Source organism: Methanothermobacter marburgensis str. Marburg (assembly GCF_000145295.1).
In the GTDB taxonomy this organism is placed as follows: Archaea; Methanobacteriota; Methanobacteria; order Methanobacteriales; family Methanothermobacteraceae; genus Methanothermobacter; species Methanothermobacter marburgensis.
In genome coordinates, this window is the sequence record NC_014408.1 from 1,410,682 (window position 1) to 1,522,508 (window position 111,827).

Below are 111,827 nucleotides of genomic sequence, written 5' to 3' on the forward strand. Positions count from 1 at the left end.
TGGCATTGGCTCCAAGACCTCCGGTACAATGACTCTCACAGTTGATGTCCTGAGGAGGTCGATGGCCGATGCACTTGAATTTGAGGGTGTGCTCTATGCAACAGCAACCCTTGAATTTTTTGAGAGGATACTCTTTAAGGACAGGGACCCTGAAAGATTCCTGAGAAACCTTGAATCGCCTGCCCTTGTGGTTTCCTCACTTGAAGATCTTGAATGTGATGGGATCATAGAGGGGAACCTTGAGATGATAAAATCAAGAATAATCCCTGAATAGCAAATGCTGCCAGCAGTTTGAAGGTGACAGTATGAGAATGGAATCCGGATCAAAGACCCCAGGCTGCCATTTCATTCATGTCCAAAGGTGATACCATCAGAATAGAATCATTTATAGAGTTCATGGAGAGCCTGGCACCGCCTGAAATTGCACTTCAAGGTGACAGGATAGGATACCATGGTCCTGAAATTGAGGTTGAATCCGTCCTGGTGCTCATGGACTACCTGGATGATGTGCCTGTGGATGGATATGACCTCCTGGTCCTCCACCACCCACCCCAGGTTGAACCTCCGATTCCCTACTATGTCGCACATTCCAACTGGGACGTTGCCGATGGTGGTGCCTGTGATGCACTTGCAGATGCCCTTGGACTGGACGTTGAATCCTTCCTTGACCCTGAAACCGGACTGGGACGCATATGTCGTGGGGACATTACACTGGAGGAGCTCATGGAAAGAACATGTGATCTGAGACCAGGGACGGTGAGGGTGGTGAACCCCAGAGAATACCTGGACCGGGTGGCGGTTGTATCAGGTTTCGGTCTCTCAGACAGGGACCTCATAAAAAGGGCCTTCTCTGAGGGGGCCTACGTTTATCTATCAGGTGACCTCACCCATGCCTCGGCGGTTCTTGCAAGAAACCTCAACATGACACTCATTGATGCGGGTCATCATGCAACGGAAATGCCAGGACTCCTGAGACTCTGTGATATGATAGAGGGCCTCGGGCTGGTGGTGGACATTACTGATACAGGTACTCCATGGACAGAGTACCGCTATGAAACATTCTAGTAGACTGGTTTTCACAGCTGGTGATATGATTGGAGATCTCTGAACTTGAAGGTAAAAAGGTGCCCCATGGAGAGGTCACACTTGTCGGTGCAGGGAGGCTGGGCTTTCGCACCGCCCTCAACCTCATGCAGATCCACCGTGGGGGCCCTGAAAGGATAAAGGTCATCGACGGCCAGAAGGTATCTGCAGATGACCTGATATTCCGCCTCATGGGGGCGAAGATAGGTGAATACAAGGTGAAGTTCATTGAATCCCTCGCCTGTGATGGCTTTTCAAGGACCGTTCAGGGCATACCCGAGTACATCACAGGGGACAACCTTAGACTCATAGGAGGGGATGTGGTCTGTGTGGAGATTGCGGGGGGTGATACCCTGCCCATCACCACAGAGATAATCCGGTATGCCCAGGAGAGGGGGGCAGCCACCATCAGCACCATGGGAGTATTTGGGATAGGTGAAGAGGACGTCTCAGTGGTGGATATAGATGAAGCTGACCCTGAAAACCCCATTGCAGCATATCTGCAGGCTGAGGGTATCCACGAGCACGTCCTTGTGGGTACAGGTAAACTCATAAGGGACTGGGAGCCTGTAACACCCCACGTCCTGGACAGGGTCTCAGAGGTTATGACGGCAGAGATACTCAAACTCCTTCGGGGTGCTCAGAGATGATAAGGGTTGCCACAGCAGAGTGCTTCACCCATGGCATCGTTGCAAGGGAGATACACGCCTACTCCATGGGTTACCCCATGAACTACCTGTGGAGGGTTGACGCTGAGGTCTCACTCGTGGCTGGCCTCTTCATACCCACACTTTCAGGTGTGCGGAGCATCCTCAGATTTGAGCCTCCAGAACCCTCCGCCACCCTCAACGACATAAAGGTTTACACTGAAAAGGAGGATGAAAGGGTGGCCCTCATGATGGCCCGCTCTGTCAGAAGGCTAACAGGCGCGGATATAGGTATAGGTACAACCGCTGGTACAGGGAGGGGTGGTATTGCTGTTGTATCAGATGACAGGGAGGAGGTTATAAACTCTGATGTGGAGGCAGACCTCAGATTTTCAGGGGCAAATGAGATTCTTGCAAGACAGGAATCAGGGATAAGGAGGGCGCTGGAGTTATTTGAATCCTTTATCAGCCCCCCATAATATCAGAAAGTTATTTATTGTATCCACGTTATACTATCCTAAGGGAAAAATAATAGGTGGTGGTTTAACTGCTTCTTGAAATAACCGACCTTGCGGTCGAGGTTAGCGGAAAACAGGTCCTCAGGGACATAGACCTCTACATCGACAGGGGCGAAACACATGTCCTTCTGGGACCCAACGGCTCAGGGAAGAGCACCCTCTTTATGACAATCCTCGGCTTTCCAAAGTACAGGGTCACAAATGGCCAGATACTATTCAAGGGAAAGGATATAACCGATATGAGTACAACCGAGCGGGTGAGGATGGGTATCGGTGTGAGCTTCCAGAACCCCCCATCCATAAGGGGTGTAAGGCTCATGGACCTCCTCAAGGTTGAAAGTGGCCTCAACACAGAGGATGATCTGACACCCGAACTCAGGGAACTTGCAGCGCGGATGAAATTCGATGAGAGCTTCCTTGAAAGGGATGTTAACCTTGGATTCTCAGGGGGTGAGGTGAAGAGGTCCGAGATCCTCCAGCTACTTGCACAGAAACCCGACTTCATAATGTTTGACGAGCCCGACTCAGGTGTGGACATAGAAAACGTTGAACTCCTTGCAGAGGAGATCAACGTCCTGCTGGACAAGGACAAGAAGCCGGGTATGAGGGAAAAGGCGGGGCTCCTAATAACCCACCTGGGCTACATACTGAACTTTGTGAATGCCGACACCGCCCATGTCCTCATGGACGGCCGTATTGCATGTTCAGGTAACCCCCGGGAGATAATTGATGATATAAGGAAGGATGGATTCAAGGGGTGTGTTGAATGCTGCGGGATACACTGAAGAAGGCTGAGAAGGCAAAGGACAAGAAGGCGCTCTACGGTGAGGACATCGACCTTGAAAGGTTCATAAGGGAAGAGGCTGGTGAACACGAGGAGGTGACAAGGGCCAAGGAGGTTCCAAAAGAGGTCCAGGAGACCCTGCTGAGGGTTGGCGTGGACCCTGAGGAGAGGGAACGTGCAGGTACATTCATACAGGTTGACCAGTCAGGCATCTGCACAACATGCGCCTCAGAGTCAATCGAGATCATGGGCATGAATGTTGCCCTCGATAAGTACAGCTGGCTCAAGGACTACATGTGGAAGGCCGTCGCAGTTGACACCGACAAGTACACAGCCACAACGGCCCTCAGGGAGGCTGAGGGAGAGATGGGGGGCTACTTCATAAGGTCAAAGCCCGGTGCACGTGAGGTATTCCCGCTTCAGGCATGCATGTTCATAGGCGACGAGCGGGTCATGCAGACAGCCCATAATATAGTGATTGCCGAGGAGAACTCTGAGCTGCACATAATAACAGGTTGTGCCACCGGTGAGGATGTTAGTTCAGCACTGCACGTTGGTGTATCTGAATTCTATCTGAAGCCGGGTGCCAAGATAACATTCACAATGGTACACAACTGGGCTGAACAGGTTGAGGTACGCCCACGTACCGGTATAATGGTGGGTGATAACGCAACCTACATAAACAACTACATACTCACAAGCCCTGTGAAGAGCATCCAGTCCTACCCAACGGCCTACTGCAGCGGTGAGAACTCAAGGGTTGTGTTCCAGTCAATACTTGGGGGGCAGAAGGATTCTGTCCTTGATGTGGGATCAAGGGTCATCCTTGAGGGTAAGGGCTCAAGTGCAGAGATGGTTTCACGTGCAGTCTCAAAGGATTCATCCCAGATATACTCAAGGGGTCACCTGGCTGGTCGTGTGCCAGAGGTCAAGGGGCACCTTGAATGCCATGGCCTTGTACTCTCAGATGACTCCATGATATACGCGGTTCCTGAACTTGAGGGAAGTGCGACGGACCTTGAGATGTCACATGAGGCCGCAGTGGGTAAGATAGCCGAGGAGGAAGTCATGTACCTGACCTCAAGGGGTCTTACAGAGGAGGAGGCCGCTTCAATGATTGTGAGGGGATTCCTGAGTATGGATATAACTGGCCTTCCACCTGAACTGGCGGCTGAAACAAAGAGAATGCTTGATATGAGCCTCAAGGGTATGTGATATTGCTGGATCTGTGTCCGGCGATATAACTCATTTTTTAAAGAGTAAATTAAGAGACGAAACGGATAATAAAAACTATCTATTTCTTAAAGAATAAGTTAAGATGCAGGGCTAACGAATCAGATAATATCAACTTATTCTGCGATTATTATGAACTCGCCAACCTTCTCAACCTTCCCGAACGGGACAAGGAGGTAGTCGCCCTTCTTCTTGGCGCCCTTGACTGTCACGTTTCTCCCGCTGTCAACCTTAATGACAACGTCTGTTATTTTTCCTGTTTTATCGTTGATTATGAGCTCCTCAAGCTCCCCAAGGATACGTGCATTGTTGGTTGCAACCTGGTAGCCCTTTATTTCACTCCAGTACTTCTCTTCCCCTTTTATGAGTTTCTTCTCTTCCATCATTCTCACCTAATTTTTCCAGGACATGCAGATCACTGCAGCTATTTATGTTCACTGCCAGCTCCAGCATGGAAACCTCAAGGATCCTCTGATCTTGTACTCTGTTTTTACTCATTAATATATTTACCCCGCAGGGTACTAATCCATCCATTGAATCTGAAAACTCGAGACCATGCATTCTGCAGAGTTTTTCAGGTACAGCAACGCAGAGGGCCTCCCCACCACCTGACAGATACTCATCTATTATCCAGTCGATGGTTGATGGGGAGATCAGCGGTAAATCCGCATTTATAACCAGAACAGGTTCATCCCGGGATTCTTCAAGGTGCGAGAGGATCTCCTGGAGGTCCTCAACGTAACCCCTCCCTGATGCCCTGAATACGGCGTACCTCCCCTGCACATGTTCCTCTGTGAGGGGTGTGTTTGGGCTCGTTACAACTATTATCTCATGGACGCCCCTGGAAGAATCAAGGCTATCAAGGACATAATCTATCATTGGCCGTCCAGATATCTCAAGGAGGGGCTTTTCACATTCAAGGCCAAGACGTTTTCCCTCCCCACCAGCCATTACAAGGGCCAGCATGATCACTCAATCCATTTATCCTCTTTCTTTGACTGGAGCTTTCTTCTCATTCCCAGTATGCATGGGCCGTTCTGCCTTCCGCCGAGTGGGGTGTGGGGTGTTCCCATGGAGTTCATGCACCTCGCCATGACAGCCGCCCCGAGTGCAAGGGCATCGGATACAAATATACAGTCCTTGAAGCGATCACCCACATTTTCCAGTATGAGTTTGGGTTTTGTGCCTGTTATACCTGCCCTTCCTGTAACCCCAAGGACCGAGCCCTCCTCGATTACACCCTCATCAAAGGCCTCATCTATCAGCCTCTTGACTATCAGTGCACTCACATGGTCCAGTGTGGCAAAGAGGGTGTGTATGCCATCCTCCTGGTATATGTCATGGCCAACCTCTGTTAGTTTCTGAAGTTTATCCCCATTCTTACCGGCGTCGCACCCTATGAGTGTTGTCCCTGCGCTGTATGCTGCCTCTGTATCCACCGGGACTGTCCCGAACCTTTTTCTGTTGACAGGCACCTTTCTTATATCGATTATCTCATCGTGTATCATCTCGGCGTGTTTCCTTGCCTTCTTCCAGTTGGCGCCCTTCAGCACGGATTTCTTGTAGAGGTCAAGTGCGGCCCCACCCCTGCAGTCCACCATTTCGGTTCCCCTGATTATGGCGTCGGATATTGCACCTGCAAGGCCGCAGAAGTTTCCAATGGTCCTTGCGTAGGGTTCATCGGAATTTACTATTCTACCGGCAAGGGTTGTCCCGAAGTCCAGGGATACGCAGGGGTTTCTGTAATCAACAGTTGTCCACTTTGAGCCCACCTTGATACCTGCAGTTACAAGTTCGCCCTCCATCTCATTTGCAACGACCTCCCTTCCTGTTGGGGGTATGACACTTGCAACCGCGCCATCGAATATGACCCTGTCAAGGTATGAGAAGTCCCTGAGGCGTTTGGGGATGTTCTCTATGGAGAGGGCTGGGGCCATTTTCCGTGGGGGTATTCCTGCTGCGAGACAGCCATCTGCAAGGGCTATTATGAGTTTACCCACCTCCTCAGGTGATCCAAAGCCGGCTGTAACACCAGTTGACCTCACCACGAAGTCAAGGTCCTTTTCTATGTCAACCTTAGCCCTTCTGAGGGACTCATGTATTGTGTCCCGCACCAGTTCAGAGACAGATTCCTTTGTGAGTTCAACACCCCATACCGTCTTACCGAATACCTCCTCGCCCTCCTTAGGGGGTCTTATGTCACGGGTCATCTTCACGGTCTCATCAAGGAGGTATGTTCTGCTTGTGTTGAGGTTGGTGGCTGTCAGTATACACTTGGTTGTTGTGTTACCCAGTTCAACCGATGCCACGATGTAGTAGACGTCCGGGCGCATTGAGTAACCGGACCCCACGGTTTTCTTTGTGAATGGTGCTGTTTTTGTATCCTCTATGCTTATGAATCTGCTCTTTGCAATAATTGGCTTTGGACCAAATAGTCTGCTCAAAAATGACAACTGATTACCCCCTGATTTAATGTAATATTGTATCCGGGGGGATAATATAAATTTTATGAATAAATCCAGATGAAAAATAATAAAAGGTATTCCTCTGTGGCGTTTGGTGGGTTTTTTGATGTAAGCTGCTAAACCGTCCTCACCAGGTGTATGGTGCAGGGTGCGTAATGTACCACCTTTTCTGACACACTGCCAAGGAGGTGCTTGTCAACCAGGCTCTTACCTGTACCCATTATGATGACGTCAACGTCCTCCTCCTCTGCAAGTTTAACTATTTCGTCTGCAGGGTTCCCCTCAAGCATAACTCCCCTGAACTTCACGTTGGGGTTCTCTGGACCTGTGAGTCCCTTCTCCATGTCCCTGAGGATCTCCTTACCCCTCTCTGTTAACTCCTTAACCATCATCTCCTTAACCTTCTTTGGGGTGAGGAAGGGTACAGAGGTATCAACCACGTAGAGGCATATAACCTCCGCCTCCCTTCCATGGAGGAGGTCCAGGGTGTGCTCTATGAGTTCGTCCATGTATTCTCCCATTGTTGGAACCAGAATTTTTCTGTACATTTCAATCACGCCAGTACAAAGAGTCTCATGACAACGTATGATATGTATACTGCAAGTAAGATTATGCCTCCACTCCTTTTAAGTTTCATGTCCCCCTGCTTTATAAGTAGCACCAGGAGTACCGTCACAAGTATCATGATTGGTGCGTCAAATCTGAGCGAGAGAGGTTCAACAGGCACCGGGGCTATGAGAGCAGGGACACCTATACCCACAAGTATGTTGAAGGTGTTGCTTCCAAGTACCGTGCCTATTGAGAGCTCATGGAGGCCCTTCACTGCAGATGAGAGTGTAACCACAAGTTCCGGTATACTTGTACCTATGGCCAGTGTGAAGAGACCCATTATCATGGCTGGTATCCCTGCAATGTCTGCAAGTTCCACACCACTGTATACCAGGATTCTGCAGCCTATAACAAGACCAGTGAAACCTACAACCGTAAGGGCAAGTTTTTTAAGGTCAAGTGGTTCCCTCTGAGTTTCATGGGAATTCTCATCAGAATATGATTTCTGGGCCTTTATGAGTCTCCACAGGTAAACAGAGTAAAGCAGTACCATTGCAACTGCTGCCAGTCTCCCTATATTCCCGAAGAACATGAAAAAGAGTAGTATCAACCCTGTCATGAGGGTGGCGCTGAAGTCCCTTTTCAGGCCATCTGCGTTTGTCTCTATGACCCCTGCAACCAGTGCAGATATCCCGAGTATACCTGCAATGTTCCATATGTTTGAACCTATGACACAGCCAACCCCTATGTCTGTACTGCCTGAAAGTGACGCTATAAGCGCCGAACCAAATTCAGGCAGGGAAGTTCCAATGGCAGATGCTGTAACACCAAGTATAACTTCAGATATGCCCAGTGAGGATCCAAGATCCACAAGGTTGTCCACAAAGATATCCGCAGATTTTATAACCAGAATCAGTGAGACCACCAGTGCAGCTATAAGAATCAATACATTTCCAAGCAAGTTATCACCACTGAAAAACTTTCTTCCATTCCCTCAAGACCAGTATATTAATTGCATATTGACACTTAAATCTTTGTGCCGGAAATATGTTGCCGTTTTCTTCTATTTAAAACATTCCATTATAATAAAAATAAATTATTTAGTAATAACAACAGTTAAAAAAAATGAAATTTCTGGCTGCTCCTAGAGCAGCTTGAAGAATGGGTGGTCTTCCACAGCCTCGGTGCCTATGTCCTTGGCTGCTTCGCTTATGAATATGTCAGCCATTGCACAGGCTGGGAATGCCATCCTGGCGTTTTCTATCGGACCGTAGAGTACGAAGTCACCACCGGCCATCTGCTGGATCAGGTTGGATCCAACGTCACATACAGGCCAGGCTTCTTTGTGTTCCTTCTTGTACTCACGGAGCCAGTCCCAGGCTGATGGCACGTTGTGGATACCGCTACCAACAGGGTAGCCCCATTTGCTCTTAACTGCAAATGAGGTCCTCACAGCAACACCTGCCCCCTGACCGAGTGGTGTAACTGCAACGTCCATGAGGTACTTGTCGATACCACAGTCGGCGGCCATTTCAAGAAGACCCTTGTCTATTGTACCGGCACCGTCTTCCCAGATTCCAATTTTACCCTCAACTGTGGGGTCCATTGGGTTGAATCCAAGGACGATTGAAGCTGAGAGTTTGGTGTTCTTGAGTGCCTCAAGTTCTGACTCGTCGGCGGCCATGTTGACTGAGTTGTAGATGGCCCTGTCCTCAAGGCCAACTTCACTGGCGTACTCTGCACCGGCGATTCTTGCCTCACCGGATGTTGAGTCTATGAAGAATGGTGCGTCGGTGATGTCACCCACAAACTCCAGGTACTTGACTATTGCCTCGGGTGTCTGACCGAAGGTCTGTACGATGTGGGGGTTACCTGTGACATCTGACATCTCTTCCTGTGTCTTTATGAGGGCTTCTGCCTTGTCCTTGTCAAAGACACCTGCCTTTTCATCTTCAATGATGCTGTGTCCACCATAAAATATTGTTCCTGCTAATACGGTTGGGTACTCTCCTGGCTGACCACCAATTTTGGTTCCAGCTATGTCCAGTACGATCTGTTCCTTATCAAACCTAAACATATGTAAACCTCCAAGCTATAGTCCGAATAGGGATTTTAAAAGTCCTTTTAACAATCCTGCAAACAGTATGTTGGTTACTGCAAGGATAATCAGACCTATCACAATACCATATAAAATACCAATATCTCTACCGATCTGCTGTCCTATGCGCTGTGAGTACTCACCGACAGTGAACTCCACCTTTTCCTCTATTTCATCCAGTTTCTCATTGGCCTTGTTGAATTCATCAGCAGAGACAAGTACGCGGGGTATTGTGGTTTTTTCTTCCTCTGACATCAGATCACCCCTAATATGCTCATCATTGCAGGCACACCAACAAGGAGGACAGCCAGGAGGAATCCTATGGCTATACCTGAAATCCTTGTGGCTATGAGGCCCGCAAATAACCTGCCATCTCTACCGATGAGCTGGTTTCGGTATTTTATGTCCTCTACAACGTTTTTAATGCCACGTATATTCGGTTTGTTGGATAGTATAATCATCTGGAAGCCTCCCTAGACCAGTAGAAGTATGCCCAGTGTCAGGGTGAAGGCAAGACCTATCATTATACCCTGAACCTTACCTGAGTACATACCGGCGAACATTCTGTTGGTGGAACCTATCATTTTAACCTGTGTCTGGATGTTCCTCATCCTCGCCTCAATAAGGGCTGTTTCTGGTGCCACAGGTTTGACCTCTTCGCCTTCCTCTTCTTCTCCGCCTTCCTCGACCTTTATGATCATGGCCTCTTCTTCGAATGCGCCGGGGTCCTTCTCGATGCATTCCTTGACCTTGGCCTTGATGGCGTCGGCGTCCTCAACGTCTATGAGGTTGACGATCTCCAGCTGTTTCTGGAACCTCTCAATACCCTCATCAGGTATGTTTTCAATGTATGGAATGGCACCGGTTGCACCGATGATGTTCCTCTTATCAGGGTCCACACCGTTCTGGTGCAGGGCCTCTATACTCTGACCTGTGATGTGTCCCTGTACCTCTGAACCGCAGAGTATAAGGAACCTGATGTTGGGGTTGGATATGAGGTTTGCGATCATCTTTTCGATTCCGAGGTTCTCTGTCTTGCATGGCCCTGCGATGGCAGCTCCTGCCTCAACAGGTATGTCCTCGATGTGAGAGGCGAGGGTGGTGGCAGCCACAGGACTTTCAGGGTCGCCCACGATGTAGTCACCGTTAACCACAGGCCATCCTTCAGCAGGTGATTTCTTTTCAACCACTTATAACACCTCCTATAAGAGCAGGGCAAACAGGATGATCAGACCAAGTATGAACCCGTAAACTATGTTGGTGAGTTTACCTGCTGTCAGGTATACTCCTTCCCTTCCAGGGTAGGAACCCTCAGGGATGGTTGTTGGGTCCAGTGAGTTAATCAGATCATCTGCTGTAGCCTCTAATGCAGCTATCTGTTCGTTTATTTCGTCCATGGATAATATTATTACTTCCCTTCCAAGGGCAGCCCCTATCATACCGGTGGAAGGATCAAGGGTCAGGTTGTATTCCGGAGCGATCTTAACAAGTGGTAACATTTCCATTTTTAAGCCTCCTAGTGCTCTTCCTCCTTAGGCCAGAGACCTGACCATTTCACGGATGCTGCTTCCTCGAAGGATGCGCTCACGAATGCCCTGAATGCCACTATCCAGCAGAGTGCACCGATAAGTGAAACAAGCCACCAGCTAGGGTTGAGCCCTATTCCAAGTAGACCCACGATGGCCATTGATATGAACCCTGTTGATGCTGCAAGTTTAAGTGTCCTTGTCTGGTTCTCATTTGGACCAAGACATGCGTTGAATGGGTGCTGAATAGCCATTGTGTTGAGGATGAATAGCAGACCTATGAATCCTGTTGTTATGACTGATGTGAGCATTGTCTGCAGTGTGTAGCTACCTGCAATGGCTGCTGAGAATCCAAGGACTGAAAGTGCTGCTGCACCTGAGATCTCCGCGGTGCACTTCTCGAGGATTGGGATTTTCATCTTAACTATCTTCTTACCCAGTACAGCCACAACCACGCCGAGTATCATTGCCAGTATCAGTGCAACAACAGGTACTGCAATGGCGGGTACCACAAACACTGATGCAAGTCCAGCCACCACACCAACTATACCTATTGAAACTGACATGTACCCGATTGATGGCACACCGGTACCGAGACCGTAACTTGCAACCCTCCTTATGGCGTCTGCGCCCCATACTATTGCACAGACAGCCCCAAGGGATGCCAGGACTGGTCCTATGACCGGGTTAACTGCGGATGCATATATACCTGCAAGTCCGCCCAGTATTCCAAGTGCCATGAGCCTGCTCTCAGGTATGGCTGCGCCGGCCGGTCCTCCAGCTGCTACTGACATTAGAAGACACCTCCGTATACGAGTAATGTTGAAAGGGCCCCTGCAACAATGGAGGCTATGAGACATGCGACTATTCCCCTGCCGATCCTCTTGAATTTAGGATCGTGGAAACCTTCTATTGTACCCCCAATGTTGTATGATGCAATAACCGCGTTTATGAAGAATATACCCACGGCAAAGATTGCTGCAACACCTGCAGCACCCATTGCACCATATGACAGGGTCTTTAGGGCCTCGTTGAGTGCCCAGTAGATGAGCCCACCACCAATTCCACCGAGGGCTCCTCCTATTATACCGCTGACAAAACAGACCGTTGGAAGACCATGCCCCTCGGTACCTGGGGTGACGTATTTTTCCTGTTCCATGCCTGTTATTGGGTCGACGCTGACCTTTGCAGATACCGGGACGGTACCCACACCAAAGACGTAGATCAGGTTACCCACCAGCATGGTGATACCTATCATGAGCATTGAACCAACTGCACCGGCAGCCATTATCATGAGGGGTGACTGTCCGGTCATTGCTGCGGCGGTTATGAGTCCTGTGAGACCCGCACCTGCAGCAAGCATAGCTGTACCGGTACCCACACCTGTTGCTGTTGCCATAGCTGCTGGTGCACCACCCACAGGTACGAAGTGGACACCTCCACCTATGAGTACTCCTCCAGCGGTTATAGCTCCTATCAGTAATAATGGATCCATTTATTCTTCCTCCTTGTATGGTCCATATCTGTTCCTTGCAAAGACTTCAAGCCTGTTGTTGAGGATTATCAGTAACAAGACTATTATGAGACCGGATATTATTCCGCCGGTTATGCCGAAGACTATTGTGTTCCAGAAGCTGAGGAATACTATTGCACCGAATGCGAATCCTGTTAGGGGTCCGCCGTACTTTGCACAGAAGTGAACAACGTCCATTGAGTTTCTTGCTCCAAGCTCTGCCTTTGTTGTTATGTCACCGTGAATCGCAACAGGTATACCTCCACCGAATGGGTACTGCTGGTACTCCCTTTCAGCACCGTAGTGGACGTCCCCTGTTGATGAACCGATTGCACCTATTGTTATACCCCAGAGCACTGCAAGAAGTGGCAGTGGGAATGGGTGTGCAAATCCAGGGATCGGTAATGTCATGAGATATGATAATCCTACAGTACAGAATGTCACAATAAAGCCATGCCCTGCAATTGGGCCTAAATGCTGAACCAGCATGTCCATGAAGAGTGGCTGGTTGAACTGGGACTGGCTGACAATTCGTCCCATGTGGGATGTTACAGCGTAGGTTGTGTGTACCATTGCGGCAATTACAGCACCGATTGCAATGGCCATTATCACAGGTAGCTGCATTGAATTCATAAGGACAAATGCAACTGAACCAGCAATTCCGCACCAGGTTCCGTAGGCAACGGGTTCCCCTGAAACGGCCTTGTTGATTATTCGGTGCAGGTGTCCCATCTGTGGTGCCAGCTGAACCTGTGAGTTGGGGTTACTCTGGGATCCTACGTCAGACTCTAAGTCCTCTGCGGCTCCTGCTATGGTTGCAGCTGCACCCATGAGAGCTACAACACCTAAACCTGTTATCATAGGGTCCATATTTCTTCCTCCTTTTATTTTTTTGAATAAAAAAAATTAGGTGCATTACACTTAAAAAGTTTGTGTAATGCACCTTCGTTAATCTATTTTGCGGGTGTTATGAGTGCTCTTTCACCGGCTGGTTCGAACTCTCGCAGAGCACCTTTGGCGAATTCGCCACGGACGTTGGTGAAGTCGAAGACAAGGTTGTCGTCTGCAAAGGCTATTTTCACCAGTGGGTTGAACACGAAGGCGTCTCCACGGGCAGCGTGTGGTGCCTGTGATATACCTGCGTATTCACCCTGGTGTCCCACGTTCATGGCGTAGTTTGGATAGTTAGGTCCACGAAGCTCCAGTGGCAGTCCCTCGTCGCCCCTTATTGAGAAGACGTTGGATGCACCACACTGGTCCTGGAGGTCGTAACCGTAGAATCCGAGCCTTGAGTGCTGTTCTTTGTGGAGGTACATTGAGAGGTACCATCCGCTGAGACCTGTCTGGGCGTTTCCTGTTGCGAATGCTGTTGAACATCCAGCTGCAGCTGCAACGACTGCTGCCCTCTGTGATCCACCGAACTGGTCTTCGAGGAGTGCTGGGTATTCCTCGTACTGTTCAAGGCCGTAGAATGTGACCTCAGTTGCAACGTCCAGGACGGTGTCCATGTTGTTTGGTGCCTCACAGAGTCCGTACTTGTCTTCCACGTACTCCTTACCGAAGTAGGTGAAGTCGTCAAGTATGTTGTCTGTGTATGCTGCTGTGGCGTACTGTGTGAATCCGACACCACCTGACATGTATGATCCTAGCCAGATCTGGTCGTAGAGCATTGCACCGGTTGCCACAACGTCAAGTGACACCCTGACAGGGTCCTCATAGTTGACCCTTGAGCTCTGACAGATGTCTGCAAGGTAACCGAATGGTACACCACCAGGCTCGTTTTCACCCCTTGCACGTCTCACAGGCAGGTATGTACCCATGTGTATGACTTCAGCGTGTTTTGCAGCGTATGCGAAGTCACCTGTTGCGGCTTCACCTGCTGCCTGTTTGTAGGCTGAAATCATGGACATACCTATCTGCATGGCGGACCATCGTGAGGTTGTTGCACCGTCACAGGTCCTTGAGACTATGGTTGGGATCCTGACGACCTGCCAGATTCCGTCACCAACCTCTGCCTTGAGGGTTTCTGCCTGGTCCTCTGGGAACTGTTTGTTGATGTCTATGACGAATGCAGGGTCGATTTCATCTGCTATTTCGTCGTTACCTGTGAATACCTTGACGTAACTGTCTGCCACCAGTGCAGGGTGGGTTTCCACCATGTGTTCCTGGACGACAGCTGCACCCGGCATTGCGTGGTTCACTGTTTCAAGGTAGTGGGTTATTGTCTCAGGTGTGACCTCCTTACCCAGCCTCTTTTCTATAACAGCGTGGGCGTGGTTCAGACCGACGATAACGGTCCTCCTTATGTCGTCCCACATCTGCTGCATGGCAGCGTTGTTCACGAAGTGGAGGTCGTCCCCTTCAACATAGGTGTCGGTTGTTGAAACCTGGTAGGGCATGAGCACCCTCTGACCAAGTGGGGTACCTATGTCAGGGTTATACTGGGGTATACCCCTCTTTGCTGCCACTTCTTTACCAGCGTTCACAAACTCGGTTTTTCTTTCTGACTGTTTCCAGCCACCAAGTGTGTAGAATGTGGTTTTCTTCTCTTCAGGGGATTCTTCAAATTTTTTCTTTAAAGCATTTATGAACAATTTGTCAGCCATAATCTACACCTCCCCCGGATTATTCTAGGTTGAACCCTCCTTGTGATCTTAAAACGTGGATTCTCTGCATGATCTCCACGGCTTCTACATCATCACGGTAGGCTTCACCATCCACGCGGTAGATGGTTGTTTTTTCCATCAGGGTTTCTTCATCCAGTGGTTCACCAAGATCCACGGGTTCGTCGAGTTCGTCACCGATCTGGTTCTTGACCATTTCGACTCTGCCTGTGTCCTTGTTGTAGATCTGCCTTCTGAGCATGTCGAACATCATACCGTCTTCATCGAGACGCAGTGAGTGTCCGTGGACAGATTTACCCCTGACACCTGACCTTGCAGGGTCAAAGAACTCTGTTTCAAGGAGTTCCTTGGATATCTTTTCAAGGTCCCTCTCCCTGGTCTCTATGATCTGACGTCCTGAGAGTGTACCTGCGTCTGCACCCCTGTACCTGCAGAGGTATGCCCTTGACCTCACATATGGCTGGGCTGGGGCGAAGTACATTGAGTCTGTGAACTGTATGTATCTGACCCTGTCACCGGCCTTTGCACCGTCTATTGGTTCGACCATTTCTCTTATTGCGTCCTCTGGTTCATCCATCTCTTCAAGTGGTGGGTGAACACTTGGGTATTCTTCCCCTGGGGCCCTGTGACCCAGAATCTTTACTACATCTTCATCTGAGATTTCTCTCAGTTTTTCAAGTTCGTATTCAGGGTTACAGAAATTCCTTCTGTTCTGAGCAACCTTAGTTGTTCCGGGATAGTATTGTGCCATATCATGCACCTCCTAAAGCTAACTTAACCTTTCTTATAATCTCATCCAGTTTTTCCTGGGGACAGGTTTCTCCTCTAATAACTCCACTCACGATGTCAACGATTGTTCCCTTGGTTTTTGGTTCATCCGGCATTACGACCCTGGTTTTGACACCTATCTTCGCAAAGTCCTCAAAGTCAACCGGGTATTCGCATATGACTATGCATGGGCGGTCAACATTTCTGAGTATGAGGCGTGCCTTGTAGGTGATGTGGTTCTTTACTCCGCCAAGGTGCACCACAAGGAGTCTGTGCCGCTTCATCTGCTCGACTTCAGCAGGTGTTAATCCAAAGAGGCTCCCTGCACCGGCACTTGGAGCGTCCTGTGGAACCCCTGCGCCTGCGTTGAGTACCAGGGTACTGGTCATTATGTTTGCTTCCCTCAGGGCAAATGTTATCTCGCAGACAGGCTTGGTTATGTGGCGCCTGCCAGGTGACATTGCCACTGCCAGAACTTCACTTCCGCACTGGGCAAAGGTACCCCTCTGGGCTATTCCTCCGCCTTCACCCATACCCATTGTCTCTCTACAGTCAACCACGTGAGTGCACTTTCCGATCATCTAATGCTCCTTCTTCCTTTTTATTATTGTGGCCCTTTCACTGAGCCTGGCGTTCTGATCCGTGAGACCGATGAGTTCATCAGGAATCTCATCAAGGCTCTCGCCGTACTTTATCTCGTCTGTGACGGTTTTCTCTGTTCTTATGTACTTGCCGGGAGTAACATCATATCCAAAGGGCAGGAGATCCTCGCAAACCCTCTTGATATCGGTTATTGTCTCCTCGTCCTCCACTTCAAGCAGCACACGGCCAGTTTTAACCTGAAGTTCAAATTCCTGGCCTTTAACGTTGATTATGCGCCTGTCAGGGTGGTCCTCTGGTGGTAGTCTCTGTCCGTGGATCACCATTCGCTTAACGCCGTGGATGTCCTCAAGGCGGTTAAGGAGTTTCTCTGTGGTGTCGGCCCCTAGCAGCCTGTGAGGAAATATCTGAACGTCCATTGGTTTTTTGCCCCCAGTTCTGAGAGATTATTTAGATTTCGTTTTTAATCTCAGCTGCTGCCTCCACAACATATTTGAGTGGTTCTCGGAACTCGTCAACCTGGCTGAATACTTCTTTTATGAGTCCAGAGGTTGCTTCTGGTGAGAACATCTGGGTTCCTGCATCCAGTGCCATTGCGGCTGCCACGCAGGGTATAGCGAATCCCTTACTGTGCCTTGTAACGATGTGGTTTCCGTTGAAGATACCTGGTCCACCACCACCGTAGATGGAGTGGCTGAAGAATGAAAATCCTACAGCTGTACCTTCCACTTTACCGAAGTCCACGCTTGGCAGTCCTGTTTCGAATTCTATGAGGTCGTTGTAGTAGAGCAGAGTTGATGATACACCCTGAGCTGCCCTTGCTGCACCCTGGTTAACCATTGTGGCTGCCATGAGTCCGGCTGCTGCGTAGGCGTTCCACATTGCAAGGTCGTCTGTGCCGTAGACCTTGTAGTCTGTGAGTTCCTTCTCAACCTTTATGACACCGTCTTCCAGGGCCCTTTCAACCAGGTCTGCTATGACTGATCCAACTGTACCTTCTTTACCGTTGGCCTTAACGAGGTCAAAGACCAGGTTGTCAGCGTTCATTCCCTGGTATGCAAGTCCAAGGAGGTGCATCCTCTCAAATGCTCCTACAGCATCACCCATCTCGAACATTGCTGTCTGTTCAAGTATGGTTGATAGTGCTGCTGCCTGGAGTGTGTTTTTGAGTGTGGCTGCAACAACATGGTTCACCATGATGTTCCTGAGTGCGTATCCTGGGCCTTCCAGTTTCTGTGGAATGTCCAGCATTGTTGCTATGTTTGCCCCCATGTACTCCACAGACTGTGGATATCTTCCCAGAACGGCTGCTTTAACCATGTTAGCATCGTACATGCTAACATCAAACTCGTTGATTATGGCCTGGACAAATGCTGTGGCGGTTACGAGTGGTGCTGCAGAGTATTCTGCTGCAACATCGAACCTTGCACTTGGGACCTGTACGAGTGCCCTTTTACCTCCGCCAAGGAGTTCGACGTTGGTGTCGTCGTCCTCAGTCACCTGTATCATTTCCTTTGCAGCGGCTGCTATTGACTCGGCGTTCCCGACAATGTCGAGGTCGAGTTCACGGCCCATTATCTTACAGGCAGGTCCGCCGACCTTCGCTGTCTTCAGGGCGTTTTCTATACCTTCAAGGTTCACAGCCACTGTCCTTTTAATCCCCTGCACTATGCTTTTAATGGCGGGGTTCCTTAATGGACTTAGAGCTTCTAATGGCACCTGTTCTTCGACGAGGTTGCCTCTGTCGTCGTACAAGTCGACCTTATCCTCAAACTTCGCCATTTTTTCCCTCCTAACAATCAGTTCCGTATACTAAACATCCAAGACCCCCTTTTCAGGAAAGGCAAGAAGGCCCTTGGAGGGTGTTAAAACACCCGTTTTAGTATACGGTGCATATTTAACTTGATCATAATTAATTAAGATTTCTTTCTGAATCAAGTCGAAAGATTTATATGTATCAACACGTTTTCTTCGGGTTTTATGGATTTTTTGTACGGCTGCGTTGATTTTTATGATCATGCACACCGCAGGTATGATGGCTGCAGGGTAATAAATTATATTTAAGGCGCAGCACAGAAAGAGGGACATGCAGATAATAGCGGATTTGGGTGGTATACCTGGCAAGGACTGCAGGGGATTCTGCAGGTACTGTTACTTCAGAAAGGTGGGAGAATTTGAACCCTTCGGCTGCAGGAACTGCTCCCCGGGAAGGGTGGGCTGTGAAACCTGTGGAAGAGATGTTGCAGAGAGGGGAAGGGAATTTTTACCCCCATTCCTTGTCATGGGTAATGTGCAGACAACACTTATGATGCAGAACCTTCAGGATAAGGACCTGAAGATAAACATCAGCGGCGGGGGTGATGTGAGCTGCTACCCCCACCTTGAGGAGCTGACAGCGGGACTTAGTGAATTTGAGATCCCCATACACCTGGGATACACAAGCGGTAAGGGCATGGATGACCCTGAGCTGGCATCCAGGCTCATTGGAAATGGTGTGGATGAGGTAACCTTCACTGTGTTCTCAGCGAACCCCCTCCTGAGGAGAGAGTGGATGCGCGATAGGAACGCTGAAAATGCACTGGAAGCCCTCAGGATATTCTGTGAATCCTGTGAGGTCCACGCTGCAGCAGTGATCATACCCGGTGTGAATGATGGTGATGACCTCCTTGAAACCTGCTCCAGACTTGAGGAATGGGGGGCCACAGGATTCATAATGATGCGATTTGCAAACTATGAGCATCAGGGGCTGATACTCGGCAATGGGCCAATAATTGAGGGTATAGAGCCGCACACAGTCCAGGAATTTGAGGACCTTGTGAGGATGGTTGACCAAGAGTTCAATCTCAGGGTTACAGGGACACCTGTCTGCGACCCTGAAAACGGGACTCCATTTGTCCTTGCAGATGACTCAAGCAGGGAGTACCTTGAGATCCTCCCTGAAATCAGGGGCGAGGCAACCATAATCACAGGATCCATTGCAGCCCCCTACATAAGGAGGATAATAAGGAACCTTGGGGCAGAGGACACTGTGAACGTTGTTGGTGTTGAGAAGGACATAGCATGCCTCATCACCAGGAAGGACCTCGAGGGTGTGGACCTCAGCGAACTTAAGGAAACAGTGATAATCCCGGGCAGGGCATTTGTCCATGAAATGCAGGCAAAGGAGGTTCTAAGCCGCGATGGTACTGACCGGATAGTCATAAGGGGCCCTGAAAGGCTCACCGTTGATGGGGAGATGAGCGGTACGCTGTCCCAGTATGATGTTATAGAGAGGGAGATGGAAGCATTCTATGAACTTATACAGGCCATAAATTTCTTCGGTGCTTCTGAATGACTCGTGTGGTTGTTTTAACACCAGAGCACTACACCTACGGTTCAATGCTCATTGCCGGTGTTTTGAGGGACCTTGGATACAGCGTTGAACTCAGGAAGGGCCTTGATGGTGCCGGCGCAGATGTGGTGTTCATAAGCCTCCAGTCGACCATCCACCTCCTGAGGTACAGGGATATTATTAATAATATAAGGGGCTTCAGGGTGGTGGGGGGTCCCGTGAGCATGGACCCTGAACTTGTACTCCGCCACCTCGACGTTGACCTTGTAATTCAGGGCGAGGGTGAGGATAAGGTGGGGATGGCCATGGAGGTTGCATCTGGAAGTTTGGATGCGTCTGAAATACCTGGAGCAGCATTTAAATCCCCTGAAGGGTTTATAATCAATGAACCAGCCCGCTGCTCCATGAAAAGGGCCCTCCCACTTGTGCCTGCAGATATCTCACAGGAGAACATAAGGGGTGCCAGTGTCTACATTGAAACCCACAGGGGCTGTCCCGGTAACTGCACATTCTGCCAGGTTCCGGAATTCTTCGGCCGTGAGGTCCGCAGCAGGCCACTGGAGGATATCATAAGGGAGGTCAGGGAACTGAGGAAATCCGGGGCCCGAAGGTTTGCAATAAGCGGGGGAACCGGAACACTCTACGGGAGCAGCAGGTTCAGGGGTATTGATGAGGATGCATTCACTGAGCTCCTCAGGGAGATAAGTGAAATCACAGGGCCCAGGAATCTGACGGTACCTGATATAAGGGTTGATATGGTGACCCCTGAGATCCTCGATGCCATATCAGAGTACACCAATGGGTGGGTGTTCTATGGTATAGAGTCAGGGAGCAGAAGGATCCTCAGAAGGATGAAGAAGGGCATAAAACCAGGGGATGTTATTGAGGCTGTTGAACTTGCCAGGGAGCATAATCTGAAGGTTGCAGGGTCATTCATAGTGGGGTACCCCGGTGAAGATGAAAGGGACCATGAGGAGACCCTGGAACTTGCAGATGAGCTAATGCTCGACGACTACTTTGTGAGCATCGCTGAACCGATACCCGGCACGGAACTTGGTGACGAGGTTAAGGGCCTTGAAGATGAGGATAACCCTGTATTCATGGAGCCATCAGACAGGAAGTTCAGGAGTCTGGCTGAGGAGAGGGCATTCGGTTTCATGCTTGATTCATACGTATTCAGGAGCATGCCCATCCCTGTGACCGATGAACTCCTGAGGTCACTTAAGAAGGAGGCCCGGGATCAGCAAGAACATATAGAAACTGTTACGCGTATGTTGAAGAGGGAACTTTAGGTCACATGTAGTTTAATTCCTTGAGAAGAATAATCTGCAGCATTTAATTGAAAATTCTGATGCTAACTCAGCTTCATTCGAAATGCCAATTTTTCTATTATTAATTTTGCAGACATGACATAATCTGTTTTTCTAAATGAGAGTTAAATCATCTGGTAAAATACACATAAAATGCATTAAATCATGCTCCTAACCCTCTTCCGATACAATCACTAAATTACGATTACCACCTGACTCTTCATCAAAAATAGATAAAGGTGGTAAAGCGTCAAATCATAATAAAACAAGCTTTTATGTATTTATCATAGATAAAGGTGGTATTCAGCGTAATTTGATAAATCGCTGAATACGGGTCTTCGCGTTAAAGTTTCAGTCAGCTCCACACATTGGTGCGCCGCACTCTGGACATTTCTCCATTCTGCATGGAACTCCAGGTGTTTTTGGTGCCTCGTATCCGCATTCAATGCATTTGCAGACACGTGGTGCCCCACGTCCAGCACCAAAACCTCTTCCGAAGCCGCCACTTCCCATCCGGGGCAGTGTATCTGCTGATACCAGCGTTATATTTTCTGAATCACAGTCGGGGCACTTTTTGTATTCCTTTTCAGGTGAGATCCACTCAAACTGGCAGTCCATGCACTTGTATCTTCTCCTGTCTGTGATGTAATCACCTCCTTTCAGTATTATTGGTCTGCCCTCGACCAGTGCCTCTGCTATCTTGGCCCGTGCGGATGTCAGTGTCCTGTGAAATGTTGGCTGTGATATACCCATGATTTCAGCAGCCTTTTTCTGTTTTATGTCATGGTAGTCCCTTAACCTGACAGCCTCAAATTCATCGAGGGTTATCTCAACCTCAACCCCTTCTTCACTGGCTTCCGGGGAAAATGCAACCACACGGGGTTCTCCCAGGATTCTTCTGTATCTTCTTGGTCTAGGCATGTTTTGAATATATATTCAAAACTTGTATTTAAAGTTTTTCATCACGGGTCAGAGACCATGAAAAGCCAGTCCCCTAACCAGACCAGCATCACCCTAAAACCATAGAAAAAATATCCCTGTAAACTGCCTGCCGGTCATCCATTCAAGATCCCCATAAAACCAGCGAAAATAATAAGTACCATCCAGTTCATCCTTAATCTCCATCGAAAACCGGATTAGAGGGAATGAGCTCAATAACAGTGACCTCAGAGGACGATCCTATACGGATAGGGGGACCCCATGTGCCTGTACCCTGTGAAACATACAGAAAACGTCCTGAATCATCATAAAGGCCCCTGATAAAGGGGAACATCATTCCAACAAGGAGGTTGAATGGATAGAACTGCCCACCATGCGTATGGCCGGATAGCTGGAGGTCAACACCCCTCTCCCTGGCGTAATCCCAGTCAACAGGAAGGTGATGAAGAAGTATGAGGGGCCTCTTCGGGTCAAATTCCATTATATCAAGGATCGCAGAAAGCGAATGCCTCTCCATCGAATAACCCACACCTGCAACCTGCACCCCCCTGAAATCAACAACACGCTGATCAATACACATGATACCCGCCCCCTCCACTGCAGACCTGAAGTCCCCTGAATAGGTGTCATGGTTGCCAGAAACAAAAAATACGGGAACTTCCACCTTAAGCTCTGAGAGTGTTGAGGCTCCAACGGGCCTTGAACCATCCAGGAGGTCACCTGTTATGAGGACGGCGTCAGGTTCAATTTCAGAGATAAGAGATGAAACCCTCCTGAGGAAACCACTGGACCTCACAGTCCCCACATGAAGATCTGAAAGCTGCACCAGCCTCAGTTCATCGCTGCATGGAAATGGGATCCTGACAGTCCTTACCTCAATATTCCAGCCCTTCAACAGCCCATAGGAAACCATTATGATAGATAAGGCCGCCGCAGGGATAGGGGAGAACGGAATGCCTGGAACAAGTGATGCTGCAAAGGTTACCCCCAGGCCAATGAGGATGTAAACAGCCATTCCCACCCATATCATGGAAACCACATAGGCAGCCCTTGAGATAAAGGATGGGTATACCCTCTCGGAGATTATGGCTGCCGGTAAAAGAAATGTAAGCGGGAGGCTCAGAATTCCCATACCAAGAGATTCCAGGACAGTAAAATTAAGAAGGTAGTATCCTGAGGAGAAGATCAGGATAAATATCAGGACCTGGAACTCTCTCCTCATGGGATCACAGTATGGAGCTTTCAGGTAGTAACTTAACGAGGATGTAGTCGTACATCATTGACTTCCTTATCTCAGATATGTCGCCCAGCCGGTAATCAGAAACCCTCACATCTGCTATCTCGTCATGGTAGCGGTCATAGTTGAGCTTCACACGGACCCCATCAAGCTGGCTTGTTACAGGTGTGGGGGAGTAGACCTCCTTAACGGCAGGCACCTGATTTTCAATCTCGGTCTTAACAAGTATTGAGGGGACCAGAGGTGGGTCCGCCGCCATTTCACGCCTCCTCCTGTCAAGTATATCCTCGACCACCTCAACAAGTTTCCTTAGGGCCCTTATATCCTCACCCCTCTTCAGCCTCCTGGGTATCCTCCCAAGGCCCCCAACATAGGCGTCGGCACCTGGAAGCTCGCTGAGGTCAATCTTCTCAGGGGACCCTGTAACCACCACCGGGATGTTTATGTCACTGAAAAGGTGGGCCTTATCCTTTATGCACTGCTCAAAGCTTCCAAGGGCAAAAACTGCAAGGTCGTGTTCCTCTATGAGCCTCTTTTCATCCTCTGATATCCTGGATATACCCTTACCTGCCCCACGGGCAAGGCCTATCATGTTATCCTTGGCACCGTACCTCCTGAGGTACTCGGATATATCACAGGCCGAATGGGGTAAATGATGCCTTGCCAGGGTCGGTGAGACGATAGCTATCTCAGTACCCGCCATAGGGGCAACCTTAACCTTCCCCAGGAGCTCCCTGGCCTTTTCCCTCACCTTATCCACATCCTCAATTGGGACGGCCAGTGTGAGTATGAGGTCCATCTGAAGCATGTTCTCCTGGAGCACAAATCCGCCGAGGTCCTCAATCAGTTCCTTCATTTCCTCATGGCGGTGTACACCGCCCTGATAGGTTAAAGTTTCGTACATAATTTCCTCTCCAGATACATGTACCTGAATAAAGCCCTCTTAACCGGGTCAACTGGAAGGTTTCTGTGTGAGGGGACCCTGATGCAGTCAAGTTCCATGTAATCGGGGCATACCGTGAAATCTTCATTCAAATCAACAATGGTGAATCCCATGTCCTCAACGATCTCCCTTAGGAAATCTGAATAAACCCTTACTTTTATTTTGCTGTTAATCTCCCGCAACCCCGCAGGGTCATGCCACCAGGGGGAGCAGACCTCAAAGTCTATCTCATCAGCCGAGGAGTACCTGAGGCTTCCAGGATCCACCTCCTGAACAGCCCTGAAAACGGTTCCTATGGCCTCCCTTATCTGGGTGAATGTGTTGAGTTTAAGTTTAACCGCCCCAGCAACTGGTGTCTCAGATAGCACAAATAAAATGTCTGCATCCTCATCCTCAGGTTTGCGGGTCACATGGTACCCCATGACGCCTGCAATCCTCAGTATGCCCTCACACATTGGTGTTGTAAAAATCCTCATTGAGTCACCGATGAAGTCTATAAATACCTCATGAATAAATCTCTCTATAATCATTTATAAGGTGTGCTGATGAGGGTAAGTCTCAGCTTTGAAAAACCGGAGGGCAGTGGACTCTGCATAATGGTGGACCTTCTGAGGGCAAGTGCAACCATAACCTCTGCCCTGGACAGTTTCAGGGAGGTCATCCCTGTTGGGGACGTTGAGGAGGCAACGGAATACTCCAGGATGGGCTATGTGGTGGCAGGGGAGCGTGGTGGTGAGACCCTGCCAGGATTCCTGGCCAACTCCCCACTGGAGGTGAGGGAACATTCAGGTGATGCCCTTGTGCTAACCACCAGTAACGGTACAAGGATCCTTGAGTCAGTTGAATCACAGGCCCTCGTGGGCTGCCTCAACAATCTGGATGCAGTGGCCTCAGCTGCAAGGAATCTTTCGGATGAAGTTGAGGTGGTCATGGCCGGTGTTAATGGCCGCTTTGCAATAGAGGATTTCCTCTGCGCCGGTGAAATAATACGTGCCATTGGTGGTGAGTTTGAAGAGTACGCTGAGGCCTCAGTACTTGCAGTTCAGGACAGGTCCATGGTTGATGATGCCATAAGAAAATCCAGGTCAGCCAGGAGGCTCAGGGAACTTGGTTTTGCCGGTGATATTGAATACTGCCTCAGAAGGAATATAACAGAAAACGTACCCGTATACAGGGACGGCAGGATATCGCTGATCTAAGGGAGGATGCACTGGACATGAATCTGGAGGAGCTGAAGATAATAGGTACCGCACATGTATCTGGAGAAAGTGTTGATGAGGTGAGAAGAACCATACTTGAGATGAAACCGGACGTTGTTGCAGTGGAACTGGACCCCGGGAGGTACAGGAGGCTCATGGAAGAAAAAATGGGGATCAAAAGGGATGAACCTTCCCTCAGGGACGCCCTCAGAAGTGGAAACATTGGTGTCATCCTTGCAGGCTGGTTTTTAACCTATTTCCAGAGGAAGATCGGTGAGGATATAGGTGTCAAGCCAGGCAGTGAGATGCTTGAGGCGATAGATGCCGCCCATGAGGTTGGTGCGGGGGTTGCCCTCATTGACCGTGACATAGGGGTGACCATGCAGCGGGCGATCGGGTCCATGAGCCGGCGGGAAAAGCTGAGGTTCTTTCTTGCAATCATGAGATCCTTCATTGGGGGGGAGGATGTGCGGGATATTGAGAGCCTCAAAAGTGACGACACCCTTGCGGAGGTTATGGGGGAATTCCGCGAAATATCACCCTCAGCATACCGTGTGCTTGTTGAGGAGAGGGATGCCTTCATGGCCCACAGGCTCCTCTCCATTGAGGAGGACCGCGTTGTTGCCGTTGTGGGCGCAGGCCACAGGAGGGGGATAGAACACTACCTCAGAAACCCACAGGAACTTCCACCACTTGAAGAACTCATTTGAATATCCGATAATATCATTCAGACTAATGTCCCGGGCACACCCACAGGCTCCGAACAATATTACAAGACATCATTCAGAGTAATGCCATGCTGGAGGAAAAATATTCATTAAATACCGGTCCAATAAATATTTACTATAGAAAGAGCAGTGTGATATTCAATGTACGTCATATTCAGATGTGACTGTGGAAGGGCCCTATACTCAAAGGAGGGCGCAGATACCCGAAAGTGCGTCTGTGGAAGAACCCTGAAGGTTAAAACAAGGCGCATATTTGGAAAGGCCGGTAGCTTCCAGGAAGCAGCAGAAATTGTGAGAAAACTCCAGGAAGAAAGGTATGGCACCTGCCATTTCACAAATCCAGTGAAAAGGGAATAGAACGAGATATGATAGAAGATATCCGATCATTCACATCAGCCGGTGAGAGGAGAAACATAGAATTCAAGAAGGCACTCTCACCAGGGTATCATCTGAAGATGGACCGGAAGAAGAGCCTGATCTCCCAGATGAAGTACCGTATGGAGAGGGGTGATGGAAGGGCAGTATACCTCCTTGGTGTGGAGGACAGCGGTGAACCGGTTGGCCTCCCTGATGAGGAACTCAGGGGGTCAGTTGAGGTCCTCAGAAAACTGAGTCAGGAGATAGATGCTGTTGTGGAGGAGGTTAACCTCCATGAGGGAACCCACGGTAGGGTGGCCGAGGTGATAATCTCAAGGAAACAGAAAACAGAGAGGGAACACCTCCTCATAGGTGTCGCCGGCCACGTTGACCACGGAAAGAGCACACTCCTCGGTACACTCACAACAGGAACCCCCGATGACGGAAGCGGTAAGACAAGGATATTCCTTGATGTCCAGAAACACGAGATAGAAAGGGGCCTATCAGCGGATCTATCCTTCGCCATATATGGATTCAGGGATGGGATGGTCATAAGACTCAAAAATCCCCTGGACCGGAAGGAGAAATCAGGGCTCATGGACAAGGCCGACAGGGTAATATCCTTCGTTGATACCGTTGGACATGAGCCCTGGCTGAGGACAACAATAAGGGGGATTGTGGGGCAGAACCTGGACTATGGCCTCCTGACCGTTGCCGCGGATGAGGGCCCAACGCATATAACAAGGGAGCACCTTGGTATAATGATTGCAATGGAGCTTCCTGTGATCGTTGTGCTCACAAAGACCGATATGGCCACCCCCTCCCAGAGGAGGGCTGTGCGGGCGAAGATATCTGAACTCCTTAAACTGGTTGGGAGGATACCCTTCCATGTGACCGGAAGGGACTCCGCACGGCAAATAGCCGGCAAGATGAACCAGCACATAGTACCCATAATAGAGACATCCTCTGTCACAGGGGAGGGCCTTGAAGTCCTAGATGAACTCTTCCTCAACCTGGAGGTTAAGCGTGACGTTAACGGGGACGAGAAGCCATTCCTCATGTACATAGACAAGGTATACACCATCAGGGGTGTTGGAACCGTTGTCAGTGGAACCATCCAGCAGGGCCTTGTCAGGAAGGGTGATACCCTGCTCCTTGGCCCCATGAATACCGGGAAATTCAGGGAAGTCACCGTTAAATCCATCGAGATGCACCACTACCGTATAGGCTGTGCAGAGCCAGGACATATAGTTGGAATATCCATCTCAGGGGCATCCGCCGATGAAATAGAGAGGGGTATGATACTGGCCCACCCTGACTATGAACCAGAGGCGGTCAGGGAATTTGAGGCCGACGTGGCCATACTGGTGCATCCCACAACCATAAAGGCGGGCTATGAGAGCGTAACCCACATTGAAACAATAGCCGAGACCACCATACTGGAACCCCTTGATGCAGAGTTCATGTCAGCCGGTGACAGGGGCAGGGTGAGGATGAGGTTCAAGTACAGGCCCCACCATGTGAAGGAGGGTCAGAAGATAATCTTCCGTGAGGGAAGGAGCAAGGGTATCGGCTCAGTTACCAGAATCCTGGAATAAACAGTTTATCAAACAAAAGCCTCTGCCTAACGATCCGCTTCTCCTATAATTTCAAGGAACTCACAGGCCTTACATTTAATCCCTGACGCTGGTTCTCCGCAGATTGAACACTCTCCAATCCCATAATCCTCCGCCAGAGGCTGGAATGTGACCTTTAATGATTTCATGATCATCTCCTTTACACCGGGACTATCTGATTCTATCCTGTTAAGGAAATCCCTTATCCCTGCCCTCATTGATCTGCTGGAGTAGGGACAGGGGGCACTGTGAAATTTCACATCATTGAGCTCAGCCCAGAGCCTGACATCCTCCTCAGGTGTGCTCCAGAGGGGTTTTATCCTCGGTACCATCCGGGGGTGTATCCTCTGAAGTTTCGGGCCGAACTTGGAGAACTTCCTCACATCCCCCCTTGCAAGGCTCATGATGAATGACTGAACCTCGTCGTCCATGTTGTGGCCCGTTGCAATCTTTGATGCTCCTATTTCCCTGGCTGTCCTGTTGAGTATCCACCTCCTGAAGACACCGCAGGGGATGCAGGGGCTTCTGAACCCTTCCAGAACATCTTCAAGTTCAAAGTTGAATTCATCCCTGAATGATTTCTCTATGAGTTCAACCCGCCTTATACGGGCGTTTTCCCTTGCTGCGAGAACCCCCTCCCCCCTGTAGCCCTCTATACCCTCATCAACCGTGATGGCTGTGAGTTCAAAATCCAGTTCCTCCCTTAAATCTGAGAGCACATGGAGTGTCAGCACACTGTCCTTGCCGCCTGAAAGTGCCACTGCAACGTGTTCTCCCCTCTCTACGAGTTTATGTGATTCCATGAGACCTCTTATTCTGGCCATGATTCTCCGGTTGAATTCCTGAACATCCATGGAACCTATATATAAAACAGCCGACATATATATCCACCATGATAACCGCAGAGCTCACCATAATACCTCTCGGTACAGGCAGCACTTCCCTCAGCGGTTACGTGGCCGCTGCAGTCAGTGCCCTCGAGAAAATGAACGTGAGGTATGAGATCTCAGGTATGGGGACTCTTGTTGAGGCCGGTGACCTGGATGAACTCCTTGAGGCTGTTAAGGCGGCCCATGAGGCCGTCCTGGAGGCAGGCTCAGAGAGGGTCTACACAACAATCAAAATCGATGATAGAAGGGACACCGACAGGGGCCTCAGTGACAAGGTTGAATCTGTAAAGAAAAAGCTCCAGTAAGGAAAAATGTTCCTTAATAACGGCTGAGTCTCTGAAACTCCCTTAAGTGTTATTCAGTAGTTTAATTTTTAAATGTACATCCTCATGGGGCGTTACATATAAAAAATAGAATTATGCCAGGTCCTCAACACCACACTGCACCTGAGATAATAAGAATGTTAGTTCTGCCCGAAGAAATCCCTGACAGAATCCACAATCCTTTCAAGGTCCTCATCAGTAAGGGCAGGGTGTACCGGTAGCGATAGGACCTCCTCCGCAGCCTTTTCACTGACCGGACAGCTGGCATTGAAGCCCATCCTCCGGTAGAGTTCCTGCCTGTAGATGGGTTTCGGGTAGTGAATCCCGGTACCTATGCCCCGCTTGTTGAGGAATTTCATGAGCCTGTCCCTTGAACCCGGAACCCTCAGGGTGTACTGGTGGAAGACGTGTTTAACCCCCGCTGCAACGTGGGGTGTTGATACTCCCTCAAGGTCCCTGAGGCTATCTGTGAGGTACTCTGCATTTTTGATTCGCCTTCTGTTGAAGTCTTCAAGTTTTCCTAGCTGGGCTATGCCAATGGCCGCGGCAATATCGGTCATCCTGAAGTTGTAGCCAAGGTAAGCGTGATTGTAGCGCTCTGTCTCCCCGTGGGCCCTCAGAATCCGTGCCATTTCTGCAATTTCCTCATTATCAGTTGTTATCATCCCGCCCTCGCCTGTTGTGATGTTCTTTGTTGGGTAGAAACTGAAGCATGCGGCATCCCCCATTGAACCCACCATCCTCCCATGATACTCTGCACCATGGGCCTGGGCAGCATCCTCAATCACCAGGAGGTCATGATCAGCAGCCAGGTCCAGGATGGGGTCCATGTCGGCGGGCTGTCCGTAGAGGTGTACGGGTATTATTGCCCTTGTGCTGGGTGTTATGAGTTCCTCGATCCCCTCAGGATCTATGTTGTAGGTTTCGGGATCTATATCTGCAAATACAGGCTCAGCACCAACGTATAGGGCTGCGTTTGCCGTTGCAGCGAAGCTGAATGGTGTTGTTATAACCTGGTCCCCTTTTCCAATCCCTGCGGCCAGGAGGGCGAGGTGGAGGGCTGTTGTCCCTGAACTTGTTGCAACAGCGTGTTCCGTACCCACGCAGGATGCAAACTTCTCCTCAAATTCCGCCACCCGTGGTCCCTGGGCAATGAATCCCGATTTAAGTACCTTCACGACTTCCTCTATTTCCTCTTCATCGATTATGGGAGTAGCAACCGGTATCATGTGAACACCTGAGTAAGAGTTACTGAGTTATTAGTTTCTCACTGGCACTTAAAAAGTGATACCCTAACCCTGCAATCAGTTAAAATGTGATAACCCAACCAGGTTACTCCGATTCAGTGGGTTATTAATCCTCATCCACGGTACCTCAGAACATCCAGCACATCCCCATAGCGTCCCCTGAATAGTATGGCCACAAGAAGAGCCGATGCAAGGATCAGTGCCAGTGGGGAGGCGTAGGGATCCGATGGGCTTACCATCAGGGATGGAAGGTTTCCAAGACCGGCCTCCGGGGAGCTGTGTATAACACTGACATAGAGGTTGTTTGCAATATGCACCCCCATGGCGAGTTCCACACCATCATCTGCGAGTGTTATGAGTGCAAGTACCAGCCCAATGATGAATGTGCTTGCTGTTATTGAAAGGCTCATTGTAAGGTTCGTGCCATTCCACCAGTGAAGGATTGAGAATATAAGTGAATTCATGATCATCAGTGGGATGGGCCTCTTAATGATCATCCACATCCCCTGCATGAGGTATCCCCTGAAGAATATCTCCTCAAAGGAAGCCTGCACAGGAAATGCAAGTAATGCAAGTATCAGAAGCCACCAGAATGCTGGTGTGAACTTAAGTCTGACGGAAGACGGATCCATCACAATCGAGATCAGGTCAAGGATCCCGACAATAATAAACCAGGCCACCCCTCCACTGAGTATCCGCCTCCAGTCGACACTACCCCTTGAGTTCACGGCTGATATGAAATCACGCCTGTGGATGAACTTCAACCCAACGTAGAGAAAGAACATTGAGGTAGAAAAGGCCACTGCCACCATGATGAGTAAAGCTGGCCAGCTGAAGCCCGGGATGTCCCCAAATGCATCCATTCTCCCTGTGATTATGAGGATGGCCACCAGGAATAACCCCACCATAAAACCGGCGCCCACATTGGACACCACGAAGCTAAGGAGCACCGTCAGCATATAACGCCATGGCTCATTTCTTCCAGTGTAGACTCTGTCCAGAAAATCCCTCATTGATTCACCGGCCCTCCTACTAAATCCTGTCTGAGTATCACAGTAATCACTAAATCATCCGGCACTAATAAACATATTGATGTTAGTCGGGTTGGATGCTGATCCCTGGTATGTAACTGAGATTGATGTGAGTCTCAATGTTGGATGCTGATCCCTGGTATGTAACTGAGATTGATGTGAGTCTCAATGTTGGATGCTGATCCCTGGTATGTGACTGCGTTTCATTAGGGTTGCTCCCAGAGTATAAGAATGTGAATGTTAATCGAGTTTCATTTATTGGATGTAAGTCCCGAACTATAACTGTGGATTATTATCGTGTTTAGGTAGGGAAGTGTTGAATATGATAACCATAAATGAGGGTTCAGTCACAATTGAGGTTCCGGATTTCAGTAAGGTATCATCCAGGGCCCCTGTCTTCTATAACCCTGTGATGGAGTTCAACAGGGATGTGTCGGTGCTTGCGGTTCAGGCCTTTCAGCGGATACTTGATAGGGAGATAAGTGTAGCGGATACATTCTCAGGGAGCGGCATAAGGGCCATAAGGTACCTGGTGGAGGTTGATGGTGTCTCTGAGGCCGCTGCAAATGATATAAACCCCCTTGCAGTTAAATGCATAGAGCATAACTCAGAGCTGAATTCTGTATCCCCCCTGGTCAGCAGGGAGGATGCTGCTATCTTCCTCAGAGGGAACCCCGGCCGCTTTGATGTTATCGATGTGGACCCCTTCGGGACTCCGGCGCCATTCATGGACTCTGCGGCGGCATCCGCCAGGAACAGGTCACTCCTTGCTGTTACCGCCACGGACACCTCGGGTCTCTGCGGAACCTATATAAAACCCTGCCTCAGGAAGTACTCGGCAAGGCCCCTCAAAACAGAGTACTGTCATGAGACAGGGCTGAGGATACTTGCAGGTTTCACTGCAATGAACCTTGCCAGGTACAGTAAGGGTGCATCATTCCTTCTATCACACAGCAGCCAGCACTACATGAGGATCTATGCCCATGTGAGGAGGGGTGCCAGGAGGGCCGATGAAACCCTCAAAAACATTGGCTACATACTCCACTGCTTCAGCTGCCTTCACCATGAAGATGTGAGGGGTGTGCCTGAAGACAGGAAATGCCCCCTCTGCGGGGCTAAAATGGATGCTGCCGGACCCCTCTGGCTCGGGGACCTGCATGATGAAAAATTCATCGGATCCATGATGGCTGAAGCTAAAAATAAATCCCTCAATAAATCAGAGGATGTCCTGAAACTGCTCAAGACCTGTATTGGGGAGGTGGGAATGCCGCCCGGATTCTATGACGTCCATGAGATCTGCAGCAAGCTGGGTGTGAGTGCCCCCCCTCTTATGGATGTTATGGGTGGTCTTGGGGAGGCAGGGTTCAGGGTTTCAAGGACCCATATAAGGCCAACCGGCATAAAAACAGATGCAGGGGTCAGGGAGATTGAGGAGATCATAATGGACCTCCACGGTTCCCGTTCGTAGTCCTAAAATTCAAATCCCTATTCAACCAAAAACTGTGCTCATTCATAGTTCAGCATGTTGTGGGTGTAGTAGTACTGAAGGGCCCTTGCATTCTTGATTTCAAAGTTCCGGTAGGGGTTGTTGAGGTAAGGGAAGATTATTCCCCTTATAACATAGTAGTATGCTGCGATGGGCCCGTACTCTTCCCTTGCAATTTTGTAGTACAGGGGAAAACCGCACCCCTGGTTTATGAAAATGTCCCCCTCCCTGACAGTCCCGTGGTACACCATTGGTATGGGGCCCACCTGCCCGTGCTCCGCGGCCCTCTCCTTTATATAAGCCAGTGCCTCATCCAGTGTATCAAATTCCTTACCATCTGAACGGTAGGTCCACTTGTCGTCAGGGACACCATATATTCCCTCCTGCCAGACCTCATTCCAGTCTATGCCAGGATTGTACTGCTTTTTCTCGACGTATGCAAGTTCAAGGATGTAGACATCCCCCTCCATGTAGCAGCGGTAATTGGAGCTTCCCCCATAGTGGACAACAAGGATGCACCTTGATCCCCTTTCCCGGGCATAATCTGCAAGCAACTTTGAGTGTATGTGACCAGGGTACATGTCGGGGTTTGCGATTTTAACGAATCCGAGCCTCCCCAGTGGTTCAAAATCTCCTGAAGTGGATGTAAAGTAGAAGTAGCCCCCGACGATCACCAGCAAAGCAACGATTAGTATCCCCTTCTTCATCCATTCACCCGCTCTTTTGTATTATTAACTGTGCAGCGATTTATATCTTCCTCTAAACAGATTAGGCAGTTTTATATATAATCATTTATATAATTTTAGCTGCGGAAATCCGCGGAGGTGTGAAAATTGGATATAGGTGAAATTGTAAACGACGCCATAAGGTATCCCTCCAGTGACTGGAAGAAGGTCATAATACTCGGTGTCCTTATGATAGCCAGTGTTGTCATAATACCCATCTTCCTGGTCATGGGATACGGCTTCAGGGCCCTCAAGGCCTCAATAGCGGGTTTTGATGAGCTTCCTGAATTGATGAATGGGGTGAAATGTTCGTTGATGGATTAAAGGTCTTCGTTGTCCAGATTGCATACATGATAGTTCCACTGATAATAATATTTGCAGGTACTTTCGGATCCCTGGCAATGATTTCACCAAGCGGTGTTATCACAGACCCCACAGCCTTCACAGGTCTCCTTGGAGGTACTGTGATAATCGGTGTGATACTTGCAATAATCCTTGGGCTCATAGAGACCATTGCAATAGCACACATGGCCTACAATGACAGTGAACTTGGAGCAGCATTCAGGTTCGGTGAAATACTGGATGTGATCTCCCAGATCGGATGGATCGACTACATCATCTGGTACATCGTTGTCGGCCTCATCGCAGCTGTTATTGCATTCATTGCGGGTCTCCTGAATTCAATACCCATCATCGGTACCCTCATAGCACTGCTCATAATATACCCCTACATCCAGCTCTTCTTTAACAGGGCCCTTGCACTCAGGTACGCCTACGAATAGATTAACCTTTTTTTACTTTTTCCTGTTTCAGCTAAACATTTATAAGGGAATAGCTCCTATCTATAAAAGTTAATAACTTCTTCTAAAACACCATACTTTAAAAAAGTTTATAATATAACTTCCATAGGTATACATTGTTTAGTGGTGATTCCAATGGATGATGATCTAGTCAAAATCGATGATATTGACAGAAAAATAATAGACCTCCTAAATGAAGATGGACGCATGTCCTACAGGAACATCTCAAGGATACTCGATGTCTCGGTGGGTACCGTGCACAACCGTGTTGAGAAGCTGGTCAAGAAGGGTGTTATAAAGAAATTCGTGCCAGTGATAGACCACTCCAAACTTGGATACAAACTCACAGCCATAATAGGTGTTAAGGTCAAAGGTGGTGTTCTGAGGAACTGGGAGACGCGGACAGCCTACCACAAAAACGTCCTTGCAGTCTACGACGTCACAGGAGAATTCGACGCCATACTCATAGGGAAATTCAAGGATACCGGGGAGCTGGATAGCTTCATCAAGGGTTTGCTGAGTGAGGGTGACGTTCAGAGGACCTACACCCAGACAGTCCTCAACATAGTGAAGGAGGACATGACCTCCACCAAGATGATAGGCGATTAATTATTTATTCCCCTGCACCAAAAATTCAACCATGGCCATTATACACTCCAGCACCTATGACCTCCACAACAATGAGGGCCATGTTGAGAACAAGGGGAGGACAGGTGCAATCATTGACGCCCTGAAGTCCTCGGGGCTCCAGCTGAAGTTCATGGAGCCAAGGATGGCAGGTGTCCATGATATCCTAATGGTCCACAGCAGCGTCCATGTGGAGTACCTCGAGGTGTTCTCAGGGAGGGGCGGTGGATGGCTGGACTATGACACCTACATGACACCTGAGAGCTTCAGTGTGGCGAGGCTCGCCGCAGGTGGCGCCATGGTCGCGGCTGAGGAGGCATTGAAAAGTGGATGGGGATACTCCGTTGCAAGACCCCCAGGTCACCATGCCACCTATGACAGGTCCATGGGTTTCTGCATATTCAACAACATCGCCATAGCCATTGAGCACAGCCGCAGGAACCTCGGGATTTCAAAGGCTGCTGTAATTGACTTTGACGTTCACCACGGAAACGGAACATCAAGCATATTCTACACCGACCCGGAAGTCATGTACATCTCGGTGCACCAGGACCCCAGGACACTCTTCCCAGGGACAGGATTTATTGAAGAGATAGGAGAGAGTGATGGTAAGGGCTTCAACCTCAACATCCCCATGCCCAGGGGTTCAGGAAACAACGACTATATCTGGATACTCTCAGAGGTGCTCCCCCAGGTACTCAGTGAATTCAGGGCAGATATGTTATTCGTATCTGCAGGGTTCGATGCCCACAGGCTGGATCCGCTGGCAGATATAATGGTGGATGAGGAGTTCTTCTCATGGATGGGATGGTTCATCCATGACACAGGGCTGCCATGCGCAGCTGTGCTTGAGGGAGGCTATGACCTCCAGGCCCTTGGAAACTCAAATGTCTCATTCATTGAGGGCCTTGAGGGTTCCAGTGTTAAGGTGGAATATGAGAGGTCACCGGCTGTGGCTGAAATCTTCAATGAGATTAGCGATGTGTTTTCACCATTCTTCAATTTCTGAGAGGGTCAGAAGATGGAAAAAATCAGGCTTGAACAGGCAGAGGAGCTTATAAGAAAATCATGCACGAATATCCGGAGGGAATCCAGGTTCAGGGACCCCCATGATGGTGTCATAGACACCAGAAAATTTCAGGAGGCCCTGATGGAACTCATTGAAGCCGAGGACCATATATATGCCAGCCTTCCATCCCATGAGCTCACCGGGGAAGATGCATACGATTTCTGCAGGAGGCTCATGGCCTCCAGGGAGGCCATTGACGGCATGCTTGCAGATTTCGGTGTCATTGAACGTGAAGACCCATCTGAAAGGATAAAAGAAGCTTCGAAGGGTAAACTGATACTTGTGAATAATTCATCAGTTAAAAAGCTCCTTGTTAAGGCCGGCGTTGAGCCGGGGAATATCCTGGTTGCAGGTGCGCCCCTCTCAGTGGATGATATGAAGAAGATAAACCCCCGGATCCCTGATGCTGCCCTTAAGGGTATAGAGAAGAAGATAGAGCACCTTAAGAATGACATTGAAAGGAAGCTTGAAGACCTTGGGGAAATCCTCGTTATAGGGGAGCCCGATAAAAGCACAGGCCTCCTTGCATCAAGGGCTGAAGAACTGTATGGTGCCGGTGTGAGACTGAATGAGAATATCAGGGACCTCACCCCTGAGGAGATACTGAAACTCCTCTCATAGATTGATTATTGCCTGAGGTATCTTTTGATGGTAGAATGATGCCTTCAGTCACAGCATGACCCAAGGTTCCGGTACATCCTCCATTATTGCACCATTTCAGAAAAGACCGGACTGAAATTCCATCAAAGAAACCAATCCGCCTTACACGGGACTTCAGTGTAATATTATGTTTCATGGGACTCATAATCACCTGACAAGTATATAAGCAAAGTTTTCATACTATACTTAAAAACCTAGGTAACCATTACTTATGGGGTGTAAAATTTGGGTTTAGTTTGTTTTCCAGATACACAGGACAAGATTCCTAGCATCCCCGTTCACCTTACAAGGGTGGGTGTTACAGGTGTTAAGAAGCTTCTGAAGATAGAAAGGGATGGTAGAAGACCCATAATACTTCTTCCAACATTTGATGCATTTGTGGACCTTCCGAGCAGGCAGAGGGGGATCCACATGTCAAGGAACCCCGAGGCCATAAGTGACGTCCTCGAGGAGGTTGTTGAAAACAACGCCCTTGAACTGGAATCCCTCTGCGCAGAGATAGTCAATGAACTCCTCAAAAAGCACAGGTACGCCCGCAGAGCCGAGGTGAGCATGAAGAGCGACTTCATGTTCATGAAGAAATCCCCTGTCACCGCCAAGAAGAGCCAGGAGATGACAAAGATCATGGCAGACGCCATCGGGTACCGGGACGATGACGGTATAGTCATACGCAAGATGATAGGGGCAGAGGTGGTAGGGATGACCGTGTGCCCCTGTGCACAGGAATCGGTTAAGGAAACATCCCGTCAGAATCTCCTGGAATTCCTTGACCCTGAAACAGTTGAAAGGGTTCTTGACTGTGTATCCTTCGCCTCCCACAACCAGAGGGGGCGCGGCATGATAATGATAGAGGTCCCAGAGGACCAGACGATAAGGGCCGAAAACCTCATAAACATCATAGAGAGCTCCATGAGTTCACCTGTCTATGAACTCCTCAAGAGGCCCGATGAAAATGCCGTTGTTGTGAGTGCCCATGAGAACCCCATGTTCGTTGAGGACTGCGTCCGTAACATGGTGCACAGGATAGTCAGCGAGTACCCCCACCTCCCCGACGACACTATAGTCACCGTAAGGCAGATAAACGAGGAGAGCATACACAGACACAACGCCTTCGCTGAGAAGGTTGCGACAATGGGGGAACTTAGATACGAGATAGAGGAACTTAACGGATCAGAGGAGTGATAACCTTGATGAAACTGCACAGGATAGCCGGGGAGATCATGGGTTACTTTGAAGCTTTTGAGGGCTCAAGACCAGCCCTTGACTCAAAGGAGATACTAATAGTTAGGGGAATGTCAAGAAAGAGGATGAACATTGAGGACATGGGCAGGGAACTTGATGGCCTTATAGAGAAACTGGGTGCAGAGGAACTGGAGCTCATATCCGAGGAGGGCACGGCCCTCATTGGTGTGATGGATGAGCAGATAAGGTCCTGTGTTGAGGTAGGGACAGAAACCGATATCGGAGGTATCCACAGGCTCAAGGAGGCCCTTGAGGATATGAACTTCAGCGTGGATTACAGGCTCTGCATGACAGAGGATACAGGGCTCTTTGTTGTTCTCTACAGGGACCGGAGTGGTGTGGGGCCCTGCTTTGTTGAGGTTGTTGTCTCTGATATTTCAGATTAAACTTATTTTAGCGGTGCTCCCATGGTTCTTGGAAAGGAAGAAATCCTGGAACTTCTCCTTGTTGATGGCCCTGAACTACTGGACCTCATGAAGCGTGTCTGCGAGCCAGGGGAGGTGACCTACTCACGGAATGTCTTTATACCCCTCACAAGGGCCTGCCGCAACCGCTGCGGCTACTGCACCTTCAGGTCAGACTCCCCCGACCCACCCATCATTCCCCCAGGGGACGTCCTAAGGGAGGTCAGGAGGGCCAGGGATGTGGGGTGCACAGAGGCCCTCTTCACCTTCGGTGAGAATGCACATGAGTTCCCCGAGGTGATGGAGAAACTCGAAGAGCTCGGATTCAGTGATATGGTTGATTATGCCCATCACCTCTGCAGCGCCACACTGGATCATGGTCTTCTGCCACACACAAATATGGGTGTGCTTGGCTACAGGGATCTCAGGAGGCTCAGGGAGGTGAACGCCTCCATGGGCCTCATGCTTGAGTCTGCAAGTCCCCGACTGATGGAGGAAGAGGCACACCGTGAAAGCCCTGGTAAGGATCCTGCCTTAAGGATAAAGATGATAGAAGACGCTGGGCGGCTCAGAATACCGTTCACCACAGGGATACTCGTGGGTATAGGTGAGACAGTGGAGGAGCGGGCCGAATCACTCCTTGAACTCAGGCGTATCCAGGACAGGTACGGTCACCTGCAGGAGATAATAATCCAGAACTTCCGGGCAAAGCCAGGGATACCCATGGAGCGCCACCCAGAGCCCTCACTACTTGAAATGGTGAGGATGGTTGCTGTGGCCAAGCTCCTCTTTCCCGATGTGAGCATACAGGTGCCCCCAAACCTCAACAGGGAAACAGGTGAGGTCTTCCTGCTTGCAGGTGCAGATGACTGGGGTGGTGTTTCACCGCTGAGCAGGGACTACGTGAACCCGGAGGCCCCCTGGCCAGAGATAGATGAACTTCGAAGGCTCACAGAGTCCGCGGGCTTCACGTTAAAGGAGAGGTTACCGGTTTACAGGAAGTTCATCAACCCTGATTTTTTAAGTCCGAAGGTCATCGAGACAATAGAAAGGCTTTACCCTGAATTCCTTGTATGACACCTTCTTTGAGAATTTATGGGTCCCTAAGGGGCTGGTTTATCCAACTGTTTTTAGATTATGATTCTTCAACCACCGGGGCCTTTCATGTTTAATCTCAAGGTCTGATTTCTTCAAATGTTAGATTGTGTTTCTTCAACATCAGGTAGTATTATGGTTCCCTCGGAGGGATCCCCTAATTCAATGAAATTTCCCTCTGAATAGAGGAGGGCGACCAGTGCAGCCGTGAGGGCGTCCCTCTGGTGTATGCTCATTGTGGAGGTATCACAGATTTCCAGCCGCAGACCCGCATTTTCTAGCATCCCCTCTGCCGTCCTGGGGTGTGTCTCAATAACCTCCACCCCACGGGACTCAAGTGCCTCCCTTATCCTGATACCCCTCATGGTGAGCTCCCTCATCCCCCTCCAGGTCAATGGTAGAACACTGCCATACCTTCTGATCTCAAGGTCCGCCCTTCTGAAGTGGCCATGCCTGCTGCAGCTGCAGTCACTCCTGAGGCAGCAGCGCCCTCTGGGAAGTGAGAGTGGCGCGTCAACCGCCACTGTATCTGCGGATTTCACTGAATGGATTATCTCATCAAATGAGAAGACACTGAACACCTTCACTCTCCTGCCGTCTATTATGGCCACACCTGTCTCGTTTTCATGAGATGCGGCCAGATCAACGCCTGCAACAGACACCGCTACCCCTCAGTGGACCCTTACATCCAGGACAACATGCCAGACACCCGGCGAGTACTTCTTTATAATATGCCTGTCAAGAACAGACACCCTTCTCGGGTGTGCTGCCCTTTCAATCCTCTTAATGGGTCTTGAGAACATTATATTCTCGGGAACAGTTTCATGGTAGTGTAAAACGCCCCCCTCATTGACGCATTCCATCGCAGCTTCAAGGAAGTGGTGGGTGGTTCCAACATAACCCATTATAACCCGGTCAGCGTCCAGTTCAGGGGCGATGGAACGGCAGTCCCCAAGGTGTGGTTCCACGACCCCCTCAACCCTGTTGAGTTTTATATTGGATTTGAGGAATTCAAATGAGTCAGGGTTTATCTCTATGGAGTGGACCCTCCCTGGGTTTGAATGGACCGCCACCGGTATCGAAAAGTAGCCTATACCTGCAAACATGTCAACAACGGTTTCGCCGTCCTCAACAACTCCGGGTATTCTGGCCCTCTCATTTATGTTACCCCTTGACCACATTACCCTGGAGAGGTCTATCCTGAAAAGGCAGCCGTTTTCCCTGTGGATTGTCTCGGTGCATTCACCTGCAAGGACCCTGACGCGGGGCCTCCTCAGGGGTCCACTTATCCCCTCAACAAGGAGAACACCCCTCACACCCGGCATTTCAAGGAATCTTTCAGGGTCCTCAACATCCCTGTTTAGAACTATAATGTCCCCTATCCTCACCCATTTCATGTTTTCACTGCTATGGAGGGCTTTCTGAAAAATAAATCCATAAATGTTCTTCTTCATCAAAGTATTTAATGGCTTCTGTTGAAGGCAAAAAAGATAACTAGCATGAAATCCAACTCTTCATATATAAATTTGAGGGGTTTTTTTATGAGTAAGGTAAACCGTGATGAGATACTCAGCATCCTTGATGGATACAGCAGGGAAGACATAACAGTTGCAACCCTTGGCAGCCACACATCACTCCACATACTCAACGGTGCAAAACAGGAGGGCTTCAGAACCGCTGTGGTATGTGAAAAGGGCCGGGAGGTACCATACCAGCGGTTCAGGGTTGCAGATGAATTCATAATTGTTGATAAGTTCAGTGACATTGTAAATGATGATGTTCAGGACAAATTAAGGTCCATGAACAGTATAATAGTCCCCCATGGATCATTTGTGGCCTACGCAGGCCTTGACCATATCGAAAACGACTTCTATGTCCCCATGTTCGGTAACAGGGACATACTGAGATGGGAATCCGAACGCGACCTTGAGAGGAAACTCATGAAGGAGGCTGGTATAAGGATACCCCTCAAGTACACTGACCCCGAAGAAATAGACAGACCAGTGATGGTCAAGTTCCCCGGGGCCAGGGGTGGCCGGGGATACTTTGTGGCGTCCAGTACAGGGGAATTCAACGATAAAATCGATTCAATGATTGAGAGGGGCTGGATAACCGAGGACGATGTTGATGATGCCCACATTGAAGAGTATGTATCAGGTACGAACTTCTGTATCCACTACTTCTACTCAATCATGAACGATGAAGTGGAGCTCATGGGTATGGACAGCCGCTTCGAGTCAAACATCGACGGCCTTGTAAGGATCCCTGCAAGGGACCAGCTTGAGATAAACCTGGACCCATCATATGTTATAACAGGTAACCACCCTGTTGCAATGAGGGAATCACTGCTTCCACAGGCATTTGACATGGGCGACCGTATGGTTGAGGCAGCCAGTAAAATCGTGCCCCCCGGTATGAACGGCCCATTCTGCCTTCAGACCATGTGCACAGATAACCTGGAAATCGTTACATTCGAGATGAGTGCCCGTACAGATGGGGGAACAAATACCTTCATGCATGGATCCACCTACAGTTACCTCCTCCATGGGGAGGGAATGAGCATGGGGCGGCGTGTTGCAAGGGAGATAAAGGTGGCCTCAGAGACAGACCGCCTGCCTGAAATCATAACATAGCACCCCCACTTTCATTCTGGATCCGGAAAATCCTGAAATGATAACCCCCTTAACCTTATTTTATTATAAAAAAATCGCAAAGTTTAATAAGGACCTCCAATTTATATAAGGTACAGAACTTTTATGTCCTCATGGACAGCCACTTACATCATAAAACACAATTAAGAACTGGAGCTGGTTTTTTATTATTTTTACTGAGGTGTATTTATGAAAGATGAAAAAACGCTGAAAGGCACCACAACTGTTGGCATAACATGCAAGGATGGAGTTGTTTTTGCCACAGAGAGAAGGGCCAGCATGGGCAACCTCATAGCCCACAAGGCCACAGACAAGATCTTTAAAATAGATGAACACATAGCAGCCACAATAGCGGGCTCAGTTGCAGATGCCCAGAGCCTCATGAAATACCTCAAGGCAGAGGCTGCCCTTTACCGCATGAGAAACTCAGAGAGGATAAGCATAGAAGCTGCAGCTGCACTTGCAGCCAACATACTTCACTCATCACGTTTCTACCCATTCATTGTCCAGACACTCCTCGGTGGTGTTGATGAAACAGGTGCAAAGATATACTCCCTTGACCCATCAGGGGGTATGATACCTGACAGGTTTGTATCAACAGGTTCAGGTTCACCCGTGGCCTACGGTGTGCTTGAGGACAGGTACGCCGATGAACTCTATGTTGATGATGCGATTGACATCGCCATAAGGGCCATAAAGTCAGCCATGGAGCGGGATACCTATTCGGGCAACGGCATCCTTGTGGCGACTGTCACAGAGGAGGAAGGCTTCAGGATGCTCAGCCAAGAGGAAATCCAGAAAAGGCTTGAAGACCTCAACTGATTTTTTTTCCTGTTTTTAATCTGCAGTAAACACCAGTTTACTGTTGATCCCCTGTTTTTTAGAAGTGATCTTATGGTTTCAGAGATGCTTGAAGAAATCAAAAGGACAATAATGCAGAGACTTCCTGAGAGGGTCCAGGTTGCAAAGGTGGAATTTGAGGGACCCGAGGTCGTCATTTACACCAAGAACCCCGAGATAATAACCGAGAACGGTAACCTAATAAGGGACATTGCAAAGGACATCCGCAAGAGGATAATAATAAGGTCCGACCGTTCGGTCCTCATGGACCCTGAGGAGACCATAAGGAGGATCCATGAGATAGTACCCGAGGAGGCGAAGATAACCAACATATCCTTTGACGATGTCACCTGCGAGGTCATCATCGAGGCAAGAAAACCCGGGCTCGTCATAGGTAAGTACGGCTCAACATCCAGGGAGATAGTCAAGAACACTGGATGGGCCCCCAAGATACTGAGAACACCTCCAATATCCTCTGAAATAATAGAGAGGATACGCAGAACCCTCAGGAAGAACAGTAAGGAAAGGAAGAAGATTCTGCAGCAGCTTGGAAATAGAATACACCAGAAACCAAAATATGAGAATGACTGGGCCCGCCTCACAGCCATGGGTGGCTTCAGGGAGGTGGGGAGATCCTGCCTCTACCTCCAGACCCCCAACAGCAGGGTCCTCCTTGACTGTGGGGTGAACGTTGCCGGTGGGGATGACAGGAACTCCTACCCCTATCTCAATGTCCCTGAATTCACACTGGACAGCCTGGACGCGGTGATAATAACCCATGCCCACCTTGACCATTCAGGGTTCCTGCCCTACCTCTACCACTACGGATACGATGGACCCGTGTACTGCACAGCCCCAACCAGGGACCTCATGACACTCCTGCAGCTTGACCACATAGACATAGCCCACAGGGAGGACGAACCACTTCCATTCAATGTTAAACACGTGAAGAAGAGCGTCAAACACACCATAACCCTGGATTACGGTGAGGTGACCGACATCGCACCGGATATACGGCTGACACTCCACAATGCAGGCCACATTCTCGGATCAGCGATGGCTCACCTCCACATAGGCGACGGCCAGCACAACATGGTCTACACAGGGGACTTCAAGTATGAGCAGAGCCGGCTCCTTGAACCAGCAGCCAGCAGGTTCCCGCGAATTGAAACCCTGGTTATGGAGAGCACCTACGGTGGACACGAGGATGTGCAGCCACCAAGGACGCGGGCAGAGAAGGAACTTGTGAAAACAATCTACTCCACCCTTAAGAGGGGCGGTAAGATACTCATACCGGTATTTGCGGTTGGAAGGGCCCAGGAACTCATGATAGTCCTTGAGGAGTACATAAGGACGGGTATAATCGATGAGGTCCCGGTGTACATAGACGGTATGATCTGGGAGGCCAACGCAATCCACACGGCAAGACCAGAGTACCTGAGCAAGGACCTCAGGGACCAGATATTCCACATGGGCCACAACCCCTTCATCTCAGAGATCTTTCATAAGGTCAATGGTATGGATGAGCGCAGGGAGATCGTTGAGGGAGAGCCCTCAATAATCCTATCAACATCGGGTATGCTGACAGGCGGGAACTCCCTGGAGTACTTCAAGTGGCTCTGCGAGGACCCCAAGAATTCACTGGTATTTGTGGGTTACCAGGCCGAGGGCTCCCTTGGTAGGAGGATCCAGAAGGGGTGGAAGGAGATCCCCCTCAAGGATGAGGAGGACAAGATGCGGGTCTACAATGTGAAGATGAACATAAAGACCATTGAGGGTTTCAGCGGTCACTCAGACAGAAGACAGCTCATGGAATACGTAAAGAGAATATCACCCAAGCCTGAGAAGATACTGCTCTGTCACGGTGATAACTACAAGACCCTTGACCTTGCATCCAGCATCTACAGGACGTACCGCATCGAAACAAAAACACCGCTGAACCTTGAAACGGTGCGTATACAGTGAGGCTAACTATTTAGATGACCTTAAACTATTCTTTAGTGGTGATTGAATGGTAACCTATTCAGAATCCGGTGTGGATATAGACCTGGAGGAGCTGACCGTATCACGCTTAACCTCCCGGCTTAAGGGCACACTCAGATATTGTGACGTTATAAGCGGGGCCGGCCACTTCGCGGCCCTGGTCAGGATGGGTGATGTGGCCATAGCCATGAGCACCGACGGTGTCGGTAGCAAGATACTGGTCGCTGAGATGATGAGCCGGTACGACACCGTGGGGATTGACTGCATCGCGATGGTGGTAAACGACATACTATGTGTTGGCGCAAAGCCGGCGGCACTCGTTGACTACCTCGCAGTTGAAGAACCAGACCCTGATGTTGCTGATGAGATAGGTAAGGGCCTTGCAAGGGGTGCTGAAATCGCACAGGTGGCCATAATAGGTGGGGAGACAGCCTCCCTCCCAGGTATAATCAGAAACCTTGACCTTGCAGCCACAGGGATCGGTTTTGTGGATGTGGACCGCATAATAACCGGTGAGAATGTGGGGGAGGGTGACGCTGTTATAGGCCTTGAAAGCAGCGGTATACACAGTAACGGCCTGAGCCTTGCCCGTAAGGTGTTCTTTGATGAGCTGAAACTCTCAGTGAACGATGAAATGCCGGGCTCCGCTAAAACCGTGGGCGAGGAACTCCTTGAACCCACAAGGATTTATGTGGATCCCATAATGAGGCTCCTTGAGTCAGGGGTGAGTGTCCATGGCCTTGCCCACATAACAGGAGGGGGCTTCGGAAACCTCAAGAGACTCAACAGGGACGTTGGATACCATCTTGATTCCCTGCCAGAACCACAGGAGATATTCAGGACCATCCACGAAGCAGGGGTTGATATAACAGAGATGTACAGGGTTTTCAATATGGGTGTTGGCTTCTGTGCTGTTGTCAGCCATGATGACCTGGACGACGCCCTTGACGTCCTTGGTGACGGCGCCCACCATATCGGTAACGTAACACCCAGGAAAGCGGAGGTTGCCCTTAAAACTTACACCGGTGAATCAATAAAACTTTAGGAGGACTCTTATGAGGATAAGTGCTGAAGAGGAAGTTAGAATCATAAAGGAAATACTCACCGCCATGGAGGTTCCAGAGGAGGTTTCAGAGATAGTGGCTGATGTTACCCTGGACGCGGACCTGAAGGGTTTCAGTTCACATGGAATCGGTCGTTTCCCCCAGTACGTTGAGGGGCTGCGATGTGGGACAATAAAGCCCCATGGTGACATAACCATTGAAAGGGAAACCCCCTCAACGGCCCTCATAAACGGTAACCACATGTTCGGACACTTTGTTGCCTGCAGGGCAATGGAACTTGCAATTGAAAAGGCCAGGGATACCGGCGTCGGGCTTGTTGGTGTCCATGACTCAAACCACTTTGGTGTTGCCGGATACTACTCGGACATGGCGGTCATGAACGACATGATAGGGGTTGTGATAGCAAATACAGAGCCTGCTGTGGCACCCATAGGTGGCAAAACACCCATCCTGGGAACAAACCCCGTGGCCATAGGGATCCCATCAAACAGGCACTATGTCTCGGTTGACATGGCAACCTCAGCATCCGCCAGGGGCAAACTCCTGGAGGCCGCCAGGAAGGGTGAGAGTATACCCGAAAACATAGCAATGGACGCCGATGGAAACCCCACAACCGACCCTGAACTTGCCCTTAAGGGGTCCATACTCCCCTTCGGTGGGCATAAGGGTTATGCGCTTTCATTCATGATAGAGATCCTAGCAGGTCCCCTTGTGGGGGCTGCCTTTGGGGCTGCGGTGAAGGGAACCGCGAACCCCCGGGAGATGTGCACCAAGGGCGACCTCATGATGGCCATAGACCCCTCAAAGATGGTCGACCTCCAGGAATTCAAATCCAGCGTGGATGAATTCATCGAGGAGGTTAAATCATCCGGGGACGTCCTCATACCCGGTGACATTGAGGCCATGAACATAAAGAGGGGGCGTGAAGAGGGAATAGAGGTGGATGAAAAGCTCCTTCAAAGGCTGAATGAAATATCAGATGAACTCGGCCTGGACCTCAAGATTAAGGGGTTATGAAGTTGGATAGCAGCAGGGCTGTTTACGAGGGTATGAAGGAGGCGGGGATAGACTTCGCGGTCAGTGTCCCCTGTGTGAACCTCAGGTTCGTCCTTGAAATGGTGGACTCTGACCCGGAAATCAGGCACGTGCCTGTTACACGTGAGGAAGAGGGATTCGGTGTTGCAGCCGGCGCCTACATGGCCGGCAAGACCACAGCCATGCTGATGCAGAACTCAGGTCTCGGTAACTCCGTGAATGTCCTCGCATCACTCTACAGCCTCTACCATATCCCCATAACAATGATTGTAAGCCACAGGGGGACAAGGGGTGAGTTCATGGAGGCCCAGATCCCCATGGGAAGGGCCACGACCGATATACTTGATATCCTCAAAATACCCTACAGTACCCCTGAAACACCCTCAGAGGCAAGGGAATCCATAATGGAACTCACAGAACTTTCACTTAAAAGGAGGCATCCTGTGGCTGTGCTCCTTGAGGTTGCCTACTGGTGATAACATGCTTACACGAATTGAAGCCATAGAAAGAATTGTGGGCGTCCTTGATGATGAAATCGTGGTATGCAACCTGGGTTTCCCATCAAGGGAGCTCTACAGTATCAAGGATTCGTCAAGACATTTCTACATGCTTGGATCCATGGGTATGGCCCCCTCCATTGGACTTGGCCTTGCCCTCTCACAGGATAGGAGGGTTGTGGTACTTGATGGTGATGGATCCATCCTCATGAACCTGGGGGGACTGGTAACAGCCGCTGCCCAGGCACCCAAAAACCTCGTCATAGTCCTCCTGGACAACAGGTGCTACGGAAGCACTGGTTCCCAGTGCACCTACTCAGATCTCATAGACCTGGGGGATGTTGCCGGGTCAATGGGATTCAATGTTATCAGATTCCACGAGGAACCTGACTTTAAGCGTGTCCTCCAGGAGGATGGGCCAGTTTTTGCCCATGTGCCTGTAAAACCTGGTAACGCGGATGTCCCTGTCATAGATTTAAGCCCTGAGGAGATAATTGAGAGGTTCATGGATGAGGTGAGATCCTAGGACCTCCTCCCTGTGTATGTTGCGTAGAAACCATCTGTATCTGCATAAACCGTATGGAAACCGAATTCCTCGGCTATTTTTATTGTCCTCTTTATGTAATCCCTTCCCCATGCGGTTATGGCCTCTGCACACTCCATTGAATACCACCTGAACCTTGAGTAACCGTAGACCCCGTACATGGTGTTTGCAAGCCTCTTGAGGGCCTCCTGCTGTACATTGAGTATCTTTCGCTCCATGGGGTCATCTGAGCGCTTCATCTCCCCCTTGATTCTGACCCTCTCAGAGAGTATCTCGCCTATAACCGAGGGTACAAAACCTGCTGGCTCCTTACGGAACCTGTAACCGTATTCCGGTGCAACGTGGCAGTCACAATCTTTCTCATCGGTGAGTGTGTCCGGGGATATGTTCTTTGAGATTATTATGCTGGGGTATAGGCTGCGGAAGTCGAACTGGACTATGTTCTCATGGAGGCCCCTCTCAGGTTCCTTAACATACCCTCCAACGGCCCTGCGACCCCTTCTCTTTGAGAACTCCGAGTGTGATGGTTTGTTTGGTACAAGTTCGCCGTACTGGTATGCCTTCCTTACAAGGAACCATTCGGCCTGCTGTCCGGTTGCCATGCGGGATATGTCAAAGAGGGGCTGGCCAACTATACGGGTGAGCTCCATGTTGAGGGGGAGAATCTTCTCTGCGATCCGGTAGGTTGCAACGACGTCATCAAGGGAGTACCTGAAGAGTTCATCCCTCAGCTCCTCCCGGTCCCAGTACTCCCAGAGCTTATCGCCTGGAAGGTCCAGCTTCTCCTCCCCGAAGAGTTCCTGGTAGACCCTCTCAAGTGTGTAGCGGTCAAGGTTCATGTACCTCCTCATCACAGGGTAGAGGTCCACGTGCACCGTTCCCTTTATGGCTGTTGCGTTTGCAAATCCCCTCCTCATGGTCTTTATCCTTGAGCCATCCCATCCAAGGTCAAGTTCCACCCCAAGGATCTCGGCCCTCCTTGATAGGTAGGGGAAGTCGAAGTTGTCGGAGTTGTAGCCCACAAGGATGTCGGGTTTTTTCTCCCTGACGATTTCAGCGAACCTCTCAAGGATTGCCGCCTCATCCCCAACCCTTTCAACGAAGTCCAGGTGCTCACCCCTCGTTGATATCACCGATTCAACGCCCATGTTACCGGCAATTCCAACCATCACTATCTCATCATTCTCAGGGTCAGGCATCCCATGGGGGTTTCTCACCTCAATGTCAAAGCTGAGGATGTCCAGCTGGGGGAAGCCAGAATCAGATGTTTGTATCCCGTCGGTTATCTCAATTATCCTCACATCATCTGATGTGATGGATGATGCCGACTCCGCCTCCACGCCATTGAATTCTATCCCTGCCATTGGAACGATTGACCTGTCAATGAGGTACCTCCGGTAGAAGGGGATGTCATGTTCCCTTATATCCGCAACGGATTCAAGGTTCCTTATCCTATCCCTTAACTTCGGAACCTCCTGGGGGTGCCTGAATTCTATCCTTATAACCTCCACCGGTTTTCCAAGGTCCCTTCGCTCTGTGACCTCAAGTTTTTCCAGTCCCAGTTCAGCGAGGTCATCCAGGCACCTCTCTGTATCGATGGGGATTGCATAGATGTATGGCCTGAATGAACTGTCATATGCGATGATTGGCTCATTTCCTGACTTGTCCTTACCAAAGAGCCTGATGACGGGCATCTCATCGACCGTTAGGTAGTCGATGTCAAGGAGCACCATGCTGTATCTTTCCATGGAGTTTACTCTGTTGTGTGGGACTAATAAAATGTTCTAGGAATGAAGGGGTTATCCGTTTAACTGGCTTGCCAGACCAGTATGCCATAGTATCAAAAGATATTAAAAAATGTGAACACAGAGCAGTTGACTTGTAAAAACACCTGCAAAATCTCGACTTGAACAACTTCTAAAACAAAACGGAACAAGAAAAAAATCAGATAAAAACTATAGATCCCTTTCATGTCAAAATGTAATAAGACACCATTGAGTTAGAGTTTCTGTGAACAGACAATACATCCCATTACAAATCGATAAAGATGTTAAGCCCGTGAAGAATTACAGTAAAGAACGTGAAAAATTACGTGATGTAAGCATTATCGCTTCCTCCTTTGGCAATAAACCATACGCTCCTGGTGGAGTGTAAGTACCGCAGATACAGACTCAAACAAAGACGTTATGTGATGAAATGCCAATTTATCACTGGGAAAATCATTCCAATGCCAATTTAAAGAAACACTCAATGCAATCTCATTTGCATTACAAAGAAAGAGATATTAACACTTCATGCATGCTTTGCATGGATTTTTTGTAAGTTTTTAATGAAAATCATGAACATGGGATGTTAGAGATCTAAGAGAAAATGTAAGTGACGAAGATCTTATCTAATAAATTTTAATATTAAATTTGTGTTATATAATGGGATTTATGTTTTTCGGTCCTCAATTGGATAATAATATTTTTATATGATTTTATAATCAACTTTATTTTGCTGGAGGTGTTTTTTATGAGAAAGTTTCTGTTCTTTATGATGGCTGTCTTGTGTTTCTATCTTATAGGTAATTCTTTCGCTCTAAGTTTATCATATGATGAGGTTTGTGACGCCTCTAAGATGATAGGAAACTATACAGCATCACAGAACCGTATACCATCAATGGTTGTGGTTAATGGGAAGAATATAACATCAGACAATTATTTGTATGCGGCGTCCTCCACTGTCCTGAACCTTAATCAGGGCAAAAGGACCGGCATATCATTACCTGATTATAATCCTCCTACTAATCCGAGTGGGGCGGCAACAGGAACACTCTACAAGACATACACAACAGGGACAGGATACCTCCAAGCAGCCCAGAACATCAAAAACTTCATGGAATCCAATGGCAGGTCGCCGAACTATGCCAACACAGCCATTGGACAAGTGCGCTACGAAAGCCTGATCTACGCCTATGCAAGGATAATAAACTTCTACAACAGCACAGGCAAACTACCAGACCACATTACAATACAACAAATAACAAAAAAAGAAGGAACCATCACAAGGCCACGGGCCGACTACACCTACAAAATCGAAGGTTACACCACCTATTTCATGGATAAGAGCACAGGTTCCATCCAATCATGGCAATGGGACCTTGGAGACAACACAACAAGCACTGAAAGGAACCCAACACACACCTACAAAGCAGGAACATACACCGTAACCTTAACCGTCCGGGGTTATGGTGTCACATCCACTAGGACGATGATGTTGGAGGTTATGCTTGCGACAATTCATGTTAATTCAACAGCAGTAACGTTTTTGGGACAAACTTTAAACTTAACCTTTAAAATGCCTCTTAACAATACAGCCAAATGGATTAGTATAGGGGCTATGGCTACAGGCCCATTCAATGAGACAGTATTCCTTGTGGAGGATGGTGTAGCATATAAACTGGCAGAGCTAACCAACCCATTCTATCAGGTGAACAGGCAAAGTCAAAGGGAAATTGTCTGGACCGCCACCGCAGGACTGAACAGACTCATAGAAATCTGCACAAAACTCGGACTCGACGAACTCGAAACAATAAATGAATACCTCAACAACTTCAACCTAACAGAACAAGAAAAGAACTTCATCCTAACAAACCATGGAAGATGCATAGACATCCTCCAAGTCAGCATAGAATATCCTGGCGAAGAAAGTGTCACAATAGCCAACATAACATTCCCAGGGAACCGATCAACAAGGACGCTCCTACTACTCTACACAAACGGCTACTACATACACCCGCCAGGAGAAACCGGGCCCAACATAATAATAAATGACACCCTAACCTGGGAAGCCAGCAACTATGACGCCATTATAACCTACACCATAGCCACCAAAAAAATAACAAACCAGACACTACAATACTGGCTAAACAAAGAATACCCTCCAGGACCATTAAAAGCAGCCTACGGACTATTCCTCGCAGGCCTCGAAACAATATACCTCCACGACACAATCGCAGACCAGGCAGCCGCAAAATACAACATAACATGGACAAGAACCAGGCCAGCGATGGTCTCAGCAGGAGACCACAGCCCAGCGACATGGATAAGCCTGGAATGCAACCACAACATGGGAGTGAAAGCCAACGGAACAACACAAAACCTGAAAGCATTCAACTACGCAAGGACATCCACCATAAACCCAATAGAATACTATGTTATGGAAGCCTTATTCCCAGGATCAGACCCCACAACCGCCCCAATAACAGGAATAGGCCAGAAACTACTCAATGGAGAGCCACTAGACATCCTCGAAACCGAAAATTATACGCTAATCACTGACAACCAAGGAAGATACATCATAATAGACCATAAAACAGGAATGGTCAGAGACATAATCTACAATCTTATGGGAGCATACTGCTACTACCACCAACAAACAGAATGGGCCCAAGAACTTGGCCGAACCATAATGTCCTCTGAAAGGTTAAAGTCACTCTTGGATGGTAATGGCACAGTAAATCTTGAAGGTTTAAGGGATAGTGTGGGAAAAGCCTTCATGGGTCTTATAGTTTCAATGCGACTCGCCCTACATAACCCCATGACCTTTGTTGAAATCATCAGTTATGGCTTGGTGGGTCAGGGCCTCATAGGAGTTAACATAGCAGCATACGCAACAACAATAGCCTACATAAACTCCAAACTCAACAACATTACAGGCAGCATCAAAGAATTTATCGTGGAACATCAAACATACATTTCAAATGATTTTGTTGAATATATGCTTCCAGCAGTAATATATGTATTATCGAAATCTGGTGGTGGGGTAATACTTCAGCCAGTTGGTTTGTGTATGGCTATAGGCAATGGGATACTCGATTTTAGGGATCATTATCTCCCAGAGGAATATTGGAAATATATTGCATATCATCGTACATGGGCTCATGGTTATGAGCTTAGGGCTTATGTTGGTGAGGATCATTGTATACACTATATTGAAATACCGAAGGACCCTGATGGTACTCTACGGTGGGATGAAGCAGTATATATTTAAGGTGGTGGTTTGTTTGGATTGATAAGCTTTATGTGCTGATTATCTAGGTGTTGGTTTCAGTGGCAGATCTACTAAGTTGTGTTTGGTTTTGGCTTTGAGGTGATTTGTGGTGGGGTGATTGGAGAAAAAGGATGGGTGGTTCTATGTTAGGTTTAAGAATAATCATAGGCTGTATACTTTTTATGTTAGTATTTATAGGTTGTATATTACTGATATTAGGAGGTTTAGGAGAACGGGAAAAGAGGTTGGATTTTCTCTTATATGGGGTTATAGGTGGTGTGTTGCTTGCCATTGGATCTTTTTTCCTTGGGGGGGATGTGGGGGCTTTCACATTCCTCATAATCTCTTTCATCTTCTTAAATAAGATAGGGAAACTTAAGATGGAATGGTTAGCCAAATCCTCCATAATACTAGCATACATCTTTGCTTTAACAATGATAATCTTAGACAGAATATTAATAGGTATTTTTGCTCTGATAGTGGCAACCCTTTTAATCAAAGAATCCAAGACTTCAGTATGAGGATCCCATTGCATACAACATGGAATGCCGAAGAACCCTGATGGTACTCTACGGTGGGGATGAAGCAGTATATTGTTAGTGAGGAGGGTCTTTTTTGGATTATGAATCTTTGTTTGGGAAGGTTTATTTTCTTATTTGTGTTGATATTATTTTATATTTTGTTGGGATTAGGCATTTTAATGGTTTGGTTCCAATAGCGGCCCTTTTAGCCGTGTTTATTTATTTCCTTTTATTCTGGTTGCACTTCTTCGTGGATGAGTTGAAGGGAAAAAAAGAAGAAATAAGATGGATGATGGCCATAATCCTTGCATTAATTATATTCGGAACATAAAGAGGAGTTATCATGTTGCCAAGATGAAGGGGGATGTTAAGGTTTTTTCATTTAATAGACCATAAAACAGGAATATTATGGGAGCATACTACCACCAACAAACAGAACTAGCCAAAAAACTTGGGAATGAAATTTTGAATTGGAGTGGTTGGTGGAAATTTATTGGTGTTGCTGGTGTTTCAACAGCCGAGGCTGCTGTGCTTGAACTGGGTGTGCTTTCAGCCCCAGAAACCCTTGGTTTGAGTTTGGCTGTTACCCTGGCCGCATATATTATCATGGAGCATCCTGAATGGCTACCATACATCAAAGACGCCGCAATAATGACACTACTAACACCAGGTGGCATACCTCTTGCTATGGCGTATGCATGGTTGAGTAAGGATGCTACATACTTTGAATTACTTTTAAAGAAGATAACGGATCCTAATGAAGTCTTGGATAATGTGATAAAAGAGCTTCAGAATAGTTTAGATCCAAATAGTTTAATAGGACCCGATGGGAAAAGAGGAGATATTCTCGGGTTTTTCCGTGATAGATATGTGAGGTTCTATAACTCTCTTAAGAGGGGAGATATTGTGGATGTTGTGAAATATGGTATTGAGCTTATTGCTGGAGGAATAACGGTTGGTTCGTGGGTGGTGAGTGGCTTTAAGGAATTTGTGAAGGCCGTTCTTGAAAAAGAAACTGGAGGAGATTAAATTGGATTTAAATGCAGTCATATTATTTATATTTCTATTAAGTGTAGTCTTCATTTTCATAGAATATTCTCTAGGAAAAATCGCGTTGGGATTAATTGAAAAAGAAGAGTATGAAAAAGCCATAAATGTCTATAGGCTCCTCATATCAAAAACTGAGAAAGATTTATTCAACATAGGATTCTGTTTCACCCAAAACAAAGAATACCAAAAAGCTTTAAAATATTATGACAAGGCATTAAAAATAAATCCGGAATATGCAGAAGCATGGAACAACAAAGGAATAATACTAAAAGAACTTAAAAAATACAAAAAAGCCCTAAAATGCTACAACAAAGCCCTAGAAATAAACCCTGAACTTATAGAAGCATGGAACAACAAAGGAACAACCCTCCAGGAGCTGGGCAAATATGAAGAAGCACTAGAATGCTACAACAAAGCCCTAGAAATAAACCCAAAAAGCATTGAAACATTAACTTACAAGGGAATAACATTATCCAAAATCGGCAAATACAAAAAAGCCCTAAAATGCTTCGACAAAGCACTCAAAATAAACCCAAAAAACAAACTATTACACAAAACCAAAGCAGCACTTCACAAAAAACTTAAAAACCAAGAAAAAGCCTGATGTTACAACCTCGAAAATGTCGCAATGATGACCATACTACCAACACCAGGTGGTCTGCCAACATTCATCACCTACACATTACTAACAGGAGACACACAACCAATACAAAACTATCTTGAAATACTATCAAGACAGTCAGACGGATGGACCCGTAGAATGGTAAATGAGTATAGAGAAGCCGTAGATACTCTAAGGGCGGTTAGCAGTGGTAGTGTTGGTGGCGATCCCGACGATATAGAAAGGGCTATAAATAATTTAGGTAAATTCATGAGGGATGAATGGAAGCTGTTCAAGGAGGCTTTAAAGGATGGGGATGTTGTGGAGGCCATAAAACATGGAAGCACTATAATAGGCACCGGGATGGGCGTTGCGGCCCTGTTAACATATGAGAATCGCGAGGCGATAGAGGCATGCATACTAGGATTCAAAAACTACCTAGAAAAGAAGTTGAGAGAGGCTGGAGCATGAACCCCCTTAAGAAGATAAAGGATTGGATGGCCAGCGGAAAAGCTGGATGGCACCTCAGCGGGGGCCGATCAAGCCTAAAACAGGGAAAATACAAAGAAGCTCTTAAAGAATTCAGGAAAGCCCTCAAGGCGAGTCCAAACGACCCGGAAATCTTGCACTATAATGCAATGACACTACTAAAACTCAAAAGACCAGAGAAAGCCTTAGAATGTTATGAAAAAATCCTCAAAAACAATCCAAAACTAGCAGAAGCATGGAACAACAAAGGAGTAGTCCTTAAAGAACTTAAGAGATATGATGAGGCATTGGAATGCTATGAAAGGGCACTACAAATAGATCCAGAAGACGATGGAACATGGAACAACAAAGGAGCGCTCCTTGACACAATCGGTAAACCTGAAAAAGCAATAGAATGTTATGAAAAAGCCTTAGAAATAAACCAAAAAAATGCAAAAGCATGGTATAATAAAGGTAACGGATTACGTAGTCTTGGAAAATATGAGGAGGCATTGGAATGCTATGAAAAAGCATTACAGATAAACGCAGAATTCGTAGAGGCATGGTACAACAAAGCACTAATTCTTGAAGAACTTAAGAGATATGATGAGGCATTGGAATGCTATGAAAGGGCACTACAAATAGATCCAGAAGACGATGGAACATGGAACAACAAAGGAGCGCTCCTTGACACAATCGGTAAACCTGAAAAAGCAATAGAATGTTATGAAAAAGCCTTAGAAATAAACCAAAAAAATGCAAAAGCATGGAACAACAAAGGAGTAGTCCTTGAAGAACTTAAGAGATATGATGAGGCATTGGAATGCTATGAAAAAGCCTTAGAAATAAACCTAGAAAACGACGAAACATGGGCTAACAAGGGAGTACTCCTCAGGAAACTTGGAAAATATGAGGAGGCACTGGAATGTTTTGAAAAAGCCCTTGAAATAAACCCAGAATTCGCAGATGCATGGAAATGGAAAGGAATAATCCTGGAAGACCTCAAAAAACCAGAGGAAGCCCTGAAATGCCACAAGCAAGCCCTCAAACTAAACCCCCCAAAACAAAACACTACAAAAACTTGGAAAACACCAAAAAAGTCCTACAAAAAAAGCCCTGAAAGAACTCCAAATGAAAGGCCAAAGTCACCCTTAGGGTAACAGCACCTTTGAAGGCTTAAAGAACAGCGCGAAAAAAGCTTTTATGAGTCTTATAGCTTCAATGCAACTCCCCCCACACAACCCCATAACCTTTATACTCGGTTATGGCTTGGTAGGCCACCAAGTTAAAATGGCAGCATATGCAACAACAATAGCCTACATAAACTCCAAACAGGCAGCATCAAAGAATTTATCGTGGAACATCAAACATACATTCCATGGGATGTTGTAGAAGGTATAATAACTATTGGTGGTGTTAAAGCTCTTGCTACTAGTGTGGAACTCAATCTAGGTTTTATAGGTGTAATTATAGGTGAAGGTGATTTGATTCTTAGGATAAGGGACCATTACCTACCTAGGGAATACTGGAAGTATCGTATCATCCAGGGTCATTCTATGGTTATGAGGTTAGGGCTTATGTTGGTGAGGATCATTGTATACACTATATTGAAATACCGAAGAACCCTGATGTAGTTTGAGGTGGGATGATGCTCGATACATAGGCTTCTTTATTATATTGCGGTTATTTTGTCATCTTTCACGGTTCCAGTAACTTTGCTGGCCATTAGATCATATGCAGTGATGCAGGCACAGGTCAGATTATTGTTAGTGTTTCTTTTAATGATAAATTTTGTACTCCTATTATCTTAGGTCTAAGAGAGCGTTTAAATGAGAAGAAAAAGGGGCAATTGAAACCCTCACGTTTATAATATTTTTACTACTTATAATTGTTCTTCCAGGTGCTCCTGCTTAACAAAACACGGGAGACATGTAAATGAATTATCATAACTAACATGATGTGCAATTATCATGATGCTGTAATATTACGAAATAACCGGAATAAGCATGACACTTTATGTTCACTGGTTCTCCTCAGCAGCTGATTCTCCAAGCCGGTAGGCCTCAAGGGCCGCGTAGGCAAGCCCCAGGACCAGTGGCCCCACTATGAACCCGGCAACACCCCATACGACCGGGCCCCCAAGGAAACCCACAAGGAATATCATGGGGTGTATATCAGCATACTTACCTGAAAGCTTTGGCCGGAGGTATATGTCGATTGTGCTGAGGAATATCCCGAATATGAGGACCAGAACCCCCCTGAGGATATTCCCGGTCACCAAGTCATAGATGGCAAGGGGGGTGTAGGCAGCCCATGGACCTATAACCGGTATGAGCTGAAATATCCCGGTTATTATACCGAGGACTATGGCGTAGGGGTAGCCCAGGAGGTGAAAGCCGAGCCCCGCCATGATGCCTATGAGGAGCGCTGTGAGGAAGTGGCCATAGAATATGCTCATGAGCACACGTTCTGTCTCAGAGGCCATCCTCCTCATGAAGGGCTTGGCTTCAGTGGGTATGATGCCCCTTATATATGAAAGGAGCCTTTCACCATCCCTTGCAAAGTAGAATGTTGATGAGAGGAATATGAAGAGCTGCAGGGCTATCATGGGGACTGACTGTATCACATCAATCACATAGTTGATGGATCCTCTCAGTATGTCGGTTAAAATACCCCTCAAAGCCCCCAGGGTGCCCCCGGAACTCTGGAGCTGTCCCGGAAGGTAGGGGATATCAAAGCCCCTTGCAAGGGTTATGAGTGAGGGGGTGGAGTTTATGAGGGAATCCACGGTAAAAACCACTATACCAATAAGGGGCATTATAACAACGATCATGGCGATGATTATTGAGACCGAGAGGTAGGGTATCCTCTCATTTATCCTTAAAGCCACCGGCCTTACAATGTAGGCGAACACAGCCCCCAGGAAGAGCATGGTCCAGATGGGATAGATTACAATGGCCGATAGAAGTATCAGTGCAAGTACAAGGAATGAAGCAGATGTGATGGTGCCCCTGAGCCTCTCAATCATGAAACCACCACATTACCAGCTGATTCTCCGGCCGGCAGCGTCCCTCCTGTACCTGCCAAATTCACCGACACCCCGTAATTCATGGTCCCAGAAGACAGGACCCTCGGCACAGACCCTCCACCCTGTCCCGTCGACGCAGCACTGGCCGCAGATACCCACGGCACACTTCATGTACCTCTCAAGGGAAAACTGGGTCGGTATCCCCCTCTCATCAAGCACCGCCTTCACATGGAACATCATGGGTTCTGGACCGCACACAGCCGCCATGTCATATTCTCCATCCATTTCAGAAAGGCGTTCATGTGCAAATCCCTGAAACCCGCAGGTTCCATCATCTGTACATGTATGGATATTAACACCTGCATTCTCAAGCCTCTCTGTGAAGAGAAGCTCATCTGATGTCCTTGCAGCCACAACCGCATCCACATTCATGCCCCGTGCCACAGCCTCCTCTGCAAGGGCTGCAAGGGGTGCCATACCTATCCCGCCGCCCACAAGGATCAGGTTTCTTCCCATGAGTTCAAAACCCCTTCCATAGGGTCCCCTGACCCCCAGGAGGTCTCCCTCGTCCAGTTCATGGACCGCTGATGTGAATTCACCAACCCTCCTTATGGATATGCCGATCTCAGACCTCTTATGGTCAATGAGTGAGACTGACATGGGTTTCTCGTCGCTGAAATTCCAGACCATGACGAACTGTCCGGGCACTATTTCCCTCCTGAAGTCCCAGTCAAATATGAATGTCCTGACGGTCTCAGATTCCTCAACTATACCCTTAATTTCAAGAAGCTCTGGAACATTTCCCATGAAATCACACCCCCTCATGGGCCAGTCCAACCATCTCATCAACCGATGAGAAGCCCTCCTCGATCATGAACCTTTCAAGGCCCCTGCATATCCCCATGAAGATCTCGGGGCCATCATACATTATGGCTGTACCCACCTGAACGGCCACTGCACCTGCAAAGAGAAATTCAACCGCGTCTCTGAAGTCCCTGACGCCACCGGCGCCAATTATTGGGATCTCAACACTGCGGTAAACATCATAGACGCACCTTACAGCCACGGGTTTTATGGCGGGACCAGACATTCCCCCAAAGGCATTGGAGAGTACAGGTTTTGCTGTTTTTATATCGATCTTCATCCCGGGACCAAGGGAGTTTATGAGGGTCAGGGCATCTGAACCTGCATCCTCTGCGCTTTTTGCTATCTCAACGATGTCTGTAACGTTTGGTGTGAGCTTGGTGGATACCGGCACGCCCACAGCATCCTTTACAGCCGATACCACCCTGAATGTCAGCCCGGCATCCTGTCCTATGGAAGCCCCGCAACCCGCCATGGCGTGGGGACAGGACACGTTGAGTTCGATCATGTCCACGTAGTCCTCCACTGAAGCCGCCACCCTGGCAAATTCCTCCGGTGAAGACCCGTAGATGGATGCTATGAGGGGCACATCATCATCCACCCCCCTGAGCTCCTCTTTAAATGCCTCAACTCCAGGATTTGATAGGCCTATGGCATTTATGATCCCGCCGGTAACCTCCACTGTGGTGGGATTTTTATAGCCCTCATTGGGTTCCAGTGAAAAGGATTTGGTTACAACGGCCCCTGCACCTGCACGGTAGACCCTGTTGAGGGATGAAGCCATGCTCCCCATAACTCCCGCAGCAAGCATGGTTGGATTCCTGAGCTCAATATTACATATCCTGGTCCTCAGCATGAAAAACACCTTCTAAATATATTTATAGTCACCACCTATAGATGTACCCCTATGAAGTGTTATCTCACAGGCTGCGTTGCTGGTTTTGTTGCCTTCAGTGAAGATCTGAAAGTCATAGATTATGAAACTTTCCCGCTGGATGATGTGGCCAGCAGGCTCAGCGAATCACAGATGGGAGGTATCACACCTGAGGAGAGGAGGATACTTGAAAGGCTCCTTGGTGAATACGATGAGGTTGTTGTTGAGGCTGAACCATCCCCTGCATACTCTGAATTTGGTAAAATCAGGTTTGAAATGCCATCAGCCGCCGGAGTCCATCTGAGGGAGAACCTCGATGAGATACTGGAATCAATCACTGATATCCCCCCATCCAGATTCATACACAGCGCCCTCATCTCGGCAACCCGGGAAAAACTGAGGGAGTCCCTCAGGGAATCTGACAGGTTCCTCATACAGGCCATAAATGCCCTTGATGAACTGGACGAGGAGATCGGGAAACTGATAGAGAGGCTGAGGGAGTGGTATTCCCTTCACTTCCCTGAACTGGATGGTGTGAGGAGCCATGAGCAGTACGTTGAGCTGGTTGCCAGGTACGGTGACCGGGACAGGATACTTGAAAATTTCAGGATGGATGTGGAGGAAAGCATAGGTTCGGATATCAGCAGCGAGGACCTCCATATCTTCATGGACCTTGCAGAGAGTATCAGGAGACTCCAGAGGCTGAGGCAGGACACCGAGAGGTACATTGACCTCAAAATGGAGAAGCTCGCCCCCAACCTCAGGGCACTTGCAGGTGCGAATGTTGGGGCAAGGCTTATTGCACATGCAGGTGGCCTCAGGGAACTTGCCATGCTCCCCTCATCCACTGTACAGGTCCTTGGGGCTGAGAAGGCCCTCTTCAGGCATCTCAAATCAAATGCCAGGCCCCCAAAGCATGGGGTGATCTTTCAGCACCCCTCCATACGGTCATCACCATGGTGGATAAGGGGCAGGGTTGCAAGGCTTCTTGCCGGTAAAATAGTAATCGCAGTGAGAAAGGATGTTTTCAGCGGGGAATTCGATCCAGAGATCATTGAAAGTTTCAATGAGAGATTTGAATTCATAAAAAATAAAAACAAGAAACCTCCCGTCAAAAGGAAGAGGTTCCAGAGGAAAAGATAATCAGAGTGGAGGGTGTGTCCAGTGAAACGTGTTAAGGGCCTTGATGGTGTTTTTATGATGAATGACTCGCTCCTCACAGTGAACCCCAATCCCGGTGTGAGGGTCTATGGGGAGAAGCTCATAGAGTGGGGTGGCCGGGAGTACCGGGTCTGGGATCCCAGGCGGTCCAAACTTGCAGCCGCCATTCACAATGGTCTCAGAGGCTTCAGCCTGAAAGCCAGTTGCCGGGTACTGTATCTTGGGGCTTCGGCCGGAACAACAGCCTCACACATCTCTGATATTGTGACAGACGGCAGGGTATACTGCGTTGAATTTTCACCCAGGATGATGAGGGAGCTTCTGGAGGTGTGCAGTGCCCGTATGAACATGCTGCCGCTTCTCGAGGACGCTTCAAGGCCCAGAGATTACCTCAGGATGGTTGAGGCGGCTGACCTCGTCTACTGTGACATTGCACAGCCAGACCAGACCCGGTTGTTCGCCGAGAATATGGAATATTTCCTGAGGGATGATGGCTACGGTCTCATAATGATAAAGGCCAGGAGCATAGATGTTACAAGGAGCCCCCGTAAGATCTTCCGTGAGGAGGTAAGGAAACTCAGGGACTCAGATTTCCAGGTGATGGACCAGGTGGGCCTTAATCCCTACGAGAAGGACCATATGGCTGTTCTTGTTAAAAGAAGTGATTGAAATTCATATGATTTTTTAACAGATTTTTAGTAAAAAAGGTATATATTGGGTTAGTTACATAATTTTAATCCCAACTGAAGGCCATAATTTCACCTCCGGGTTATTGTTGCAACACAATAACCTGGAGTGAATAACTCCATTTTTCTGATTTCTGCTGAAATAAAATGAGTGAAAGCATTATTTTTTAAGCTTATCAAGAATTTCGTTCCTTTTCTTCAAGTTTCCCTGCAATCTCATCAATTATTAGGGATGCGAGGTCATCCTTGCTCATTACAGGAAGTTCCAGTGCTTCATCTGAGACTATGATGGCCATGTTGCTGTCTGAGCCGAACCCCTCAACTGAAACGTCATTTGCAACGACGATATCCACACCAGCCTCCTGCATCTGCTTCTCTGCAGATCTGATAAGTTCATCCCTGGGGACATCGTACTCGGCCTTGAATCCAACAATAAGTGCGTCGGGGTTAAGTTCCCTTGCAATTTTTATGATCTTGGGGTTTGGTTTAAGTGTGAGTGTGAGTTCTCCATCTGAGGATATCTTCCTCTCTGTGTAGGTGGGTTTGAAGTCAGCGACGGCTGCAGCCGATACGAATACATCATGTTCCCCTATAAGTTCCCTGACTGCTGATGCCATGGAATCCGCTGTCTCAGTCCCTATAACTGTGAACTGCTGGGGGATATCCACTGAGATGATACCTGCCAGGAGTGTGACGTCGGCACCCTCAATGTATGCCCTTCGTGCAACCGCAAGACCCATCTTACCTGAACTTCTGTTTGTAATGCCCCTGACTGGATCTATTGGCTCATATGTTCCGCCAAGGCTTATGAGGACCCTTTTACCCCTCAACCTCTGCTTTGAGGTCTGCCTCATCGCCTCAAGTACTATCGTGTTGATGTCAGGGAACTTGGCCTTCCCCTCATCCATGCGGGGCTCAACAAAGACAACACCCTCATCCCTCAGCCTTCGCATGTTCCCCTTTGCAGCGGCATACATGGCCTCATGCATTGATGGGACCATAACTATTGGGGTCCCCATCCCTGATGCCGTGAGGAGAAGGGATGATATGGGGTTGTCGGCCAGCTTAAAGGCAAGTTTACCTATGATGTTGGCTGTTGCAGGGGCCACCAGGATTAGGTCTGCGTCGGCGTACTTAACGTGCTCTATCTCCCCTGTAAGTTCAAGGATGGGTTTGCTTCCTGTGGCGAACTCCATTGCATAGGGGTGTATTATTCTGCAGGCGTCCTCACTCATGAAACAGGTGACACTGGCGCCCTGCCTTCTCAGTTCCCTTGCGAGTTTAACCGCCTCAATGGCGGCAACGCTTCCTGTAACGCAAAGTACTATCTCCATTCCATCCCCATCATGTGTCATCTATAACAACAACCGTTTTTTCGCCGGTCAGCATTTCTATTATCTCGTTGAGGGTTTCAAGTTTTCCTGGAACCCTCCTTGCATCCTCCCGCATAACCCTGATCTTGAAGCGTTCCTCACCGTCCTTTCCAAATACTATGTTGATCCCTGAAATCCTTGCAGGTGCAAGGACATCCTCTGCAACTGATTTGAGGTCAGAGTTCTCACCGACCACCCTCACCTTCTTGCCCAGAGCCCTTGATATTGCCCTTACGATTTTACCGCCCTTGCCTATCAGTTTTCCCACCTCATCAGACTCCGTTATGATTATAACTATTCCATCAAGGTCTATGGCCCTTTTAAATCCGAGTTTTCCCTCTCCAATCCTGTATAGAACCTTTGAGATCTCCAGTTCAGTCTGAGTTACCTCCCCTGTTTTAAGTTTATTTTCACAGCCCTGACATAAAATTCCGCTTTTAAGACAGACATCGCATATTGGCAATACCATTCCTTCTTCCTCCTTTTCTTTAGTGATTACCGTGGTTATCGTGAGCAAGGCCACACCTGTAAATCCCGGTTTAAAAACCCGTCACAGTCTTTAAACCTCTGGAGATAAAATAAAAAGAGCCCATTTATCACTGCAGTGACCCTTATAATTTAATAATATTTTGATAAATATAAATTTATAGTTTTGGTGTATCCCTAAAGAAAGAAGAGTGGAGTTAAATAAATCTGAGGCTGTTCACGATAAGGTCGAAGTTCTTCCTTTCAGCGTCGAACCTGTCAGCCGGGGCTGTGCAGAGTATCACATAGACCCTTCTGTTGTTCTGTATCCAGATGGCTCTCTGCTTCTTCTGTACCCCATCAAGGACAAGGTAGACATTCTCTATTGCCTGGTAACCACCTATGGTCGTGTTTGTCTCTGAGACCCTCCTGTAACTGGAGTTGGTGAACAGTGTATCATAGTTGTCCCTGTACATATCATAGAGGTTACCCTCTAGTTCCCTTGACTGGATCACAACTGAGACCTGTGCAAGTCCAGATGAATCAACTGATGCCGGGTCCCCGACGGCTGCGACTGTTTCGTTTGCCAGTGAATTGGCTGTCACCCAGCTGGATGGGTACTCAAATGAAATATTGTTTCCTGAGAACCTCTTGGTCTGGTTCTCAGAGTTACTGTCCGGTGACGTGCATCCTGACACCGCAACAACCATTATTATGAAAAGGATGAGCCAGTGTTTCCTCATGCAGTTTCCTCACTCTCATGGTGATGATGGTGGATTCTCCCCTCCACCGGTCCCCTGATTATCAGGGGTTGTTGGAGTGGTGGGTGTTGAAGGCTTTTCTGGTGTTGTTGGAGTGGTGGGTGTTGTGTTGGTGGGGGTCCTGTTTGTGGTGGAAGTTACAGTCACATTTTTGACGGTGTTGTTGAAGGATGGGAACGCTGTTTCGTTCACAGTAACGGTTCCTGTAACAGGGGTTTCCTCCTTCAGGTTCATGAAGTACAGCCCGAATCCCGTTCCAAAGAAGAACGCCGCCACAATTATTATGGCACCTATGAGCGACAGATTCGGACCCCTCCTTTCCTTGACCTCCTCTGTCTTGACGTACCTTCTGACGAGTTCCTCCCTCTCCTCTTCCTCCTTCTTTTTCCGTGATTCCTCCACCCAGTGGTCGAGGGGTTTTTCCGGGGTTTTCTGCCCCTGAAGCCGCCTTATGTTTTCAACTGCCTCAATTGTTTCAAGTTCCTTCGTGTACTGTTCCTTCAGTTCACTGTATTTCTTCCTTGAAATATTACCCTCTTCAAGGTCCCTTTCAAGTTTCTTAAGCTGTCTCAGGAGGATTTTCTTATCCGGACTAATCATAATCATCTCCTGATAAATCAATGATAATCAACTGGATCTATATTGAACAGCCGGGTATATATAATTTATATGGCATGGAACATTCCCGGACACGATAGAAAAGTAAGTTTATACTGAAGTCTGCTGAGGTCCCTGGAAAATCAAAAGAACTATTCATAAACAGTTTCCTCTGGATAGGACCCCAGAATTTTAAAGAAAGGTGTTCTATCAGCTATACAATCAAGCACGTCCATTATTACGGCGTCCTTCCTGTGCCCCTCAAAATCTATGAAGAATATGTACTTGCCAAGCCCCCTCTTTGAGGGTCTGGACTCTATCTTTGTGAGGTTCACACCATGCTCTGCAAAGAATCCCAGGACTTCATAAAGTCCCCCTGGTCTGTCCTCTGCCAGGGAAAAGACTATGGAGGTCTTGTCCTTTCCTGTTGGCTCATGATCCTTCTCTGAGAGGACTATGAACCTTGTGAAGTTGGGGTCAAAGTCTTGTATGTCCTCTGCGATCACATCAAGGCCATAGATATCAGCGGCTCTCAGGGTCCCTATCGCCGCAAGTTCCCTTCTCCCCACTATCGTCCTGGCTGCTGCCGCTGTGCTGGGTGCTGAATGTGTTGTGACCCCCAGTTTCTCCAGGAACCGCCGGCACTGTGCAAGGGACTGGGGGTGCGAGTAAACCTCCCTCACCTCCCCCAGGGATACACCACTGTTGACAAGGAGGTTGTGCCTCACCCTCAGTATTATCTCCCTCTCTATGCACAGATCATATTCCCATGCCAGAAGGTCAAGTGTTACCCCAACCGGCCCCTCAATTGAGTTCTCAATGGGGACAACCCCCCTTGAAGCCTTACCTGATGCCACCGCCCCCAGAACCTCAAGTATGGAGTCAAAGGCCAGAAGTTCCTCACCAATATGGAGTGCTGCCTCCTCGGTGAATGTCCCCTCGGGTCCAAGGTAGGCTATGGATTCCCCTGCCATCAGTAGAGGCCCCCCTCCAGGTAGTTGTTTATCCTGTCTGTTGTTGCCTGGTAGAATCGTCTCACCGTGGCCTTACCGTCCCTGTAATCTGCGAGGGTTGCTGAGACACCGAGATGCACGAGGTGCCTTATGAAATCCTCGGCGGTCTCCATGTCATCCACATCAATGACCGTGTCCTCGTAGGCGGCCTCACCGTCTGCTATGGCCTTTATCCTCTCAAGCATGGGGTATATTATTGCCTCTCCAAGGCGGTGGGCCCTCTCAAGGGTTTCCTCATCTGACTCATCCAGTTCATAGGCCTGGAACCCCTCCCTTATAACCCTGCTGAAGAAGAATGGCCTCCCGAAGTCAAAGGGGTAGCTGAAGGCATATGCAAGTTCCCGTGCATGTGCCTGGGATGACGTGTACTTGAGGGGTGGTAAATCCATGGAGGGGTCCTTCATAACAACCCCCTCCCTTCCCTCCTTCCCCAGGGTTCGTATTATGTCTGCAACTTCCTCTGCAGCATCCTCGACAGGGTAAATTCCAAATAAACATACAGGTGGAAGACCGTAGGATTCAAGAAGGTCCCTCTTCTCCTTTATTGGGAGGGGTCTGTTGGTGTTCTTCTCCCTGAGGTCAAAGACCCTGAAGCCCAGTGGCCCCACCTCGGGGTAGTCCTGTGAAACATAGGGGTTGTCCCTTCCAACCATTTCACCGCATACAACAAGGTCCGCATGGTCAGAGAAGAACCCGTCAAGGTCCATGAGTTCCAGTGCCTTCCTGGTTGTGAAGGGGCATACATGGCCTCCCCGTGTGATTGCAACCGTATCCCCGGACGAAAGGCGTGTTATGCGGACATTGTAGCCGTTCATCTTCTCCTCCACTGCAACGCTGTCCCTGAAGTGTTCCATCAGGGTGGGGGAGAGCAGAAGTGTCCTCCTGATCTTCGGAAACCCCCGGATAACCTCAACCTCATCTCCAGTGTAGATCACCGTGCCTGCCTCAAGGTCCATGAGGGACTTTTTGAAAAGCAGGGCGTTCATACCACCCTCTTCAGTGACCCTGATGGCGCCCCTGTCAAGCCCATCTTTCAGCCTTGCAGAGGGAATCCCTGTTTTCTCTGTGATCTCATGGAAAGGAATGTCTGTATTCATCAGATTCACGCTGATCATTCAGTAAGCATGTGTCTTGAGTTTATTCAAAAAATAAAGGATTAGAAGACACCCTCTATCTCAACTATGAGGTCAAGGATGTCCGTCTTTGTAACTATACCCTCAAGTTCGCCGTCCACCACTGGGAAGCCGCCGTAACCTGTCTCCATCATCATTGATGCAAGATCCGTTACCGGCGTGTCTGCCTCAACGGTCCTGACGTTCTGTTTCATTATATCCTCAACTAGAAGGTTTCTTATCCTTGATGGTTTGTGCTTATCCGGGACCACCTTCCTGAAGTTTATAACTGCACGTGTCATGTCCTTTGCGGTGAGGATACCGGCGAGTTCCCCTCCATCCATTACCAGTAGCCGTCCTATGCCCGCATCAATCATCATCCTCCTTGCATGGACAACCCTCTCCTGGGGGGATACTGTTATCATCTCTGTGCTCATCACATCGCCTGCAGTGTACTTCTCATAGGCCCTTCCCCTGCATATATCAAGGATGTCTGATTTGGTCACGATTCCTAGTATCTCGCCATCAAGGATAACAGGCAGGCTCCCTATGTTGTTCTCGAGCATGAGACTTGCTGCGTTTCCTGCGTCCATGTCTGGATCCGCGGTTATGAGTTCCCCTGTCATGACCGTTGAGACGTGGAAGTGGGATGGGGCCATATTTCCGTACCTTGATGATCCCAGTTTTATGGCTATATCCTTCTCGGTGACTATCCCCACAAGTTCCCTCTCATGTTCGCTGTTTGTGTTGATGACAAGGAGCCTTGACACGTTTTTCTTGCCCATCAATCGAAGGGCGTCGCAGACGTTCTGGTCCTTATCGATGCAGACAGGATCCTCTGACATGATATTTTTAATTATCATACTCTCCACCTACTGTATCCCGCTTATTATATCTGTTTTTGTTATTATTCCCACCAGTTCATCATCCTCAACAACTGGCAGTCCGCTTATGCCGTTATCAAGCATCACTGAAGCCGCCTCTGACGCATCGGCTGAGGGTTCGACTGTTATGACGTCCTCGGTCATTATATCGCCTGCAGTTAACATTGCGATTGTCCTGGCCCTCCTCTTCTCCTCGGATGCGCGGCTTATGAAGTAGACCCTTTCAACAGGTATGCCCCTCTCAGGGTCCTCAAATGTTGCAAATGAGAGGTTCTCAGAGGTTATTATTCCCTCAACAGCCCCGTTCCCGGTTACAACAACTCTTGATATGCCGTTCTCCTCCATGACATCTATAACATGGGCCAGTGTATGGTTGGCTGTCACAGTTTTAACATCCCGGGTCATTAAATCCTCAACCTTCCATCTGCCGGCGCATCTGTCCTTGAAGAATCTGAGAAGGTCCCTCTTGGTTATGATGCCTGCAAGTTCCTCCCCCTCCATCACAAGGAGTGAGCCTATTTTCTTCTTGAGCATCAGGTCGGCGGCTTCCCTTGGAGTGGCGTTGATATCCACGCTGATGGGGTTCTCGTTCATGACCCTTCTTATTGATATCTTATCTATGGGTCTCCTCTTCCATGCTGGTCCATCAATTCTCAGCTTCCTTGTTATGTCTGTCTCTGTGACGATACCTGCTGGTTTCCCCTCGGAGTCCACGACGACTACCCTGCTTATCCCATGCCTTAACATGAGGTTCCTGGCGTATGCAACCTGCTGTGTGTCTTCCATGACAAAGACTTCATCTGTCATTATACTTCCAACGTTCATGGGACCACCTAACCTGTTATTGCCCTCAGAAGGTCGCTCTCTGTTATGATTCCCCTGAGGTTTCCATAGTCCACCACCGGCAGACCGCCAATTCCATGTTTCTCCATGATCTCACAGACCTCTCCAAGGGTGGTTGATGATGTGACGGTGCAGACCTCCCTTTCCATGATTTCGGTGACAGGTGTGGCGAGAACCTCCTCGGCACTGTTGGTCTTCATTGAGTTGAATGCCTGGTTCCTTCCAAGGAACTCGAGTATATCGGTGGAGGTAACAATTCCAACAAGTTTTTCATCCTCTGGGTGGGGTGTTCTTCGCTCCTCACCAACAACAGGTATCCTCCTGAGCCTGTTTCTTACCATTATCTTGGAGGCCCCTTCTATCGGTGTTCCAGGTGTTGTTGTTATAACATCGGGTGTCATGTGATCCTCAGTGACCTCATCGATGAATACACCTGCCATGAGGAGCACGAAGTCCCTCTCGGATACTATACCTGCTATTCTCCCCTCATCATCCACAACCGGCAGGGCGCCGACACTGTTTTCCAGCATCATGGTAACCGCATCTGATATGGAGTCCCTGGTGGTTATGTGGATGACATCACGTGTCATTATACTCTTAACCGGTTCGTTGACTGCTGCGAGGAAGTTATCATCGTATTTGTTATCCAGGATCTTGAATTTATCTCCCCCTCCTAAAAAGTCCAGGATGTCCATGGTCGTTACTATTCCCTGGAGCTTCCCTGTTCCGGGGTTTGTTATGGGAAGCCTCCTGAATTTGTTCTTAACCATTATCTCCGCTGCTTCCTTGATGGTGGCTGTCTGTGGTATGGAAATTACTTCCTTCCCGGCGATTGTCATGACATCGCCTTCATGGTCGAAGTTTCTGCTCTCGAATTCAATGGGACCACGGTCCCTAGACTTTACCAGGTTTATGGTGTCTTTTTTTCTCATTTACACACCTCTCTGGGAGATATACTTACATGAAGTAAGTATCGTTATTACCCAAACTAATATTTTTAATAAAAATTAATTTCTCGTTGATGGGACTTTCAGGTTTCATCAAGCCACCATTTCACTTGATATATGCTTCCAGGACGTCCTCCCTGGACACTATACCCAGAAGATCTGCCTCCTTCACCATGCTGGGGTCCCTCTTCACAAATACCGGGTTTTCAACCACGGGGATCCTTCCAATATCCTTCTCCAGCATGAGAGAGGCAGCCTTTTCAGAAGGAGTATCCGGTGTTATGGCAACGGGGGGTGTTTTCATTATCTTCTCAACCGCCACGGATTTCACTTCACCTGATTCCCTGTGTATCCTTGCATGGCCGTACCTCAGAAGGTCCTTCCTGGTTATGATACCTATCATTTTACCATTCTTCATCACAGGAAGACCTGAAAACCCTGATTCATCCATAAGATCCCATACAGCTGAAAGCTGGTCGCTGTGTTCACATGTAACAGGGTCTGGGGACATTATCTCACTTACAGGGCTTCTGACCGGCTCATAGCCATTTTCAAGGAAGCCAGATATAAGGTCTATGGCGCTCAGTATCCCCACAAGCTTCATGCTGTCGGTTGACTCAACAACAGGGGCCTGTATCTCACCGACCTTTAAAAGGTCAGATGCTGCCCTCATCGCATCCATCTCAGGGGTCAGGATAACCTTTGGTTTCTCCATTATGCCCCTTGCCTCAAGATTTGACTTGGTTGCTGTGATGTTGAGCACATCACCCCTTGTTATAAGACCCCTCAGTTTCTCTCCCTCAACCACAGGGACGCATCTGAAATCCTCATCCCTTAGAATGGATCTTACTCTCGTGGCGGCAGTTTCAAGTGAGACTGAGACGGGATTTAAAGTCATTACGTCTCTTACAAACAAATCATTCACCCTCTAGGTCCTCTTTACACTCCTCACATATGTATCTACCATCATACTCCTCAAGGTACTCCTCATAGTTACCGCAGACCTCGCACACGCCGGGGACAGACCTCTCATTCTCAGGTGACAGTGCCCTGTTCTCCTCAATCCTTGCATTCTCAACAAGGATCTCGGTGAGTTCAGGGGCGACCATCATGACATCAGAGGATGTCAGTATCCCCACCAGTGCACCGTCCTTAACCACAGGGAGTCTCCTTATACTGTTCTTTGCCATCAGCCTTGCAGCGTCACTGAGTTCCCTCTCAGGTTCTATGCTTATGAGGTTACGGCTCATTACCTCGCCAATTGTAACCTTGCTGGCAGCCAGGTCCTTGGAAACCACCTTCCTTATGATGTCACTCTCTGTGATGAGTCCTTCAGGTTCGGAGTTGCTCTTCACAATGATGCTTCCGACCTTCTTTTCTGTCATTATCGATGCTGCTTCTGCAACGCTGATGCCAGGGTCTGCTGTTATAACATTCGATGTCATGGCATCATGGACTGTAACCTTTGTTTCCATTTCCATCTGACAACCTCCTACCTAAGGCCAAGGGCCCTATGCATCTGTGGTATAACGTAAACATCCATATACTNTCCGGCTTCCTGAGACATTTCCAGCAGGCGAGGAGTGTACAGAGCCCACTGTTCAGGGGGACTGCAGGGCTGTATAACCATTGAAAGTTTTTCAGGGTCATCAACGCCTTCACGGAGCCGCATGGCCAGGGCCCCGATGTATTCAGCCCCCGTTGTGGGCATCACAACCACCTTACAATATGTATTTACACCTTTTGATATTAATATGTTTATGACTTGAATCTCCCGATCAATGAGGTCATCCGAGCCGGATATATCGGATTCTGTAATATTATGGTTGAAATCCCCTGAAAAATGTTCAGATGTTTTAATATCCACCGATGCGTAATCAAAGAAGTGGGATATCCTCCGGGCGCTGGCCGGGAGAGAGCCGTTGGTTTCAAGAAGAGCACTCCATGGGGAATCCTCAAGAAATTCCCTGATAAAATCAGGGTAAAGAAGCGGTTCACCACCTGTGATGCTCAGTGAATGAAAATCAGGGGTCACGAGATTTTCAACCATCCCCAGAAGCTGGTCTGCTGAGAGTTCCTCTCCACAGGATGGGTCCCTGCTCTCTGGGGTGTCGCAGTAGCTGCAGTTAAGGTTGCAGCCTGCGAAACGTATGAAAATCTGCCTCTTCCCTACAAGTAGGCCCTCACCCTGGATACTGCTGAAGACCTCCATAATGGGTGCCCTCATATGGATCACCGGGATATGGTGTAGATGGCCCCCTGTCCTATTCCCTCATTTACGCAGACCTCAACCGAGGATATGTCGTACTTTCTGACAAGCTCCTTAAAGAGGGTGGAGGCAAAGTAACGTGAAAGTTCCTCTGCAGAGCTGGACTCAAGGTCAAGGAGGCAGCAGTCCTCCTCGGGTATACTGTACTCCTTACCACCGATCTCAAATTTGATGTTTCCACTTGTTGATGAGAAATTTATGAGGGGGCTTCTGAGGGGTATGAGGAGTTTATGATCAAATCTGCTGCATAGTTCTCTCACCACTGCCTTAACGTCCTTGAAGTCAGCCACGAATCCATGCTTGCCGCTCCTTTTTCCCTCCACCTTAACGTCAACTATGTATGAATGTCCATGTATGCATCCACATGACTCGTGTTCAGGTATCATGTGTGCCGCTGAAAACCTTAAATTGGCATGTATCCCGTTGATAACTATTTTCATTTTAACCACATCTACTAATCAGAAGTGTCCCTGCCTCTTCAGAAGATCCTGGTCTTGCATATGTCCTCCTCGATGGAGTCAATCTCATGTATGTATGCCATGGCAACGTTCTCTGCTATCTGCACCACGCCCTCCATTCCAATTTCAGGCCTCTCATCAAGGAGCCCCACGGTATCCACATCATCTGGTGTGCCCTTCTCATGGATATTCACACCGAGGTGTATCTTCATGCTGGATACCGAGGCAGTTGCTATGGAAACCGTTAGCTTGGATGAACCTACGTAGAGGTCATCACCCTCCCTCCGGATCTCGAATCCATGGCCCCGAAGTTCCTCCATGAGGAGCATGACCAGAACCCTTTGCCTGTGATAGGATAAACGCAGACTTGCTGGCTGTTCATCAAAGTGTTCAACAATGAAGTGGAGGACATTCTCAGACTTTATCTCAAGGTCAACGTCCTCGTAGTCCACGATGTTCTTCACATCCATTGGGCCTATCCAGGTTATTATGCTCGAACCCTTTATTCCCAGTTCACTGAGGGCCCATGCAGGTTCTATCTGGCTTCCATCATAGAGGATAGGGTCCTCGAGGTGCTCATATATCATTCAATCACCATCTAAATATTTGGAGGTGATCCTATAAGTAGGATTTGAGTCACGTGAAGAGACCGTGGCAGAGATCCCACTGGGTAATTGATCCCATGTTTGAGCCACCGATGTGATTGAAATCATTCAAGAACCAGTAACTCTCTGTAACCGGTTCTATCATCCATCACCCTTCTCAGTTTACCATGATAGGGTATCACGGCAAGTTCGACTGTTGTCCTTACCCTGCAATAGCCCTTGAGGTGTCCGCCAATTACCCTTCCAGAGGAATCAGCCACTGCAATGTGGATGTGGACACCATCGCCTGTGATTGTCCCCTGCAGGGATATTATCTCAAGGGGACCCTCAACCGTAAGGATGCTCTCATCCGCTGTCCTTATCCTCACACCATTGAGGCTACCTATACCCGATACAACGGCACCCGCAACTTCAAGGGCCTCCATCTCAGCCATGAGATCCATTCCAGGCTCAAGTCTTAGGAGAATCATATTAAATGATTTGCAGATCCGCCCTCATTTAATTAATCCATGGGAATCCAGCTAACCAAGAAGAGATACACCCCCTCTGATACCTCCAGAAGAATATGAAAAGCTTTATAGTTTCATCATGCATTTAATTTACCTATGAAAGCCCGAATCCGTGACTTCATATACACCTCTGATGATCTATTCTTTGCTGTTACATCATACGTTCATCCAGAAGACAGGATACTATCCTTTTTACGCTACATACCCGACAGTGAAGGTGAAAGGTCCCTGAATTCGGCAAGATACTCAAAGGTGAATTCTGAGCTGGCATACACCTTCCTCGAGGAGAACCACCCCACCTACCTCCACCACTATGAGGAACTCGGTGTACTCATGATGGGTGTTCCCAATGAAAGAGTGGATAGTATACTGAGGCCAGAGGAGCGCCTTCTGGATATAATGGAATCCCCAACCGATCAGCTGCTTGCCAGGGTTGTGATGATTGCCGACACCTTGCATGATGCCGCAGGGATTCCCTACAGTTCCATGGGGGTTTCAGGTTCAGTGCTTCCCGGATTGTATGACCCCCTGAACTCTGATATCGACTTTGTGGTTTACGGTTTGAGGAACCACCGGAGGGCCATGGAAGCTTTCGGTGAACTTAAGGGGGACCCTGAGAGTCCGCTGAAGGGACTGGATAAGGAACAGCTCATGAAGGTCTACAGGAAAAGGATCACCGATGACACGCTCTCCTTCAGGGAGTTCTGCTGGTATGAGCTGAGAAAGAACAACAGGGGAATAATCGATGGAACCCTATTCGACATCCTCGCTGCAAGGGACTGGAGTGAAATCCAGGGCTCATGGGCCGATACAACCTATGAGGACTGCGGCAGGGTGACTGTCGAGTGCACAGTATCTGACGCCATCGAGGCCTTTGACAACCCTGCAAGGTACCTTGTGGAGGATGTCAGTGTACTTGAGGGGCCTGAAGCTGAAATCACTGAGGTTGTGTCCTTCACCCATACCTACGCGGGGCAGGCCAGGGAGGGTGAAAGGATAATCGCAAGGGGTAAGCTTGAAAGGTTCAGTGGAAGGGAAAACGGGTACCGGGTTGTTGTGGGGACAACAAGGGAGGCCGAGAACGAGTTCATAAAGCTAAAGGAACTCAGATTATAAAATAACAGGTGAAAGACCCGATATACCTTAAATTAAAAAGAAAATGGGTTCATTAAACCGTGGTGAATACTGATCTGAAGTCCGCTGCCATCATGTTACCTGTGCTGGTCTTAACTGCAGTCCTTGGAACAGTGACGATGTATTTTGTACGTGCACGCCAGCTGCCAACAGGTTTTATGTAGAGCCTGTTACCTATGATCCTCTTACTGATGGACTTCAACCTTCCAGTGGATGTTTTAACCGTTATCTTACTGTAGGCCGGCCCCGCAATTATGCCGTTACTGAAGGTTATAACAATAATCTTGGTCCTTGAAACCCTTGTCGCACCATATTTCGGGTCAATGTAGGTCACAGCAATTGCAGATGTAAAGGAAGAACTGAAATCAGAGGAAAGCGTTGCACCATCAATGGTTTTTATAGCATCCATGGGTATGGTCACTCTGTAAATCACTCCAGGACTCCATCCTCCCATAGGGACTATTATAAGCTTGTCACCCCGAACGACTTTATTTATGTACTTTAAAACACCCGTAGAAGTCTTCACAGTTATACTGCTATAGGCTGACCCCGGAGTGATGTTGGAACTGAATGTGATAGTGATATTCCTGTATCTTGGAACTGAAATAGCACCTTTAACCGGATCAATAGAGATTATTCTTATTGATCTAGCCGGATTTCTGATAAGCGGGAGATTATCTGTTCCGCCAGTAAATGTGTAGGGGGTGTCTCCAAAACCATCTCTGTCAGAATCCACTCCATTGTAATCACTCCAGTAATTACCACCCACAGGTTTTGGCATGTTGAATATATTATCGGTGCCATGATTCTCCGCTGAAATTTCATTTGCTGCAAAAATATTTCCATATACCACTGTGTTGTTCACTGATCCGTAAATGTATAAACCCACTTTGTTATTGATGATGTTGTTATATGATATCTCATTAGAAGATGTAGGATAAAATGAGCTGAGTTCAATTCCACGGCCTCTGTTATTCATTATCGTGTTATTTGAAACTTTATTGTTATTTGAAAGTTTTCCAATTAGAATGCCCCTTTCAGTATTGTTTGCTATAGTGTTACCACTGATTAAATTATAAGATGATGCGTCGAGTGTTATTCCGTTCCCACTGAATGTTATCGTATTATTAAGAAGCTTATTACCATCTGCATAATGGATGTAAATTCCTTCCCCCATTGTAACTATTCTGTTTCTTAGAAGCGTATTGAATGAGCTGAAAATTAAAATTGAACTATTGGTCAGATTATTGTCTGAAACAGTGTTATTAAATGAAAGGGATCCTAGAGTTATCCCCCCACTATTCAATGTATTGCTTGAAATCGTATTATATGATGAATTGTAAAAATGGATTCCCAAAGTGCAGTTAATTATCTGATTGGATGATATAAAGTTATCCGAAGATTCAAAGAGCTGTATTCCTGTTTCGAGAGCTGTTATTCTATTATCTGTTATTCTGCATTCTGTGGATTTCAGGAATATCCCAGTGTTACCTGTTATGACAAATCCGTTCAGAACAACTTTTCTAGCAGTTATATTTACAGTGGGGCGATCAGTGTTCTGGGCATTTATCGTTGCTTTTCCTGTCCTGTTTGCCATGAGTGTTACATTTTCCCTGTTAATCTGGATGTTTTCAGTGTAGATCCCATCACCAACTATTATAATATCAGAGGGGCTACAGTCATCCAGTGCCCCCTGAATGGTGTCATAAATCTGCCCCGTCCTGTTGTTGAGAACAGCTCCAGATGATGTGCCCGATATGAGTAAGGTAAGAATAAAGACTCCTACAATATAAGTCCTTCTAAACATTATATCACCCGTTGAGAATCATGATCTCATTAAAATATTCTACTCTAAGCTAACGACTAAAAAATAAAATTTGAATGGTTAAATGGTGGTGAATACTGATTTGAAGTCCGCTGCCATCATGTTACCTGTGCTGGTCTTAACTGCAGTCCTTGGAACAGTGACGATGTATTTTGTACGTGCACGCCAGCTGCCAACAGGTTTTATGTAGAGCCTGTTACCTATGATCCTCTTACTGATGGACTTCAACCTTCCAGTGGATGTTTTAACCGTTATCTTACTGTAGGCTGGCCCTGCCAGTATGCTGTTACTGAAGGTTATAATAATAGTCTTGGTCCTTGAAACCCTTGTCGCACCATATTTCGGGTCAATGTAGGTCACAGCAATTGCAGATGTAAAGGAAGAACTGAAATCCGAGGTGAGGGTAACTCCATTGACAGTTTTAACTGAGTTTCTTGGTACGGTAATTATGTACCTGACACCGGGGCTCCATCCCCCAACAGGGGTAATGTAGAGCCTGTTACCAGTTATGGTCTTGTAAATCTTCTTGGAGACACCGCTGGATGTTTTGACAGTTATTTTATCATAGGCAGTACCGTTGAGGATATTCTCACTGAAGGTTATAGCAATCTTCCTGGTTGGTGAAACTGAAAGGGTGCCGTTGGCCGGGTCAACTGAGAGGACACGTAATGGTTTGAAGACTGTAACATTAACCGGTGTCATGTTATTTACAGTCACACTGTGGGTTCCATTATGAAGAGGGATGCTGAATGTCACCGTAACCGTTGACTGTCCAGCAACTTCGACAGTCTTCTGATCAACTATAGCGCCATCCACAACAAGCAATACAATCTCATCCTTTGAAAAATCACCGATATTTGTGATCTCAACCGTTACAGTAACATTTAATGGTTCAGTCCCATTCAAAGGTGTTACAGTGGGGTTACCGTAGTTTATGGTGGCCGGTATCAGCTCCCTGTTCACTGTGCGATTGTTGTTGCTTATACAGGCATCCCTTATATTTTTGTCCTCCAGGAGCTGGGTTGTGCCATTGTAGGGGATTGTTATGTTGACAACATGGATACCTGGCCCAAGGCCCACTGGCCTTGTTATGGTCTGTGTCTCGCCGTAATTGAGTGCGTTTATGTAGTGCACCGTTTCATTGCCATCACAGTTTATCTTAACCATGAACTGTCCTGTGGGGTCTATGCGTGTGAGGTTGGCCCTGCCGTTGTTCCTTAGAATCACCTGAATGTTTGTGGGTGTTACTGTGGCATCAATCACCGCAAGGTCAACAATGAGGGGCCTCTGGTCTCCATGGGTTGTTGGTACATCACCCAGTCCATCCCCATTGGTGTCATTCCCTGAGTAATATGACCAGTAGTTACCTATCTCTGTGTTGTTAAGGCGGTTACCTGCTACGAAGGAATACAAACCGTTTATGAGATAGTTTCCGTAGATGCTATTATCGCTACCGGTTAGATAAATATTGGAGCAGATCGAATTAGCTATCCTGTTAGCTGTTATGGTGTTGTTAACACCGTAATTGTAGATTCCGAAATTATTGTCGGTCATGTTATTATCAATTATGCTGTTGAAGGCGGCCCCGTTCATGGAAATTGAATACGTGTTATCTTCAAATGTATTCTGGGATATGGTGTTGTATGAGGAATCCTGAAGGTATACTCCTATCTGAGAGTTATAATGTTTCGTGAGATCAGGTTACCTGAAGAATTTATGAGATCTATTGCGTCTCCGCCACTGGTTATAGTGTTGTATATGATTGTACTGTTGGAGGAACCGTTAAGTTTAATACCTCCAGCTGTGGTGATGTAGTTTCTTGATACTGTGCAGTTGCTGGCATTCACAACTATTCCATAGTCATTGCCACCGGTTATATTGAATCCACGTATACCAACACCTGCTGCCTTTACGCTGATTACGGGCCGATTGGGATCAACTGGATTTATAACAACAGCTCCCCTATTTATTGATGTGAGAAACACATTTTCCTTGTCTATCTGGATATTTTCGGTGTAGGTTCCATCATCCACCCTTATACTATCGCCAGGTCCGCAATCATCCAGTGCCCCCTGAATTGTGTCATAAACCTCTCCCTTCCTCTCATTGTAAACAGCCCCCGAGGCTGTGCCGGAAAGGGCAGCCACAAAAAAAGCAGCCAATAACAAAATAAATACCTTTCTATACATACACCTCCCCCCAACTTTATTCAGATATATTTTGAACAAAAAACAATATATAATTTTCCGCCTTATTAAATAAACCTAAAATATTGGTTAAATGAGCATGTTTTTCGAATGGTGCCACATCTAGCCTTTTCGAATGGTGCCACATCTAGCCCTTTCATCAGGAACAGAAAAACCTATGAAAAGTCCTGATTTTATTGGGAAGCTGAACTATTATTAAACTGAAATGCGATAAATCATCAAAGGTGGATGGTGGAGGAACACCAGTAGATGAAGTTATACTGTTCATTAAATTGGAGGTTTTCATGTGAATGTTGGACTCATAGGATTTGGAACAATCGGGGCAGGGGTTGTGGAGATATTCAACACCAACCATGACCTCATAAGAGAAAAAACTGGAAAGGACCTGAAACTCAAAAGGGTGGTTGACCTTGACATAGAAACGGACCGTGGCGTTGATATAGACCCTGAGATACTCTCAACAGACGCTGATGATATCCTCAATGACCCTGAAATCGATATCGTGATAGAGCTCATAGGGGGCTATGAACCGGCCAGGAGCTTCATACTGAGGGCACTGGAAAATGGTAAGCACGTTGTAACAGCCAACAAGGCACTTCTCGCCAGACACTGGGATGAGATAATGGCCACTGCAAGGGAGAATGGAGTGAGGATCGCATTCGAGGCCAGTGTGGGTGGAGGCATACCCGTGCTGAGGGCCCTCAACGAGTCCCTTGCAGCCAACAGGATAAAATCCATTTATGGTATAATAAATGGCACAGCCAACTATATCCTCACAAGGATGGCCTCTGAGGGCATGGAATTTGATGATGTCCTCAGGGAGGCCCAGAGGCTCGGTTATGCTGAGAGAGATCCCACATTCGATATTGAGGGTCATGACACCGCCCAGAAGCTGATAATACTGGCTCTACTTGGCTTTGGCGTTTATGTACCCGAAGAGGACCTCCACGTGGAGGGTATAAGCAAAATAAGGCGTGATGACATTGAATACGCAAATAATGAGCTTGGTTGCAGTGTTAAACTTCTTGCAACGGCCTCTCTGGATGATGGTGAGCTGGAAATGGGTGTCATGCCCTTCCTTGTACCCCATGAACACCTGCTTTCATCTGTAAATGGCGTGTTCAACGGCATATACATCACAGGTGACTTCACCGGCCCTGTGATGTTCTATGGTAAGGGGGCCGGGAGGAGGGCCACTGCAAGTGCAGTTGTTGCAGACTGTATGGACATCGCCCTGAACCCTGAAAGTCCGCTGCAGCCAGGACCCGGTGTCAGGATGGTTGAATCCATAAGGGAGTTCCGAGAAACCAGATCAAGGTACTATATCAGGCTCGATGCAGTTGACAGGCCAGGGGTCCTCCATGAGATAGCCGGGGCCTTCAGCAGGCATGAAATAAGCATTGAATCGGTTACACAGAAGGGTGCACTTGAGGGGGAATCTGTACCCATATACATAGTGACCCATGAGGCAGCCGAGGGCGACATTCAGAGCGCCATCAGGGAGATATCTGAAATTCGGTGGGTCACGGGTGAACCTGTCCGCCTTAAAATACTCTAATTTTTTAAACCTCCTCTTTTTATTTTTCAGACTTATATATCACGTAAACCCCGGCATGAGTTCCTTCATCCAGGGTTTCCACCACCATACTTAATACTTATTAATAAATTAATAATAATACAGTGGTGGTGAATCCTATGTCCATTGCGGTTTCCATGATATCTGAATTCATGTTCTGTCCCATGAAGGTATATCTCCGTGAACTCCTGGGGATCAGTGAGCCGGGTAACAGGTTTGCAATAAGGTTAAGGGATACTTACCTCGATTTCAGGGCAGCTGCTGAGAGCAGAGCCCGAAAGATTGACGAGGATATCAGGATGGATGAACTGGAATCCATCCTCAGGGAGGACCTCGAGGGGATAATAAGAGGCCTTGATGAAACTGAAAGGGATAAGACAATGGACCTCATGCTCTTTGAGGTTGAAGCCACTGCAAACAGGATAATTAGGGCTATGAGCACCCTTGGGCTTTCAGGAGACATGGTGGCCCATGTGCTGTTTCCCCCATTGATCAGGGATTACCCGATAAACGATCCCTCCCTTGAGATCCATGGACGTGTAACCATGGAGCTGGTTGATGGCTCCTACTACCCCCTGAAGATCAAGACCTCCAAACCTCCCTTCAGGGGTGTCTGGCCAGCCGACAGCCTTGAACTCACAGCACATGCGATCCTGGTTGAGAGGGAATTTGAGACAGAGACCATGGTTTCATTCATAGAATACATACTTCCCGGTGAGAGAAGACCCGTCCTGGCAGATTATGGGAGAAGGGAGTACCTCTTCGATATTCTGGATGACATAAGAAGGATAAAGGATGACGGTGAGGTGCCTGAAGTTCAGGTAAAACCCTCTAAATGTGCCAGCTGCGGTCTTGCAGAGACCTGCTCACGGGAGGGTCCGTTTAAGTGACGGCGTTATAGCATCGCCTGCACAATAAACCCACATGAGATCACAATCCGCTGTACAATAATCATCAACATGTAAAAAAGACCCCGACATCCTGCCACTAAAATGATTAGAATTAAATAAACGTTAAAACATAATAATTCAAGGTGATGATATGAAGGAGGAGCTTCTTAAAAAGTGTGAGGATATTGACAGCCCGGATGTGATGAGCAGTTGCCGTGTTCTCCTGGAACTCGCTGCCAAGAAGAAGGATGAAATACCCGAAGAGGACCAGACCTACCTTGAAATGGCAGAGAACCTCAAGCCATCAGATGTATCAAAGGTCCTTGAACTGGCCCTTAAAATAAGGGAAAGTGGTGATATAAAGGACCCTGAACTCAAAAACGCGGCCAGTAAACTTATAAGGGCCATCGAGATGAGCTGAAGCCCTTATTTTTTTATCTCTTATTCTGGTGGCTAGAATTTTTCACCCCTTACCTTTTCGATGTTAAAAACCGCTGTGTCTGCAACCGCCATTACACTCATAACCCCCGCCTGTATGGGGTCTGTCACCACAAGATCCACAACATCTGTGACGCTCCCTGGCATGTTGAGGCTTATGACGATGATGTCATGTTCACCTTTAACCCTCTCAACAGCCCTTGTGATCTCCCCTCCCATGAGTGAACCGGCAAGTACCAGTGCGGCCACCCTTGGAAGCCTCCCAACGGCGCTGACAGCCTCCGCGAGTTCAGCCTCGCCCACGAGGGGTATGGTGTCGATGCTTATGCGCTCGCCCCTTATGTTGTGCCTGTCGGCCTCGCTGATGGCGCCCATGGCAACCTGGGACACCTGGGCCCCGCCTCCTATTATGATTATCCTCTTACCATAGATCTCCTCAAGTGACCTGTGCACCCTGACATCAACCACGGTTTTCGAGGCTCTGATTTCATCCAGGAGGGACTCCATGTCCTCCACATCCTCAAGTTCCATGTATATGGAGCCATGGCCATCCCTTTCAACATAGAGGTGGGCGTAGGTGATGTTTATGTTCCTTGAGGCTATCATGCCGGTTATCTCACTGAGAACCCCTGGCCTCTCAACCGTCTTTATACTGAGAGCCGCTGAACTCATTTAAACCACGAAAAAATTTAATCTGAAGCCTCCAGGAGGGCCTTCTCCCTCCTCCAGAGGCTCAGGTAGTTATCCTCATCCCTTACAGGTATTATTCTGAGGCCCAGTTTCCTGTGTTCCTCTATCCAGTCCTCATCAAACACAGGGACCTCTATCTTGATGTGCTCGTCGGTGGGATTCACGACTATGAGGTTCCTGTAGGGGAACTCCAGTTCCACTATGTATCCGCCGAGGCTTATCATGTGATGCGGTCTTATAACCATCTTCATGTTATCACCTTCATACGAATGCCACCACCAGTGCCAGGACCCCTATCACCGATGCTGCTGCTGTTACCGGGTAGAACTGCTTGAAAGTGAATACCGGTGCAAATGCACTGAAGACCGCCATGATTATTGGGAATATTACTGCAGCTGCCAGGTTGACGAGTATGCCCCAGCTGAGTATGTTTGGGGGTACCCCGATGAAAAGTACAGAGAACAGACACCCCAGTGTGAACATGAGGAATCCCCTAGTTATGTAGACGAATGCCCTGTACTTTGAAGCGTACTCCATGTATGGCCCCTCTATAACATCGGCCTTGGTCTTGAGTATGGCGAAGGGGTACTCGTTGAGGAGTATCATGTAGCCGATGAAGAATGCCACGGTACCTATAACCCCTGCAAGGGTGAAGAGTACCGGGCCATTGGCTGCCTGGTATGCCACGATGTCCCCAATGGATATGCTTCCAGCCATAACCGCAGGCACGAAGAGTGCGATGTATATGGGGAATGAACCGAATGCAATCAGCCTGAAAGCCCTCATTGCACTTAGATCCTCAAGGAAGTACCTCTGGACATTGGGGTGTTTGGCCCCCTTTGCAAGGTCAGGGAATGGCATTCTGAGGGACATTACTGACCTTGAGAGTGAACCCATGAAGACGTAGATCACCTCCTCTATCTTGAGGAATCCTACAACCGCCACGAGGCTTGCGAGGGCCCCAAAGGTGTACATTGGGGGTATGAGGAAGATAAGTATGAGGAGTGCTGATATGAACCCTACAATGGGGAGTGAGTTGTAGAGGCGTGGGAGTGGTGAGCATGGCTCAATGGTCCTCTTGTAAAAGAACTTGAGTGCAGCCATGAGTCCCGGGCTTGAAACAGGGGGTCCTATGCGCTGCTGTATCCTTGCATGGACAAATTTCCTCTCAATACCTGGCAGCCAGAGGCTTACAATCAATCCAAGTAGGACTGTTCCAGTGACAGATATGATTGAATATGATGCGTCCACTTTGATCACCTTTCAGCATTGAGGTCTATTATTTCAATTGCCCTGTCTGTGCATGTGAAGCAGGGATCGCACTGCACTATACCGAGCTGTGCATCGGTGATGTGGTGGCCTATGCAGGCATACTGCATGGCACCAATGTTTGACATTGAGGGTGTCCTTATTATTGAACCCCTCACCCTTCCATCCTCTATTGCATAGGAGTGGTAGAGTCTCCCCCTTGGGGCCTCAACGTAGCTCTTCACTATCCCTGTATCCTGCATCTCCCAGTTCCTGTCAACAACCCTTCCATCCGGGAGGTCCCTCAGGGCCTGTCTTATTATATTTATGGATTCAAATATCTCGAGGACCCTCATGAGGAGGTTTGCCCTGACATCTCCACCATCCTGGGTTATGACATCAAATTCAAATGGGTCATAGCATGGCATTTCAGTCCTTAAGTCAAATTCAACACCAGTTGCCCTGAGTGTTGGGCCTGTTACATGTAATCTGAGGGCATCCTTCCTGCTTATGGGGCAGACCCCTGTTATACGGGACATCACCATTGGATCGGAGGTGAACCTCTCTGCAAAGGCCTCAACCTTCTCCTCTATGAAGTCCATTCCCTCACTTATCCTCTGGGTCTTCATCTCATCAAGGTCTGCCCTCGGTCTTATACCACCAATGATGGGTACACCGTACTGTACCCTGTTACCCCCTATGAGCCTCAGAAGCTCCATGACTGTCTCCCTTATGTAGAATAGCCTCATGGAGAATGTTTCATGGCCAAGGACCTCATTTCCATGGGCCAGATAGAGAAGGTGGCTGTGGATTCTTTCAAGTTCCCCAACTATTATCCTTATGTAGGATGCCCTTTCGGGTATCTCCACGCCAAGGCCCTTTTCAGCCACCAGGACTGAATTCCAGAGGTGGACACCTGAACAGATTCCGCATACCTTCTCTGTCAGGCTGTTGGCCTTCTCCACGGGGAGGCCCTCCATTATCCTTTCAATACCCCTGTGGTTGACCCCGACGGTTATCTCGGCGTCTCTGACTATTTCATCCTCAACGAACAGCCTCACACGGTAGGGTTCTATGGCTGCCGAGTGCACGGTACCCATTGTTATTTCTGTCTCAATTATCTCCCTTTTCCCATCCATTGTAAGCACCCTGAATTATCAATCTGCCTCCAGAAGTTTTGGCAGTGCTGCGACTGCCCCTGCAAGGACATCTTCAGGTCTTACCGCGCATCCAGGGACCTTTGCATCCACAGGTATGACCTTATCCACTGGGCCGCAGATTTCCTCTGAGGGGATGTCCCCATGTATATTCTTGTAGACCCCGCCCATCAGAGCGCAGGCCCCTGCAGCTATAACCGCCTTGGGTTCTGGTATTGCATTGTATATCTCCTTAAGTGGCCCCTCGTTCTGTTTTGTGACCGGACCGGTTACTATGAGTACATCGGCCTCCCTGGGGTTCCATGTCAGGAAGATCTTGTACTGTTCGGCGTCATATTTTGGTGAGAGAACTGCGTTCACTATCTCTATGTCGCAGCCGTTGCATCCCCCGGTGTATACGAGCATTGCATGTACAGCTCTTGCCCTTGAAAATGATTTAAGACCCATAATCCATCACCTACATCTTCCTTGCAGCCTCTGCAAGGGTATCGGTCCTCTTTATAACGCTTTTATCCGCCAGAAACTGTGATATGAACTTCAGTTTGTCCTCACTTATCTTAACGGGTTTCTGAAGTATGGATCCGGCGTCAAATTCCACCTCTCCCACATCATTGGGGTGGATGGTCCCTGGTTCCCCGAATAGTGCGTAGAGGGGGCAGAAGTCATGGCAGTAATAGCAGTGAACACACTTTTCACTATTGAGGACCGGTATCTGTTTCTTTATGAGGCCCTCTATGATCTCAACTGGTTCATCCAGGTCCTTCATCTCGATGGCCCCTGTTGGGCATGCATTTGAGCATCCAGCACATCCTATACATGATACCTCCGCAACCTTTGGTTCTGGTTCCACTGTGCCCTCAAGGATCCTTTTTCTCAGTTCCATGTCCGTTACCCTGTCTGCTGCAAAGAGTATCCTCTTGAGGTTTGTGTAGGAACCCTCCAGCATTATCCTTAATATGTTCTTCACCTGAGCCACCATCCATTAATCTGATAAACCGAACTCCCTCTCAAAGAGAACCGCCCTTGCAGGGCATATGTTTGAACATGCGCCGCAGTGTATGCATTTATCCTCATCCACCATCATGAGACCGCTTTCATCCTTTGATATTGCATCTTCGGGGCATATCTCCAGGCAGAGGCCGCATCCGATGCACAGGCGGGGGTCTATGAGTGTGAAACCTCCTGTTATCCTTCTCTTCTTCATGGTAGTTTTTGGTATGGCATCTGCGGGGCAGTGGATTCCGCACTTCTCACAGAGTATGCATTTATCGGTGTCCACCTCTATGGAGCCCCTCTTAAGGGTTATGGCATCAACAGGACATATCTCTGAGCACACACCACAGGATATGCAGTCCTCTGAAACCGAGCCGTCCCATCTCACCGTCTTGAAGTCACGGGCCCTGCTCACATCACACGCCCTGACGCAGCGGCCACAGGATACGCAGTAGCCCCTCAGTTCCCCGTCAACCATCCTCAGGGTTCCAGCGGGACATGCGTCTATGCAGGGGGTTTCATCGCAGTCCCTGCAGAGGGATGGGTCGTATCTCAGCTTGCCATCAACCATTTTGAGGGCGCCCCTTTCACAGGCTCCGGCGCAGAGCCCGCAGTTGAGGCAGGATACTATGCTGCCCTCAAGCTCTGTTTCTGGCCTCCTTATCTTCACCTCAAAGTCATCCACGTATATTGCTCTGCTCGGGCATTCCCTCAGGCATTTGAGGCAGAGTGTGCACTTCTCAGGGTCTATCTCAAGGTCCTCTATTGCCCCCACAGGACAGACATCCTCGCAGACACGACACTCTGTGCATACTCCCTCATCTGTATCAACGATTATCGCCCCTGTTGGACAGTAGTACTGGCATCTCCTGCAGAGGGTGCATTTCTCAGGGTCGGTGATCACATTTATCCTTGTGGCCTCATGGCTCTGTGGTGTTCTCCTCACAGGTGGTTTCACCGCCAGGTTGAGTGATTCCAGGAAGCGGAGCTGTCTGTCCTCTATGAGGTCAAATGCATCCACCCTTGCCCCAAGTGGGCATTTATCCACACATAGACCACACCTTGCACATATGCCCTTAACGACACCGTCCTCTATCCTTATGCTGTTTACGGGGCACGTCATCTCACAGACACCGCAGGCGTTGCACTTTGCCCTGTCAACCACGTATCCCCCGTATCTGTTCCTGCGTATTGCCTTGTTTGGACAGGCCTCCATGCATGCACCGCAGGTTATGCAGCTGAAGGCCCTCCCATCAATCATCCTTATTGCTTCAGTCGGGCATGCCCTGATGCATTCTCCAAGTCCCTCACATTTTCCTGTTGATATGAACATGATACTAACCCCATGATATTATCAGCGCCCAAGTAAGAGTTTACCCACCACTATACCTGCTGCTGCCGCTGCAAACCCTGTGGCAATGGGGATATCGGTGTAGTACGGGAATGGGCCGATGTTCCATGCCACCAGGATGAGTACTAGGAGCAGCACAATGTAGGTGGATGCAGGAAACTCATCATCCCTTATTCTGCTTCCAAGTATGAATCCAAGTAGAAACCCGAAGATTATTGGACCTGTAAACATTCCTGATTCCCCACTATTCTGTGACCTCTTCACCCCTGAACTCCATGAAGGTTATTACGATTGCACTGAGCCCCACGAGGACCTTGAGGCCCACAACTATGTTGAGGTAGGGTATTATACCTGCATGCGTCGGGTCAGGGTAGTTGAAGAAGCCGCTGACACTCTGTGATATGCCATAAAGGTCAACTCCCAGGTTGTAAAGGAAGAAACCTGAGAATAACAGGCCGCAGAGTCCCAGTGCAACGTATCCAAGCGCCCCTATGCTTTCCATTGCAGACATGAATTCATGTGAAAACTGGAAGGGGCTCTTTTCGATTCCGTATACTACTGCACAGAATATGAACCCGGCTGCAACCATCGCACCCCCCTGAAATCCTCCTCCAGGGGTTATGTGGCCCCCGAGCACTGTCAGGATCCCCAGGCACATTATAAATATTGCTGCAGGGAATGCGAATATCTTAAGTATTGTACTCATCTCTCTTTCCCTCCATCATCTCTCCCTATCTGGACCTTACCCCTTCCAAATACTAGAAGGGTTACAAGTACAGCCGTGACAAGTATAAGGGCCTCTCCAAGTGTATCGTAGGCCCTCCAGTCAAACACGACAACCGTCACCATGTTGGGGGCTATCTTTGTTCCGAGGTAATTGTAGATAATGCTTATTCCAGGGTTTATCACCTTGCTAAGGTCAATGATGGCATCAAAGAGTGTTACCCCGAAGAGGCCAAGGGCCACCGTTGCCATGAGCCCCCTGATGGATTCAGACACCTGAACCACCCCAGTAGAATATTGAAACCAGTATTCCAAGAGTCATGAGCGCATAGAATATCATCCTGCTGAACTCGTCCCCCTGTTCCCTTCTGAGTCTCACAGAGAGCGGGAACGAGGTCAGGAGGAATACTGCCAGCAGGAGAACCGTGAACACCATGAGGATGAAATTTATCTTCCTCAGCATCACCGCAGCTATCAGGACAGCTGCAGTTACGGTTATCTCTGCTGTGAGTGCTGCTGAGGCCGAAATGTTGCTTACTCCCTTCTCACCATCTTTTTCTGTTAATTCCCTTATCCTGTCTATTACCGTATCATAGAAGCTCATCTCATCCCCTCTCATATTATAAGACCCTGTATCAGTGATGTGAACTGGGATGTTGCAATCCAGGGCGCCAGTCCCAGTGCCGTGCATATGAGAATCAGCACCACAAGTGAGAATACCGTTGACCTGGGGACCGATTCTGATTCCAGTTCCATTCCCTCAGGTTCGGGTCTGAGGTAAACCGAATAGAATGCCCTGAGGAAGGTCATGAAGGTGACTATGCTGAGGAGTATCATCACAACACCCAGCTCAGGGAATCCTGCCTGGATGGATGCCTGTATGAGCATCAGTTTGCTCTGGAATACATTGAATGGTGGTACACCCGCCATTATGAATCCTGAAAGCATCACGAGACCTGCAAGGCCTGGTTTATATGCTATGAGACCTCCTATCCTTTCAGGGTCGGATCTTCCAGTCATGTAGAAGATTGTCCCGAAGCCCAGGAATATGCATGCTGTTATGAGGGCCTCGTTGACAGCCTGAAAGAGACCGGCCGATATGCTGGCTGCGGTTCCAAGGCCAAGGCCTATTCCAATGTACCCCAGTTCACCCACCGCAAGGAAACCTATCATCCTCCTTAGATCCGTCTGCATGAGTGCCATGCTTATACCAAGAACCATCCCTGCCAGTGAGAAGAACACCATGGCCCACCTCACAAGAGGCATATGGTAGAACATTCTCAGTATGACCAGTGCAAGGGCTGTGAAGGTGAAGACAGAGAAGGCCTGAAGAAGTGCAGCACCATGGGGCAGGGCCTTGCTGTAGACCGCTGATTTGATGGTGTGGAATGGTGGGAGCCCCGTTCCGTAGAGCCACCCGAAGAGTATGAGTGATGATGCAAGCAGGAATAGGGGGCTGCCAGGGTTAACAAGGCCGCTTCTCATTGAAAATACTATATCTGATATGTTAACGTTGCCTGTCAGCGCAAGGAGTATGGCCACCCCCAGGAGGAGCATGGGGGCTGCCACTCCACCTATCATCATGTATTTGAGTGCGGTTTCATAGCTGCGCTCCACCCCCGAGCAGAGTATCACACCAACCTGTGCAAGTGCCGCTATCTCAAAGAAGACATAGAGGTTGAATATGTCATCTGTGAGGACTATGGCTGTAACAGCTGCCGTTCCCATAAACATGAGGAATGCGTAGACGCCTGAAGGTTTCCTGACCTCATTGAGGGATGTTAAAACTGCCAGGAACGCCACGATTGATAGTATGAGCAGGAATATCCTCTGGGCACTTCCAAAGAGGTATGTTATCCCCGGGTGAAACGAGTAGAGGTACGATGACTTTACGGAGTCGGGCAGCCCTGATGCAATGGCAGGATTCTCGGATAGGGGGGCGTAGCCCCCAAAGTAATGTGCACCGTACCCTGCAAGGAGGGGTATGATTGGAAGCAAGATTGCCACTGCAACAGCCAGTGCCTTCACGGTTCTGTCCCTTCCATGAAGGAGGTTAAGTAGAAGTGCACACAGAATCGGTAAAACCACCATGACCGGTATAAGTGGATTCATAATTTCTCACCTGTTAAACTCCTGATTTTTCACTCTTCCAGCACCTTGGACGCGCTTATGGTGCCGTGTTTATGGTAAAGGATTATTATTATGCCGAGCATCACAGCAAGGGTGCTGGCCCCTATAACTATGCTTGTGAGTACAAGTGCAAAGGGCAGCGGGTAGGATGCGTTCTGTGCAAACCATGTCCCTGACATTCCTGGAAGGTAAATGTAGACTATGCCCCCGGGCCTGTAGCCCAGTGTCACAAGGAAGAGGTTAACGCCGTCGGCTATGAATGAAAGGGCTATAACCTTCTTTATGAGGTTGTCTATGAATATCACGGCCACAGCACCTATGACCATGAGACTTCCTGCTGTCAGTAGGGATGCCAGCTGTAAAGAGATCATCATTCTTCCTCCATTCTCATTGTCCTGTAAGCAGCAAGTGCAAAGAAGACAGGTATAATTGCGGATCCAACTATCGCCTGTGTCAGTGCCACATCAGGTGCCAGTAGCAGCTGGTAAAGGGCGGCTATCGCAGCCCCGGGGACCCCTGTGAGTATTGCTGCCTTCAGGAGGTCCCTCTGGACCAGTGCAAGCACCGCTCCAAGTATTGCTATGATCATTATCACGTATTCGATCATCTAATCCCCCTCCCCATAATAGTGGGCGTTTGCTATTGCATGTGAGACGAATGGTGCCAGTATGAAGTATGTTGCGGCCAGGAGTGGTTCTCCAAGGGCAAGGAGTGCCAGTATGCATGCAACATCGGCAATACCCAGGACGTGGATCCTTGCATACAGGACCCTCTCTATATCGTCCCTGAATCTGAGTATACCTATGGCTGCCAGTATCACGAGTATGGATGAAATGATCAGGATAGCGGACCTTAAAATCATGATGTACACTTCTATCAACCCCTCAGAACCCTCGCAAATGCTATGGTACCAACTGGCCCCAGAAGAACAAGGGCATAGGCTATATCACGGCAGAAGCCAACCCCATAGATCCTGTTTATGAGTATGAGTATCGTTGCGGTGGCCAGACTGAACGCTGATATACCAACAAGGCCCATCCCTATGCTCTTTCTTGTTGCGATCCTCACCGCTGCAATGGAGAATACTGCCAGTGAAGCCAGGAGAATATATTCTGATATCATCAGCAGATCCATGAAAAACCCCCTATTCAAGCATCCCCCTTATGTAGGGCTCGAATGGTATTATGTCCTCCCTGCTGCGGGGATATATTGCAGCGACCTTCAGGATTCTGTTCTCAGAATCAAGGTCAACCGAAAGTGTTCCTGGTGTGAGGGTTATGCTGTTTGCAAGTATCGTCTGGGACACCGGTCTTGTGAGTTCAGTCTCTATTTCCACTATTACAGGCTCAATGTTTCCATTCAGTGTTTTTACTGCCACGTCAGCTGTTGCCTTAAGTATCTCATATATCAGGACCAGGAAGTAGGCGATACCGTACAGAATCCTTGTGATAAACATTTTATAGCTCCCTTCTATTTAGTACCAGTTCTAATTAACATGATTATTTATGATAATATAAAGTTTTCTATATAAATCGTAATAAAAATGTGATAGTCGTTGATTACAGCAACAGGAGCACGTAGAGTACCACAAGGGCCCAGAAAATCAGCATAAGGATCCCAAAGCCCTTTCTGAAGGTTCTCCCTGAGAAGGGCCTCATGAACCTGACCCCTGATGGTGTGAAAGAATCAAGGACATCATGGCTGATGAAGCCAATAAGGAGGGGTCCCATTATTGTGTAGAGATTCATTGTGGGAAAATCCGTGAGGAAAACCCCAAGAAGAGTCAGAAGTACGAATGGTAAGATCATCACCCTGTTAAGGAACATGAACCCCAGAACCGTGAGTATGACCATGATTGATGCCTTCCCATCAAGGCCCAGTGACCTCAGAAGGAAGAACACCGATAGAACAAACACCGTCAGACAGGCAGAGATTATGAGGGCCCCCAGAATTGAATGTGTGAATCCCCTGTGCCTTGAAAGGTAGAATATGAGGGCAAGATCCATGAGGGCAATCCCCGCAAGGTAGGGAAGACCCAGGATATAAAATACAAGGAATATCACAAGTCCAAAAAGAAACACCGTTGACACATTCTCTGATTTAACCTCATGGTCCATATCCGGAATCATGGACCCCAGAAGTGCCAGTGCAACCGGGAAAACCGCCTGGAAAATTGGGGACGCCATTATGATTGAAAAGGCGGCATGTTTCTTATATGAGGACACTGACCCACCCCGCTCTACTGAAGGAACACATCCAAACACCTCATCATGATAGAATACCCATGTACTTCAGGAAAAGCCTCATCTGCAGGAGCGACCTCCCGTCACTGCCCTCCCTGACAACTCCATTCTCAGATAAAACCTCACAGGTTACAGAGGGGATGCCGGCAAGATTGCATTCATCCTCAAGGGCCCCCCTGTAATGGGAAGACGCCTTCTCATAGCATAGAAGTTTTGATGAGGTCCTTGAAGTTATGTAACGGGCTATCTCCATGCTTTCATGTTCAGGTTCCTCTGAACAGAAAACCCCCTCAACGCCGGGTTTGCTTCCAGGTGCCGTGGAGTGGAAATCTGCAAGGGCATCCACCCCCATCTCACATGCCCTCCTGAATATGGAATTTGTTACAGACCCCCTGATACTGGCCGAGCGGTTCAGATCATGGCCCGTGAACCATCTGCTGTTCTTCATCGTTGCCCATGGGGCAGCAAATGGTATCACATGAACTGTCCCCCTGATATCCATGGATAAAAGCTGTTCTGAAAGCCTTACAGCCGCTACCTGTGGGGGTATCTCATTGCCATGGACCCCAGCCACTATCATCACCACTGGCCTCCCCCCTCCAAAGGTGAGCATCACTGTACCCTTCCGGGAGTACTCTGCCAGTTCAAGGGAAAGTTCTGAGCTTAAATGTGGCCGTAGAGCATCATTGAGAGTAACATCACCCCCCGAGCCCTCATGTACAGTTGAAATTTTGATCGAGTCCTCCCTCACAAACATCATGGTCACCACGCACAGAACCATAAACCTAATAGAGTATCAGGGATCCCCATTGCAGATCTCTCAGTTAACCGGAAGCGATGATAGCACCTTGACCCCATCCATATGGGTCTCCGGCTACACCGGGGACAGACTTAATAACACCTACCCATTATATCTATAATGCTGGTAATAAAAACATGAGTATTTGATTCTTATAAGGTGATTGTTATGGATAAGGTGGTTCTTGCTTTCAGTGGAGGTCTTGACACATCTGTATGTATCAAGCTCCTTGAGGAAAAATACGGTATGGAAGTCATAACAGCCTGTGTGGATGTTGGTCAGCCGCGGGAGGAGGTTGAAAGACCAGCAAGGGTTGCAGAGGAACTCGGAAACTATAAACACCACACAGTGGATGCAAGGGAGGAGTTTGCAGAGAACTACATATTCCCCGCCATAAAGGCAAATGCAGTATACGAGGGCTACCCCCTCAGCACGGCCCTTGCAAGACCCCTCATAGCAGAAAAGATAGTTGAGGTGGCCGAATCCGAGGGCGCATCTGCAATAGCCCATGGATGCACAGGTAAGGGGAACGACCAGTTCCGTTTTGAGGCGGTTATAAGGTCAAGGACAGACCTTGAGGTCATCGCACCCATAAGGGACCTGAACCTCACAAGGACAGAGGAAATGGAATACGCCAGATCCTGCGGCATACCCCTGCCCTCCGATAAGCTCTACAGTATAGACGAAAACCTCTGGGGGCGTGCAATAGAGGGCGACATCCTGGAGGACCCCATGGTGGAACCACCTGAGGACGCATTCCAGTGGACAAGGCCCATCGATAAAACCCCTGAAGAACCAGAGGTGGTCGAGATTGAATTCAGGAAGGGTGTCCCAGTTGCACTGAATGGTGATGAGATGAAGCCCCTTGAACTCATAGGCCTTGCAAATGAAATCGCTGGTAAACACGGGATTGGAAGGGTTGACATCATGGAGGACCGTATCATAGGTATGAAGAGCCGGGAGATCTATGAAACACCCGCAGCCTTCCTCCTCCTGGAGGCCCACCGGGCCCTTGAGCAGCTGACACTTACCAGGAGCGAGCTGCGATTTGCTGATATAATCAGTGGCACCTATGCTGAACTCGTCTACAGTGGACTCTGGCATGACCCCCTCCGTGAGGACCTTGATATGGCAATAAACCACATGCAGAGGCGTGTAACCGGAATGGTGAGGGTCAAGCTACACCGGGGCAGTATGCGGGTCATAGGCAGAAAGTCACCCTACAGCCTCTACAGTGAGGAGATAGTATCCTTTGAGGACAAGACCCTTGACCAGAGGGAGATGGCAGGAATGGTCAAGAACTACGCCCTCCAGGCAGGGATATACAACAGGGTATGCAGGAAGGAGAACTGATGGAAGGGTTCTCATTCCTTGTTCTCATTGTGGTTGCCACATTCATAATTGCGGGGGGTCTTGCGTCCCTCAGAATACTTTTTGGTGTTGGAAGGAAGATACTGGCACTTGCAGGAAACATAGTGCTTGGTATTTTTCTTCTTTTTGGTGTTAATATACTGCCATTCGTAAACATCCCCATCAACCCTCTTACAGTCCTTGTGGCTGGTTTTGGTGGGGTGACGGGAGTCGGGATACTTCTCATTGGAAACATCCTTGGGCTGGTCTGAGGATACCCCTTTGATATTATTTTTGACGGCGCAGTGTAAAGGAGGCCCCTGTCAGCCTCCCCTTGCTATTAATTCAACTCTTACTTTTTGATGGCTCAGAAACCATAGGTCCGCATATCCATTGCCCCTGGAATAAAATCATGGATATCTGATGCTAAAAATCCTGTTCCATATTTCTCCATTGCCAGTTCCCCTGCCTTACCATTTATGAATGCTGCAAGTGAGGCGGAATCAAATGATGAAAGCCCCATTGCACATAGACCCGCAGTTAAACCAGCAAGGCAATCCCCTGTACCACCAACAGTCATCCCCTGGCAGCCCGTCCTGTTGAGGCGGAATCTGTCACCCTGGAATATCATGTCCACATGGCCCTTCAGAAGAACCGTTCCCCTTATCCTTGAGGAAACAGAGCTGAAGGCAGCCACCCGTTCACTGAAATCGGCGTATATCTCGGATCTGAGTTTAAAGAACTCCCTGAATTCACCCATATGTGGAGTTACAGTTAGATCCCTGTAGTCAGTGACATGGGAGTAATCAATCAGCCTGAGTGCATCGGCATCGAGTACCAGGGGTTTCCCCATTTCCTGGAGTGCTCCAATAAGTTCTCTGAAAGTTTCTGATGTTGATTGGTGCCTACCAGCCCCACAGCCCACAAGAACAGAATCGGCATTTTCTGCAAGTTCCAGGAGCTCCCCCAGGGACCCTGGCCCTATATATTTACCCTCAAGTTTCCTGACTATTAGATCAGGTGCGATGGATTTGATGGCGCTGGCTGCGCTGCCCGGTGCTGCAACGGTTACAACGTCTGCACCTGCCCTCAGTGCGGAGATGGCTGCGAGTGCAGGGGCCCCTGAGTAGTGATGGCTTCCACCGATAACCAGAACCCTCCCGTTTTCCCCCTTATGACTCTCAGGGCTCCTGGAGGGTATTCTTAGAAGATCCCCTGGACCCACAAATACCTCGGCTGCCCTTGGTATCCCTATGTCCCTCACCACGATTTCGCCTGTGATGGCAGGGTCCGCCTTTTCAAGTCCATCCTTCATCCTGTGAAAAGTCACCGTAAGGTCTGCAGATACAGCAACATCATCCACGGTACCAGTCTCTGGGCTGAGTCCGCTTGGTATATCCACAGAAACCTTAAATGCGTCTGAAAGGTTTATGAGTTCAATGGCTGACCTTGATGGTTCCCTTATAACCCCCCTGACACCCGTGCCAAGTACTGCATCAACAACCACATCTGCATCCACAGGAAAAAGCTCAGATGAATCACTGACTGCCCTTACACCGAGTATGCCTGGCTCCGGCTGCATGGCCATGAGAACATCCCAGTTACGCCGTGCCTCCGCTGACCCTATCCTTTCGGGGTGCGTGAGTAGGAGAACCTCAACCTCGAATCCCATGTTAAGGAGATGCCGTGCGGCAACAAACCCATCACCACCATTTCCCCCCGATCCGCAAAATAATATGACCCTTCCTCCATCCGCATAATTCCCTATCTCCTCTGCAACTGCCCTTCCAGCAGTCTCCATAAGGGAAAGTCTTGGAATACCAAGGTACTCGGCATTAATATCAGCTGCTGCCACATCAATCGGCTTCATGACTGTTTCACCATCCTTAGAATTTCAGGGTTAATTCCAGAGCCCCCACTCCAGATACTCTGAATTTATATTATTGACTGACAGATATTTAACATATCAAGAGGCGAGGTTTCCCATGCCACCCAAAAGGAATCTGGTGGAGAATATCCCATACGTTCCCCTATCAGTCATATACTATGCCCTCGCGGCTCTGGCGGCTCTCATAATTTATGGTATACTTGGCTCAATGTACATAATGGGTCTTGACCTCTACAATGCCATCTACTTCACAGTGATCACCATCGCCACTGTGGGTTACGGGGACATAACACCAGTCACGGTATCCCAGAAGATATTCTCTGTTACCCTTGCCCTTGGTGGTGTGGGACTCATAGCCTATGTTCTAAGCTTAACCGTTTCGGTGATCACGATGACACTGCAGGAGACCATATCAGGTGCCCGGATACGGAGGTTAATGCAGTCAATGAACAACCACTTCATTCTCTGTGGTTTTGGCCGTGTTGGATCCGCCGTTTTTAAGGAACTCCAGAAAAGGAATCAGAAGACCATAATAATTGAGAAGGACCGGGAAATAGTGGAGAAGGAACTCTGGGAGGATCCCAACGTACTTGCAATACCTGAAAGCGCCACAGATGAGGATACACTCAGGGCTGCCGGCATAAAGAGGGCCCGTGGGGTTATAATAACAACCGGGGATGATGTTGACAACCTCTTCATAACCCTCACCTGCAGGGAGCTGAATCCAGACATATGGATCGTGACAAGGTCCAGTAAGAGGGAAAACATAAAGAGGCTCTACCGTGCAGGGGCCAACCGTGTGATCTCCCCTGAGATCAGCGGGGGTGAGGACATCTACTTTGCAGCCATGGAGCCCACCATGGTGAAGATAACAGTTAAGCATGATGTTGAGGATATTGGAAAGGAGGCAGAGATAATACTCAAGTATGGCTGCACACTGGAGGATATAGAGTACCACCTCCCTGAGTTCAAGGAGCCCTTGGTGAGGAAGATCGGAGTATCCAAGAAAAAGGAACTTGAACGGTTTTTAAATGCCCTTGAGGGAGACCCCTCCAGAAAGAGCTCCCTTACAAGGATCTATGAGTCTGTGAGCGGAATACACTCCCACTGGATATCCGGGCCAGACCGGGAGAGTATAGATAAGGTCATAGATGAACTCAGAGAGGAGGGTATCCTTCTCGGCGTTAACCTAGATGACAATGAGATAAAGGAAGTTGCAAGGAAGCATGGGCGGCTTGTTGAGATAATAATTAAACCTGAGATGAGCATTGTTGAAAACCACGGCGTGGATGATATAAGAAGGGAAGCAGAGATCATAATAAAGAATGGCTGTACAATCGAGGACATAGAGTACTACCTTCCAGGTTTCTCAGAGCCCCTCAGAAGAAATGTGGGTGTTGACTCAATTGAGGACGTCGACCGTTTCATAAAGACCCTCAGGAGTGACTCCCGTAAACTGGAATCCCTTGACAGACTCTACACCCTCTCAGGTGGGGGCATACATACACACAGGATATCAGGACCTGACGCAAAAAGCCTTGATAGGGTGGAGGAGGAGCTCAGGAAGGAGGGTTTCCTCATAGGAGTTAATCTGGACCTCGCTGAGATCAAATCCATAATACAGGAATCAGGAAGGGTTGTTGAGATGCTCCTGAAGCATGACCTGGGTAACATGGACGACAAGGAGACAATTATAAGGAGGGGCGGTCGAATCCTTGACTCAAAGCACTACCTTCCAGGGGTGAGGCAGGTGGTCACAAGGAACCTCAACATACGGAACATGGATGACCTCCGGAGGTGCCAGGAGGAACTTGAAAAGCCAGACGCCAGGAGATCCCTGAAGGCCCTGTACAGCATATCAAGGAATATACACTCACACACCGTCGCTGCAAGTGACGTTAAGGTTATAAAGAAGATTGAGAGGGACCTCGAAAAGAGGGGTGTGCTCCTTGGTGTTAACCTCTCTGAAGATGAGATATGGGACATAGTTGAAAGTGAAATGATGGAGAAGTTCTGCATAGAATAAAAAATGCTTCAATTCTTAAAAATAAAAAAATAGAGTATTTAGAAGAGGTCATGGAGTTTGATCTGGTATGCTCCAAGGTTGCCGCCGTAGTTCCCTGCACTTATCTTAATTATGCCTGGAACGGTACATGCGGCCTTTATACCTTCCTTCATTGCCTCCCTTACAACCTCTTCGTTGACACCGTCTATAACTATCTCATATACCCCGTTGACGTTTTCAGGTATCTCGCTGCCCTCAACCTCATCCTTGAGTGTCACGCACATCTTCTCATTGGTTGAGGCGTTGAGGAACTTGTACTTGTTTGATCCAACCTTTGAACCTGAAGCCACCACACCACCGGGGAATGGTGTTACCGTGCCTTCAACTGCGGCTATTGCATCCACTGCAGCCTGGGCCGCAAGGAGGGCTGATGCCTGACTGTCACCCATGATGAAGAAGTTTCCGCCTGCAACCCCGTCCTTTATTCCAAATTCGCTTTCAATGAGGAAGTCGCCTGACATTATCGGGATTGAGTGGATTTTCCTTCCATCAATTTCAAGTTCCTTCTCGTAGCCATCCCCGAAGAACTTGAGTTTGAATCCCACATTGAGCTTCTCGTCCTCGTCATCGAGAGCATCGAATACTGCGGTTGTTGGTGCTGTAAGTATACCCATCCCTATCCTTTCAAGGAGTTCATGGTCCAGGTTCTTCTTTGATGGGTTGCAGATCATTATTATGTATCCGGGCCTTCCATCGGGTGTCTCCTCTGGTGGAACGTAGCAGTCTATACCTGCCTCTGCAGGGCACCCTATAACAGATGTACCGTAACCTGTTGCCTCGGTTGCAGCTATCTTTGCAAGTTTTTTGGTTGCTGCAGTTACAAGGACCCTTGAAACCTTGATACCGAAGGCCTCCGCAAATGTATCCTCTATTTCAACACCATTTATCTCCATAATTATCACCTAGTTGATTTAGTGGAAGAACTGCTAATATATTTTTCTAATTTTGTTTAGGTATTAAGGCCCGTTCAAAAATCAGTTATCTTCTCAGCACCCCAAGGGCACTTTAAATGAATCTAAATGATCTTCTGCAGAATTAAAAGTACTAAACCGCCGCCTTGAATCTACATGATGTTTTACAGAATTAAAAGTGACTTTGATGAGAAAACCTATCAGTAAACCAGAGTAAAGAATTGCAGGAATTATCCTCATGGAGGTTTAATCCAAGATGTGCTTCATTCACCGTCAGCGAGTTTTAGTACCTTTATCCGGAAACATGTTCCAGGTGAGAGCCTGTAATCAACCTTTGCCTCTATCTGATTCAGTAAACTCCTTACAAGCTGCAGACCCAGTGAATCTACATTCTCAAAGTCCACGTCCTCAGGGAAGCCACGACCATTGTCCCTGACCTCAAGCATGTAGTGATCATCCTTATTCCTGAAAACAGCCCTTATCTTTCCATCCTGTCCCTCGGCAAAGGCGTGTCTGAAGCTGTTGGATAGTAGCTCTGAGAGTATCATCCCAAGGGGCACCGCCAGGTCAAGGCCCATTTCAGCATCCTCAAAGTACATCTCAAGTCTCACATTTCCCGGTTCCGGGGAGTATGTGCTTAGAATACCTGAAACAATGCTCCTGGCATAACCTGCAAAGTTTATTGACTCAAAGGATCCCTCATGGATAAACTTCTCATAAGCTTTCCTTATTGACCTTAGACGATTCTGGGTATCTCTGAGGAGCTCATAATCATCCCCGTCCTTTATATATGGGAACTGGAGATTAACTATGCTTGTAATAAGCTGAAGGTTTCTGTCGATCTGCCTGTAGAGGCCATTTATTGTATTCCTCAGTTCAGATATCGTTTTACGGAGCTCAGCCACCTCATGAATCTTTTCTGAGGCATCCCTAGCAGTTACAAGGATAAAATCCTGGCCTGATAGCTCCAGGGGCCTGAAGCTCAATTCAAGGGGCACATCCCGGCCATCTGCATCCATGAACTCCATGATGGTTGTGCATGGGCGGGGTTCCTCGGCCAGACGGTCGAGTATTATCCTCAGCCTGGACTTCTGAATGAGGGGAATCACCCTCAATGTTGGAAGGTACCTTCCCCTCAGATTATCAGGATCATACCCCAGCTTATCAGCGAAGGAATTACTCAGGTCAAGTATGAAACCATTTATATCCTGTAATATCCAGGGTTCAGAAGATTCCAGAAGGAGGTTGAGGTAATCCGGTGATGAACGTATTTCCTCCACGAGGTTCTCATACATTTTTTCGTCGTGTAACTTATCGGTTAAGAAAACCCTTTCAAGCATGATTATCCCCCTAACCTGCTGCAGCGGTCCATCTATAAATCTGATTATTGGCCCATAAATCTTTTTCCAGTGTTGTGTCAGTTCACAATAACCCTGAAGTTTTACATCAGTTTCCCGGATACTTACCAGAGTAGTCAAATGAGTACTATGTTGACCTCCCTAAAGTTTCTCCATCAGTTTCTCAGATACAGAAGCCCCAAAGTAGGGTAGAGATGCCACACCCATTGCTGAGATCATCCAGAAGGATATGAGTCTCTCAACCACAGTTACAGCTGCGCTGACAGACGGCGATACGCCTGCTGCCGAATAGAAGACTATCATAACCCCATCAACGGCACCAAGGCCCCCTGGAAGGAGCGGTATCATGCCAATGAGTGTTGCCAGTATGAAGACCTCGGCTATCACAATAAGTGAGACGCTTGTGCCAAATGCCTCAAATACAAGGTATACCCTTATGATCTCAAGGATCCAGAGGAGAAATGAAAGTGGTATTCCATACAGCAGCACTCTCCTATCAGCCAGCATTATCCTCATGGTGCTCTGAAATTCCCTGAGAGCATTCATTAACCTTTTTTCAAGTTTTTCATAGTTCTTTCTGTAGAACCTCCTTACAATGCCAAGTATCCAGCCAAGTATCCTCTCACCGGACTCCCTGTCAATGGATATGTAGAGGGCCAGGAAGAAGGCCGCGGTTATTATTATAACCGAAACTATAAGTGCGACCACTATCCATGGTGACAGTTCAAAGTAGAGCACTATTGCGACTATGGTGAGTATGGCCAGAAATATAAAGGGGAATGTGTCAAGACCCCTGTCTGCTATCACGGTTGCAAAGGCAGCCTCCATTGAAGCCCTGGAGTATTTTCCAAGTATATATGCCCTTACAGGTTCACCCCCACCCCTTGCGCTCGGTGTGAGGTTATTTATTGCCATTCCCACAAGTAGCATTGGAAAGAGGTGCCTTTTTCTTATGTTTATCGAAACAGCCCCCGTGGTAATGGCCCACCTCACTGTGAAAAGGCCGAGAATTATGAATTCCAGGGCAACCGCCATGATTACATAAAGGGGGTCCGCCTTCCGTAGGGCCTCCTCAATCTCCCCAGGCCCTATGACAGATATCATAACCGCAAGGGCCAGTACCCCTATTGCAATAAGAATTGCGCCTTTGTGTTTCATTTAAACCATCGATATCCTTTCTCAGATATTATATCATGCATTAAGACCTGTCTGTTTCAGAGAGTAAATCAAAGCCTTACAAATTCACACGAAAGCCTGTCTGTGTCAAAGAGCGCCAGTGTACTCTCCCCTGAAAGGTAACCGCAGAGTTCACCTGGATTAACCTTTATGGTTTCTGCGCTCACAATGGTCTTCTCATGGGTGTGGCCGGTTACCACAAGGTCGTATCTACCACATCCAGCAACACAGTCAAGGATCTGCCTGTTATGGCCATGTATAACCGCTATTTGCAGGCCATCAAATTCCAGTTCCTTAAAGTCAGATAGCTCTGTGAGTTCAGAGTACGCGGCACGCAGCCCATCCCTTTCACCATCATTGTTTCCAAATATGGCCTCAAATCTCATCTCAAGTCTTCCAAATTCCTGTGCAGTGAATGGTGATATTAAATCCCCTGCATGTATAACAAGATCCACAGATTCCCTGTTGAATAAATTGACCGCCTTCCTTATTGAATCAAGGTTATCATGTGAATCAGCCACCAGTCCTATCAAACAAACCACCCGCAAAAGATACAGTGATCCTACATACATTTATATACTATGATGTTTAAGTTTATGTATGGGATGCGGTGAGGTCATTGATTATTTCTTACTGTTTCTGGTCGGAAGTAATTATATGATTTTGTGCGTCCCTACTTAAGGATGTGATGAATTGTTTGGAGATAGCTACTACAGGAAGGAAACCTACTCCACACCAGTAAATGTTGGTGAGGAGTATGAAGTTAAAATTGAAGACCTCGGCAGAGATGGCGATGGAATAGCCCGTGTTGAAGGTTTTGTTGTTTTTGTACCTGGTGCAGGTGTCGGAGACGAAGTTAAAATAAGGATAAGTGCAACCAGGCGCAAGTTTGCTTTCGCTGAAGTTGTAGAATAAACTGGATTGAATTTTATATAAACTGGAGTAGATTTATTCTACCCAAAGAACTTTATTTTTTGCCTACTCCCCCATTGAAGTATTACCATCTCTTTATCCATTATTCTAAAAATTTATATTGGAACACCCCCATTCTTTATATGGTAACATGAGATACGTTGGAAAGAGGGACCTTTTTACCGTTGGAAAGTATCTTGGCAATATAATGCAGGGGATAGGCTTCGTTGTTGCGTTACCCCTCATTGTTGCACTGATCTACGGTGAAGGCAATTTTTTAAGTTTTATTGTGCCCTCAATTATCTCGCTCAGCATTGGAACTGTGCTCAAGAGATATTCCCCTGAGGAATGCGCCATACGCCTGAAACATGGTATGATGGTTGCATGTCTTGCCTGGCTCTGGGCTGGATTCATAGGTAGCCTCATAATGATGTCAGCCCTAAACATCGATTTTGCAAATGCCTTCTTTGAGAACATGTCTGCCTGGACCGGCAGTGGACTCACAGTTTTCTCCAACGTTGAAGCGCTCCCAAAATCAATTCTATTCTTAAGAAGCTTTGAACAGTGGATTGGTGGGCTTGGAGTTGTTATAGTTGTTATAGGTGTCCTCATAAGGCCAGGTACAGCTGCTGCACGTTTATACAAGTCCGAGGCAAGGGAGGAAAGGATAAAACCCAGCATAGCAAACACCGTCAGGACTATCTGGTGGATCTACCTCACCTACACGGTCCTCGGGATCGTCCTCTATGGGCTGACAGGGATGCCACTCTTTGATGCCATCAACAACACCCTCACAAACCTCTCAACCGGGGGAATGTCCATAAAGAACCTCAACATCGGCTACTACCGTAGCGATGCCGTCTACCTTGTAACCATGTTTCTCATGATACTTGGGGGGACAAGCTTCCTTGTGCACTACCAGGCAATAAAGGGTAGATTCTCAAATGTTCTGAGGGATATACAGCTGCAGGCAACCTTTGCCTTTATAATCCTTTTCACAGTTCTTTCGATCTACATTGGGGGCGTGGCCCCCCTTGAATCCGTATACTATGTAATATCGGCCCTCAGCTGCACCGGTTCAAGCATAAGTTCAACCAGTCAGATGGTTGCCTGGTCAGGGTACTTCAAGATAGTTCTAATAATATGCATGCTCACAGGTATGGCTGCAGGTTCAACCACGGGGGCCGTGAAGATAATCCGTGTCATAACTGTACTTAAGGGTGTCTACTGGGACATCATGAGGATACTGGCACCTGAGGGTTCGGTTATACCGAGAAAGATATCATGCAAGTCTGTGAGTGACGCTGAGATAAGGGAGGCCGGGTCATACATAAGCCTTTACTTTATCCTTCTCTTTTTCACATGGTCGGTTCTTGTAACCTATGGATATGACCCCCTCAACTCCCTCTTTGAGGCTGCCTCTGCCCAGGGAAATGTTGGGCTCAGTATGGGGATAACCAGTTTCAATCTGCCCCTAATACCGAAAATGGCCCTCATACTCAGCATGTGGCTTGGAAGACTCGAGATAATCCCTGTTCTTGTATTAATACGTGGTTTTGTGGAGGCCTTCAAGGTTAACTGAGAGCCGAGAATAAGCGCGTTGTCATTATCTTCACTGAAAAACCTTATTAATGATGACGTTTAACACAAGTAAACACGAGTAATGATTATCTTTATTCTGCCTGAAGTCTGAAAGGTGTGGATATGTATGTTGTTATAATGGGCGGAGGAAGAGTTGGTTTAACACTTGCAAACCTCCTTATATCAGATGGAAATGATGTAACTCTCATAGAAAATGATGAAACACTCTGTGCCAATGCTGCAGTTGAACTGGACGCCCTTGTGATCTGTGGTAACGGTACAGACATTAAAACCCTTGAGGAGGCCAACATAAACAATGCAGATGTCTTTGTTGCGGCCACAGGAAATGATGAGGCCAACCTCCTAAGCTGCATACTTGTGAGGGAGTACAATATACCAAAGATCATAGCAAGGGTCAGCAACCCTGACCACGAGGACGCCTTCAAGAAGGTTGGCATAGATCACGTTATAAGCCCTGAGAGGACCGCTGCAGGTTACCTTGAGAAACTGATAACAAGGCCAAAGGTGGCTGACCTCATCGTCCTTGGGCATGGGGACGCCGAGATCCTTGATATGGAGATAAAGAGCAGTAAAATTGTTGGGAAGAAGGTCAAGGATGTTTCGCCAACTGAAAAGTACATCATCGTGGCCATATACAGTAACGGTGACCTCATCATACCCCAGCCAGACATGGTCCTTGAGAGGGGAGCCAAGATATCCGTACTTGTAAAGACAGAGGCTGTGAATGAGGTTACAAAGAAATTCACAGGCTAAATACTCTCAGTATTTTTAATTTCATTGCTTTTACTGAATCAATCCCTCAAAGATCAACCTGATCCGTATAAGCCATAGTTAGAAGGAGAATTGTGATTATACGTGGTGAACTATGGTTAAATGGTACTTCATGGCTGGCCTCATTACTGGACTGGTCACAGGTATTCTGATTGGCACTACCTTGAGAGCTGGATTTCAGACGACACCCAGACACACCTTGATGAAGGTGTAGAGTACACTGAGCCATTAAATGGGACGGCCATTATATCATACAAAAACACCTGCTCTCAGCTCAACCTATCAGACGTTGAGGAGAACCCATCCTTTCTAAAGGAGCGAAGGGTGTGGGTTGATGGAATAATATTCAGGAAATATGAATTTGAAAGTATCAACAGAACAGTGACCCTAGGTACTCAGCGTATCCCCAGGGCCCGGTTACGTGCTTGTTAAATATGGTTCACCAAGTCCCTGAAAAGCGGGGACCATGTGAGGGTCTACGGCGAGTATTTCTATCCAGCAGTGGATAAAATCACGCCTGAACTCATGAACAGGAAATTGCCGGGGATAAAGGCCGTTTACATACAGAAAATGGAAATAACATTACCCCAAATCTCGGACCCAAACCATTTACCCTATTCCAAGGAAGGCCGCAGCCAGTTCCACATGCATTGAACCGTTATCAACCCATGGGCCGTGGCCAGGGAACAAGTACTCGATGTCGAGTTTCATGAGTTTTTTAATGGACTCTGCGAGTTCATTTATGTCTCCGCCAACATCAACCCGACCGAATCCCCCATCAGCAAAAACCGTGTCCCCTGAGATAAGGGATCTACCATCATACAGACATATGCATCCTGGTGTGTGGCCGGGTGTGTGGATAACCTCAAAGTCACCTATGAAGTCCCCATCCCCAAGTTCAACAGCCACTTCCATTGGCTCCATGGATGCCGAGAACATGTAGGCAACCGTCTTCTCGTCGTTCCCCTCCCTGAGTGCTTCTGCATCAAGACTGTGAATTGCTATATCTGCATTGAAGAGCCTGTTTCCCCCGGTATGGTCAAAGTGGCAGTGGGTGTTCACTATATGTTTTATGCTGCCAGGCTCAACACCGGCCTCCCTTATCCTCCTCATGAGGTTATCAGGGTTCATTCCAGTCCCTGTATCAACCACCGTGTCTCCAAGGATGTATATGTTAGAATCAAAGAGTGTTCCTTCAATCGCTATTATATTATCAAATTTCTGTATCATGAAAGCGCCTCAGAAAAAGGGAGTGATGGGGTCACTGGGATTTGAACCCAGATCCTAGGATTTCTCTTGTCTCAGTACTCCAATCGGTCATCATACTGTAGTCAGAGCGCGCATTTTCTTCAAAGACAACTGGAGTCCCAGATGATAGCCTGGTTACACCATGACCCCATTTGATAGAAATGTTGAAGCCAAGGGTGAGATTTGAACTCACGTGTAATGGATCTGCAGTCCACCGCTTCGCCACTAAGCTACCTTGGCATAGAGTAACTAATATCAGAATTAATATTTAAAGTTTGCGGTCCCCTCATCTGAGGCGGGTCTGCCTTTCACGGCCGGTGATCTCATGTATATCCCTGCCCCTCTCAAGGGCAATATCAAGGTCAAGCCTGTAATTTTCCGATGGTGTCATCTCAAGGTCAGCCGGTGAAAGGAAAATCCAGTCCCTGTACCTGAATTTTACCCCGATATAGGGTTCTGCACCGAACATCTCTGAAAACTCCAGAAGCCCCTTTATCTTCCCTGAGTCAATGTATATGCGCTCACCGGATGTCATCTTAACCTCGATTGCAAGGTATATCTCTCCGTTCCCTGCAATGATGTCAGGGAGGGGCTTTTTTGTGGCCCCACCAGAGGCCGGTGCTCTCATGGCAGCAAAATCCTTTTCCCAGAGGAGTTTTACAAGGTCCCTCTCTCCCCGCGATCCATCCCTAACCATTAAAACACCCTGAGACCCACAATTCTTCCTTCCCAGATACACTAAATAACACTCTCTATCCTCTCTCCAGACACATTAAACAACAACCTGGACACACTAAACAACACTCTCTATTCTCCTCGCCCTGAAGGTCCCCCTTCCACTGTCACTGAGCCAGTCAATGAGCGCATCCTTTACAATGACATTCTGGTCATGGAGATGGATGTCAACTGTCAAACCGGACCTGTTGAACCTCTCATCAGAGGGTATGAAACGTATAAATGTCCCTGTAAAGTGGTACCTTGTTTTAAGGAACCACTGTGTCAGGTATATGCCCTCCATGATTCCTATCTCCTCGCCCTCCTGGATCACGGTAGCCCTGAAGGAGGCGCAGGTCCTTTCAATACGTATCATATAATCAGCCGTGGTGTTCTGAGATAATCTGATCTACGGAATCCGTAGCCGGTACTGAAAATCTTCATCATAACACAATAAATAATTTTCCATGGATGATTAATAAAACCTCTAAATGGATCGGTGATTTCACCTGGATCGCGGATAATCAGATGGATGACAATAAACCGTGTGCCGGTGCCCGAACTTTATATTTTCCAGAAGTTGATTCAGAACAGAAAAAATGATTGATGAGAATGGGGCCGGGGCCGAGATTTGAACCCGAGTCGCGGGATCCACAGTCCCGAAGGATAACCACCTACCCCACCCCGGCAGTTGAATTCTATCACAGTGCGGGGGCAGGGATTCGAACCCTGGTAGGCCTACGCCAACAGGTCCTAAGCCTGTCCCCTTTGGCCAGCTCGGGCACCCCCGCAGCAATGATGCTCAATATGAAGAATAATCATAAAAGGTAAGAAATGCTCCGGCCGGGATTTGAACCCGAGTCTTCGGCTCGAAAGGCCGAAATGATTGGCCGGACTACACTACCGGAGCCTCTGATTACCGATTAAGTGGGCCCAATGGGATTCGAACCCATGGCCGCCCGGTTATGAGCCGGGCGCTCTACCTGGCTAAGCTATGGGCCCATGACGCCGCCGACAGGGCTCGAACCTGTGACCAATCGGTTAACAGCCGAACGCTCTACCTACTGAGCTACGGCGGCACCTGCCAAGTACAAGTCCTTGCTTGCAACAAACCAGTGGTTTGTGGTGCACATCCCAAGGCGTACAATTAGATTTATACCCATCATATATAAAGTTTTCGGTTTAGCAGTGGTTTTGCAGACACCCCCTGAGGATGGGGTCATATGCTGAATAATGCTGATGCCGCAGCCGCCATCAGAAGAGCCGCGAACACAATCATCAGTGACTGGGACTTTCTCCTGGAGGAGGAAAGCACATAGATTACAGATACCATGAGGGCTGCTATAGCACCCATGAATCCAAATATTCTGCCAAGGATCACCATGAGGATCACAAGCACCAGTGCGCCGCGCAGGGCGGTATCCCACTCGAAACCCTCCTTTCTGGCATCACTAAACTCTTTCCTCTGGAGCTCCCTTTTAACGGGGCTTTCCCTGAAATCTCCAGACATGAACCTGGATTTGAGTGGTTTTTCCTCAAGGAGGGTTCCGCAGTTCCTGCAGAACCTTGAGCCCTCCCTGTTCCTTTCGCCACAGCTTGGGCAGTAAACCATATCCATCAGCCTCAATGTATCAACATCAAAGCTTATCTCAACGAAAGTTTATAAAGGTATTCTGCAGAGCAGAGAGTGTCAGATATGAATGTTATAGAATCACTGAAGGAAATGGATATACTCAAATTGATGAACAGGGCCAGTGAAATCACCCTCAAACATCATGGGGATATCATAACACTTGAAAGGGCAGTTTTTCTCTCATGGTGGTGTGAAAGGGGGGACTGTGCCTTCTGCTATATGAGCACACAGAAGCCACGTATAAGGGAACCATCAAAGGCCAGGAGAAACGTCAACGCCATACTTGCAGAGGCCGAAATATGTAGGAGACTGGGGTGGAACATAGAGTTCCTATCAGGAGGCTATGGTTCATTCTCCCCTGAGGAGATAAAGGAGATCGCAGAGAGGATAAGGGATATAACAGGATCCCCTGTCTGGCTGAACACAGGTATAACCACCGATCTTGAAATATATGGTGATGAGGTGGCAGGTATAACAGGAGCGCTGGAGGTTGCAAACCCTGACCTTCAGAGGAAACTGTGCCCCAGCAAACCCCTGGAAGACATAGCTGAGATGCTTGAGGCAGCCAGGGACCTGGGATTCAGGAGGGGCATCACCATAATACTGGGACTCGGTGAGACACCCGATGACCTCAGATACCTCTTCGAATTTATAGGAGATCTTGAAATAGACCGTGTAACCTTCTATGCCCTCAACCCCCATGAGGGAACGGTATTTGAGAATCAACCCCAGCCCGCCACCCTTTATTATGCAGGAACAGTTGCCGCCACAAGGATAGAGTTCCCTGACCTGGAGATCATCACAGGGACCTGGATGGATAACCTGGGAAGCATAGGCCCCCTCGTCCTCAGCGGGGCCAACGGAATAACCAAATTCCCCCTTTTCAAGATGTTCGGGACCTCCTATGGAAAGCGTGTTGAGGAGGAGGTTAGGTGGGCCGGGAGGAGACTTGCGGGTACATTCACAGATGTGGAGAGGCTCAGAAGGGGGAGATCATACCCTGAAATTGACCCCTTCATAGAGAGGTATGTTAACGGATGTCTGAAAAATCTTAAATTGCTTTAAGTTGATGATAATAAATATAATCTGATATGCTTTCCATCACGTTGAACCATGTTACCATGAAAAGGAGGAATAACCATTAAGATGAAATGTGGTCTTGAAATTCATGTTCAGCTTGACACCAGATCAAAGCTATTCTGCAGATGCCCGACAGATTACCAGGACGCCCCCCCAAACACAAATATATGCCCGGTGTGCCTCAACCAGCCAGGGGCAAAACCACATCCACCAAACAGAAGCGCCCTTGAGGGGGCTCTGAAAATCGCCCTCATGCTTGACTGCAGAATAAATCCTGAGATCACATACTTCATGCGTAAGCACTACAACTACCCGGACCTCCCATCAGGTTACCAGAGGACATCCATACCCGTTGGACTTGAGGGAGAGCTCAACGGCGTCAGGATCAGGGAGGTGCACATAGAGGAGGACCCTGGTCAGTATAAACCGGACCACGGTGTGGTTGACTTCAACAGGTCAGGCATCCCCCTCATTGAAATTGTTACAGAGCCAGATATGAGGTCACCCGAGGAGGCCAGAAACTTCCTCAGGGAACTCATAAGGGTGCTGGAATACAGTGGCTGTGCCCGTGGGGAGGGCACAATGAGGGCCGACGTCAACATATCCCTTGAGGGGGGCCGCAGGGTTGAGATAAAGAACATTAACTCAATAAAGGGTGCCTACAAGGCCCTTAAGTTTGAGATGGTCAGGCAGAAGAACCTCCTCAAGAGGGGTGTTGAGGTCAAACAGGAAACACGTGCATTTCTTGAATCCCAGATGATAACCGTTTCCATGAGGCTCAAGGAGGAGGCAGAGGACTACAGATACATACCTGATCCCGACCTCCCCCCAATGCACTTTGGAGATGAAGTGGTGGGTAGCGTCAGGGACGGAATACCAGAGGCGCCCCACCTCAAGGTGAAACGATTCATGGAGGAATACGGTTTAAGGGAGGAGGATGCAAGGGTGCTGACCTCAGAACTGGAACTTGCAGATGCCTTTGAGGAGGTTGCGGCATCCATAGACCCTGAGTTCGCGGCTCTCTGGATGAGGGACGAACTCAAAAGGGTGCTCTACTACAACAAGGTGAGCTTTGCAGAAAGCGGTATAAGCCCCCTGAATATTGTGGAACTTCTTGAGATGATACAGAAGAAGGAGGTAACCACCAAGGCCGCCAAAAAGATCATAGAGGAGATGCCGTTTAACACCAGGAGCCCCCGGGAGATAGCCGCCGAAATGGGGCTCATAGGAATCATAGATGAATCCCAGGTTATAGAGGCAGTTGAGCAGGCCATAAGGGAAAACCCCCAGGCGGTCCAGGATTACCATGAT

General features: G+C 48.2%; 129 protein-coding genes and 7 tRNA genes (2 of these 136 only partly in view). 51 read left to right on the forward strand and 85 right to left on the reverse strand.

The window, feature by feature from the left end:
* From MTBMA_RS07455 to MTBMA_RS07480, 6 genes are all read left to right on the forward strand, one after another.
* Positions 1–274, forward strand: the end of a protein-coding gene (locus MTBMA_RS07455; protein ID WP_013296319.1) for a DUF1188 domain-containing protein. The gene continues 488 nt to the left of window position 1, outside the view; the window shows 274 of its 762 coding nt (coding positions 489–762); its start codon lies off the left edge, out of view; the stop codon is at positions 272–274.
* Positions 275–351: 77 nt separating this feature from the next.
* Positions 352–1,065: a Nif3-like dinuclear metal center hexameric protein gene (locus MTBMA_RS07460; protein WP_013296320.1), complete on the forward strand. Its 714-nt coding sequence runs from the start codon at positions 352–354 to the stop codon at positions 1,063–1,065.
* 29 nt (positions 1,066–1,094) lie between these two features.
* On the forward strand, positions 1,095–1,733 hold the full coding sequence (locus MTBMA_RS07465; protein ID WP_013296321.1) for a ThiF family adenylyltransferase: 639 nt from the start codon (positions 1,095–1,097) through the stop codon (positions 1,731–1,733).
* On the forward strand, positions 1,730–2,209 hold the full coding sequence (locus tag MTBMA_RS07470) for a UPF0254 family protein (RefSeq protein WP_013296322.1): 480 nt from the start codon (positions 1,730–1,732) through the stop codon (positions 2,207–2,209). Before MTBMA_RS07465 ends, MTBMA_RS07470 begins: the two co-directional genes overlap by 4 nt.
* A gap of 68 nt (positions 2,210–2,277) precedes the next feature.
* Positions 2,278–3,033, forward strand: a complete 756-nt coding sequence (gene sufC, locus MTBMA_RS07475) for a Fe-S cluster assembly ATPase SufC (RefSeq protein ID WP_048901230.1) — start codon at positions 2,278–2,280, stop codon at positions 3,031–3,033.
* A complete protein-coding gene (locus MTBMA_RS07480; RefSeq protein ID WP_013296324.1) occupies positions 3,015–4,247 on the forward strand; it encodes a SufB/SufD family protein in 1,233 nt (410 codons plus the stop codon). The genes sufC and MTBMA_RS07480 overlap by 19 nt, the downstream gene beginning before the upstream one ends.
* A gap of 134 nt (positions 4,248–4,381) precedes the next feature.
* Here the strand turns inward: MTBMA_RS07480 and MTBMA_RS07485 are convergent, their stop codons facing one another.
* From MTBMA_RS07485 to mcrB, 18 genes are all read right to left on the reverse strand, one after another.
* Complete coding sequence (locus MTBMA_RS07485) at positions 4,382–4,648, reverse strand: PRC-barrel domain-containing protein (RefSeq protein ID WP_010876775.1); 267 nt, start codon at positions 4,646–4,648, stop codon at positions 4,382–4,384.
* Positions 4,602–5,231, reverse strand: a complete 630-nt coding sequence (locus MTBMA_RS07490; protein WP_148215589.1) for a TIGR00454 family protein — start codon at positions 5,229–5,231, stop codon at positions 4,602–4,604. The genes MTBMA_RS07485 and MTBMA_RS07490 overlap by 47 nt, the downstream gene beginning before the upstream one ends.
* A 2-nt stretch (positions 5,232–5,233) precedes the next feature.
* Positions 5,234–6,718 carry a methanogenesis marker 14 protein gene (locus tag MTBMA_RS07495; protein WP_013296326.1) on the reverse strand — a complete coding sequence of 495 codons (1,485 nt, stop codon included), beginning with the start codon at positions 6,716–6,718 and terminating at the stop codon, positions 5,234–5,236.
* Positions 6,719–6,846: 128 nt separating this feature from the next.
* Positions 6,847–7,278 carry a universal stress protein gene (locus MTBMA_RS07500; protein WP_013296327.1) on the reverse strand — a complete coding sequence of 144 codons (432 nt, stop codon included), beginning with the start codon at positions 7,276–7,278 and terminating at the stop codon, positions 6,847–6,849.
* A 5-nt stretch (positions 7,279–7,283) separates the two neighbouring features.
* Complete coding sequence (locus MTBMA_RS07505; protein ID WP_013296328.1) at positions 7,284–8,240, reverse strand: calcium/sodium antiporter; 957 nt, start codon at positions 8,238–8,240, stop codon at positions 7,284–7,286.
* Between the two features lie 183 nt (positions 8,241–8,423).
* Positions 8,424–9,356 carry a tetrahydromethanopterin S-methyltransferase subunit H gene (gene mtrH / locus MTBMA_RS07510; protein ID WP_013296329.1) on the reverse strand — a complete coding sequence of 311 codons (933 nt, stop codon included), beginning with the start codon at positions 9,354–9,356 and terminating at the stop codon, positions 8,424–8,426.
* Between the two features lie 15 nt (positions 9,357–9,371).
* On the reverse strand, positions 9,372–9,632 hold the full coding sequence (mtrG, locus tag MTBMA_RS07515) for a tetrahydromethanopterin S-methyltransferase subunit MtrG (protein WP_013296330.1): 261 nt from the start codon (positions 9,630–9,632) through the stop codon (positions 9,372–9,374).
* Complete coding sequence (gene mtrF, locus MTBMA_RS07520; protein ID WP_013296331.1) at positions 9,632–9,838, reverse strand: tetrahydromethanopterin S-methyltransferase subunit F; 207 nt, start codon at positions 9,836–9,838, stop codon at positions 9,632–9,634. Before mtrF ends, mtrG begins: the two co-directional genes overlap by 1 nt.
* A gap of 12 nt (positions 9,839–9,850) precedes the next feature.
* Entirely contained in the window at positions 9,851–10,567 is a 717-nt protein-coding gene (gene mtrA, locus MTBMA_RS07525; protein WP_013296332.1) for a tetrahydromethanopterin S-methyltransferase subunit A, read from the reverse strand.
* Positions 10,568–10,579: 12 nt separating this feature from the next.
* Positions 10,580–10,882 (reverse strand): tetrahydromethanopterin S-methyltransferase subunit B, encoded by a 303-nt coding sequence (locus tag MTBMA_RS07530; RefSeq protein ID WP_013296333.1) that lies wholly within the window; start codon positions 10,880–10,882, stop codon positions 10,580–10,582.
* A gap of 11 nt (positions 10,883–10,893) precedes the next feature.
* On the reverse strand, positions 10,894–11,697 hold the full coding sequence (mtrC, locus tag MTBMA_RS07535) for a tetrahydromethanopterin S-methyltransferase subunit MtrC (RefSeq protein ID WP_013296334.1): 804 nt from the start codon (positions 11,695–11,697) through the stop codon (positions 10,894–10,896).
* On the reverse strand, positions 11,697–12,398 hold the full coding sequence (mtrD, locus tag MTBMA_RS09020) for a tetrahydromethanopterin S-methyltransferase subunit D (RefSeq protein WP_013296335.1): 702 nt from the start codon (positions 12,396–12,398) through the stop codon (positions 11,697–11,699). Before mtrD ends, mtrC begins: the two co-directional genes overlap by 1 nt.
* Complete coding sequence (mtrE, locus tag MTBMA_RS09025; RefSeq protein ID WP_013296336.1) at positions 12,399–13,286, reverse strand: tetrahydromethanopterin S-methyltransferase subunit E; 888 nt, start codon at positions 13,284–13,286, stop codon at positions 12,399–12,401.
* Between the two features lie 83 nt (positions 13,287–13,369).
* Positions 13,370–15,022: a coenzyme-B sulfoethylthiotransferase subunit alpha gene (mcrA, locus tag MTBMA_RS07550; RefSeq protein ID WP_013296337.1), complete on the reverse strand. Its 1,653-nt coding sequence runs from the start codon at positions 15,020–15,022 to the stop codon at positions 13,370–13,372.
* 19 nt (positions 15,023–15,041) lie between these two features.
* Complete coding sequence (mcrG, locus tag MTBMA_RS07555; protein WP_013296338.1) at positions 15,042–15,791, reverse strand: coenzyme-B sulfoethylthiotransferase subunit gamma; 750 nt, start codon at positions 15,789–15,791, stop codon at positions 15,042–15,044.
* Position 15,792: 1 nt separating this feature from the next.
* Entirely contained in the window at positions 15,793–16,389 is a 597-nt protein-coding gene (gene mcrC, locus MTBMA_RS07560) for a methyl-coenzyme M reductase I operon protein C (RefSeq protein WP_013296339.1), read from the reverse strand.
* Positions 16,390–16,827 (reverse strand): methyl-coenzyme M reductase operon protein D, encoded by a 438-nt coding sequence (mcrD, locus tag MTBMA_RS07565; protein WP_013296340.1) that lies wholly within the window; start codon positions 16,825–16,827, stop codon positions 16,390–16,392. It abuts the gene before it with no gap.
* Between the two features lie 31 nt (positions 16,828–16,858).
* Complete coding sequence (gene mcrB / locus MTBMA_RS07570; protein ID WP_013296341.1) at positions 16,859–18,190, reverse strand: coenzyme-B sulfoethylthiotransferase subunit beta; 1,332 nt, start codon at positions 18,188–18,190, stop codon at positions 16,859–16,861.
* A gap of 304 nt (positions 18,191–18,494) precedes the next feature.
* On the opposite strand from mcrB, the gene mmp10 reads away from it, so the two are divergent.
* Positions 18,495–19,742 (forward strand): methyl coenzyme M reductase-arginine methyltransferase Mmp10, encoded by a 1,248-nt coding sequence (mmp10, locus tag MTBMA_RS07580; RefSeq protein ID WP_013296342.1) that lies wholly within the window; start codon positions 18,495–18,497, stop codon positions 19,740–19,742.
* A complete protein-coding gene (locus MTBMA_RS07585) occupies positions 19,739–21,031 on the forward strand; it encodes a methyl-coenzyme M reductase glutamine C-methyltransferase (RefSeq protein ID WP_013296343.1) in 1,293 nt (430 codons plus the stop codon). Before mmp10 ends, MTBMA_RS07585 begins: the two co-directional genes overlap by 4 nt.
* A gap of 369 nt (positions 21,032–21,400) precedes the next feature.
* Here the strand turns inward: MTBMA_RS07585 and MTBMA_RS07590 are convergent, their stop codons facing one another.
* The 4 genes from MTBMA_RS07590 to MTBMA_RS07605 form a co-directional block, all read right to left on the reverse strand.
* Complete coding sequence (locus MTBMA_RS07590) at positions 21,401–21,970, reverse strand: DUF134 domain-containing protein (RefSeq protein WP_013296344.1); 570 nt, start codon at positions 21,968–21,970, stop codon at positions 21,401–21,403.
* Positions 21,971–22,163: 193 nt separating this feature from the next.
* Positions 22,164–23,210, reverse strand: a complete 1,047-nt coding sequence (locus MTBMA_RS07595) for a metallophosphoesterase (protein ID WP_013296345.1) — start codon at positions 23,208–23,210, stop codon at positions 22,164–22,166.
* 4 nt (positions 23,211–23,214) lie between these two features.
* Positions 23,215–24,129: a methanogenesis marker 7 protein gene (locus MTBMA_RS07600; RefSeq protein WP_013296346.1), complete on the reverse strand. Its 915-nt coding sequence runs from the start codon at positions 24,127–24,129 to the stop codon at positions 23,215–23,217.
* Positions 24,114–24,644: a hypothetical protein gene (locus MTBMA_RS07605; protein WP_013296347.1), complete on the reverse strand. Its 531-nt coding sequence runs from the start codon at positions 24,642–24,644 to the stop codon at positions 24,114–24,116. The genes MTBMA_RS07600 and MTBMA_RS07605 overlap by 16 nt, the downstream gene beginning before the upstream one ends.
* 69 nt (positions 24,645–24,713) lie before the next feature.
* Between MTBMA_RS07605 and comB the strand changes: the two genes are divergently transcribed.
* From comB to MTBMA_RS07625, 4 genes are all read left to right on the forward strand, one after another.
* Positions 24,714–25,367, forward strand: a complete 654-nt coding sequence (gene comB, locus MTBMA_RS07610; RefSeq protein ID WP_013296348.1) for a 2-phosphosulfolactate phosphatase — start codon at positions 24,714–24,716, stop codon at positions 25,365–25,367.
* Positions 25,368–25,384: 17 nt separating this feature from the next.
* On the forward strand, positions 25,385–26,077 hold the full coding sequence (locus tag MTBMA_RS07615) for a TraB/GumN family protein (RefSeq protein ID WP_013296349.1): 693 nt from the start codon (positions 25,385–25,387) through the stop codon (positions 26,075–26,077).
* 159 nt (positions 26,078–26,236) lie between these two features.
* Complete coding sequence (locus tag MTBMA_RS07620) at positions 26,237–26,452, forward strand: DUF1922 domain-containing protein (RefSeq protein WP_013296350.1); 216 nt, start codon at positions 26,237–26,239, stop codon at positions 26,450–26,452.
* An 8-nt stretch (positions 26,453–26,460) separates the two neighbouring features.
* Positions 26,461–28,050: a GTPBP1 family GTP-binding protein gene (locus MTBMA_RS07625; protein WP_013296351.1), complete on the forward strand. Its 1,590-nt coding sequence runs from the start codon at positions 26,461–26,463 to the stop codon at positions 28,048–28,050.
* A gap of 26 nt (positions 28,051–28,076) precedes the next feature.
* Here MTBMA_RS07625 and MTBMA_RS07630 read toward each other — a convergent pair whose 3' ends face one another.
* Positions 28,077–28,949, reverse strand: coding sequence for a TIGR00269 family protein (locus MTBMA_RS07630; RefSeq protein ID WP_013296352.1), 873 nt, complete (start codon positions 28,947–28,949; stop codon positions 28,077–28,079).
* A gap of 11 nt (positions 28,950–28,960) precedes the next feature.
* On the opposite strand from MTBMA_RS07630, the gene MTBMA_RS07635 reads away from it, so the two are divergent.
* The gene (locus MTBMA_RS07635; protein ID WP_013296353.1) at positions 28,961–29,263 is read left to right on the forward strand and encodes an MTH1187 family thiamine-binding protein; all 303 of its coding nucleotides are present in this window, start codon (positions 28,961–28,963) and stop codon (positions 29,261–29,263) included.
* 158 nt (positions 29,264–29,421) lie between these two features.
* Here MTBMA_RS07635 and MTBMA_RS07640 read toward each other — a convergent pair whose 3' ends face one another.
* Together MTBMA_RS07640 and MTBMA_RS07645 are read right to left on the reverse strand one after the other, a co-directional pair.
* Positions 29,422–30,510: a DegT/DnrJ/EryC1/StrS family aminotransferase gene (locus MTBMA_RS07640; protein ID WP_013296354.1), complete on the reverse strand. Its 1,089-nt coding sequence runs from the start codon at positions 30,508–30,510 to the stop codon at positions 29,422–29,424.
* 131 nt (positions 30,511–30,641) lie between these two features.
* The gene (locus tag MTBMA_RS07645; RefSeq protein ID WP_013296355.1) at positions 30,642–31,541 is read right to left on the reverse strand and encodes a CPBP family intramembrane glutamic endopeptidase; all 900 of its coding nucleotides are present in this window, start codon (positions 31,539–31,541) and stop codon (positions 30,642–30,644) included.
* Positions 31,542–31,881: 340 nt separating this feature from the next.
* Here MTBMA_RS07645 and MTBMA_RS07650 point away from each other — a divergent pair, with 340 nt between their 5' ends.
* Positions 31,882–33,027, forward strand: coding sequence for a tRNA (guanine(10)-N(2))-dimethyltransferase (locus MTBMA_RS07650; RefSeq protein ID WP_013296356.1), 1,146 nt, complete (start codon positions 31,882–31,884; stop codon positions 33,025–33,027).
* Positions 33,028–33,065: 38 nt separating this feature from the next.
* Here MTBMA_RS07650 and MTBMA_RS07655 read toward each other — a convergent pair whose 3' ends face one another.
* On the reverse strand, positions 33,066–33,752 hold the full coding sequence (locus MTBMA_RS07655) for a hypothetical protein (RefSeq protein WP_013296357.1): 687 nt from the start codon (positions 33,750–33,752) through the stop codon (positions 33,066–33,068).
* Positions 33,753–33,878: 126 nt separating this feature from the next.
* Here MTBMA_RS07655 and MTBMA_RS09320 point away from each other — a divergent pair, with 126 nt between their 5' ends.
* The 8 genes from MTBMA_RS09320 to cofG all read left to right on the forward strand — a co-directional run bounded on the left by MTBMA_RS09320 (position 33,879) and on the right by cofG (position 39,649).
* Positions 33,879–34,094 carry a hypothetical protein gene (locus MTBMA_RS09320; RefSeq protein ID WP_013296358.1) on the forward strand — a complete coding sequence of 72 codons (216 nt, stop codon included), beginning with the start codon at positions 33,879–33,881 and terminating at the stop codon, positions 34,092–34,094.
* Entirely contained in the window at positions 34,076–34,552 is a 477-nt protein-coding gene (locus MTBMA_RS07660; RefSeq protein WP_013296359.1) for a DUF4013 domain-containing protein, read from the forward strand. The genes MTBMA_RS09320 and MTBMA_RS07660 overlap by 19 nt, the downstream gene beginning before the upstream one ends.
* A gap of 153 nt (positions 34,553–34,705) precedes the next feature.
* Positions 34,706–35,179 (forward strand): Lrp/AsnC family transcriptional regulator, encoded by a 474-nt coding sequence (locus MTBMA_RS07665; RefSeq protein WP_013296360.1) that lies wholly within the window; start codon positions 34,706–34,708, stop codon positions 35,177–35,179.
* 31 nt (positions 35,180–35,210) lie between these two features.
* Positions 35,211–36,206, forward strand: a complete 996-nt coding sequence (locus MTBMA_RS07670) for a histone deacetylase family protein (protein WP_013296361.1) — start codon at positions 35,211–35,213, stop codon at positions 36,204–36,206.
* A gap of 12 nt (positions 36,207–36,218) precedes the next feature.
* Positions 36,219–36,887: a DUF2100 domain-containing protein gene (locus tag MTBMA_RS07675; protein ID WP_013296362.1), complete on the forward strand. Its 669-nt coding sequence runs from the start codon at positions 36,219–36,221 to the stop codon at positions 36,885–36,887.
* A 264-nt stretch (positions 36,888–37,151) separates the two neighbouring features.
* Entirely contained in the window at positions 37,152–38,108 is a 957-nt protein-coding gene (gene mptA / locus MTBMA_RS07680; RefSeq protein WP_013296363.1) for a GTP cyclohydrolase MptA, read from the forward strand.
* A gap of 8 nt (positions 38,109–38,116) precedes the next feature.
* Positions 38,117–38,554, forward strand: coding sequence for a DUF2120 domain-containing protein (locus MTBMA_RS07685; protein ID WP_013296364.1), 438 nt, complete (start codon positions 38,117–38,119; stop codon positions 38,552–38,554).
* Positions 38,555–38,575: 21 nt separating this feature from the next.
* A complete protein-coding gene (cofG, locus tag MTBMA_RS07690; RefSeq protein WP_013296365.1) occupies positions 38,576–39,649 on the forward strand; it encodes a 7,8-didemethyl-8-hydroxy-5-deazariboflavin synthase subunit CofG in 1,074 nt (357 codons plus the stop codon).
* Between the two features lie 113 nt (positions 39,650–39,762).
* Here the strand turns inward: cofG and MTBMA_RS07695 are convergent, their stop codons facing one another.
* Positions 39,763–40,329 (reverse strand): DUF429 domain-containing protein, encoded by a 567-nt coding sequence (locus MTBMA_RS07695; protein WP_013296366.1) that lies wholly within the window; start codon positions 40,327–40,329, stop codon positions 39,763–39,765.
* A 9-nt stretch (positions 40,330–40,338) separates the two neighbouring features.
* Positions 40,339–41,064, reverse strand: coding sequence for a class I SAM-dependent methyltransferase (locus tag MTBMA_RS07700; protein WP_013296367.1), 726 nt, complete (start codon positions 41,062–41,064; stop codon positions 40,339–40,341).
* Positions 41,065–41,208: 144 nt separating this feature from the next.
* Here MTBMA_RS07700 and MTBMA_RS07705 point away from each other — a divergent pair, with 144 nt between their 5' ends.
* The 7 genes from MTBMA_RS07705 (at position 41,209) to comE (ending at position 48,263) form a co-directional block, all read left to right on the forward strand.
* The gene (locus tag MTBMA_RS07705; RefSeq protein WP_013296368.1) at positions 41,209–42,300 is read left to right on the forward strand and encodes a formate--phosphoribosylaminoimidazolecarboxamide ligase; all 1,092 of its coding nucleotides are present in this window, start codon (positions 41,209–41,211) and stop codon (positions 42,298–42,300) included.
* 207 nt (positions 42,301–42,507) lie between these two features.
* The gene (psmB, locus tag MTBMA_RS07710) at positions 42,508–43,140 is read left to right on the forward strand and encodes an archaeal proteasome endopeptidase complex subunit beta (protein WP_013296369.1); all 633 of its coding nucleotides are present in this window, start codon (positions 42,508–42,510) and stop codon (positions 43,138–43,140) included.
* Positions 43,141–43,212: 72 nt separating this feature from the next.
* Positions 43,213–45,123 (forward strand): beta-CASP ribonuclease aCPSF1, encoded by a 1,911-nt coding sequence (locus tag MTBMA_RS07715; protein ID WP_013296370.1) that lies wholly within the window; start codon positions 43,213–43,215, stop codon positions 45,121–45,123.
* A gap of 46 nt (positions 45,124–45,169) precedes the next feature.
* Positions 45,170–46,186 (forward strand): phosphoribosylformylglycinamidine cyclo-ligase, encoded by a 1,017-nt coding sequence (gene purM, locus MTBMA_RS07720; protein ID WP_013296371.1) that lies wholly within the window; start codon positions 45,170–45,172, stop codon positions 46,184–46,186.
* Between the two features lie 10 nt (positions 46,187–46,196).
* On the forward strand, positions 46,197–47,222 hold the full coding sequence (gene comC / locus MTBMA_RS07725) for an L-sulfolactate dehydrogenase (protein ID WP_013296372.1): 1,026 nt from the start codon (positions 46,197–46,199) through the stop codon (positions 47,220–47,222).
* Entirely contained in the window at positions 47,219–47,716 is a 498-nt protein-coding gene (comD, locus tag MTBMA_RS07730) for a sulfopyruvate decarboxylase subunit alpha (RefSeq protein ID WP_048901232.1), read from the forward strand. The genes comC and comD overlap by 4 nt, the downstream gene beginning before the upstream one ends.
* Before the next feature lie 4 nt (positions 47,717–47,720).
* A complete protein-coding gene (gene comE / locus MTBMA_RS07735) occupies positions 47,721–48,263 on the forward strand; it encodes a sulfopyruvate decarboxylase subunit beta (protein WP_013296374.1) in 543 nt (180 codons plus the stop codon).
* Here comE and polB1 read toward each other — a convergent pair.
* Positions 48,260–50,029, reverse strand: a complete 1,770-nt coding sequence (gene polB1 / locus MTBMA_RS07740) for a DNA polymerase PolB subunit 1 (RefSeq protein ID WP_013296375.1) — start codon at positions 50,027–50,029, stop codon at positions 48,260–48,262. The two genes, comE and polB1, sit on opposite strands and share 4 nt — an antisense overlap.
* Positions 50,030–50,795: 766 nt before the next feature.
* Here polB1 and MTBMA_RS07745 point away from each other — a divergent pair.
* From MTBMA_RS07745 to MTBMA_RS07775, 7 genes are all read left to right on the forward strand, one after another.
* The gene (locus MTBMA_RS07745) at positions 50,796–53,315 is read left to right on the forward strand and encodes a pseudomurein-binding repeat-containing protein (protein ID WP_013296376.1); all 2,520 of its coding nucleotides are present in this window, start codon (positions 50,796–50,798) and stop codon (positions 53,313–53,315) included.
* Positions 53,316–53,458: 143 nt separating this feature from the next.
* Positions 53,459–53,836: a hypothetical protein gene (locus MTBMA_RS07750; protein ID WP_238523367.1), complete on the forward strand. Its 378-nt coding sequence runs from the start codon at positions 53,459–53,461 to the stop codon at positions 53,834–53,836.
* Between the two features lie 94 nt (positions 53,837–53,930).
* Complete coding sequence (locus MTBMA_RS07755) at positions 53,931–54,167, forward strand: hypothetical protein (RefSeq protein ID WP_013296378.1); 237 nt, start codon at positions 53,931–53,933, stop codon at positions 54,165–54,167.
* Between the two features lie 77 nt (positions 54,168–54,244).
* Entirely contained in the window at positions 54,245–54,865 is a 621-nt protein-coding gene (locus MTBMA_RS07760) for a hypothetical protein (protein ID WP_048901233.1), read from the forward strand.
* Complete coding sequence (locus MTBMA_RS07765; RefSeq protein ID WP_048901234.1) at positions 54,840–55,490, forward strand: tetratricopeptide repeat protein; 651 nt, start codon at positions 54,840–54,842, stop codon at positions 55,488–55,490. The genes MTBMA_RS07760 and MTBMA_RS07765 overlap by 26 nt, the downstream gene beginning before the upstream one ends.
* A 27-nt stretch (positions 55,491–55,517) precedes the next feature.
* The gene (locus tag MTBMA_RS07770; protein ID WP_238523368.1) at positions 55,518–55,958 is read left to right on the forward strand and encodes a hypothetical protein; all 441 of its coding nucleotides are present in this window, start codon (positions 55,518–55,520) and stop codon (positions 55,956–55,958) included.
* A complete protein-coding gene (locus MTBMA_RS07775) occupies positions 55,955–57,115 on the forward strand; it encodes a tetratricopeptide repeat protein (protein ID WP_013296382.1) in 1,161 nt (386 codons plus the stop codon). Before MTBMA_RS07770 ends, MTBMA_RS07775 begins: the two co-directional genes overlap by 4 nt.
* Positions 57,116–57,975: 860 nt before the next feature.
* On the opposite strand, the gene MTBMA_RS07785 is transcribed toward MTBMA_RS07775, so the two are convergent.
* Genes MTBMA_RS07785 through MTBMA_RS07795 form a run of 3 tightly spaced genes read right to left on the reverse strand, consistent with a single transcriptional unit; the run spans position 57,976 to position 60,703 of the window.
* Positions 57,976–58,983 carry an AI-2E family transporter gene (locus tag MTBMA_RS07785; protein WP_013296385.1) on the reverse strand — a complete coding sequence of 336 codons (1,008 nt, stop codon included), beginning with the start codon at positions 58,981–58,983 and terminating at the stop codon, positions 57,976–57,978.
* Positions 58,984–58,995: 12 nt separating this feature from the next.
* Positions 58,996–59,790: a dihydroorotate dehydrogenase electron transfer subunit gene (locus tag MTBMA_RS07790; RefSeq protein ID WP_013296386.1), complete on the reverse strand. Its 795-nt coding sequence runs from the start codon at positions 59,788–59,790 to the stop codon at positions 58,996–58,998.
* Between the two features lie 4 nt (positions 59,791–59,794).
* Positions 59,795–60,703 carry a dihydroorotate dehydrogenase gene (locus tag MTBMA_RS07795; protein WP_013296387.1) on the reverse strand — a complete coding sequence of 303 codons (909 nt, stop codon included), beginning with the start codon at positions 60,701–60,703 and terminating at the stop codon, positions 59,795–59,797.
* 51 nt (positions 60,704–60,754) lie between these two features.
* On the opposite strand from MTBMA_RS07795, the gene MTBMA_RS07800 reads away from it, so the two are divergent.
* Both MTBMA_RS07800 and MTBMA_RS07805 read left to right on the forward strand, forming a co-directional pair.
* Positions 60,755–61,864, forward strand: a complete 1,110-nt coding sequence (locus tag MTBMA_RS07800) for an NOP5/NOP56 family protein (protein WP_013296388.1) — start codon at positions 60,755–60,757, stop codon at positions 61,862–61,864.
* Between the two features lie 21 nt (positions 61,865–61,885).
* Positions 61,886–62,551, forward strand: coding sequence for a fibrillarin-like rRNA/tRNA 2'-O-methyltransferase (locus tag MTBMA_RS07805; RefSeq protein ID WP_013296389.1), 666 nt, complete (start codon positions 61,886–61,888; stop codon positions 62,549–62,551).
* A gap of 193 nt (positions 62,552–62,744) precedes the next feature.
* Here the strand turns inward: MTBMA_RS07805 and coaBC are convergent, their stop codons facing one another.
* From coaBC to MTBMA_RS07880, 15 genes are all read right to left on the reverse strand, one after another.
* A complete protein-coding gene (coaBC, locus tag MTBMA_RS07810; protein ID WP_013296390.1) occupies positions 62,745–63,902 on the reverse strand; it encodes a bifunctional phosphopantothenoylcysteine decarboxylase/phosphopantothenate--cysteine ligase CoaBC in 1,158 nt (385 codons plus the stop codon).
* A gap of 10 nt (positions 63,903–63,912) precedes the next feature.
* The gene (locus tag MTBMA_RS07815; protein ID WP_013296391.1) at positions 63,913–64,410 is read right to left on the reverse strand and encodes a transcription elongation factor NusA; all 498 of its coding nucleotides are present in this window, start codon (positions 64,408–64,410) and stop codon (positions 63,913–63,915) included.
* Between the two features lie 214 nt (positions 64,411–64,624).
* A complete protein-coding gene (locus MTBMA_RS07820; protein ID WP_013296392.1) occupies positions 64,625–65,149 on the reverse strand; it encodes a PsbP-related protein in 525 nt (174 codons plus the stop codon).
* A 15-nt stretch (positions 65,150–65,164) separates the two neighbouring features.
* Positions 65,165–65,767, reverse strand: a complete 603-nt coding sequence (locus MTBMA_RS07825; protein WP_013296393.1) for a hypothetical protein — start codon at positions 65,765–65,767, stop codon at positions 65,165–65,167.
* 149 nt (positions 65,768–65,916) lie between these two features.
* The gene (gene pheA, locus MTBMA_RS07830; RefSeq protein ID WP_013296394.1) at positions 65,917–66,738 is read right to left on the reverse strand and encodes a prephenate dehydratase; all 822 of its coding nucleotides are present in this window, start codon (positions 66,736–66,738) and stop codon (positions 65,917–65,919) included.
* Positions 66,738–67,874, reverse strand: a complete 1,137-nt coding sequence (locus MTBMA_RS07835) for an RNA ligase (protein WP_013296395.1) — start codon at positions 67,872–67,874, stop codon at positions 66,738–66,740. The genes pheA and MTBMA_RS07835 overlap by 1 nt, the downstream gene beginning before the upstream one ends.
* Positions 67,875–67,933: 59 nt before the next feature.
* Positions 67,934–68,752, reverse strand: a complete 819-nt coding sequence (locus tag MTBMA_RS07840; protein WP_013296396.1) for a CBS domain-containing protein — start codon at positions 68,750–68,752, stop codon at positions 67,934–67,936.
* 9 nt (positions 68,753–68,761) lie between these two features.
* The gene (locus MTBMA_RS07845) at positions 68,762–69,598 is read right to left on the reverse strand and encodes a CBS domain-containing protein (protein ID WP_013296397.1); all 837 of its coding nucleotides are present in this window, start codon (positions 69,596–69,598) and stop codon (positions 68,762–68,764) included.
* A gap of 8 nt (positions 69,599–69,606) precedes the next feature.
* Positions 69,607–70,548: a CBS domain-containing protein gene (locus tag MTBMA_RS07850; RefSeq protein WP_013296398.1), complete on the reverse strand. Its 942-nt coding sequence runs from the start codon at positions 70,546–70,548 to the stop codon at positions 69,607–69,609.
* 121 nt (positions 70,549–70,669) lie between these two features.
* Positions 70,670–71,488: a CBS domain-containing protein gene (locus MTBMA_RS07855; protein WP_147671399.1), complete on the reverse strand. Its 819-nt coding sequence runs from the start codon at positions 71,486–71,488 to the stop codon at positions 70,670–70,672.
* Positions 71,481–72,044 carry a CBS domain-containing protein gene (locus tag MTBMA_RS07860; protein ID WP_013296400.1) on the reverse strand — a complete coding sequence of 188 codons (564 nt, stop codon included), beginning with the start codon at positions 72,042–72,044 and terminating at the stop codon, positions 71,481–71,483. The genes MTBMA_RS07855 and MTBMA_RS07860 overlap by 8 nt, the downstream gene beginning before the upstream one ends.
* An 11-nt stretch (positions 72,045–72,055) precedes the next feature.
* Positions 72,056–72,790: a 7-carboxy-7-deazaguanine synthase QueE gene (locus tag MTBMA_RS07865; protein WP_013296401.1), complete on the reverse strand. Its 735-nt coding sequence runs from the start codon at positions 72,788–72,790 to the stop codon at positions 72,056–72,058.
* A gap of 5 nt (positions 72,791–72,795) precedes the next feature.
* Positions 72,796–73,272 carry a 6-carboxytetrahydropterin synthase QueD gene (locus tag MTBMA_RS07870; protein ID WP_013296402.1) on the reverse strand — a complete coding sequence of 159 codons (477 nt, stop codon included), beginning with the start codon at positions 73,270–73,272 and terminating at the stop codon, positions 72,796–72,798.
* Positions 73,273–73,310: 38 nt separating this feature from the next.
* Complete coding sequence (locus MTBMA_RS07875; RefSeq protein ID WP_013296403.1) at positions 73,311–73,877, reverse strand: DUF366 family protein; 567 nt, start codon at positions 73,875–73,877, stop codon at positions 73,311–73,313.
* Between the two features lie 122 nt (positions 73,878–73,999).
* Positions 74,000–74,365: a PPC domain-containing DNA-binding protein gene (locus MTBMA_RS07880; protein ID WP_013296404.1), complete on the reverse strand. Its 366-nt coding sequence runs from the start codon at positions 74,363–74,365 to the stop codon at positions 74,000–74,002.
* A gap of 135 nt (positions 74,366–74,500) precedes the next feature.
* On the opposite strand from MTBMA_RS07880, the gene MTBMA_RS07885 reads away from it, so the two are divergent.
* Positions 74,501–75,520 (forward strand): DNA polymerase subunit beta, encoded by a 1,020-nt coding sequence (locus MTBMA_RS07885; RefSeq protein WP_013296405.1) that lies wholly within the window; start codon positions 74,501–74,503, stop codon positions 75,518–75,520.
* Positions 75,521–75,572: 52 nt separating this feature from the next.
* On the opposite strand, the gene MTBMA_RS08950 is transcribed toward MTBMA_RS07885, so the two are convergent.
* The 3 genes from MTBMA_RS08950 to MTBMA_RS07905 all read right to left on the reverse strand — a co-directional run bounded on the left by MTBMA_RS08950 (position 75,573) and on the right by MTBMA_RS07905 (position 79,552).
* Entirely contained in the window at positions 75,573–77,345 is a 1,773-nt protein-coding gene (locus tag MTBMA_RS08950) for a NosD domain-containing protein (RefSeq protein ID WP_013296406.1), read from the reverse strand.
* A gap of 78 nt (positions 77,346–77,423) precedes the next feature.
* Positions 77,424–79,034 carry an Ig-like domain-containing protein gene (locus MTBMA_RS07900; protein ID WP_333473120.1) on the reverse strand — a complete coding sequence of 537 codons (1,611 nt, stop codon included), beginning with the start codon at positions 79,032–79,034 and terminating at the stop codon, positions 77,424–77,426.
* Entirely contained in the window at positions 79,031–79,552 is a 522-nt protein-coding gene (locus MTBMA_RS07905; protein WP_013296408.1) for a right-handed parallel beta-helix repeat-containing protein, read from the reverse strand. The genes MTBMA_RS07900 and MTBMA_RS07905 overlap by 4 nt, the downstream gene beginning before the upstream one ends.
* Positions 79,553–79,856: 304 nt before the next feature.
* On the opposite strand from MTBMA_RS07905, the gene MTBMA_RS07910 reads away from it, so the two are divergent.
* From MTBMA_RS07910 to MTBMA_RS07920, 3 genes are all read left to right on the forward strand, one after another.
* Entirely contained in the window at positions 79,857–81,128 is a 1,272-nt protein-coding gene (locus MTBMA_RS07910) for a homoserine dehydrogenase (protein WP_013296409.1), read from the forward strand.
* Between the two features lie 137 nt (positions 81,129–81,265).
* Positions 81,266–82,036, forward strand: a complete 771-nt coding sequence (locus tag MTBMA_RS07915) for a CRISPR-associated protein Cas4 (RefSeq protein WP_013296410.1) — start codon at positions 81,266–81,268, stop codon at positions 82,034–82,036.
* A 151-nt stretch (positions 82,037–82,187) separates the two neighbouring features.
* Positions 82,188–82,457, forward strand: coding sequence for a hypothetical protein (locus MTBMA_RS07920; RefSeq protein WP_013296411.1), 270 nt, complete (start codon positions 82,188–82,190; stop codon positions 82,455–82,457).
* A 32-nt stretch (positions 82,458–82,489) separates the two neighbouring features.
* On the opposite strand, the gene MTBMA_RS07925 is transcribed toward MTBMA_RS07920, so the two are convergent.
* The 19 genes from MTBMA_RS07925 to MTBMA_RS08015 form a co-directional block, all read right to left on the reverse strand.
* On the reverse strand, positions 82,490–83,146 hold the full coding sequence (locus MTBMA_RS07925; RefSeq protein ID WP_013296412.1) for a DUF5612 domain-containing protein: 657 nt from the start codon (positions 83,144–83,146) through the stop codon (positions 82,490–82,492).
* Between the two features lie 17 nt (positions 83,147–83,163).
* Positions 83,164–83,415 carry an energy-converting hydrogenase B subunit P gene (locus MTBMA_RS07930; RefSeq protein WP_013296413.1) on the reverse strand — a complete coding sequence of 84 codons (252 nt, stop codon included), beginning with the start codon at positions 83,413–83,415 and terminating at the stop codon, positions 83,164–83,166.
* 10 nt (positions 83,416–83,425) lie between these two features.
* Complete coding sequence (locus tag MTBMA_RS07935) at positions 83,426–84,415, reverse strand: respiratory chain complex I subunit 1 family protein (RefSeq protein WP_013296414.1); 990 nt, start codon at positions 84,413–84,415, stop codon at positions 83,426–83,428.
* 5 nt (positions 84,416–84,420) lie between these two features.
* Complete coding sequence (locus tag MTBMA_RS07940; protein WP_013296415.1) at positions 84,421–85,551, reverse strand: hydrogenase large subunit; 1,131 nt, start codon at positions 85,549–85,551, stop codon at positions 84,421–84,423.
* Positions 85,552–85,569: 18 nt separating this feature from the next.
* Positions 85,570–86,016 carry an NADH-quinone oxidoreductase subunit B family protein gene (locus tag MTBMA_RS07945; RefSeq protein ID WP_013296416.1) on the reverse strand — a complete coding sequence of 149 codons (447 nt, stop codon included), beginning with the start codon at positions 86,014–86,016 and terminating at the stop codon, positions 85,570–85,572.
* 10 nt (positions 86,017–86,026) lie between these two features.
* Positions 86,027–86,536, reverse strand: coding sequence for a 4Fe-4S dicluster domain-containing protein (locus MTBMA_RS07950; RefSeq protein WP_013296417.1), 510 nt, complete (start codon positions 86,534–86,536; stop codon positions 86,027–86,029).
* Positions 86,537–86,551: 15 nt separating this feature from the next.
* Positions 86,552–87,895 carry a 4Fe-4S binding protein gene (locus MTBMA_RS07955; RefSeq protein ID WP_013296418.1) on the reverse strand — a complete coding sequence of 448 codons (1,344 nt, stop codon included), beginning with the start codon at positions 87,893–87,895 and terminating at the stop codon, positions 86,552–86,554.
* Positions 87,896–87,916: 21 nt separating this feature from the next.
* The gene (locus MTBMA_RS07960; protein ID WP_013296419.1) at positions 87,917–88,144 is read right to left on the reverse strand and encodes a hypothetical protein; all 228 of its coding nucleotides are present in this window, start codon (positions 88,142–88,144) and stop codon (positions 87,917–87,919) included.
* A 13-nt stretch (positions 88,145–88,157) separates the two neighbouring features.
* Positions 88,158–88,619, reverse strand: coding sequence for an MnhB domain-containing protein (locus tag MTBMA_RS07965; protein ID WP_013296420.1), 462 nt, complete (start codon positions 88,617–88,619; stop codon positions 88,158–88,160).
* Positions 88,616–88,912, reverse strand: coding sequence for an energy-converting hydrogenase B, subunit H (locus MTBMA_RS07970; protein WP_013296421.1), 297 nt, complete (start codon positions 88,910–88,912; stop codon positions 88,616–88,618). Before MTBMA_RS07970 ends, MTBMA_RS07965 begins: the two co-directional genes overlap by 4 nt.
* Positions 88,905–89,240, reverse strand: a complete 336-nt coding sequence (locus MTBMA_RS07975) for a hypothetical protein (protein WP_013296422.1) — start codon at positions 89,238–89,240, stop codon at positions 88,905–88,907. Before MTBMA_RS07975 ends, MTBMA_RS07970 begins: the two co-directional genes overlap by 8 nt.
* A gap of 11 nt (positions 89,241–89,251) precedes the next feature.
* The gene (ehbF, locus tag MTBMA_RS07980) at positions 89,252–90,748 is read right to left on the reverse strand and encodes an energy conserving hydrogenase EhbF (RefSeq protein ID WP_013296423.1); all 1,497 of its coding nucleotides are present in this window, start codon (positions 90,746–90,748) and stop codon (positions 89,252–89,254) included.
* Positions 90,749–90,777: 29 nt separating this feature from the next.
* A complete protein-coding gene (locus MTBMA_RS07985) occupies positions 90,778–91,137 on the reverse strand; it encodes a cation:proton antiporter subunit C (protein ID WP_171770416.1) in 360 nt (119 codons plus the stop codon).
* Positions 91,137–91,373, reverse strand: coding sequence for a DUF4040 domain-containing protein (locus MTBMA_RS09115; protein ID WP_013296425.1), 237 nt, complete (start codon positions 91,371–91,373; stop codon positions 91,137–91,139). Before MTBMA_RS09115 ends, MTBMA_RS07985 begins: the two co-directional genes overlap by 1 nt.
* A complete protein-coding gene (locus MTBMA_RS09120; RefSeq protein ID WP_048901309.1) occupies positions 91,374–91,628 on the reverse strand; it encodes a DUF2109 family protein in 255 nt (84 codons plus the stop codon).
* Between the two features lie 14 nt (positions 91,629–91,642).
* Positions 91,643–91,900, reverse strand: coding sequence for a monovalent cation/H+ antiporter complex subunit F (locus tag MTBMA_RS08000; protein ID WP_013296427.1), 258 nt, complete (start codon positions 91,898–91,900; stop codon positions 91,643–91,645).
* A 10-nt stretch (positions 91,901–91,910) separates the two neighbouring features.
* Positions 91,911–92,222: a monovalent cation/H+ antiporter subunit E gene (locus tag MTBMA_RS08005; protein WP_013296428.1), complete on the reverse strand. Its 312-nt coding sequence runs from the start codon at positions 92,220–92,222 to the stop codon at positions 91,911–91,913.
* Positions 92,223–92,325: 103 nt separating this feature from the next.
* The gene (locus tag MTBMA_RS08010) at positions 92,326–92,991 is read right to left on the reverse strand and encodes a metal-dependent hydrolase (RefSeq protein ID WP_013296429.1); all 666 of its coding nucleotides are present in this window, start codon (positions 92,989–92,991) and stop codon (positions 92,326–92,328) included.
* A gap of 43 nt (positions 92,992–93,034) precedes the next feature.
* Positions 93,035–93,766 (reverse strand): succinylglutamate desuccinylase/aspartoacylase family protein, encoded by a 732-nt coding sequence (locus MTBMA_RS08015; RefSeq protein WP_013296430.1) that lies wholly within the window; start codon positions 93,764–93,766, stop codon positions 93,035–93,037.
* Between the two features lie 210 nt (positions 93,767–93,976).
* On the opposite strand from MTBMA_RS08015, the gene MTBMA_RS08020 reads away from it, so the two are divergent.
* Both MTBMA_RS08020 and MTBMA_RS08025 read left to right on the forward strand, forming a co-directional pair.
* Positions 93,977–95,161 (forward strand): argininosuccinate synthase, encoded by a 1,185-nt coding sequence (locus tag MTBMA_RS08020; RefSeq protein WP_013296431.1) that lies wholly within the window; start codon positions 93,977–93,979, stop codon positions 95,159–95,161.
* Positions 95,161–95,430: a pro-sigmaK processing inhibitor BofA family protein gene (locus MTBMA_RS08025; RefSeq protein ID WP_013296432.1), complete on the forward strand. Its 270-nt coding sequence runs from the start codon at positions 95,161–95,163 to the stop codon at positions 95,428–95,430. Before MTBMA_RS08020 ends, MTBMA_RS08025 begins: the two co-directional genes overlap by 1 nt.
* A gap of 95 nt (positions 95,431–95,525) precedes the next feature.
* Here the strand turns inward: MTBMA_RS08025 and MTBMA_RS08030 are convergent, their stop codons facing one another.
* Positions 95,526–97,028 carry a bifunctional ADP-dependent NAD(P)H-hydrate dehydratase/NAD(P)H-hydrate epimerase gene (locus MTBMA_RS08030; RefSeq protein ID WP_013296433.1) on the reverse strand — a complete coding sequence of 501 codons (1,503 nt, stop codon included), beginning with the start codon at positions 97,026–97,028 and terminating at the stop codon, positions 95,526–95,528.
* Positions 97,029–97,143: 115 nt separating this feature from the next.
* On the opposite strand from MTBMA_RS08030, the gene MTBMA_RS08035 reads away from it, so the two are divergent.
* Positions 97,144–99,072, forward strand: coding sequence for a 3H domain-containing protein (locus MTBMA_RS08035; RefSeq protein WP_013296434.1), 1,929 nt, complete (start codon positions 97,144–97,146; stop codon positions 99,070–99,072).
* A 38-nt stretch (positions 99,073–99,110) separates the two neighbouring features.
* Here MTBMA_RS08035 and fhcD read toward each other — a convergent pair whose 3' ends face one another.
* From fhcD to MTBMA_RS08055, 4 genes are all read right to left on the reverse strand, one after another.
* A complete protein-coding gene (fhcD, locus tag MTBMA_RS08040; protein ID WP_013296435.1) occupies positions 99,111–100,004 on the reverse strand; it encodes a formylmethanofuran--tetrahydromethanopterin N-formyltransferase in 894 nt (297 codons plus the stop codon).
* A gap of 281 nt (positions 100,005–100,285) precedes the next feature.
* On the reverse strand, positions 100,286–101,362 hold the full coding sequence (locus MTBMA_RS08045; RefSeq protein ID WP_013296436.1) for a sensor histidine kinase: 1,077 nt from the start codon (positions 101,360–101,362) through the stop codon (positions 100,286–100,288).
* Between the two features lie 159 nt (positions 101,363–101,521).
* A complete protein-coding gene (locus MTBMA_RS08050; RefSeq protein WP_013296437.1) occupies positions 101,522–102,538 on the reverse strand; it encodes a UPF0104 family protein in 1,017 nt (338 codons plus the stop codon).
* A 68-nt stretch (positions 102,539–102,606) separates the two neighbouring features.
* Positions 102,607–103,098: a metallophosphoesterase gene (locus tag MTBMA_RS08055; RefSeq protein ID WP_333473121.1), complete on the reverse strand. Its 492-nt coding sequence runs from the start codon at positions 103,096–103,098 to the stop codon at positions 102,607–102,609.
* 151 nt (positions 103,099–103,249) lie between these two features.
* Between MTBMA_RS08055 and MTBMA_RS08060 the strand changes: the two genes are divergently transcribed.
* The 4 genes from MTBMA_RS08060 (at position 103,250) to MTBMA_RS08075 (ending at position 106,273) form a co-directional block, all read left to right on the forward strand.
* Entirely contained in the window at positions 103,250–103,471 is a 222-nt protein-coding gene (locus tag MTBMA_RS08060; protein WP_013296439.1) for a TRAM domain-containing protein, read from the forward strand.
* Between the two features lie 148 nt (positions 103,472–103,619).
* On the forward strand, positions 103,620–105,050 hold the full coding sequence (locus MTBMA_RS08065; protein WP_013296440.1) for a TrkH family potassium uptake protein: 1,431 nt from the start codon (positions 103,620–103,622) through the stop codon (positions 105,048–105,050).
* 122 nt (positions 105,051–105,172) lie between these two features.
* Positions 105,173–105,823 (forward strand): potassium channel family protein, encoded by a 651-nt coding sequence (locus MTBMA_RS08070; protein ID WP_013296441.1) that lies wholly within the window; start codon positions 105,173–105,175, stop codon positions 105,821–105,823.
* A gap of 120 nt (positions 105,824–105,943) precedes the next feature.
* Positions 105,944–106,273 (forward strand): hypothetical protein, encoded by a 330-nt coding sequence (locus tag MTBMA_RS08075; RefSeq protein WP_013296442.1) that lies wholly within the window; start codon positions 105,944–105,946, stop codon positions 106,271–106,273.
* Positions 106,274–106,450: 177 nt separating this feature from the next.
* Here MTBMA_RS08075 and MTBMA_RS08080 read toward each other — a convergent pair whose 3' ends face one another.
* The 11 genes from MTBMA_RS08080 to MTBMA_RS08125 form a co-directional block, all read right to left on the reverse strand.
* Positions 106,451–107,071 carry an MBL fold metallo-hydrolase gene (locus tag MTBMA_RS08080; RefSeq protein WP_013296443.1) on the reverse strand — a complete coding sequence of 207 codons (621 nt, stop codon included), beginning with the start codon at positions 107,069–107,071 and terminating at the stop codon, positions 106,451–106,453.
* Between the two features lie 26 nt (positions 107,072–107,097).
* Positions 107,098–107,239 (reverse strand) — tRNA-Trp (locus MTBMA_RS09030).
* An 18-nt stretch (positions 107,240–107,257) separates the two neighbouring features.
* Positions 107,258–107,329: transfer RNA gene (locus MTBMA_RS08085), tRNA-Cys, on the reverse strand.
* Between the two features lie 46 nt (positions 107,330–107,375).
* Positions 107,376–107,786, reverse strand: coding sequence for a Holliday junction resolvase Hjc (gene hjc, locus MTBMA_RS08090; RefSeq protein ID WP_013296444.1), 411 nt, complete (start codon positions 107,784–107,786; stop codon positions 107,376–107,378).
* Positions 107,787–107,882: 96 nt separating this feature from the next.
* Positions 107,883–108,179 carry a hypothetical protein gene (locus MTBMA_RS08095; RefSeq protein WP_013296445.1) on the reverse strand — a complete coding sequence of 99 codons (297 nt, stop codon included), beginning with the start codon at positions 108,177–108,179 and terminating at the stop codon, positions 107,883–107,885.
* A gap of 237 nt (positions 108,180–108,416) precedes the next feature.
* Positions 108,417–108,492: transfer RNA gene (locus MTBMA_RS08100), tRNA-His, on the reverse strand.
* Between the two features lie 18 nt (positions 108,493–108,510).
* A tRNA-Leu gene (locus MTBMA_RS08105) sits at positions 108,511–108,594 on the reverse strand.
* 44 nt (positions 108,595–108,638) lie between these two features.
* A tRNA-Glu gene (locus MTBMA_RS08110) sits at positions 108,639–108,713 on the reverse strand.
* A gap of 18 nt (positions 108,714–108,731) precedes the next feature.
* Positions 108,732–108,805: transfer RNA gene (locus tag MTBMA_RS08115), tRNA-Ile, on the reverse strand.
* Between the two features lie 4 nt (positions 108,806–108,809).
* Positions 108,810–108,882: transfer RNA gene (locus MTBMA_RS08120), tRNA-Asn, on the reverse strand.
* Between the two features lie 140 nt (positions 108,883–109,022).
* Positions 109,023–109,421 carry a zinc ribbon domain-containing protein gene (locus tag MTBMA_RS08125; RefSeq protein ID WP_147671387.1) on the reverse strand — a complete coding sequence of 133 codons (399 nt, stop codon included), beginning with the start codon at positions 109,419–109,421 and terminating at the stop codon, positions 109,023–109,025.
* Positions 109,422–109,499: 78 nt separating this feature from the next.
* Here MTBMA_RS08125 and MTBMA_RS08130 point away from each other — a divergent pair, with 78 nt between their 5' ends.
* On the forward strand, positions 109,500–110,501 hold the full coding sequence (locus MTBMA_RS08130) for a radical SAM protein (protein ID WP_013296447.1): 1,002 nt from the start codon (positions 109,500–109,502) through the stop codon (positions 110,499–110,501).
* Between the two features lie 81 nt (positions 110,502–110,582).
* On the forward strand, positions 110,583–111,827 hold the 5' portion of the coding sequence (gene gatB / locus MTBMA_RS08135; RefSeq protein WP_013296448.1) for an Asp-tRNA(Asn)/Glu-tRNA(Gln) amidotransferase subunit GatB. Its footprint extends 105 nt past the window's final position; the window shows 1,245 of its 1,350 coding nt (coding positions 1–1,245); it begins with the start codon at positions 110,583–110,585; its stop codon lies beyond the right edge, outside the window.

Bases quoted from the DNA above. Each gene is read 5' to 3' on its own strand.
- MTBMA_RS07460 (WP_013296320.1), top strand. From the start codon at position 352: ATGTCCAAAGGTGATACCATCAGAATAGAATCATTTATAGAGTTCATG.
- MTBMA_RS07470 (WP_013296322.1), top strand. From the start codon at position 1,730: ATGATAAGGGTTGCCACAGCAGAGTGCTTCACCCATGGCATCGTTGCA.
- MTBMA_RS07480 (WP_013296324.1), top strand. From the start codon at position 3,015: ATGCTGCGGGATACACTGAAGAAGGCTGAGAAGGCAAAGGACAAGAAG.
- MTBMA_RS07485 (WP_010876775.1), bottom strand. From the start codon at position 4,648: ATGGAAGAGAAGAAACTCATAAAAGGGGAAGAGAAGTACTGGAGTGAA.
- MTBMA_RS07490 (WP_148215589.1), bottom strand. From the start codon at position 5,231: ATGCTGGCCCTTGTAATGGCTGGTGGGGAGGGAAAACGTCTTGGCCTT.
- MTBMA_RS07500 (WP_013296327.1), bottom strand. From the start codon at position 7,278: ATGTACAGAAAAATTCTGGTTCCAACAATGGGAGAATACATGGACGAA.
- mtrH (WP_013296329.1), bottom strand. From the start codon at position 9,356: ATGTTTAGGTTTGATAAGGAACAGATCGTACTGGACATAGCTGGAACC.
- mtrG (WP_013296330.1), bottom strand. From the start codon at position 9,632: ATGTCAGAGGAAGAAAAAACCACAATACCCCGCGTACTTGTCTCTGCT.
- mtrF (WP_013296331.1), bottom strand. From the start codon at position 9,838: ATGATTATACTATCCAACAAACCGAATATACGTGGCATTAAAAACGTT.
- MTBMA_RS07530 (WP_013296333.1), bottom strand. From the start codon at position 10,882: ATGGAAATGTTACCACTTGTTAAGATCGCTCCGGAATACAACCTGACC.
- mtrC (WP_013296334.1), bottom strand. From the start codon at position 11,697: ATGTCAGTAGCAGCTGGAGGACCGGCCGGCGCAGCCATACCTGAGAGC.
- mtrD (WP_013296335.1), bottom strand. From the start codon at position 12,398: ATGGATCCATTATTACTGATAGGAGCTATAACCGCTGGAGGAGTACTC.
- mtrE (WP_013296336.1), bottom strand. From the start codon at position 13,286: ATGGACCCTATGATAACAGGTTTAGGTGTTGTAGCTCTCATGGGTGCA.
- mcrA (WP_013296337.1), bottom strand. From the start codon at position 15,022: ATGGCTGACAAATTGTTCATAAATGCTTTAAAGAAAAAATTTGAAGAA.
- mcrG (WP_013296338.1), bottom strand. From the start codon at position 15,791: ATGGCACAATACTATCCCGGAACAACTAAGGTTGCTCAGAACAGAAGG.
- mcrC (WP_013296339.1), bottom strand. From the start codon at position 16,389: ATGATCGGAAAGTGCACTCACGTGGTTGACTGTAGAGAGACAATGGGT.
- mcrD (WP_013296340.1), bottom strand. From the start codon at position 16,827: ATGGACGTTCAGATATTTCCTCACAGGCTGCTAGGGGCCGACACCACA.
- mcrB (WP_013296341.1), bottom strand. From the start codon at position 18,190: ATGGCGAAGTTTGAGGATAAGGTCGACTTGTACGACGACAGAGGCAAC.
- mmp10 (WP_013296342.1), top strand. From the start codon at position 18,495: ATGCAGATAATAGCGGATTTGGGTGGTATACCTGGCAAGGACTGCAGG.
- MTBMA_RS07585 (WP_013296343.1), top strand. From the start codon at position 19,739: ATGACTCGTGTGGTTGTTTTAACACCAGAGCACTACACCTACGGTTCA.
- MTBMA_RS07590 (WP_013296344.1), bottom strand. From the start codon at position 21,970: ATGCCTAGACCAAGAAGATACAGAAGAATCCTGGGAGAACCCCGTGTG.
- MTBMA_RS07595 (WP_013296345.1), bottom strand. From the start codon at position 23,210: ATGAGGAGAGAGTTCCAGGTCCTGATATTTATCCTGATCTTCTCCTCA.
- MTBMA_RS07600 (WP_013296346.1), bottom strand. From the start codon at position 24,129: ATGTACGAAACTTTAACCTATCAGGGCGGTGTACACCGCCATGAGGAA.
- MTBMA_RS07605 (WP_013296347.1), bottom strand. From the start codon at position 24,644: ATGAGGATTTTTACAACACCAATGTGTGAGGGCATACTGAGGATTGCA.
- comB (WP_013296348.1), top strand. From the start codon at position 24,714: ATGAGGGTAAGTCTCAGCTTTGAAAAACCGGAGGGCAGTGGACTCTGC.
- MTBMA_RS07615 (WP_013296349.1), top strand. From the start codon at position 25,385: ATGAATCTGGAGGAGCTGAAGATAATAGGTACCGCACATGTATCTGGA.
- MTBMA_RS07620 (WP_013296350.1), top strand. From the start codon at position 26,237: ATGTACGTCATATTCAGATGTGACTGTGGAAGGGCCCTATACTCAAAG.
- MTBMA_RS07625 (WP_013296351.1), top strand. From the start codon at position 26,461: ATGATAGAAGATATCCGATCATTCACATCAGCCGGTGAGAGGAGAAAC.
- MTBMA_RS07630 (WP_013296352.1), bottom strand. From the start codon at position 28,949: ATGTCGGCTGTTTTATATATAGGTTCCATGGATGTTCAGGAATTCAAC.
- MTBMA_RS07635 (WP_013296353.1), top strand. From the start codon at position 28,961: ATGATAACCGCAGAGCTCACCATAATACCTCTCGGTACAGGCAGCACT.
- MTBMA_RS07640 (WP_013296354.1), bottom strand. From the start codon at position 30,510: ATGATACCGGTTGCTACTCCCATAATCGATGAAGAGGAAATAGAGGAA.
- MTBMA_RS07645 (WP_013296355.1), bottom strand. From the start codon at position 31,541: ATGAGGGATTTTCTGGACAGAGTCTACACTGGAAGAAATGAGCCATGG.
- MTBMA_RS07650 (WP_013296356.1), top strand. From the start codon at position 31,882: ATGATAACCATAAATGAGGGTTCAGTCACAATTGAGGTTCCGGATTTC.
- MTBMA_RS07655 (WP_013296357.1), bottom strand. From the start codon at position 33,752: ATGAAGAAGGGGATACTAATCGTTGCTTTGCTGGTGATCGTCGGGGGC.
- MTBMA_RS07660 (WP_013296359.1), top strand. From the start codon at position 34,076: ATGTTCGTTGATGGATTAAAGGTCTTCGTTGTCCAGATTGCATACATG.
- MTBMA_RS07665 (WP_013296360.1), top strand. From the start codon at position 34,706: ATGGATGATGATCTAGTCAAAATCGATGATATTGACAGAAAAATAATA.
- MTBMA_RS07670 (WP_013296361.1), top strand. From the start codon at position 35,211: ATGGCCATTATACACTCCAGCACCTATGACCTCCACAACAATGAGGGC.
- MTBMA_RS07675 (WP_013296362.1), top strand. From the start codon at position 36,219: ATGGAAAAAATCAGGCTTGAACAGGCAGAGGAGCTTATAAGAAAATCA.
- MTBMA_RS07685 (WP_013296364.1), top strand. From the start codon at position 38,117: ATGAAACTGCACAGGATAGCCGGGGAGATCATGGGTTACTTTGAAGCT.
- cofG (WP_013296365.1), top strand. From the start codon at position 38,576: ATGGTTCTTGGAAAGGAAGAAATCCTGGAACTTCTCCTTGTTGATGGC.
- MTBMA_RS07700 (WP_013296367.1), bottom strand. From the start codon at position 41,064: ATGAAATGGGTGAGGATAGGGGACATTATAGTTCTAAACAGGGATGTT.
- MTBMA_RS07705 (WP_013296368.1), top strand. From the start codon at position 41,209: ATGAGTAAGGTAAACCGTGATGAGATACTCAGCATCCTTGATGGATAC.
- psmB (WP_013296369.1), top strand. From the start codon at position 42,508: ATGAAAGATGAAAAAACGCTGAAAGGCACCACAACTGTTGGCATAACA.
- MTBMA_RS07715 (WP_013296370.1), top strand. From the start codon at position 43,213: ATGGTTTCAGAGATGCTTGAAGAAATCAAAAGGACAATAATGCAGAGA.
- purM (WP_013296371.1), top strand. From the start codon at position 45,170: ATGGTAACCTATTCAGAATCCGGTGTGGATATAGACCTGGAGGAGCTG.
- comC (WP_013296372.1), top strand. From the start codon at position 46,197: ATGAGGATAAGTGCTGAAGAGGAAGTTAGAATCATAAAGGAAATACTC.
- comD (WP_048901232.1), top strand. From the start codon at position 47,219: ATGAAGTTGGATAGCAGCAGGGCTGTTTACGAGGGTATGAAGGAGGCG.
- comE (WP_013296374.1), top strand. From the start codon at position 47,721: ATGCTTACACGAATTGAAGCCATAGAAAGAATTGTGGGCGTCCTTGAT.
- polB1 (WP_013296375.1), bottom strand. From the start codon at position 50,029: ATGGAAAGATACAGCATGGTGCTCCTTGACATCGACTACCTAACGGTC.
- MTBMA_RS07745 (WP_013296376.1), top strand. From the start codon at position 50,796: ATGAGAAAGTTTCTGTTCTTTATGATGGCTGTCTTGTGTTTCTATCTT.
- MTBMA_RS07750 (WP_238523367.1), top strand. From the start codon at position 53,459: ATGTTAGGTTTAAGAATAATCATAGGCTGTATACTTTTTATGTTAGTA.
- MTBMA_RS07760 (WP_048901233.1), top strand. From the start codon at position 54,245: ATGGGAGCATACTACCACCAACAAACAGAACTAGCCAAAAAACTTGGG.
- MTBMA_RS07770 (WP_238523368.1), top strand. From the start codon at position 55,518: ATGACCATACTACCAACACCAGGTGGTCTGCCAACATTCATCACCTAC.
- MTBMA_RS07775 (WP_013296382.1), top strand. From the start codon at position 55,955: ATGAACCCCCTTAAGAAGATAAAGGATTGGATGGCCAGCGGAAAAGCT.
- MTBMA_RS07785 (WP_013296385.1), bottom strand. From the start codon at position 58,983: ATGATTGAGAGGCTCAGGGGCACCATCACATCTGCTTCATTCCTTGTA.
- MTBMA_RS07790 (WP_013296386.1), bottom strand. From the start codon at position 59,790: ATGGGAAATGTTCCAGAGCTTCTTGAAATTAAGGGTATAGTTGAGGAA.
- MTBMA_RS07795 (WP_013296387.1), bottom strand. From the start codon at position 60,703: ATGCTGAGGACCAGGATATGTAATATTGAGCTCAGGAATCCAACCATG.
- MTBMA_RS07800 (WP_013296388.1), top strand. From the start codon at position 60,755: ATGAAGTGTTATCTCACAGGCTGCGTTGCTGGTTTTGTTGCCTTCAGT.
- coaBC (WP_013296390.1), bottom strand. From the start codon at position 63,902: ATGGAGATAGTACTTTGCGTTACAGGAAGCGTTGCCGCCATTGAGGCG.
- MTBMA_RS07815 (WP_013296391.1), bottom strand. From the start codon at position 64,410: ATGGTATTGCCAATATGCGATGTCTGTCTTAAAAGCGGAATTTTATGT.
- MTBMA_RS07820 (WP_013296392.1), bottom strand. From the start codon at position 65,149: ATGAGGAAACACTGGCTCATCCTTTTCATAATAATGGTTGTTGCGGTG.
- MTBMA_RS07825 (WP_013296393.1), bottom strand. From the start codon at position 65,767: ATGATTAGTCCGGATAAGAAAATCCTCCTGAGACAGCTTAAGAAACTT.
- pheA (WP_013296394.1), bottom strand. From the start codon at position 66,738: ATGGCAGGGGAATCCATAGCCTACCTTGGACCCGAGGGGACATTCACC.
- MTBMA_RS07835 (WP_013296395.1), bottom strand. From the start codon at position 67,874: ATGAATACAGACATTCCTTTCCATGAGATCACAGAGAAAACAGGGATT.
- MTBMA_RS07840 (WP_013296396.1), bottom strand. From the start codon at position 68,752: ATGATAATTAAAAATATCATGTCAGAGGATCCTGTCTGCATCGATAAG.
- MTBMA_RS07845 (WP_013296397.1), bottom strand. From the start codon at position 69,598: ATGAACGTTGGAAGTATAATGACAGATGAAGTCTTTGTCATGGAAGAC.
- MTBMA_RS07850 (WP_013296398.1), bottom strand. From the start codon at position 70,548: ATGAGAAAAAAAGACACCATAAACCTGGTAAAGTCTAGGGACCGTGGT.
- MTBMA_RS07860 (WP_013296400.1), bottom strand. From the start codon at position 72,044: ATGGAAATGGAAACAAAGGTTACAGTCCATGATGCCATGACATCGAAT.
- MTBMA_RS07870 (WP_013296402.1), bottom strand. From the start codon at position 73,272: ATGAAAATAGTTATCAACGGGATACATGCCAATTTAAGGTTTTCAGCG.
- MTBMA_RS07875 (WP_013296403.1), bottom strand. From the start codon at position 73,877: ATGATATATGAGCACCTCGAGGACCCTATCCTCTATGATGGAAGCCAG.
- MTBMA_RS07880 (WP_013296404.1), bottom strand. From the start codon at position 74,365: ATGATTCTCCTAAGACTTGAGCCTGGAATGGATCTCATGGCTGAGATG.
- MTBMA_RS07885 (WP_013296405.1), top strand. From the start codon at position 74,501: ATGAAAGCCCGAATCCGTGACTTCATATACACCTCTGATGATCTATTC.
- MTBMA_RS08950 (WP_013296406.1), bottom strand. From the start codon at position 77,345: ATGTTTAGAAGGACTTATATTGTAGGAGTCTTTATTCTTACCTTACTC.
- MTBMA_RS07905 (WP_013296408.1), bottom strand. From the start codon at position 79,552: ATGTATAGAAAGGTATTTATTTTGTTATTGGCTGCTTTTTTTGTGGCT.
- MTBMA_RS07915 (WP_013296410.1), top strand. From the start codon at position 81,266: ATGTCCATTGCGGTTTCCATGATATCTGAATTCATGTTCTGTCCCATG.
- MTBMA_RS07920 (WP_013296411.1), top strand. From the start codon at position 82,188: ATGAAGGAGGAGCTTCTTAAAAAGTGTGAGGATATTGACAGCCCGGAT.
- MTBMA_RS07925 (WP_013296412.1), bottom strand. From the start codon at position 83,146: ATGAGTTCAGCGGCTCTCAGTATAAAGACGGTTGAGAGGCCAGGGGTT.
- MTBMA_RS07930 (WP_013296413.1), bottom strand. From the start codon at position 83,415: ATGAAGATGGTTATAAGACCGCATCACATGATAAGCCTCGGCGGATAC.
- MTBMA_RS07940 (WP_013296415.1), bottom strand. From the start codon at position 85,551: ATGGATGGGAAAAGGGAGATAATTGAGACAGAAATAACAATGGGTACC.
- MTBMA_RS07945 (WP_013296416.1), bottom strand. From the start codon at position 86,016: ATGGGTCTTAAATCATTTTCAAGGGCAAGAGCTGTACATGCAATGCTC.
- MTBMA_RS07955 (WP_013296418.1), bottom strand. From the start codon at position 87,895: ATGTTCATATCAACAGGAAAATGTGAGGGACTTGGAGAATGCATCAGG.
- MTBMA_RS07960 (WP_013296419.1), bottom strand. From the start codon at position 88,144: ATGTTTACAGGTCCAATAATCTTCGGGTTTCTACTTGGATTCATACTT.
- MTBMA_RS07965 (WP_013296420.1), bottom strand. From the start codon at position 88,619: ATGAGTACAATACTTAAGATATTCGCATTCCCTGCAGCAATATTTATA.
- MTBMA_RS07975 (WP_013296422.1), bottom strand. From the start codon at position 89,240: ATGAGCTTCTATGATACGGTAATAGACAGGATAAGGGAATTAACAGAA.
- ehbF (WP_013296423.1), bottom strand. From the start codon at position 90,748: ATGAATCCACTTATACCGGTCATGGTGGTTTTACCGATTCTGTGTGCA.
- MTBMA_RS07985 (WP_171770416.1), bottom strand. From the start codon at position 91,137: ATGATCTCTTTACAGCTGGCATCCCTACTGACAGCAGGAAGTCTCATG.
- MTBMA_RS09115 (WP_013296425.1), bottom strand. From the start codon at position 91,373: ATGATCGAATACGTGATAATGATCATAGCAATACTTGGAGCGGTGCTT.
- MTBMA_RS09120 (WP_048901309.1), bottom strand. From the start codon at position 91,628: ATGATTTTAAGGTCCGCTATCCTGATCATTTCATCCATACTCGTGATA.
- MTBMA_RS08000 (WP_013296427.1), bottom strand. From the start codon at position 91,900: ATGGATCTGCTGATGATATCAGAATATATTCTCCTGGCTTCACTGGCA.
- MTBMA_RS08005 (WP_013296428.1), bottom strand. From the start codon at position 92,222: ATGTTTATCACAAGGATTCTGTACGGTATCGCCTACTTCCTGGTCCTG.
- MTBMA_RS08015 (WP_013296430.1), bottom strand. From the start codon at position 93,766: ATGTTTGTGAGGGAGGACTCGATCAAAATTTCAACTGTACATGAGGGC.
- MTBMA_RS08020 (WP_013296431.1), top strand. From the start codon at position 93,977: ATGGATAAGGTGGTTCTTGCTTTCAGTGGAGGTCTTGACACATCTGTA.
- MTBMA_RS08025 (WP_013296432.1), top strand. From the start codon at position 95,161: ATGGAAGGGTTCTCATTCCTTGTTCTCATTGTGGTTGCCACATTCATA.
- MTBMA_RS08030 (WP_013296433.1), bottom strand. From the start codon at position 97,028: ATGAAGCCGATTGATGTGGCAGCAGCTGATATTAATGCCGAGTACCTT.
- MTBMA_RS08035 (WP_013296434.1), top strand. From the start codon at position 97,144: ATGCCACCCAAAAGGAATCTGGTGGAGAATATCCCATACGTTCCCCTA.
- fhcD (WP_013296435.1), bottom strand. From the start codon at position 100,004: ATGGAGATAAATGGTGTTGAAATAGAGGATACATTTGCGGAGGCCTTC.
- MTBMA_RS08045 (WP_013296436.1), bottom strand. From the start codon at position 101,362: ATGCTTGAAAGGGTTTTCTTAACCGATAAGTTACACGACGAAAAAATG.
- MTBMA_RS08050 (WP_013296437.1), bottom strand. From the start codon at position 102,538: ATGAAACACAAAGGCGCAATTCTTATTGCAATAGGGGTACTGGCCCTT.
- MTBMA_RS08065 (WP_013296440.1), top strand. From the start codon at position 103,620: ATGAGATACGTTGGAAAGAGGGACCTTTTTACCGTTGGAAAGTATCTT.
- MTBMA_RS08070 (WP_013296441.1), top strand. From the start codon at position 105,173: ATGTATGTTGTTATAATGGGCGGAGGAAGAGTTGGTTTAACACTTGCA.
- MTBMA_RS08075 (WP_013296442.1), top strand. From the start codon at position 105,944: ATGGTACTTCATGGCTGGCCTCATTACTGGACTGGTCACAGGTATTCT.
- MTBMA_RS08080 (WP_013296443.1), bottom strand. From the start codon at position 107,071: ATGATACAGAAATTTGATAATATAATAGCGATTGAAGGAACACTCTTT.
- hjc (WP_013296444.1), bottom strand. From the start codon at position 107,786: ATGGTTAGGGATGGATCGCGGGGAGAGAGGGACCTTGTAAAACTCCTC.
- MTBMA_RS08095 (WP_013296445.1), bottom strand. From the start codon at position 108,179: ATGATACGTATTGAAAGGACCTGCGCCTCCTTCAGGGCTACCGTGATC.
- MTBMA_RS08125 (WP_147671387.1), bottom strand. From the start codon at position 109,421: ATGGATATGGTTTACTGCCCAAGCTGTGGCGAAAGGAACAGGGAGGGC.
- MTBMA_RS08130 (WP_013296447.1), top strand. From the start codon at position 109,500: ATGAATGTTATAGAATCACTGAAGGAAATGGATATACTCAAATTGATG.